General features: G+C 61.2%; 113 protein-coding genes and 3 pseudogenes (2 of these 116 only partly in view). 45 read left to right on the top strand and 71 right to left on the bottom strand.

Annotated elements, in window-relative coordinates; genetic code table 11:
* Nucleotides 1-439, top strand: partial view of a hypothetical protein gene (locus AB7290_RS08025; RefSeq protein WP_439037050.1) — the end only. The gene continues 761 nt to the left of window position 1, outside the view; 439 of the gene's 1200 nt are visible here — the last part of the coding sequence; its start codon lies off the left edge, out of view; it ends in the stop codon at nt 437-439.
* Between the two features lie 70 nt (nt 440-509).
* A complete protein-coding gene (locus AB7290_RS08020; protein ID WP_441253369.1) occupies nt 510-1769 on the top strand; it encodes a hypothetical protein in 1260 nt (419 codons plus the stop codon).
* Nucleotides 1770-1900: 131 nt separating this feature from the next.
* Here AB7290_RS08020 and istB read toward each other — a convergent pair whose 3' ends face one another.
* The 6 genes and pseudogenes from istB to AB7290_RS07990 all read right to left on the bottom strand — a co-directional run bounded on the left by istB (nt 1901) and on the right by AB7290_RS07990 (nt 6454).
* Complete coding sequence (istB, locus tag AB7290_RS08015) at nt 1901-2764, bottom strand: IS21-like element helper ATPase IstB (RefSeq protein ID WP_039183785.1); 864 nt, start codon at nt 2762-2764, stop codon at nt 1901-1903.
* Nucleotides 2765-2772: 8 nt separating this feature from the next.
* Nucleotides 2773-4263 (bottom strand): annotated as a pseudogene (gene istA / locus AB7290_RS08010) (IS21 family transposase); the annotation flags it as partial.
* 91 nt (nt 4264-4354) lie between these two features.
* A complete protein-coding gene (locus AB7290_RS08005; protein WP_085402484.1) occupies nt 4355-5014 on the bottom strand; it encodes a bifunctional DNA primase/polymerase in 660 nt (219 codons plus the stop codon).
* A complete protein-coding gene (locus AB7290_RS08000; protein WP_085402483.1) occupies nt 5011-5364 on the bottom strand; it encodes a hypothetical protein in 354 nt (117 codons plus the stop codon). The genes AB7290_RS08005 and AB7290_RS08000 overlap by 4 nt, the downstream gene beginning before the upstream one ends.
* The gene (locus tag AB7290_RS07995; protein WP_085402482.1) at nt 5361-6062 is read right to left on the bottom strand and encodes a hypothetical protein; all 702 of its coding nucleotides are present in this window, start codon (nt 6060-6062) and stop codon (nt 5361-5363) included. Before AB7290_RS07995 ends, AB7290_RS08000 begins: the two co-directional genes overlap by 4 nt.
* Before the next feature lie 119 nt (nt 6063-6181).
* Nucleotides 6182-6454, bottom strand: coding sequence for a hypothetical protein (locus tag AB7290_RS07990; RefSeq protein ID WP_144030799.1), 273 nt, complete (start codon nt 6452-6454; stop codon nt 6182-6184).
* 309 nt (nt 6455-6763) lie between these two features.
* Between AB7290_RS07990 and AB7290_RS07985 the strand changes: the two genes are divergently transcribed.
* Nucleotides 6764-7045 carry a helix-turn-helix transcriptional regulator gene (locus AB7290_RS07985; RefSeq protein WP_094184193.1) on the top strand — a complete coding sequence of 94 codons (282 nt, stop codon included), beginning with the start codon at nt 6764-6766 and terminating at the stop codon, nt 7043-7045.
* 75 nt (nt 7046-7120) lie between these two features.
* On the opposite strand, the gene AB7290_RS07980 is transcribed toward AB7290_RS07985, so the two are convergent.
* Both AB7290_RS07980 and AB7290_RS07975 read right to left on the bottom strand, forming a co-directional pair.
* Nucleotides 7121-7435, bottom strand: a complete 315-nt coding sequence (locus AB7290_RS07980; protein ID WP_085402479.1) for a hypothetical protein — start codon at nt 7433-7435, stop codon at nt 7121-7123.
* 33 nt (nt 7436-7468) lie between these two features.
* On the bottom strand, nt 7469-7657 hold the full coding sequence (locus AB7290_RS07975; protein ID WP_439034227.1) for a hypothetical protein: 189 nt from the start codon (nt 7655-7657) through the stop codon (nt 7469-7471).
* Nucleotides 7658-7840: 183 nt separating this feature from the next.
* Here AB7290_RS07975 and AB7290_RS07970 point away from each other — a divergent pair, with 183 nt between their 5' ends.
* From AB7290_RS07970 to AB7290_RS07960, 3 genes are all read left to right on the top strand, one after another.
* Nucleotides 7841-8071, top strand: coding sequence for a cysteine rich repeat-containing protein (locus AB7290_RS07970; protein ID WP_144030798.1), 231 nt, complete (start codon nt 7841-7843; stop codon nt 8069-8071).
* 77 nt (nt 8072-8148) lie between these two features.
* Nucleotides 8149-8412: a hypothetical protein gene (locus tag AB7290_RS07965; protein ID WP_085402492.1), complete on the top strand. Its 264-nt coding sequence runs from the start codon at nt 8149-8151 to the stop codon at nt 8410-8412.
* 362 nt (nt 8413-8774) lie between these two features.
* Nucleotides 8775-8960, top strand: coding sequence for a hypothetical protein (locus AB7290_RS07960; protein ID WP_210421620.1), 186 nt, complete (start codon nt 8775-8777; stop codon nt 8958-8960).
* 270 nt (nt 8961-9230) lie between these two features.
* Here AB7290_RS07960 and AB7290_RS07955 read toward each other — a convergent pair whose 3' ends face one another.
* On the bottom strand, nt 9231-9488 hold the full coding sequence (locus tag AB7290_RS07955; protein ID WP_028154361.1) for a hypothetical protein: 258 nt from the start codon (nt 9486-9488) through the stop codon (nt 9231-9233).
* Nucleotides 9489-9766: 278 nt separating this feature from the next.
* On the opposite strand from AB7290_RS07955, the gene AB7290_RS07950 reads away from it, so the two are divergent.
* Nucleotides 9767-9931 carry a hypothetical protein gene (locus AB7290_RS07950; RefSeq protein WP_196238392.1) on the top strand — a complete coding sequence of 55 codons (165 nt, stop codon included), beginning with the start codon at nt 9767-9769 and terminating at the stop codon, nt 9929-9931.
* Between the two features lie 474 nt (nt 9932-10405).
* On the opposite strand, the gene AB7290_RS07945 is transcribed toward AB7290_RS07950, so the two are convergent.
* Nucleotides 10406-10645, bottom strand: a complete 240-nt coding sequence (locus AB7290_RS07945) for a hypothetical protein (RefSeq protein WP_085402476.1) — start codon at nt 10643-10645, stop codon at nt 10406-10408.
* A gap of 164 nt (nt 10646-10809) precedes the next feature.
* Nucleotides 10810-11115, bottom strand: a pseudogene (locus AB7290_RS07940) (nuclear transport factor 2 family protein); the annotation flags it as partial.
* Between the two features lie 432 nt (nt 11116-11547).
* Between AB7290_RS07940 and AB7290_RS07935 the strand changes: the two are divergent.
* The 11 genes from AB7290_RS07935 (at nt 11548) to AB7290_RS07885 (ending at nt 19889) form a co-directional block, all read left to right on the top strand.
* A complete protein-coding gene (locus AB7290_RS07935; RefSeq protein ID WP_283808579.1) occupies nt 11548-11670 on the top strand; it encodes a hypothetical protein in 123 nt (40 codons plus the stop codon).
* Between the two features lie 256 nt (nt 11671-11926).
* Complete coding sequence (locus AB7290_RS07930) at nt 11927-12211, top strand: HdeA/HdeB family chaperone (protein WP_224580654.1); 285 nt, start codon at nt 11927-11929, stop codon at nt 12209-12211.
* Between the two features lie 25 nt (nt 12212-12236).
* The gene (locus AB7290_RS07925; protein WP_085402474.1) at nt 12237-12530 is read left to right on the top strand and encodes an HdeA/HdeB family chaperone; all 294 of its coding nucleotides are present in this window, start codon (nt 12237-12239) and stop codon (nt 12528-12530) included.
* 536 nt (nt 12531-13066) lie between these two features.
* The gene (locus tag AB7290_RS07920) at nt 13067-13273 is read left to right on the top strand and encodes a hypothetical protein (RefSeq protein ID WP_085402491.1); all 207 of its coding nucleotides are present in this window, start codon (nt 13067-13069) and stop codon (nt 13271-13273) included.
* Complete coding sequence (locus AB7290_RS07915; RefSeq protein ID WP_085402473.1) at nt 13270-13461, top strand: hypothetical protein; 192 nt, start codon at nt 13270-13272, stop codon at nt 13459-13461. The genes AB7290_RS07920 and AB7290_RS07915 overlap by 4 nt, the downstream gene beginning before the upstream one ends.
* Before the next feature lie 52 nt (nt 13462-13513).
* Entirely contained in the window at nt 13514-13846 is a 333-nt protein-coding gene (locus AB7290_RS07910; RefSeq protein ID WP_144030797.1) for a hypothetical protein, read from the top strand.
* A gap of 272 nt (nt 13847-14118) precedes the next feature.
* The gene (locus tag AB7290_RS07905) at nt 14119-14382 is read left to right on the top strand and encodes a hypothetical protein (RefSeq protein ID WP_085402472.1); all 264 of its coding nucleotides are present in this window, start codon (nt 14119-14121) and stop codon (nt 14380-14382) included.
* Nucleotides 14348-14761: a hypothetical protein gene (locus AB7290_RS07900; protein ID WP_349642909.1), complete on the top strand. Its 414-nt coding sequence runs from the start codon at nt 14348-14350 to the stop codon at nt 14759-14761. The genes AB7290_RS07905 and AB7290_RS07900 overlap by 35 nt, the downstream gene beginning before the upstream one ends.
* A gap of 1385 nt (nt 14762-16146) precedes the next feature.
* The gene (locus AB7290_RS07895) at nt 16147-17211 is read left to right on the top strand and encodes a ketopantoate reductase family protein (protein ID WP_085399601.1); all 1065 of its coding nucleotides are present in this window, start codon (nt 16147-16149) and stop codon (nt 17209-17211) included.
* Nucleotides 17212-17453: 242 nt separating this feature from the next.
* The gene (locus tag AB7290_RS07890; protein WP_063981257.1) at nt 17454-18272 is read left to right on the top strand and encodes a YkgJ family cysteine cluster protein; all 819 of its coding nucleotides are present in this window, start codon (nt 17454-17456) and stop codon (nt 18270-18272) included.
* 105 nt (nt 18273-18377) lie between these two features.
* A complete protein-coding gene (locus AB7290_RS07885; protein WP_028154285.1) occupies nt 18378-19889 on the top strand; it encodes an ATP-binding protein in 1512 nt (503 codons plus the stop codon).
* Nucleotides 19890-19895: 6 nt separating this feature from the next.
* Here AB7290_RS07885 and AB7290_RS07880 read toward each other — a convergent pair whose 3' ends face one another.
* The 10 genes from AB7290_RS07880 to AB7290_RS07835 form a co-directional block, all read right to left on the bottom strand.
* Nucleotides 19896-22211 carry a TonB-dependent receptor gene (locus tag AB7290_RS07880; RefSeq protein ID WP_085399606.1) on the bottom strand — a complete coding sequence of 772 codons (2316 nt, stop codon included), beginning with the start codon at nt 22209-22211 and terminating at the stop codon, nt 19896-19898.
* Nucleotides 22192-23265: a HoxN/HupN/NixA family nickel/cobalt transporter gene (locus AB7290_RS07875; protein WP_085399600.1), complete on the bottom strand. Its 1074-nt coding sequence runs from the start codon at nt 23263-23265 to the stop codon at nt 22192-22194. Before AB7290_RS07875 ends, AB7290_RS07880 begins: the two co-directional genes overlap by 20 nt.
* A gap of 254 nt (nt 23266-23519) precedes the next feature.
* Entirely contained in the window at nt 23520-24260 is a 741-nt protein-coding gene (locus tag AB7290_RS07870) for an ABC transporter ATP-binding protein (protein WP_063981254.1), read from the bottom strand.
* Nucleotides 24257-25105, bottom strand: a complete 849-nt coding sequence (locus AB7290_RS07865; RefSeq protein WP_085399599.1) for an ABC transporter ATP-binding protein — start codon at nt 25103-25105, stop codon at nt 24257-24259. Before AB7290_RS07865 ends, AB7290_RS07870 begins: the two co-directional genes overlap by 4 nt.
* A complete protein-coding gene (locus AB7290_RS07860) occupies nt 25102-26925 on the bottom strand; it encodes an ABC transporter permease (RefSeq protein ID WP_085399598.1) in 1824 nt (607 codons plus the stop codon). The genes AB7290_RS07865 and AB7290_RS07860 overlap by 4 nt, the downstream gene beginning before the upstream one ends.
* 56 nt (nt 26926-26981) lie before the next feature.
* A complete protein-coding gene (locus tag AB7290_RS07855) occupies nt 26982-28139 on the bottom strand; it encodes an ABC transporter substrate-binding protein (RefSeq protein ID WP_085399597.1) in 1158 nt (385 codons plus the stop codon).
* Nucleotides 28140-28198: 59 nt separating this feature from the next.
* Complete coding sequence (locus AB7290_RS07850) at nt 28199-28783, bottom strand: alkylhydroperoxidase domain protein (RefSeq protein WP_085399596.1); 585 nt, start codon at nt 28781-28783, stop codon at nt 28199-28201.
* A gap of 12 nt (nt 28784-28795) precedes the next feature.
* Nucleotides 28796-29419: a CMD domain protein gene (locus tag AB7290_RS07845; protein WP_085399595.1), complete on the bottom strand. Its 624-nt coding sequence runs from the start codon at nt 29417-29419 to the stop codon at nt 28796-28798.
* A gap of 37 nt (nt 29420-29456) precedes the next feature.
* Nucleotides 29457-30491, bottom strand: coding sequence for a putative FMN-dependent luciferase-like monooxygenase (locus AB7290_RS07840; RefSeq protein WP_085399594.1), 1035 nt, complete (start codon nt 30489-30491; stop codon nt 29457-29459).
* 123 nt (nt 30492-30614) lie between these two features.
* On the bottom strand, nt 30615-31397 hold the full coding sequence (locus tag AB7290_RS07835; RefSeq protein WP_038944047.1) for a MetQ/NlpA family ABC transporter substrate-binding protein: 783 nt from the start codon (nt 31395-31397) through the stop codon (nt 30615-30617).
* Between the two features lie 170 nt (nt 31398-31567).
* Here AB7290_RS07835 and AB7290_RS07830 point away from each other — a divergent pair, with 170 nt between their 5' ends.
* Nucleotides 31568-31846, top strand: a complete 279-nt coding sequence (locus AB7290_RS07830; RefSeq protein ID WP_085399593.1) for a hypothetical protein — start codon at nt 31568-31570, stop codon at nt 31844-31846.
* Here AB7290_RS07830 and AB7290_RS07825 read toward each other — a convergent pair.
* On the bottom strand, nt 31820-33265 hold the full coding sequence (locus AB7290_RS07825; RefSeq protein WP_085399592.1) for an MATE family efflux transporter: 1446 nt from the start codon (nt 33263-33265) through the stop codon (nt 31820-31822). The two genes, AB7290_RS07830 and AB7290_RS07825, sit on opposite strands and share 27 nt — an antisense overlap.
* Nucleotides 33266-33408: 143 nt before the next feature.
* Between AB7290_RS07825 and AB7290_RS07820 the strand changes: the two genes are divergently transcribed.
* Nucleotides 33409-33987, top strand: a complete 579-nt coding sequence (locus tag AB7290_RS07820; protein WP_085399591.1) for a TetR family transcriptional regulator — start codon at nt 33409-33411, stop codon at nt 33985-33987.
* Between the two features lie 58 nt (nt 33988-34045).
* Here AB7290_RS07820 and AB7290_RS07815 read toward each other — a convergent pair whose 3' ends face one another.
* On the bottom strand, nt 34046-34600 hold the full coding sequence (locus tag AB7290_RS07815; RefSeq protein ID WP_354080090.1) for a hypothetical protein: 555 nt from the start codon (nt 34598-34600) through the stop codon (nt 34046-34048).
* Nucleotides 34601-34861: 261 nt separating this feature from the next.
* On the opposite strand from AB7290_RS07815, the gene AB7290_RS07810 reads away from it, so the two are divergent.
* A complete protein-coding gene (locus AB7290_RS07810; RefSeq protein ID WP_085399589.1) occupies nt 34862-36649 on the top strand; it encodes a peptide ABC transporter substrate-binding protein in 1788 nt (595 codons plus the stop codon).
* On the opposite strand, the gene AB7290_RS07805 is transcribed toward AB7290_RS07810, so the two are convergent.
* Nucleotides 36612-37589, bottom strand: a complete 978-nt coding sequence (locus tag AB7290_RS07805) for an AraC family transcriptional regulator (RefSeq protein ID WP_354080092.1) — start codon at nt 37587-37589, stop codon at nt 36612-36614. The genes AB7290_RS07810 and AB7290_RS07805 overlap by 38 nt on opposite strands.
* A 221-nt stretch (nt 37590-37810) precedes the next feature.
* Between AB7290_RS07805 and soxC the strand changes: the two genes are divergently transcribed.
* The 6 genes from soxC (at nt 37811) to AB7290_RS07775 (ending at nt 43723) form a co-directional block, all read left to right on the top strand.
* Nucleotides 37811-39082, top strand: a complete 1272-nt coding sequence (soxC, locus tag AB7290_RS07800; protein ID WP_085399587.1) for a sulfite dehydrogenase — start codon at nt 37811-37813, stop codon at nt 39080-39082.
* Nucleotides 39069-39617, top strand: a complete 549-nt coding sequence (locus AB7290_RS07795; protein ID WP_085399586.1) for a c-type cytochrome — start codon at nt 39069-39071, stop codon at nt 39615-39617. Before soxC ends, AB7290_RS07795 begins: the two co-directional genes overlap by 14 nt.
* 76 nt (nt 39618-39693) lie before the next feature.
* Nucleotides 39694-40095, top strand: a complete 402-nt coding sequence (locus tag AB7290_RS07790) for a DUF302 domain-containing protein (RefSeq protein ID WP_434057386.1) — start codon at nt 39694-39696, stop codon at nt 40093-40095.
* Between the two features lie 34 nt (nt 40096-40129).
* Complete coding sequence (locus AB7290_RS07785) at nt 40130-40447, top strand: hypothetical protein (RefSeq protein ID WP_085399584.1); 318 nt, start codon at nt 40130-40132, stop codon at nt 40445-40447.
* Nucleotides 40448-40589: 142 nt separating this feature from the next.
* Nucleotides 40590-40940: a hypothetical protein gene (locus tag AB7290_RS07780; RefSeq protein WP_144030656.1), complete on the top strand. Its 351-nt coding sequence runs from the start codon at nt 40590-40592 to the stop codon at nt 40938-40940.
* Between the two features lie 857 nt (nt 40941-41797).
* The gene (locus tag AB7290_RS07775) at nt 41798-43723 is read left to right on the top strand and encodes a sigma-54-dependent Fis family transcriptional regulator (RefSeq protein ID WP_085399582.1); all 1926 of its coding nucleotides are present in this window, start codon (nt 41798-41800) and stop codon (nt 43721-43723) included.
* 94 nt (nt 43724-43817) lie between these two features.
* On the opposite strand, the gene AB7290_RS07770 is transcribed toward AB7290_RS07775, so the two are convergent.
* The 10 genes from AB7290_RS07770 to AB7290_RS07725 all read right to left on the bottom strand — a co-directional run bounded on the left by AB7290_RS07770 (nt 43818) and on the right by AB7290_RS07725 (nt 53730).
* A complete protein-coding gene (locus AB7290_RS07770) occupies nt 43818-45446 on the bottom strand; it encodes a molecular chaperone GroEL (protein ID WP_354080098.1) in 1629 nt (542 codons plus the stop codon).
* Nucleotides 45447-45524: 78 nt separating this feature from the next.
* Complete coding sequence (locus tag AB7290_RS07765; protein ID WP_283808548.1) at nt 45525-46313, bottom strand: metal-sulfur cluster assembly factor; 789 nt, start codon at nt 46311-46313, stop codon at nt 45525-45527.
* A gap of 5 nt (nt 46314-46318) precedes the next feature.
* Nucleotides 46319-47362 carry an amidohydrolase family protein gene (locus AB7290_RS07760; RefSeq protein WP_085399580.1) on the bottom strand — a complete coding sequence of 348 codons (1044 nt, stop codon included), beginning with the start codon at nt 47360-47362 and terminating at the stop codon, nt 46319-46321.
* Nucleotides 47363-47471: 109 nt separating this feature from the next.
* Entirely contained in the window at nt 47472-47828 is a 357-nt protein-coding gene (locus tag AB7290_RS07755; protein WP_028150059.1) for an MmoB/DmpM family protein, read from the bottom strand.
* 46 nt (nt 47829-47874) lie between these two features.
* Nucleotides 47875-48978, bottom strand: a complete 1104-nt coding sequence (locus tag AB7290_RS07750; RefSeq protein ID WP_063981232.1) for an aromatic/alkene monooxygenase hydroxylase subunit beta — start codon at nt 48976-48978, stop codon at nt 47875-47877.
* Nucleotides 48979-49027: 49 nt separating this feature from the next.
* Complete coding sequence (locus AB7290_RS07745) at nt 49028-50068, bottom strand: 2Fe-2S iron-sulfur cluster-binding protein (protein WP_085399579.1); 1041 nt, start codon at nt 50066-50068, stop codon at nt 49028-49030.
* Between the two features lie 102 nt (nt 50069-50170).
* Nucleotides 50171-51841: an aromatic/alkene/methane monooxygenase hydroxylase/oxygenase subunit alpha gene (locus AB7290_RS07740; protein ID WP_028156528.1), complete on the bottom strand. Its 1671-nt coding sequence runs from the start codon at nt 51839-51841 to the stop codon at nt 50171-50173.
* Between the two features lie 150 nt (nt 51842-51991).
* Complete coding sequence (locus AB7290_RS07735; protein WP_049807666.1) at nt 51992-52189, bottom strand: hypothetical protein; 198 nt, start codon at nt 52187-52189, stop codon at nt 51992-51994.
* Nucleotides 52190-52257: 68 nt separating this feature from the next.
* On the bottom strand, nt 52258-52629 hold the full coding sequence (locus AB7290_RS07730; RefSeq protein ID WP_094183935.1) for a hypothetical protein: 372 nt from the start codon (nt 52627-52629) through the stop codon (nt 52258-52260).
* Between the two features lie 57 nt (nt 52630-52686).
* Nucleotides 52687-53730 (bottom strand): NAD(P)-dependent alcohol dehydrogenase, encoded by a 1044-nt coding sequence (locus AB7290_RS07725; protein ID WP_085399578.1) that lies wholly within the window; start codon nt 53728-53730, stop codon nt 52687-52689.
* Between the two features lie 336 nt (nt 53731-54066).
* On the opposite strand from AB7290_RS07725, the gene AB7290_RS07720 reads away from it, so the two are divergent.
* The 9 genes and pseudogenes from AB7290_RS07720 (at nt 54067) to AB7290_RS07680 (ending at nt 64221) form a co-directional block, all read left to right on the top strand.
* Entirely contained in the window at nt 54067-55944 is a 1878-nt protein-coding gene (locus AB7290_RS07720; protein ID WP_085399604.1) for a sigma-54-dependent Fis family transcriptional regulator, read from the top strand.
* Nucleotides 55945-56042: 98 nt separating this feature from the next.
* Complete coding sequence (locus AB7290_RS07715) at nt 56043-56465, top strand: SseB family protein (protein ID WP_085399577.1); 423 nt, start codon at nt 56043-56045, stop codon at nt 56463-56465.
* 137 nt (nt 56466-56602) lie between these two features.
* A pseudogene (locus AB7290_RS07710) lies at nt 56603-57203 on the top strand (transposase); the annotation flags it as partial.
* 286 nt (nt 57204-57489) lie between these two features.
* Nucleotides 57490-58491, top strand: a complete 1002-nt coding sequence (locus AB7290_RS07705) for an autoinducer 2 ABC transporter substrate-binding protein (protein ID WP_028150067.1) — start codon at nt 57490-57492, stop codon at nt 58489-58491.
* A 112-nt stretch (nt 58492-58603) separates the two neighbouring features.
* Nucleotides 58604-60088 carry a sugar ABC transporter ATP-binding protein gene (locus tag AB7290_RS07700; RefSeq protein ID WP_085399576.1) on the top strand — a complete coding sequence of 495 codons (1485 nt, stop codon included), beginning with the start codon at nt 58604-58606 and terminating at the stop codon, nt 60086-60088.
* Complete coding sequence (locus tag AB7290_RS07695; protein WP_085399603.1) at nt 60081-61085, top strand: ABC transporter permease; 1005 nt, start codon at nt 60081-60083, stop codon at nt 61083-61085. Before AB7290_RS07700 ends, AB7290_RS07695 begins: the two co-directional genes overlap by 8 nt.
* Nucleotides 61082-62089 carry an ABC transporter permease gene (locus tag AB7290_RS07690; protein WP_028150070.1) on the top strand — a complete coding sequence of 336 codons (1008 nt, stop codon included), beginning with the start codon at nt 61082-61084 and terminating at the stop codon, nt 62087-62089. Before AB7290_RS07695 ends, AB7290_RS07690 begins: the two co-directional genes overlap by 4 nt.
* A 6-nt stretch (nt 62090-62095) precedes the next feature.
* Entirely contained in the window at nt 62096-63511 is a 1416-nt protein-coding gene (locus AB7290_RS07685) for an FGGY-family carbohydrate kinase (RefSeq protein ID WP_085399575.1), read from the top strand.
* Entirely contained in the window at nt 63508-64221 is a 714-nt protein-coding gene (locus AB7290_RS07680) for a class II aldolase/adducin family protein (protein WP_085399574.1), read from the top strand. The genes AB7290_RS07685 and AB7290_RS07680 overlap by 4 nt, the downstream gene beginning before the upstream one ends.
* A 90-nt stretch (nt 64222-64311) precedes the next feature.
* Here the strand turns inward: AB7290_RS07680 and AB7290_RS07675 are convergent, their stop codons facing one another.
* The 3 genes from AB7290_RS07675 to AB7290_RS07665 all read right to left on the bottom strand — a co-directional run bounded on the left by AB7290_RS07675 (nt 64312) and on the right by AB7290_RS07665 (nt 66557).
* Nucleotides 64312-64488, bottom strand: coding sequence for a hypothetical protein (locus AB7290_RS07675; protein WP_166102911.1), 177 nt, complete (start codon nt 64486-64488; stop codon nt 64312-64314).
* A 428-nt stretch (nt 64489-64916) separates the two neighbouring features.
* Nucleotides 64917-65756 carry a DUF1194 domain-containing protein gene (locus AB7290_RS07670; RefSeq protein WP_085399573.1) on the bottom strand — a complete coding sequence of 280 codons (840 nt, stop codon included), beginning with the start codon at nt 65754-65756 and terminating at the stop codon, nt 64917-64919.
* A gap of 24 nt (nt 65757-65780) precedes the next feature.
* Nucleotides 65781-66557, bottom strand: coding sequence for a hypothetical protein (locus AB7290_RS07665; protein WP_085399572.1), 777 nt, complete (start codon nt 66555-66557; stop codon nt 65781-65783).
* 264 nt (nt 66558-66821) lie between these two features.
* Between AB7290_RS07665 and AB7290_RS07660 the strand changes: the two genes are divergently transcribed.
* Complete coding sequence (locus AB7290_RS07660; protein WP_161495776.1) at nt 66822-68453, top strand: winged helix-turn-helix domain-containing tetratricopeptide repeat protein; 1632 nt, start codon at nt 66822-66824, stop codon at nt 68451-68453.
* A 2243-nt stretch (nt 68454-70696) separates the two neighbouring features.
* On the opposite strand, the gene AB7290_RS07655 is transcribed toward AB7290_RS07660, so the two are convergent.
* Nucleotides 70697-70948, bottom strand: a complete 252-nt coding sequence (locus tag AB7290_RS07655) for a hypothetical protein (protein WP_135215647.1) — start codon at nt 70946-70948, stop codon at nt 70697-70699.
* A gap of 839 nt (nt 70949-71787) precedes the next feature.
* Here AB7290_RS07655 and AB7290_RS07650 point away from each other — a divergent pair.
* Entirely contained in the window at nt 71788-71979 is a 192-nt protein-coding gene (locus AB7290_RS07650) for a hypothetical protein (RefSeq protein WP_028150075.1), read from the top strand.
* A 517-nt stretch (nt 71980-72496) separates the two neighbouring features.
* On the opposite strand, the gene AB7290_RS07645 is transcribed toward AB7290_RS07650, so the two are convergent.
* From AB7290_RS07645 to AB7290_RS07575, 15 genes are all read right to left on the bottom strand, one after another.
* The gene (locus AB7290_RS07645; protein WP_223153873.1) at nt 72497-72685 is read right to left on the bottom strand and encodes a hypothetical protein; all 189 of its coding nucleotides are present in this window, start codon (nt 72683-72685) and stop codon (nt 72497-72499) included.
* A gap of 359 nt (nt 72686-73044) precedes the next feature.
* Entirely contained in the window at nt 73045-73575 is a 531-nt protein-coding gene (locus AB7290_RS07640) for a DUF1269 domain-containing protein (protein ID WP_028150077.1), read from the bottom strand.
* A 261-nt stretch (nt 73576-73836) separates the two neighbouring features.
* The gene (gene dhaK / locus AB7290_RS07635; protein ID WP_085400593.1) at nt 73837-74826 is read right to left on the bottom strand and encodes a dihydroxyacetone kinase subunit DhaK; all 990 of its coding nucleotides are present in this window, start codon (nt 74824-74826) and stop codon (nt 73837-73839) included.
* 39 nt (nt 74827-74865) lie between these two features.
* Nucleotides 74866-75291, bottom strand: a complete 426-nt coding sequence (locus AB7290_RS07630) for a hypothetical protein (protein WP_038932448.1) — start codon at nt 75289-75291, stop codon at nt 74866-74868.
* Nucleotides 75288-76886 (bottom strand): phosphoenolpyruvate--protein phosphotransferase, encoded by a 1599-nt coding sequence (gene ptsP / locus AB7290_RS07625; protein WP_063981219.1) that lies wholly within the window; start codon nt 76884-76886, stop codon nt 75288-75290. Before ptsP ends, AB7290_RS07630 begins: the two co-directional genes overlap by 4 nt.
* A gap of 5 nt (nt 76887-76891) precedes the next feature.
* Nucleotides 76892-77206, bottom strand: coding sequence for an HPr family phosphocarrier protein (locus AB7290_RS07620; protein ID WP_028150081.1), 315 nt, complete (start codon nt 77204-77206; stop codon nt 76892-76894).
* A complete protein-coding gene (dhaM, locus tag AB7290_RS07615) occupies nt 77199-77600 on the bottom strand; it encodes a dihydroxyacetone kinase phosphoryl donor subunit DhaM (protein ID WP_028150082.1) in 402 nt (133 codons plus the stop codon). Before dhaM ends, AB7290_RS07620 begins: the two co-directional genes overlap by 8 nt.
* Complete coding sequence (gene dhaL, locus AB7290_RS07610) at nt 77597-78211, bottom strand: dihydroxyacetone kinase subunit DhaL (protein WP_063981217.1); 615 nt, start codon at nt 78209-78211, stop codon at nt 77597-77599. Before dhaL ends, dhaM begins: the two co-directional genes overlap by 4 nt.
* Nucleotides 78208-79215, bottom strand: a complete 1008-nt coding sequence (locus AB7290_RS07605; protein ID WP_354080112.1) for an ABC transporter ATP-binding protein — start codon at nt 79213-79215, stop codon at nt 78208-78210. The genes dhaL and AB7290_RS07605 overlap by 4 nt, the downstream gene beginning before the upstream one ends.
* Nucleotides 79208-80305 carry an ABC transporter ATP-binding protein gene (locus AB7290_RS07600; protein WP_063981215.1) on the bottom strand — a complete coding sequence of 366 codons (1098 nt, stop codon included), beginning with the start codon at nt 80303-80305 and terminating at the stop codon, nt 79208-79210. Before AB7290_RS07600 ends, AB7290_RS07605 begins: the two co-directional genes overlap by 8 nt.
* A 6-nt stretch (nt 80306-80311) precedes the next feature.
* Nucleotides 80312-80524, bottom strand: a complete 213-nt coding sequence (locus AB7290_RS07595; protein ID WP_085400589.1) for a hypothetical protein — start codon at nt 80522-80524, stop codon at nt 80312-80314.
* Nucleotides 80521-81474: a carbohydrate ABC transporter permease gene (locus AB7290_RS07590; RefSeq protein ID WP_028150087.1), complete on the bottom strand. Its 954-nt coding sequence runs from the start codon at nt 81472-81474 to the stop codon at nt 80521-80523. Before AB7290_RS07590 ends, AB7290_RS07595 begins: the two co-directional genes overlap by 4 nt.
* Nucleotides 81471-82430 carry a carbohydrate ABC transporter permease gene (locus tag AB7290_RS07585; RefSeq protein WP_014492573.1) on the bottom strand — a complete coding sequence of 320 codons (960 nt, stop codon included), beginning with the start codon at nt 82428-82430 and terminating at the stop codon, nt 81471-81473. The genes AB7290_RS07590 and AB7290_RS07585 overlap by 4 nt, the downstream gene beginning before the upstream one ends.
* 103 nt (nt 82431-82533) lie before the next feature.
* The gene (locus AB7290_RS07580; protein WP_063981213.1) at nt 82534-83880 is read right to left on the bottom strand and encodes an ABC transporter substrate-binding protein; all 1347 of its coding nucleotides are present in this window, start codon (nt 83878-83880) and stop codon (nt 82534-82536) included.
* 359 nt (nt 83881-84239) lie between these two features.
* Nucleotides 84240-86810: an ATP-binding protein gene (locus AB7290_RS07575; RefSeq protein WP_085400586.1), complete on the bottom strand. Its 2571-nt coding sequence runs from the start codon at nt 86808-86810 to the stop codon at nt 84240-84242.
* A 785-nt stretch (nt 86811-87595) separates the two neighbouring features.
* On the opposite strand from AB7290_RS07575, the gene AB7290_RS07570 reads away from it, so the two are divergent.
* Nucleotides 87596-88018 (top strand): hypothetical protein, encoded by a 423-nt coding sequence (locus AB7290_RS07570; RefSeq protein WP_080586612.1) that lies wholly within the window; start codon nt 87596-87598, stop codon nt 88016-88018.
* Nucleotides 88019-88382: 364 nt separating this feature from the next.
* Here AB7290_RS07570 and AB7290_RS07565 read toward each other — a convergent pair whose 3' ends face one another.
* Nucleotides 88383-88598 (bottom strand): hypothetical protein, encoded by a 216-nt coding sequence (locus AB7290_RS07565; RefSeq protein WP_085400585.1) that lies wholly within the window; start codon nt 88596-88598, stop codon nt 88383-88385.
* A 191-nt stretch (nt 88599-88789) separates the two neighbouring features.
* Between AB7290_RS07565 and AB7290_RS07560 the strand changes: the two genes are divergently transcribed.
* Nucleotides 88790-89077, top strand: coding sequence for a PilZ domain-containing protein (locus AB7290_RS07560; RefSeq protein WP_085400583.1), 288 nt, complete (start codon nt 88790-88792; stop codon nt 89075-89077).
* A gap of 549 nt (nt 89078-89626) precedes the next feature.
* Here AB7290_RS07560 and AB7290_RS07555 read toward each other — a convergent pair.
* Entirely contained in the window at nt 89627-90004 is a 378-nt protein-coding gene (locus AB7290_RS07555; RefSeq protein ID WP_201266162.1) for a hypothetical protein, read from the bottom strand.
* 373 nt (nt 90005-90377) lie between these two features.
* Here AB7290_RS07555 and AB7290_RS07550 point away from each other — a divergent pair, with 373 nt between their 5' ends.
* Nucleotides 90378-92174 carry a flavin-containing monooxygenase gene (locus AB7290_RS07550; protein ID WP_085400579.1) on the top strand — a complete coding sequence of 599 codons (1797 nt, stop codon included), beginning with the start codon at nt 90378-90380 and terminating at the stop codon, nt 92172-92174.
* Between the two features lie 222 nt (nt 92175-92396).
* Here the strand turns inward: AB7290_RS07550 and AB7290_RS07545 are convergent, their stop codons facing one another.
* Nucleotides 92397-92858, bottom strand: coding sequence for a hypothetical protein (locus tag AB7290_RS07545; RefSeq protein ID WP_201266161.1), 462 nt, complete (start codon nt 92856-92858; stop codon nt 92397-92399).
* A gap of 50 nt (nt 92859-92908) precedes the next feature.
* Here AB7290_RS07545 and AB7290_RS07540 point away from each other — a divergent pair, with 50 nt between their 5' ends.
* Together AB7290_RS07540 and AB7290_RS07535 are read left to right on the top strand one after the other, a co-directional pair.
* Nucleotides 92909-93934 carry an RES family NAD+ phosphorylase gene (locus AB7290_RS07540; RefSeq protein WP_085400578.1) on the top strand — a complete coding sequence of 342 codons (1026 nt, stop codon included), beginning with the start codon at nt 92909-92911 and terminating at the stop codon, nt 93932-93934.
* 52 nt (nt 93935-93986) lie between these two features.
* Entirely contained in the window at nt 93987-95153 is a 1167-nt protein-coding gene (locus AB7290_RS07535) for an MFS transporter (RefSeq protein ID WP_085400576.1), read from the top strand.
* 213 nt (nt 95154-95366) lie between these two features.
* Here AB7290_RS07535 and AB7290_RS07530 read toward each other — a convergent pair whose 3' ends face one another.
* The 3 genes from AB7290_RS07530 to AB7290_RS07520 all read right to left on the bottom strand — a co-directional run bounded on the left by AB7290_RS07530 (nt 95367) and on the right by AB7290_RS07520 (nt 98370).
* Nucleotides 95367-96368, bottom strand: a complete 1002-nt coding sequence (locus AB7290_RS07530) for an adenylate/guanylate cyclase domain-containing protein (RefSeq protein WP_085400574.1) — start codon at nt 96366-96368, stop codon at nt 95367-95369.
* Between the two features lie 145 nt (nt 96369-96513).
* A complete protein-coding gene (locus AB7290_RS07525; RefSeq protein WP_085400573.1) occupies nt 96514-97086 on the bottom strand; it encodes an OsmC family protein in 573 nt (190 codons plus the stop codon).
* Nucleotides 97087-97191: 105 nt separating this feature from the next.
* Nucleotides 97192-98370, bottom strand: coding sequence for an alkene reductase (locus AB7290_RS07520; RefSeq protein ID WP_085400571.1), 1179 nt, complete (start codon nt 98368-98370; stop codon nt 97192-97194).
* Nucleotides 98371-98412: 42 nt separating this feature from the next.
* Here AB7290_RS07520 and AB7290_RS07515 point away from each other — a divergent pair, with 42 nt between their 5' ends.
* On the top strand, nt 98413-98829 hold the full coding sequence (locus AB7290_RS07515; protein ID WP_341850537.1) for a winged helix-turn-helix transcriptional regulator: 417 nt from the start codon (nt 98413-98415) through the stop codon (nt 98827-98829).
* Between the two features lie 534 nt (nt 98830-99363).
* Here AB7290_RS07515 and AB7290_RS07510 read toward each other — a convergent pair.
* From AB7290_RS07510 to AB7290_RS07500, 3 genes are all read right to left on the bottom strand, one after another.
* Nucleotides 99364-99975 (bottom strand): TIGR00730 family Rossman fold protein, encoded by a 612-nt coding sequence (locus AB7290_RS07510; protein WP_085400567.1) that lies wholly within the window; start codon nt 99973-99975, stop codon nt 99364-99366.
* Nucleotides 99976-100995: 1020 nt separating this feature from the next.
* Nucleotides 100996-101457: a hypothetical protein gene (locus AB7290_RS07505; RefSeq protein ID WP_144030691.1), complete on the bottom strand. Its 462-nt coding sequence runs from the start codon at nt 101455-101457 to the stop codon at nt 100996-100998.
* 348 nt (nt 101458-101805) lie between these two features.
* Nucleotides 101806-103593 carry a PHA/PHB synthase family protein gene (locus tag AB7290_RS07500; protein ID WP_201266160.1) on the bottom strand — a complete coding sequence of 596 codons (1788 nt, stop codon included), beginning with the start codon at nt 103591-103593 and terminating at the stop codon, nt 101806-101808.
* A 693-nt stretch (nt 103594-104286) separates the two neighbouring features.
* Between AB7290_RS07500 and AB7290_RS07495 the strand changes: the two genes are divergently transcribed.
* On the top strand, nt 104287-104562 hold the full coding sequence (locus AB7290_RS07495) for a hypothetical protein (protein ID WP_245344050.1): 276 nt from the start codon (nt 104287-104289) through the stop codon (nt 104560-104562).
* Between the two features lie 588 nt (nt 104563-105150).
* Here the strand turns inward: AB7290_RS07495 and AB7290_RS07490 are convergent.
* The 9 genes from AB7290_RS07490 to AB7290_RS07450 all read right to left on the bottom strand — a co-directional run.
* Nucleotides 105151-105714: an HpcH/HpaI aldolase/citrate lyase family protein gene (locus AB7290_RS07490; RefSeq protein ID WP_201266159.1), complete on the bottom strand. Its 564-nt coding sequence runs from the start codon at nt 105712-105714 to the stop codon at nt 105151-105153.
* A gap of 168 nt (nt 105715-105882) precedes the next feature.
* On the bottom strand, nt 105883-106641 hold the full coding sequence (locus AB7290_RS07485) for an SDR family NAD(P)-dependent oxidoreductase (protein WP_071909857.1): 759 nt from the start codon (nt 106639-106641) through the stop codon (nt 105883-105885).
* A 42-nt stretch (nt 106642-106683) separates the two neighbouring features.
* On the bottom strand, nt 106684-107394 hold the full coding sequence (locus AB7290_RS07480; RefSeq protein WP_085400557.1) for an ABC transporter ATP-binding protein: 711 nt from the start codon (nt 107392-107394) through the stop codon (nt 106684-106686).
* Nucleotides 107394-108140, bottom strand: a complete 747-nt coding sequence (locus AB7290_RS07475) for an ABC transporter ATP-binding protein (RefSeq protein ID WP_085400597.1) — start codon at nt 108138-108140, stop codon at nt 107394-107396. The genes AB7290_RS07480 and AB7290_RS07475 overlap by 1 nt, the downstream gene beginning before the upstream one ends.
* Entirely contained in the window at nt 108137-109018 is an 882-nt protein-coding gene (locus tag AB7290_RS07470; protein WP_354080128.1) for a branched-chain amino acid ABC transporter permease, read from the bottom strand. The genes AB7290_RS07475 and AB7290_RS07470 overlap by 4 nt, the downstream gene beginning before the upstream one ends.
* Nucleotides 109015-109902 carry a branched-chain amino acid ABC transporter permease gene (locus tag AB7290_RS07465; protein ID WP_081369138.1) on the bottom strand — a complete coding sequence of 296 codons (888 nt, stop codon included), beginning with the start codon at nt 109900-109902 and terminating at the stop codon, nt 109015-109017. Before AB7290_RS07465 ends, AB7290_RS07470 begins: the two co-directional genes overlap by 4 nt.
* A 52-nt stretch (nt 109903-109954) precedes the next feature.
* Nucleotides 109955-111199: an ABC transporter substrate-binding protein gene (locus AB7290_RS07460; protein WP_071909853.1), complete on the bottom strand. Its 1245-nt coding sequence runs from the start codon at nt 111197-111199 to the stop codon at nt 109955-109957.
* The gene (locus AB7290_RS07455; protein ID WP_354119270.1) at nt 111196-111876 is read right to left on the bottom strand and encodes a cysteine hydrolase family protein; all 681 of its coding nucleotides are present in this window, start codon (nt 111874-111876) and stop codon (nt 111196-111198) included. Before AB7290_RS07455 ends, AB7290_RS07460 begins: the two co-directional genes overlap by 4 nt.
* A gap of 35 nt (nt 111877-111911) precedes the next feature.
* Nucleotides 111912-112795 carry the 3' portion of an allantoinase PuuE gene (locus tag AB7290_RS07450; protein WP_085400551.1) on the bottom strand. It continues 58 nt past the right edge of the window, so the window shows 884 of its 942 coding nt (coding positions 59-942); the start codon falls outside the window, past its right edge — the gene reads right to left on this strand; it ends in the stop codon at nt 111912-111914.

The raw sequence follows: 112795 nt of genomic DNA, 5'->3' as shown, positions 1-112795 counted from the left end.
GCCAGATATCACCCGCTTCCTGTCGACACGCCTGCCGCAATATTGGACGAGCCGGGGCATACCCATTCCGCCGGTCATGTTCACCGAACTCGGCTCGAGTATCGAACAGACCGGCAGCGAACAGCAACAGGCCGAATGGATGGCCCGGCAACTGGCTGCATCGGTGCCGGGAAGCTCGAACGGCATGATGCTCGGCGCTTGCGTGTTCCTAAACGAGCAGCGCCCGTGGGAAGATGGTTGGGAGCGGTCATTCGGCGTCCTGAAATTCGGAGCGAGCACCGAATGGCCGTGGCCGACAAATAGCCCCTATGTCATGCCGACCCACTATCCGGCTTGGAACGAAAAGGGCGAGCCCTATGCGGTTGCGGGCAGCTATCCGGTCGAACAGCAGGTGGCGAAGCTGAACTACTTTGCGGTGATGAAGGCGTGGAAGGGCTGATGCCTTCTGCGGCGAAAGCCGGCTTCACTGTTGATAGCCCGTAGACAGAACAGACAATGAGGGCCGCCCGATGCAATACCCAATCGATAAATACAAGGCTCAAGCCAAGAAGACCTTCCAGACCAGTCCTCTCATCGAGAATTTCTCCACCTGGACGAATTCGTGGCAGATTGGCAACGTATTCGACACGCTGACGGATTACCTCGTGCGCTTCCCCGATGCGGAAAAAGCCCCGGGAGCGATTGCCAAGATCGCGTTGGACCGCTGGACGAAAGCCGCCGGCAGCCTGTGCTGGTACGACGACTATGGCTGGTGGGGAATTGCGAGCGAAAAGGCGTTTCACGCCGAATATAACGGTGTCTTTGGCCCCACCAGGGAAAGCTTCCTGACGATCGCTAGGCAATGTTGGGACGTCATGAACACGGGCAAGACGGGCAAGGCCTACAGCTACAAGGGCGGACCGAACGTCTGGGAAAACCGCGAAAACAGTTCGCCGACCGACTACTTCACGTCCCCAAACACCTGGGCGGTCCCCCGCATCGCAGGCGGCGTCTGGCAATACGACATGTTTAAGGAATACAGGTCGAGTGGGGAGTGCTCGCCTTCCGATTCCAATCCGTCCGATCCGAACAAGACGGATTTGGGCCCGTTCCAACTCACCGTCATGAATGGCCTCTACCTCGTCCTAGCTGCCCGGCTGGGCGCCAATGGCCAGGGCACTGCCGAGGCGGTCAGGAAGGAATTCAATTTCTTAAAGAGCTGGTTCTACCTTGACCAAGAACCGGGTCATGAAGGCCAGGAAGGCCTGCTGATGCATTTCCCTCCCCTGACGCTCGTGCGGGAACGTGTGGGGACCTACGCCTATTGTGACGCCAAAGGCAGCTATCCGCCCGTCCACGGCTACAACGCCGGATCGGCCTGGTGCGGCGATCAGGGCCTAATCCTCGGCGGCCTGCTCGATTACCTCCGTGTCGACCCTACCAATCCGATCGCCCAACCGCAGGCCGTCTCCATCGCAGGCGGCGTGCTGTATCACATGGTCACCGATCACGTGGTGCAACCGACGCTTAATCTCACCAACGACCCGGACGATTACGGGTGCGGATCAGGCGTCTTCTGGCGCTATCTGCTGCACGGCTTCCGCACGAACGCCGCTCTCCGCCAGCAGGTCTTGAGTTGGGTGAATGCGGACCGGGCGAACAATGCGATCTACAGATCCGCCGAATACGCCTGCGCCAACGGCGGTCCCGGCAATGCCCTGTTCGCGGACTTCAACGTTCTCGCGACCCTGACCGCCGCCATCGAGATCCTTCAAGCGGCGGAAGCATAAGGGGCCATCCCACTATAGAATCCGTATTGGAACGTCGGGACCACCGAGCCCTGATGAACATGAGTTCGCAAAATATCCCCGGAAGAACGTCCTTGAGAGGGCGTCAGGTGCCTCGAATGAGCCGGTGATTGTCAATCGGCCTGTAAATTTGACCCCTCATCGGCGTCCAATTTTGACCCCTTCGTGCGCCGCGGTTTGACGGTAGCGCTCGGCTCGTTGGAGCTGGCCGGGATAGCGGAGACGAGACGAGCGCGGGTGGCGTGATCGTCGTCGCGGCTTTTGAAGCGCCAGCTGTCATTGCCGGTCTCGACGATGTCACAGTGATGGGTCAACCGATCGAGCAGCGCGGTGGTCATTTTGGCGTCGCCGAACACGCTCGGCCATTCGCCGAAGGCGAGATTGGTGGTCACGATGACGGAGGCGCGCTCATAGAGCCGGCTGACGAGGTGGAAGAGAAGCTGGCCACCGGACTGGGCGAAGGGCAAATAGCCGAGTTCATCCAGCACAATGAAGTCCATCCGGGTCAGATGCTCGGCGAGCCGTCCTTGCCGTCCGTTGCGGGTCTCGGTCTCGAGGCGATTGACGAGGTCGACTACGTTGAAGAAGCGGCCGCGGGCACCGGATCGGATGCAGCTTCTGGCGATGGCAATGGCCAGGTGGGTTTTGCCTGTGCCGGTGCCGCCAACCAGCACGACGTTGCGTTGTTGGGCGATGAAGCCGCCGCCAGCAAGATCATTGACGAGAGTCTGATTGATCGGCGTGCCGTCGAACTGGAAGTCGGCGATGTCCTTGGCAAGCGGAAGCTTGGCAATGGTGAGCTGGTATTTGATCGACCTGGCTTGCTTCTCGTTGATCTCGGCGTTGAGCAGGTCGCCGACAATGCGCTGAGGTTCGTGCTGGCGCTTGACGGCAGTTGCCATGATCTCGTCGAAGGCAGCCTTCATGCCGTAGAGCTTGAGTTCGCCCATGAGGTCGAAGATTTGGGTTCGTTCCATCAGATGGTCCTCCGGAGGTTGTCGTAGCGGGCACAATCGGCGATCGGTGCATGACGGAGCGTCAGTGCGGCCGGCGTCATGATGTTGGCCGGTGGGGCGGGTTCACGTTGACGGGCCAGGATATTGAGAACGACATCGGCCGAATGGACGCTGTGACTGAGCGCTTCGGCACAGGCCGCTTCCACCGCGGGCAGACCGTCAGTCAGCACCGCGTTGAGGATGTCGACCATCTGCCGATTGCCGTCGTCGGTGCTGGCAAGCTTGCGCCGGATCCGCTCGATCGCGGCTGGCAGCACCCAGTCTTTGAAGGGAGCACCGTTGCGCAAGGCGCCGGGTTTGCGGGCGAGCACCGGCACATAATGCCAGGGGTCGTAGACGGTATCGCCGCGGCCAAAGGATCGCGGGTGCTCGGCAACGATGCGTCCATCCTGACGGATCACGATGCGATCGGCATAGGCTTGAACCTCGACCGGTCGTCCGACTGCGCTGGCTGCGACCGAGTACTTGTTGTTGTCGAAGCGCACCAGGCAGGTCTTCGAGACCGATGCCGTCACCGCATGGAAGCCGTCGAAGCGGCCGGCATAGGGAACGAGTTTGGGGCGTTCGGCTTCGAACACTTCCCAGATCGTCTGATCGACCAGCTCCGGATGGCGATGAACCTTGGCGTAGGCGATGCATTTGTCGAGCAGCCAGGCGTTTAACTCGTCGAGGTTTTTGAACCGCAGCCGCGGCGTGAAGAAGCGTTCCCTGACCAGCCCGACCTGGTTCTCGACCTGCCCCTTCTCCCAGCCCGACGCTGGCGTGCAGGCGACCGGATCGACCAGATAGTGGCTGCACATCTGCAGGAAGCGGCGATTGTAGAGACGCCCTTTACCGACGAAGATCGTCTCTACGGCGGTCTTCATGTTGTCGTAGATGCCGCGGGTGCAGGTGCCTTTGAACAGGGCGAACGCCCGGTCGTGGGCGTCGAACACCATCTCCTGCGTCTCCCGCGGATAGGCCCGCACGAACAGCATGCGGCTGTGACAGAGCCGGACATGGGCGGCCTTCACCATCACCGTGGTGCCGCTCAGCAAGACCACCTCGTGGCTCCAGTCGAACTGGTAGGCTTCGCCTGGGGCAAAGCTTAGCGGGACATAAGCAGCCGCGGTCGATTGCCCGCGTTCCTTGCTCCACCGCCTGGCGTAACGCCGCACCGCATCGTAGCCGCCGTCATAGCCACGGCTGCGCAGCTCTTCGAAGATCCGGATTAACGTCAGCTGTTCACGAGCCGGTTTGGCCGCGTTCGCCGCCAGCAGTCCGTCGAGCTCTACTGCCCATCGTCCCAGCTTTGGCCGCGGCTGCACTTGCCGCTCGTACTCGAAGGAGGTCTCTCCTGACCTCAGCACCTTCCGGACCGTGTTCCGCGACACCTTCAGGTCACGGGCAATCTCCTTGATCGTCTTGCCCTTGATGAAGTGCTCGCGCCGAATCCGCGCAATCGTCTCCACGATCAGCATCCTCGACCACCTGCTTCATTCCAAAGCAGGCAGCGCAACAGACCAACCTATAGGGGGTCAATTTTGGACGCCGATCCCCCGGCTTAGGGGGTCAATATTGCAGGCCGAATGACATTACAGTCAATTCCGTCCAATCGCTCGCGCCGGCCAGATCAGCCTCGGCGCCACGGCCTTTGTGCTGCGGCCGCCGATAGCCAAAGTCCCCCTCCAGCAGCGCGACAATATCCGTAACGAGCTGCTGGGCCTCACCACCGCTAATGTAGGGCAATTCCGCTAGTAAGACCTGGCCGGGCTCTCCGCCATGCCAGTGATAGCTCTGGCCGGTGTCCGGGTGAACGCCATTGACCACGAGTTGTTGCCCGTCGCACAGGAACTCAATCTTTTCACCTGCACCATTCGGTGCGGTGAGGTTCGCCGTGATCTTCTTGAAGACCTCCTCGGTTCGGAACAATATTGCGCGCTTTGGCGGCTTACCGATCCGGACTAGGACATGCCCGTAACGGTCCTTGATCAGGTCCTCGACCGCCTGGGCCGCGTCCGCGTTGAGGATGTCGATGTCCAGCGACGGCATTCGCCGCGTCAGGCAGCCGGTGTTGGTGGCGTAGGGGTAGAGCTTGCTCCAGATTTCAATATCCCCTGCCGACGTCTGGTCCCGCTTCTGCCAACCCTCGATTATTGGACGCTTGCCAACCAGCGGGAGCGGATCATAGCCGCCACGCAACAAGATCTGACGCACATCTGACGGCGTCATGCGCTGCCCTCTGAACCGTCGCCCTGAAATACGCGACACATGAAGTCTTGGAATGCCGCATCTGACCGCATCAACTCGATCCGCCGGTGCAGTCGCTTCCGCAGCTCGTCCAATGTTTCAGAGATGGCGGTCTGCGAGCGCGTTGCGTCCAATGACATTGAGAGAATGCCGGCAAGCGCGGTCGTTAGGGCCGACGCAGTCTCCGCGGTTCTGAAAACGACGACGCCGGAGCCGGCTACCCTTGAGGTCTCTATGACGGCCTTGGTGATGGCCGCCGACATCGCGCTCTCAAACGCCCCGTCGTAGCGCTCGAAGGCTCCCTCGTATTTGCGGTCACGAGGATTGGTCATGGCACGGACTCAACTTCTCTTACGTAGGCGCCGATGAACTCCAGGAATTGTTCCCTCTCTTTGGAGGATGCCCTCCGCCACGCGTCCGTCAATTCGCCGTAGACCGACGTGGTTTGGGTGACGACGGCCGCGTCACTCTGAGCCGCGGCGAGCTGCGGTGCCCATTTGATCTTGGCAGTGGATCCTCTTCGGTCCCGCCTCCGCCTCCCGTCCCTGCCGACCGTCTCCGTCAACTGGGGAATTTCCCCAGTTGATTGTCTCTTTGCGCGGACCGAGGCGACTGTCTTGTGATCGACCTTCACGGCCTCTGCAATCTGCCGGTTCGACTTGTCGGGCGCCAATATCAGGAGTTTGGCGATCAGCTCTTGTTTTTGCTCCGTGGAGAGATGTCGTCGCCGAACGTTCTTAGACATCACGAAGCTGACCGGGTCCCGGCCTCCGACGTTGCGGTACGGAATGTTCTCCCAATCAGGATTTCCATTGCCGGTGACCAGCGTTGCACCAACCATTTCCATCGCGTCGAGCCGATTGCGGCCATCCAGCAGCTGGCCTTCGAACAATGCGACGCCCTCATGCAAGCCGTTCTTTTGAATGTCGTCGCCGAGCTCTCGTAACTCCTGCTCGGACATGAGCGGCAGCAGCTCGGCAGCTGGATGGAGCGGCAGCGCGTCACGCCACGACAGTTTTCCTTTTGTCATACCGGTCCCCTCTCTTGCGCGAGAGATCCGACCGGCGTATTGGAAGGGCGCTGGAAACGCCGATCGTTCTCCGGTCGGAATTTAGAAGCGCCGCCCCATTCTCCGGGGCGGCGTCTTGCTTAGGCAGCCTCTTCGGCCTGCCTATCTCGTTTATTGGCAGCGATGCTCGCGGCTTTCTCTTCTCGCTCGGCAATCCACGCAGTCACAGCTTCGTCCGCGATGCGGATGCCCGTGCGACCGAGAACCATTTCGCGCGGCCCCCACCCCTCGCGCTTTGCTCGTTCGTACGTGGATCTCGAGATGCCGACCGAAGAGCAGAACTCATCAACGGTCCAGGATGCCCGCGGCACAGGATTGCGTCGGTTGTTCTCCTCGCGCGATCGACAAGCCATGATCATTACTCCTCGCATTGCCAGCGAATACCTTCACTAGCCTCGAGGCTGATCATGCGCGCGTCATTCTTCGGCGCAAGAAAAAATGCGCGACAAGAAATCGCTCACCAAAAGAAAGCACCCTCAAAAAACTTCTGTGCCACACGTGTTTATTCGAAGATCTAAGAGAGTGCTCACCTTTTCCTATTCGACTAATTTACGTTGCAAGTCGGCTTGCTGTAGCCGCTCTCTAGCGCATGATCTACTCCACGGCGTTTCAGCACATTCCACGATAAACAGACACCAACTAACGTAGGGTCAGCTCTCACGATGACGCTCGGTAGGCGCAACGAATCTCAGCAACAACAACCCGCCTTTGACGCACCGAGCCCTAGACGGATGCTCAATGAGGCGCGGGTGCTGGCGATCATCCCCATCAGCCGCACGACGCTCTATCGCATGGAGAAGGCAGGTCGGTTTCCGAAATCGACCTATATCAGCCCGAACCGCCGCGTCTGGTATGAGGATCAGATCGTGGCATGGCAGAACGCGGTGAATGAATTCGATCCGCGTCGGGGGCGCGGTCCGGGGCGTCGGCGACGGGGTGCCTAATTTTTGGTGCGGCGGGCATCGCCGAGAGCACCGTGACAGGACATCTCGGCCTCTATTCAGCCCACATGATAATCATCAACGCGGATCTTCATGTTTCGGCAGCAAACTGAACCCAATGCCGGTGACAAGATAAACAGCGTCGGTTTCATCCACGAGCACGTCGCCGATTGTCATGGTTGTATGTTGTAGTCCCTTGCTCTTAAGCAAGTCGGCAGCCTCACCATTCGGCGACCAGTTCTCCGCTCGCATGCGAGACAAAGCATCTTCCTGGCTATCAGCCTCAATATCCTTCAAGTGAATATGAGTGGCCGAGAGGTTATCGGGATCGGGCGAGCCTCCAACGACGCCGCGGAGAAACGATGGCTTCATATACCAGATTTGATATTTCATCGGGCTCACCTAGATATTTGGCCGAAGCATTTATCAAGTCTGCCTTTTCACGATCTCAAACCCCTTTGCCTCCAATTCCAGCAGAATGCCCTGCGCCAAGTGCGTGCACTCTTCGGGCTTGATCCAATGCGGACTTCGCCAATCCGGGTCATCTTCCCTTGGGTAACTGGTGAATGCAGAGCGAATGGCGGCTTCGATCACGTCCATGGGATTGTCTGACATCTGCATCCCTCACGCATTTGACGAAATAGATCAAAATCCCCGCAAAACGAGCCCAGCCGGGGCGTTCGCCCGCAAGCCTTATCCCTTCAGAAGAACCTCACCACCATCAATCGCTTGATCTAGGTCAACGTTTCTGCTCTCGGGCTCAGGCACGTCAACAGCTTTGTAGAAGAGAAGTTAGAGATGAACTGGCTCATCCCCTTGTTCGGCATTGCAATCGCATTGTCTGGTCAAAATGCATTCGCCAAAAACCGGTTGACCGATCCCGTTACGATTGCACGGGAATGCAAAAGCGATGTGGAGCGCTTGTGCAGAGGAATTCGGCCTGGTGGCCATCGCATCATTCGCTGCCTCAAGGCGCAGGTGGCAGAATTGTCGCCCACCTGCTCGGCCGCACTTAAATCAGCGGAATGACGAAGGCCAAGGCGATCTGCGTAAAACGCGCGAGCAAGGCCCCGTCACTGCTATGGCGTCATAAGTGGAGCATACCGATGTGGATACTGATGTACGTCTTCTCTTACTCAGTTAGCCCGGCAGCTACAAACAACAGGGCGGAATGGCGGCTGCTGCCGACCGTGGTGTTCCAAGAGTTCTCGAACGAAGAACGATGCAGGGCGGCTAAATCGGCGCTTGAAGGAAGTTTACGGGATGCCGGAGAGAAGCTTAGAAGTGGCATGGAAGACTTGAAGGCCATCGGCAAAGCTGACCCTGCACAGGTTATCATTGCCTATAATGTCGAATGCCTACCGAAGTAAAGTCGGCGACAACGACCGCGCTGCTGGGGATACACGCTCCAAGGACGGATCACAGGCGGTCATTGCTCGTCGAGCGGCGGCTCGCCAAGCTCTTGGCAGACATTGGCGGTCCCGCTGCTGCATGGTGAACGGTCGTTGTGAACCACGCGCACGATTTGCTGCCGCCCCCCCCGGCGGGCGCACCTGCTGCACCCCTACGACCCAGCAACCTGCCGCCACTCCCACTACGCCGCGTTGACCGGCGCACAGACAACGAACTCTAGCGGCTGCAGAACATCTCCCGCAGAGCCTCCTGCGCTCTGCGGGCCGCGCCGGGCTGCACGAATTGATCGCTTACTCGGCGCGGCATGGAGCGCGAAGCGATGGAGTTCGCCTGCGAACTGATCCACCCCAGCAAGGCATTCCACAACATGGTCTGCACTCGGCTGGAGGTCATTTGCCATGAAGACCTCGACACCATTGCCGCGCCGCACGTCGTCCCCTTCGTCGCGACCGCGTTGGCGCAAGTCGAGGGTGCTACAGCAATTCGATCGGCGAAGCTCGGCTGATGGCGGGCGATCCGCATGATGGCGCGCGCGCCGAAGTCCCGCGCGGGCTGCCACTTCGCTGCCGCCATCGGGCTTCGATGCTTGCTTGACCGGGCCAACGATCAACACACACTCGCCGGGAGAACCTGGGCCGCGGTCTCGAACACTTCCGCAAGGAAGGCGCGAGGTTGATCCCGCCACCGACCGCGACGATCCTTACGAGGACGAAGCCTACCGGCTGTGGGCGATCGAGCAGCAGAGCAAGTGAGCTCTGCTGCCGAGAGGCCCGCGTCATTTTCGTCTGCGCCGTATCCGTTTGCTGCTGAGCCGTTTGGCGTTTGCCGCCACCTTTCTTCGATACTGCTCGACAATCTTGTTTCCAGATGCGCCAGCCATCAGGCTTGTACCAGCCTTCGCCGCCGCCAGGACCTTTTCACTCACCATGCGCTGGGCTTCTCGTTGAGCCGCCTTGCCGCCGCGCATCAGCTTCGCGATCCGAAGTCCGATCACGCGATTGCTTTCTAGCCCTAGCATCATCCAGTTCCACATGGTGCGATATTCCCAGTCGTTCGAACGGCGTACCATCAGGGATGCCATCAACGGCCACGTTGTGCGCGATGTTCAATCAAACCTGCGTGGCTGGTCAAGACGGGCGCAATCTGCTCGCTCATTCCCTCCTGAGCCCGCCTCGGCAACACACGTCACCAACGGACTAGCAAGAGTTCCTTCACCTTCATTCACGGATACATCCGAATGGGCGATAGCCGAAGATCACTTGATGCTGAAGAGTGAGACCGCTGCTGCTGGGGGCCAAACGGGGATGTCCGATGGGTGCGGCAGGCTCGCGCTTTGCGCACATGAAGAGAAGTCTCCGCGTTCGGGCGGTCGTTGTCGGCGTTCTGGAGGAGTTGCCGTTTATCTGCCCGGTGGCGGTCGCGATCGGCTCGCTGATCATGATCGGCATCACGCTCTATATGGATTGGTCTCAGTGAGCGGGAAGTGACGAGCGATCTTACCATGGCGGCTTCTGCAACTGACCGATCTCGAATCGCGTCGGTATTCAAATGCAGGTCAGCATTGGTGGCTTGAGCCTCAGTCCGGAAGCTGGGGATATGTCCTCTTGGGTTCTACAAGAACGAGCGAGTAGCTCATTCGAGAGACGACCAGAACACTCACGCCACGGCCATCCCGCCTTCGCTTTTGTGACGCTTTAGCCACGCTTACCGGTGAGGACCTTATCTTGAAACGTAGGAGAGTACGTCATGCCGCCGACCTATCAGTCGCGAAATCATGTTGGCGAACTGAACGAGAGAAAGAATTGCGAGGAATTCCAAAATCATTTCGAAAAGCCTCCGGGTTCGAAATTTCGCTGTTGTAAAACACGCCCCAGCCCGGAGACCGCAAATCTAGAACTGTTAGTTGCGGCGTAAACGCAAAATGGAACAGTTCAACGAAGAAACAATAAATCAGTTGCCTTTCGGCAACAGCATGAGGAGATTGCAGCGTTCTCGAAAACACGCTGTCATTGCCGCGACGTGCGCAGCATCGGCTTCACTGCGCGACGATTGCCGCCGCTCCCGCCGCAGGTATCGCAGGTAAGCCACGCGGCTCTGATCTAGCGGGAAGCCGTCACCTTGCCGCTGGATTACGCCTTCGGCCTCGAGCTTGCCGATGTAGGCCCGGCTGCAATCGAGGTGCAGCGTCATTGGCCCGACGCGCTGACGGTCGCAGCCCTTTGGCGATGAGGGCCATCAACGGTGACGTCTCGGACATCAGCGCCATTCCTGTTGCGTCGCGCCGCTTTTGAAGGATCGTCGATCTTAGCGTCGCCATCATTGTGCCGTCTATCGCTTGAGGAAATGACGGCGTCTCAAGACCAGAATTGGTCCTCCCGCTGCTCATCGCCTTGATACTCGCGGAAGTCGGTCGCCTTTCCGTTCTTCATCTGCCAGACGTGGATCTCCGGAAACGACGCGGACAGCCCGTTTCGTTCTGCGTTCACGGTAACCAAGGCGACAACGAGATCGTCTTCAGCCAGCACATTGTGCACATCCATGCTGAATGCACCTCCCGAAAGCTCCATCGTGCGTTGAAAGAAGCCTCCGACCTGATCGTGACCGGTATAGTCGCCTGATAGGGGACTATGACCGGGAACGTGCCATGTGATGCCGGCGTCGAAAACCGCGAAAACCGAGGGATGTTTCCTACCGCAAAATCTTCGTAGGCCTTGCGGATAATCACCGAATTCAAATCGCCCATTGTTGTCTCCCCTAAAAGGGTTAGCACTCCTACGGGACTAATCGTGGTCACGGTGACGTACAAAGCCCAAATATAGCAACCAATCGGTCGCCTCGAAATGTCTCCTCTTGGGCCCAGGTCATTTTCATACGGAGCGAAAGTTCGTCGCTGTCAGGCCAAGGCGGACGTTCGCCTTCGCCTGCAACTGCAACAACGGATTTTCTCGCAGCAAATATCCACCTCCCGGCGTCGCGCGGTCCCCGCGTTTTCTACACGCCTCACAGGACCCGGACGACCTCGCGCAGCTCCGTTCAATCCGAACGTGGCAGGCGCAATGAGCGGCGACGGCGGAGCTGCGATGAGGCACACAATGGGCTGTAAGCTTGGCGCGCGCGCCGAGATCTTCGCAAGGCGCTCGGGCGCGGCCTCGATCACTTCCGCAGCGAAAGGCGCGAAGCTGATCCCGCCGCCGACAGAGCGGGACGCCTACTAGGCCGAAGCCTATCGGCTGTGGGCGATCAAGCAGCAGGGCAAGTGACCGCGACCTAGTACAACGAGATGTCCGGTGTTGGATGGAAACCGGAAGTAGTCAGCGCAGGGTCAAAACGACGCGAATGACCCCAAGCGGACTTCTGTTGATTTAGATCAACATGAGCGGCGCGAGACTTCGTTTTCTTGCGTCCTTGTGGCGGCAGCCCTCTCCAGATCCCTGTAGATCAGCATCAAGGACAACCTCGATGAGATGTAGATTGATCAGTCTGACGTTTGCTGTCTCGATAATTCCAATCGTTGCGAATGCGCAGGTAACCATTGATATGGGCAAGATCATATGTAGCCAATATCTTGCTATGCCGCAGTCACAGTCAGATAAGTTTTCTGCCTGGATGAGCGGTTGGTTCAGTTATCAGAACAACAGGACCTTTGTGGACCTTGCTTTGCATCAACAAAATATCGCCAACGTAAAGGCATGGTGCCAATACCATCCGGCGGAAAGCGTTATGTATGGCTTGCAACAATCGGTAGGCAAAAATTGACGGCTCGGGACTTTGGAGGATCGCTATGAAATGCAGGGCTCTTGTCGTTTCTGTGATTTTGATAGGCGCGGCATCAGCGCCAGCCGCGGCTCAGATCAAGCTGGACATGAACAAGATCACTTGCGGAAATTGGCTAGGATACGGTTCAGCAGACCGAGATTTCGTAAGGTATTTCATGAGCGGCTACTATAACGCGGCTGCAAATAATAATGTTTTGGACTACGACCGCCTGCAAAAGAATTCCGAAAAAGTTGTCGCCTATTGCAAAAAGCACAAATCCGACACTCTGCCAACCGCCATTCAAAAAAGCGCCAGCTAGGTTGGGGGCCCCGACGGCGGCGTCGCGGCCGGAGCCTTGGCCGGCCACATTGCCACTCCTCGACCGAGAGTTGAACGGGCCACTGGAACTGCGCAACCGCCTCATTGTTGCGCGCATAACCGCGCGTCGCTTCAGTACGTCTCCTTTTGTTGGCTCTTTTCGGACCTGACAGACTTGGCTGATAACGTCCGCTCACGCGGCTGAAGCGGGCATCAAGCCTTCGCAGTTTGCGGTCTGCTTATGGCCAATCGGCGCACACGGAATTTGTGTACCAATTCGCATAAAATAAAGCCGGGAATGCGCGATTGCAAATACGCTTGCGCGGCACGGTCGCGCGGTACCCGCAGGAACTCGCGCCCTCCACAGGACCCTGACGACCGATTGGTCATGGCCCCGGTCCTCTTTGACTGAGCGGGCCCGGAACAGACTTGCTCGAAGAGTGTTGGTCCTGCATCACCGCCCTTTCATTGGCTCTTATCGGTGATGTGAACGCCGGTTGCGCTCCCGCCTTCCTCTTGAATGGAAAGGAGCGCGCCATGAAACGGCGTCGTTTCAAGCAACAATTGTCGCTGCAAGATCGTCTTGCGTCATTCGCCAAGACGGCGCGCGAACTTGCGGCGCTTCTTCCCCCCGGGGCAGAAAAAGACGAGCTGCTCCGCAAAGCGTCCGGGGCCGATACGGCGGACTGGCTGAACGAAAGCTTAGGGTCAGCCGCCCAGCGGCCGCTCAAAGCAACTAGATGAGGGATTATCAAGCGGCTCTTGAAAAGCTTCGGAAAGATGCCGCTGAGGCCGCGCTAATCCGCGATCTTGCCACTGTCCCGGCCAAGCGGGAAATGTTCGATAGGTTGGCCCTGCATCTGACCAGCCTTGCAGATCAGGTTGAGCTTGCGATGATCGAAGCTTCCAACAAGACGGCGAAGCGGGCGTAACGCCCTCAGTGCCTTGGTTCACACGGCAGCGGCTCGCACCGGCAGCGCCACCGTGTCACCATCGCCAGCCGCCGCGCAACGCAAGCGCAGTTCTGTTCTTGGGACAAAAGCGCAAAATCTGCAACTTGATCGAAGTCGCGCGCTCGACCGCGCCAGCATCACGGCGCGGACAGGCGACCGACAGCGGACGGCAACCAACGGAGCATGGATGATGATGGATAAAATCCAACGCGCCATTTTAGAAAATCAAGTCATCCTTGCCGAAGCCCTGTGGATGCTCCTGCATTCGCAAGGTATCAGTTCGGACGCAACGCTTCAGAACGTCTCCGCCCGCATCAAGGCTACCCGGAAGCTGCTCGAAGAACACAGCGAGGAGAACCCTTAGCGCGGCGTCGCCTCATCACCCGTCGAGCGCGGCAGCACGTCACCGCAACGGCGACAGGCGGCCTACGGCACCGCCAAGGCCCGGCAGAAGGCCGTACAGCGCGCCGCCAGCGCCGGGCCATAGGACGGACACCGGGAGGGGCAACAGCGCACAGACCCTCCGTTGATCTAGGTCAACGTCAGCGATCCTTTAGCGCTCATGCCATGTTCAGCCGCACCTGAGGCGGCTCCCGTCACCTTTCAGTGACGCAAGCGCGAAGAGGGAGGTCCAACATGCATCCGGAGAAGCGTCTTTCGATCAAGTCAGCGACTGTTGCCGGGATTGCTGCTAGCGCCCTGTTGGGGCTTGCAGGTGTCTCGCTCAATCCAGCGCCAGCCCAGGCGGTCGTGTACTGCCAGTACGTTGAATATCCAGTGGGTTGCGTTGCCCGGGCAGGCGTCGTGCTGAGGCCTCGTCCGGTGGCGCGCGCTGCGGTCCGTCATAACGCCGGTGGCAATGCAAATGGCGGCGTCAATCGCGTTGGGGCGGGGCGGTAAAGACTTGTTTCGCGGTCACGAGCGAGAAAGAAGCCGTCACCGCTTCGTCCCGGTGGCGGCTTTTTTATCGCCCCCGGCGCGGGCGCAGGCGACCGATAGCCGGCGGCGGCATCACGGCATGAAACACACTTGGTACGTCACTTTTGAAGTGCCGCCGGATGGCACGCTGTTAAGACGGCGACATCCGCGCTTAACCAAGACGTTTGAAACCGAAGCAGAAGCGAAGGATTTTGCGCGAACCAAATTCAACGAGGGATTGGTCGTCACCGCGGGGACCATGATCCCCCACCTGCCGAGAACGTCAATCCCGTCGCCGAAAATTCCAGCGTGGCTTGAAGCTGACCAAGTAAATGAGAGCAGCGGGCCGACCAAAAAGTAATCTTTGACGACGTTGGCACGCTGCCGGGTGCAACTGCGCCTATTTGATCTAGATCAAGCGCCGGCTCTCGACCTCAGGTGCGATGCTCTGGGGCAACAGCAACCGGGAGCCTGACGATGAGTGAACGTTCGGAGCCGAAACAGGTCTGTCGTCGCAACGCACTCACTTTCCTTGGACACGCGGCCGTGTTTGGGCTTATGGCCTCGCCCGCAATTTTGGCGGTGTCAGAGGCGGAAGCTCAGACCACCACGGCGCCCGCCACGCCCACGACGCCGCCCGCGGACGCGCCGATGTCTGGGACAGAGCGCCGTCAGGAGCGGCGAAGCGGGCGAACAGAAAGGCGCCAGGAACGCCGGACCGGACGCACAGAACGGCGTCAAGACCGGCGCACAGGACGCGACGAGCGACGGGACGCGCGCGACGGCACCCCGACCACCACAACCACCACCGAGCAGAAAAAGTAGTCCGTTCATTCGGGCCAACCACGGCAACCGGGCCGCCTCAGCGCAGGCCCGGGAAGGCCGTACAGCGCGCGCGGATCGCAGGGCCACCGCATGGGGCGCGCCGCGATCCTCAGGCCGTTCGAGCGGCTTAAGCTTCCCGAACTCCAACTCGCGCCCAACGGCAGGATGTGAAACTAGGGCCTAATAGGGCCCGGCAGGTTCGGGCGGGCCTTTCGTTAGTGCGACTAAAACCGAAATATGCCTTTAGTTTCAGGTACTTTCACCGCTTTCAACCGGCCGAAAACAGCGCTTGCGGAAAGGACCACACGGTTTTGCCGTACGCACGGCCCGCCATTTCGCCGCAGTTTTTCCAGCCCTGTCGACGGAGCCGGAAACTTACAGACGAGACGAACCTGACAGCGCCGCTCATCCGGCACGAAGTCTTGGGCTCACGGAGAGCAATCCGCCCTACCCGCACTTCTCGCGCCCAACGCTGCCGCGTCCACCGCAACCCGGCTCGCGACAGTGACGACACAAGATCGCCCCTCTTGGTGAGCCGGGATGGGCAGCATATGCGCCAATTCCGAATTTCGGTAAAGTGGAATATTTTCGCCCGCGCGGCTTGACGCCCTCTCGGGTGTTTTGCCCGTCGGGCAACGAGAGCCCCGTCGCCCGGATGGAGCCAACGGGTCGACGCGAAGCGCCGCCCGATGACAGGCTCCGCGCAATCCGGGAAAGGCGTGGGCGCCGGACGAGCGGTCCCGGATCGGGCTGCGCTCCATCCGGGCGACCGATCACCCGCGCCCGCCCGGCAGTCCGCCTTCCGCCTTGTATGCATTATCCCAGTTGCCATCCCCGCGGACTTCGCTTTACATGCCGGCAACTCGCCCGCGGATGACGGCCGGGGCTCAAAAATCCCACACATTTTCAAAGGGACGGAATATGGCGCGTAACATCCTGATTCTCGGGGCTTCCTACGGTTCCCTGCTGGGCACGAAGCTGCTGATGGCGGGCCATAACGTGTCCCTGGTCTGCCGCGCCAAGACCGCTGAGCTGATCAACCGTGACGGTACCGAGGTGCGCATCAAGCTGCGTGACGAGGCGGTGCACCGGGCGATCTTCTCGCGCGACCTGCCCGGCAAGCTCGACGCGGTGACGCCGGGCAATGTCGACCTCTCGCGCTACGACATGGTCGGCCTGGCAATGCAGGAGCCGCAATACACCAACCACACGGTCCGCGTTCTCATGGTCAAGATCGCCGCGGCGAAGCTGCCGTGCCTGTCGATCATGAACATGCCGCCGCTGCCCTACCTGAAGCGGATCCCGTCGCTTGCCGACATGGATCTCGAGGAGGCCTACACCAATGCGCAGGTGTGGGAGCGCTTCGAGCCCGGCCTGGTGACGCTGTGCTCGCCCGACCCGCAGGCCTTCCGTCCGCCGGAAGAAGCCGCCAACGTGCTTCATGTCGGCCTGCCGACGAATTTCAAGGCATCGGCCTTCGCCGACGAGAAGCACAACAAGGTGCTGCGCGAGCTCGAAGCCGACATCGACGCGGTGACGCTCGACGGTCACGACGTGCCGGTGAAGCTGAAAGTGTTCTCTTCGCTGTTCGTGCCGCTGGCGAAATGGTCGATGCTGCTGACCGGCAACTATCGCTGCATCACGCCGCACGAGCCGCAGTCGATCCGCGACGCCGTGCACGGCGATCTCAAGCGTTCGCAGACGATCTACGATCATGTCGACGCGATCGCCCGCCGTCTCGGCGCCGATCCGCAGGACCAGGTGCCGTTCGCGAAATACGCCAAGGCCGCCGAAAGCCTGCTCAAGCCGTCATCGGCCGCGCGCGCGGTCGCGAGCGGCGCGCCCTTCATCGAGCGCGTCGACCTGCTGGTGAAGCTGATCTCGCATCAGCTCGGCGCCCCCAATGCCGAGATCGACCGCACGGTCGAGACCGTGGACCTGAAGCTGAACGAGAAGATCGTGCAGGGCGGATCTGGCGCGCAGTAGCAGCGTGCCGGCGCTGCCGTCATAGGTCGCGCCGGCCTGCACTGATCGAATTGTCGATGCAGATCGGATCGCCCCTGAGCATGGGCTTACAATTTGGCCCAATACGGGCGATCCTGCTCAGCAGTCCGTTTGCGTAAATCCCGCATACATGCGACTGCTAGCCGTCACGCGAGCGCCGATTTCCGCAGGTTCCGGGGCAGCGCGATGGCCGGATCGAAGGGCTGAAGAACAAGTAGAAGACGATGGATCAGACGGCGTTGCAGGTCGCTCGCGCGGTGGAGGCCGGCGCGACGACGATGAAGGGGATCGTTGACGCGACCGGATTGTCCCGCCTCAAGGTCGAGCGCGCGCTGAGCACGCTGGAGAAGCAAAAGCTCCTGGTCCGCGACGGCCAGGGTTTTCGCGCGACCGGCCTGCCGAAAACGGCGCCGCTGACCCGGCAGTGCGGATCGTGCAACGCCTGCTGCGATATCCTTGAAGTGGCCGCCGTCGACAAGCCGGTGAACCAGCTGTGCAGACACTGGCAGACGGGAACCGGGTGCACCATCTACGACCGCCGCCCGCAGATGTGCCGGTCGTTCGTCTGCGCCTGGCTGCAAGGTCATCTCGATGATGCGTGGTTTCCGGCGACGTCCGGCATCATCGTGCATTTCAGCCAGGACGCGGTCAACGTGACGGTCGACGACCACTGCCCCGATCGCTGGCGCGAGGAGCCTTATTTCAGCAAGCTCGTCGAATGGTCGCTGAACGGGATCAGGCGGATCGGTAACCGCGGCTACGCGACCCTCGTGGTCTCCGGCGAGAACCGGTTCCTGCTGCTCGGACGCACCATCGTTCCCGAGCCGACGCTGTTCGGAACGGCGTTCCTGCCGCTCACCACCGACACCTTCCGGTTCTGGCGCGCGACATCGCCCGAGCATCTGCAGCGGCTGCACGAGCGCATCGCCGAGATCGAGCGTATCCGGCAGGAATTCGGCTCCTGTGCGATCCCCGAGAACGAGGACGACGATCCGCAGGCGCCCTATCGGCCCGCACTTTTACGGCAATCGAATCACGCCTGAACTCCGCCGTGGGCAACACCGCATGATTCGCACGGTGCCGCTCGACGCGCCCCGGCCGGGTTGATAAGCCCCACTCCGCGAATGATGGGGACTTGAGTCGGGGACATGACAGTTGCGATCGAGATGGGGCAGACCACGGCAGGCGCCGCGGCCGCCATGGACCTCGAGGAACTGCTGGCGACCCGGCTCCTGGTGCAGGGCAATTCGGGCTCCGGCAAGTCGCATCTGTTGCGGCGGCTGCTCGAACAGAGCGCGCCCTGGGTGCAGCAGGCCATCATCGACCCCGAAGGCGACTTCGTCACGCTGGCCGAGCAATTCGGTCATCTGGTGATCGAGGCCGAGGATCACACCGAGCGCGGCCTTCAGGTCGCCGGCGAGCGCGCGCGGCTGCATCGCGTCTCCACCGTGCTCAATCTCGAAGGGCTGGACGCCGAGAACCAGATGCGGCGTGCCGCGGCGTTCCTCGGCGGCCTGTTCGACGTCGACCGCGATCACTGGTACCCGATGCTGGTGGTGGTCGACGAGGCGCAGCTGTTCGCGCCGGCGGTCGCCGGCGAGGTCTCGGACGAGGCGCGCAAGCTCTCTCTCGGCGCGATGACCAATCTGATGTGCCGCGGCCGCAAGCGTGGCCTCGCCGGCATCATCGCGACCCAGCGCCTGGCAAAACTCGCCAAGAACGTCGCGGCGGAAGCCTCCAATTTCCTGATGGGCCGGACCTTCCTCGACATCGACATGGCGCGCGCCGCCGACCTGCTCGGCATGGAGCGGCGGCAGGCCGAATCCTTTCGCGATCTCGAGCGCGGACAGTTCATGGCGCTCGGCCCGGCGTTGTCGCGACGCCCCCTGCGTTTGCATATCGGCCCGACCGACACCCACGCGCGCAATTCCACGCCGCGGCTGATGCCGATGCCGGAAGCCGCACTCGAGGATATGCGCGCCGTCATCCTGGCCGCACCGCCGCCCGATGCCAGCCGCCCGCAGCGCCGGCCCGCGCCTGATCTGCTCGAGCAGCTCCGCGCCGCGAAGGCGGCCGCGCCGGAGATCCGGCCTGAGGTGGCCGAGGTGCCGATCAGCGCCGAGGAGCTCGCCGAGCGGCGCGAGCGCGTCGATCGTACGCTTCGCGCCGTGCTCGCCGAGCCCGATGCCGGCTTCCGCGCCGTCGGCGTGCTCTATCAGGAGTTCGTGGTTCGCTGCCGCATCGAGGGCCTCGGCTCCGCGGTGCCTGATCTGAACGAATTCCGCCGCATGCTGACGCGCGCGCGCGCCGGGCTCGGCGCCGAGCATGCCGAGGACGATGTCTGGCAGGACGTGTCGCTGCGCGCCTCGATCCTGCCCGACGACATGCAGGGCGTGTTCATGATGATCGCACGCGCGGCGAAGGAAGGCTGGCCCTGCCCCGGCGATGCCGCGATCGCGCGTGCCTACGGCTCGCATTCGCTGCGCCGCGCCCAGCGCCTGCTCGGCTACATGGAGGAGCAGGGCCTGATCGTCTGCCAGCTCGACGGCGCCGGCCGCCGGATCGTGACGCTGGTGGAGCTGGCCTGGGCCACCGCGCCGGGCGATCCCAACGGCGACGATCTGCCGGCGGAGCCGGTTCCGAGCGCGGCCTCGGCTTGAGATCGCCTAGAACGTCCCGGCGACAGTCAGGCGAAAGCTCAGCGGCTCGACCGGGTGCAGCACGTAATCCATCACGCCGTTCTGGCAGACCGCCGTCGGCGCGACGCCGCCGGTGCAGAGATTGTACAGCGTGTCGGTCTTGAGCAGCGAACCGTAGGCATAAGTGATCTGGTTCGCCTGCGTGTTGAAGAGATTGAGCACGTCGAGCTGGATGCGCCAGCCGTTGTCGATGCGATAGCCGAGGCGGCTGTTGAAGATGCTGGTCGCGGACGAGCGGAACGCATTGTCTTCCGTCAGCGGGCTCGACGCCAGATAGCGCCAGCGCAAAGCCCCAAACCAGCCGGTCTTCTCGCCGAGCGTGATGCCGACTGATGCCACCATCGCCGGCGCGTTCGGAATGTAGTTGCCGGGCGCGTTGCCGATCTGCGCTTCGGGATAGCCCGCGAGCGAGGCGTAGACCTCCGCCTGCTCGCTGTCAGTGCCGCGGAAGCGCGCATGCGTCATGGCGAGATCGGCATCGATGTCGATCCACGAGCGCGGGCGGTAATGATTGGTCCACTCGAAACCGTAGCGGCGGCTGGCGCGGGTCGCCGAGGTATCGCCGGCATCGCCGGAGAACAGGATCTCGGAATCCTGATCGAGGATGAAGAGGCTGAACGAGGTGTCGAGGCCGGGCACGATCTTGCTGCGGACGCCAACCTCCGCGCCCCTGGTACGCACCAGCAGCGGCGACGGCGTCAGTCGCGTGGCGGGATCGCTCGGATCTTCCGTCGTGGTCGCGCCGCGCGCGTCGTTCGAGTGCATGCCGGTGCCGGCGCCGAGGAAGAATTCGGTCTGGTTGAACGGGCCGAGCGCCACGCGGAATTTCGGGCTGCCGAGCGCGGCGTCAGTGCGGCCGGAATTGTTGGCATTGAACAGCGAGGTGACGTCGGCCGCATAGTAGTCGCCGCGCAGGCCGACAGTGGTCCTCAGCCAATCAGTCCAGCGCACGGTGTTCTCGGCGAAGACACCGACGCTGCCCTCGCCGACCTTGTCGCTGCGAATGCTTGAGAGGAAGCCGCGCTGGAACGTGTTGCTCAGCGCCAGATCGATCGAATCATAGCGCGATTGCAGGCCGATCGTGGTCTGCATCGGCAGGCCGGCGAACGAGCCGTTCAGCGTGCGCGAGATGTTGGCGCCCGCCATCAGGCGGTCGTCGTGCTGGTGGAACTGGTCGCCGAGCACGGGATCGCTGAGGAAATAGGTGAAATTGTTGAAGAGGTCGAGCTGGCTCTTCACGACGTAGGCGTTGGCCTTCCACGACCCCACATCGTCGCTCTGCGCGATGCGGCCGGAGAGCGCAAAGCGGTTGGTGTTGCCGCCGTCGCTCGGATCTTCCGAGCCGAAGCGGTCGATAAAACCGGCGGTGATCGCACGCTGCGGCACCTGGTCGGTCGAATTCCATTTGTTGGCATAGGCCATGCCGGCGATGGTCAGGCCATCCGTCGCGGTGCCCCGGCTGTAGCGCACGAGACCGTTCAGCTTGCGCACGTTGTCCGGATTGTCCCAGGGGCCATTGTAGGTGCCGATCTCGCCGGCGACGAGCAGCGAACCGTCACCGACTTTCGCTGAGTCCATGCCGAGAAGACGACGATAGCCAAAGCTGCCGGCGGTCACCTGCGCGAGGCCCTTTTCGGTACGGTCGATCAGGCCGATGCGCACGCTGCCGACAGAGGCGAAATCGCTCTCGTCGGCGAAGTACGGCCCCTTGCGCGCATCCATCGCGCTGATGGTTTCCGGGATCAGCCAGTTGAGATCGGCATAGCCCTGGCCATGCGCGTGGGTGCGCATGTTGACGGGGACGTCATCGACATAGATGGCGAGATCGGTGCCGTGGTCGAGATTGTAGCCGCGCAGAAAATACTGGTTGGCTTTGCCTTCGCCGGAATGCTGGGTGACGATCAGCCCCGGCACGGCTTCGAGCACCTCGCCCGGCCGGGCGAAAGGACGCGCATTGATCTCATCGCCGGAGACGGTGATCTCGCTCGCCATGCCTGGCGGGCCCTTTGCGCCGGAGGCGACGCTGCGGGCGTCCGAGGCCGGAGCCTGCGTCGGCTGAGCCACGTGACGGCGATTGGCCAGGACCGGCTTGCTGGCTCGCCGCGATGCGGGCAGTCTCTTGTGAGGCGTCGTCTCGCCGCCGGAGACCTCGATCGGCGGCAGTTCGCGCGAGGCGCTACTGCTCTGCGCGAACGCGCTGCCGTCATCCGCGAGAAGCATGATGGCCGAAAATGCCGTCAACGCTCCGCAACGACGGCCGAGCTCAGGCCGCCTCGGTCGCATCGGCGCCCCGAAGTACATTCGCGCGGGACGCGGCGCCCGCAAACATGCGGCGATAGAGCACGACCGAAACGAGCCAGGCGATCGCAAACAGCGCGATCACGGCGAAGCCGACATTGGCGAGCGACTCGTTGAGGCCGTCGACCAGCGTCCACACCCCGCCGGTTAGACCAAGCCGGTCGGCGATCAGGCCGAGCGCCTCGATGCCGCCGATCAACAGCGCCACCGCGACGGAGGCGCCGGTGATGGTGAGGTTGTACCAGAGCTTTCGCAGGGGATCGACGAAGGCCCAGCGATAGGCGCTGACCATCAGCGCCGAGTCGGCGGTGTCGACCAGCGCCATGCCCGACGCGAACAGCGCGGGAAAGACCATGACGTCGACGAGCGAAGCGCCGCGCGCGGCTTCCGTCGCGGAGATGCTGAGCAGGCCGATCTCGGTCGCGGTGTCGAAGCCGAGCCCGAACAGGAACCCGAGCGGGAGCATGTGCCAGGGCTTTGTCACCAGGCGGAACATCGGGCCGAGCAGGCGCGCCAGGAATCCGCGGCTCGCCAGCAGCGCGTCGAGCTGCGCGGCGTCGTGGATGCCCTGCGCGCGCGCGATGCGAAACGTCCGCCACAGGCCGACGAAGATGGCGAGATTGATGGCCGCGATCACGAGCAGGAACAGCGCCGACACCGATGTGCCGATGAGGCCGCCGATATCCCTGAGCAGGCTGTCGCCGCCGAGGCTTACCACCCCGAGTGCCAGCAGCATGGTCGCGACCACGACCACGGTGGAATGGCCGAGGGCGAAATAGAGGCCGACGCTGCGCGGCGCACCGCCCGCATGCATCAGCTTGCGCACGACATTGTCGATGGCGGCGATGTGGTCGGCATCGACGGCATGGCGGAGGCCAAACACCCAGGCCAGCAGCGCGGTCGCCATCACCGTCGGCCGGTCACCGAACGCCGCGAAGGCCCAGGCCCATGCGGCGACGTTGGCGGCGATGAGCCCGCCGAACAGCAACACGGTGGCGGGCTCCACCGCCCGTAGGGACCATTTCGTCACGACAATCATTCCGTTCGCACGCCCCTTCGCGGCAACGGTATGATCTTTTCATAGAATGATCACACTAACCAATGCAATTCCAGGGGGCCGCTTTGCAGGAATGCTTGTAACCATCCTTCGAGACGCCCACTGCGCGGGGTCCTCAGGATGAGGCCTGGATTCGCGGCCACGTTGCGAGCAGACCCTCATGGTGAGGAGCCCGCGCAGCGGGCGTCCGGACGATGCTCTGCATCGCCGGGCGAACCATGCAGGCCGAGATGGTGCTACGCGGCCTCGGAACCACCAAGATAGGCATCGCGGATGCGGGGGTCGTCCTTCAGCGCCCGCGCCGGGCCTGAGAGCACGATCTTGCCGGTCTGGAGCACATAGGCCTCGTGCGCGATCTCGAGCGCGAGGCTGGCGTTCTGTTCGACCATGAAGACCGACACGCCTTCCTGGTTGATGGTGCGGATCAACTCCAGCACGCGGTCGACATAGAGCGGCGACAGGCCCATGGTCGGCTCGTCCATCACGATCATCCTCGGACGGCTCATCAGCGCGCGCGCCATCGCGACCATCTGCTGCTCGCCGCCGGAGAGCGAACCGGCACGCTGCGACAGCCGCTGACCAAGCTTCGGGAACAGCGTCAGCATCTTGTCGAGATCCTGCGCCACCGCATCGCGGTCGTTGCGCACGAAGGCCCCCATCAGGATGTTTTCGCGCACGCTCATGTCCGCGAACAACCGCCGCGCCTCGGGAACAGATGCGATACCACGGCGGACGATCTGCGGCGTGGTGAGCCCGAGCAGCGAGGCACCGTCGAAGGTCACGTCACCCGAGCGCGGTTTCACCAGGCCCAAGATGATCTTCATCGTGGTCGACTTGCCGCTGGCATTGCCGCCGAGCAGGCAGACGATATGGCCGCGGCCGACCGTGATCGACAGGTCGAAATGCACCTGCGCCTGGCCGTAGAAAGTGTTGACGTTCGAGAGCGCCAGCAGCGGCTCGGATGCGCCAGTCGTCATACCACGCTCTCCCGCTCCGGCGTCTCCGACAGGCCATGGCCGAGATAGGCCTCGATCACCTTGGGATCGCCACGCACCACTTCACCCGGCCCTTCCGCAATCTTCTTGCCCTCGTCCATGACGATGACGCGGTCGGAGAGGCGCATCACCATTTCAAGCTTGTGCTCGATCAGGAGGATGGTCAGCCCCTCGGCCTTCAGCTCGGCGACGAGGCCCTGCATCTCCGCGGTCTCGGTCGGGTTCATGCCGGCGGTCGGCTCGTCGAGCAGCAACAGGCGCGGCTTCAGCGCAAGCGCGCGCGCGATCTCGACGCGGCGGCGGTTGGCATAGGACAGGCTGTAGGCCGGCTGGTCGATCCGCGGCAGCAACCGCTCGCCGAAGCGTGCGAGAATAGTCTTCATCTCCTCGCGCAGCCGTTCCTCTTCGTCCCTGACGCTGGCCGGACGCAACAGCGCCAGCCCCAACTCCAGCAGCGGGCCGATCACAGGCACTGCGGGCTTCACCGCGCGCAGCCGCGTATGCGCGCCGATCAGGACGTTGTCCATGACGCTGAGATTGCCGAAGACGCGACCGAGCTGGAACGTGCGCGCGATACCTCCAGCAGCGAGCCGTTCGGGCGACAGACCCGTGATGTCCTGACCTTCAAAGCCGACATTGCCGGCATCGGGCCGATCGAGCCCGGTCACGAGGTTGAACAGCGTCGTCTTGCCGGCACCGTTCGGGCCGATGATGCTGATGAGCTCACCCCTGGCGAGATCGAGGTCGATGGCGTCCACGGCCGTGAGGCCGCCGAAACGGCGCGTCAATCCGCGCAGGGACAGCATGGGCGCGTGCTCCGCCATCATATCGTGCCCAACAGGCCCTGCGGCCTGAACCGCACGAGCAGCAGCAGCACGATGCCGTAGATCAGGATGCGATACTCCGCCGCGATCCGGAACACCTCCGGCAAGCCGACCAGCGCGACCGCTCCGACGATGGCGCCGACGACGTTGCCGAGGCCGCCGAGGATCACGACGGTCAGCGCCAGGATGGATTGCTGCGTGTTGAAGGTCTCGTGGTTGATGTAGGAATAGAGATGCGCGGCGATGCCGCCGCTGACGCCGGCGGCGAAGCCGCCGAAGATGAAGGCCAGCGACTTGTAGCGGTTCAGGCTGAGGCCATAGGCGCGCGCGGCGATGTCGTCGTCGCGGATGGCGCGGAAGCTGCGGCCGAGATGCGAGCCGAGCAGCCGCCCCTGCAGCAGCGCCAGCACGACCATCACGACAAAGCTGAACCAGTAGATCGAGGTCGGGCTGACCAAATCGTAGCCAAACAGCGACAGCGGCGGAATGCCGGAGATGCCGATCGGGCCGCGGGTGACGCTCTCCCAGTTCAAAATCACCAGCGACACGATCTCGCCGATGGCCAGCGTCGCGATCGACACATAATGCCCGCGCAGACGGAACGACGGCGAGATCAATGCCGTGCCGAGCGCGGCGCTCATCAGGCCGCCGGCGATGATGGCGAGGCCGACGGGGACGGAGAAATTCAGCGACAGCAGCGCCGAGGTGTAGGCGCCGATCGCGAGCAGCGCGGCATGTCCGAGCGAAACCTGTCCCACCGTGCCCGCAACCAGCGTCAGGCTGAGCGCGAGCATGCCGAGCAGCCAGGCGTTGATCAGGGTCTGGAGCACATAGAAGGACACCGGGAAGAACGGCAGGATCGCGAACACGCCGGCGGCAACCAGCAGCGCCCAACGCGGAATCCGCACCGGGCGGCTCGGCGCGATGAAGGTGCCGGTGAGCGGCTCGGGTGGCGCCTGCCGCGCGCTGGCGAACAGGCCGTTCGGACGCAGCACGAGCACGACGACCAGCAGCAGGAACGCGAACAGATTGCGGTAGCTCGTGCCGAACACGGCGACGCCGTAGCTCTCGACCAGCCCGAGCAACAAGCTGCCGATCACGGCGCCCGGCACGTTGCCGGCACCCCCGACCACTTCCGCAACGACGCCCTTCAGCGTTGCCTGCAGGCTCATCGCGGTGTCGATCTGGTTGTAGTACATGCCGACCAGCAGGCCGGAGACGCCACCGAGCGCCGCCGCAATGCCAAACACGGCCTGATTAACCCGGTTGACGTCGACGCCCATCTGCATCGCGGCATCGCGGTCCTGCGCGGTCGCGCGCACCGCCCAGCCGAGCTTGCTGTAGCGCAGGAACACGAACAGCAGCAGCGCGCTGGTGAGGCCGACGCCGGCGATCAGCAGATCAAGCGGTCCGATCGTGCCGCCACCGACCTGGAAACGCACGTCGGGCAGCTGGCTCGGCAGCGCGCGCGGGTTGGGCGAGAAGGTCAGCATCACCAGCTGATCGAGCACGAAGCTGATACCGATGGTCGCGAGCAACGGCGCGATGCGCACGGAATTCTGGAGCGGACGCAGGCCGAACCGTTCGATGATCAGTCCGACGATCGCGGCCGCCACCGCCACCACGATGATGGTGAGCGGCAGCGGCGTATGCAGCTGCACCACCGCGACCCAGCCGATATAGGCGCCGACGAGATAGATCGAGCCCTGGGCAAAGTTGATCAGCCGGCTGACGCCGAAGATCAGCGCAAGCCCGACTGCAACGAGCGCGTAGACATTGCCGACGATCAGCCCGTTGATCGTGTAGTCGAGCCAGGAAGACACGCTGATATCACCGCGTAGAGAGGAAAGCGGCCGGAGCCCCCGCTCCGGCCATCATGTCAGGTCGGCTTGCCGTCCCAGAGCGCGAACTGGCCCTTGCGCACGACCAGCTCGGCGTTCATGGCGCCCTTGACGCGGCGAGTCGCGACGTCGAACGTCGCGGCGCCGAAGATGACGCTAGGGACGTCCTTGACCTTGGTGAAGGCGTCGCGGACCGCCTTGCGGTCGGTGCCGCCGATCTTCACCACGGCAGCCGCCATGTTCATCGCATCATAGGCGTAGGCGTTGAAGGCGTCTGGCTCCAGACCGTTGTACTTCTTCTTGAAGCCGGCGATAAATTTCTGCACCTCGGGCCGCGGGTCTTCCGGGAAGTAGCGCGTGCCGACATGGACCTCTTCGACGGCCTCGCCGCCCAGCTCCAGGAATTTCGGCGAGTAGACCGAGCTTGCCGCACAGATCACCTGCTTTAGCCCGACCTGCCGCGCCTGACGTGCGATCAGCGCACCGTCGGAGTAGTAGGAGATCAGGATCAACCCGTCCGGATTGGCATCGCGCACGCGCACCAGGGTGGAGCGGAAGTCGCGCTCCTCCGCGATATAACCCTCGGTGACCGCGATCTCCGCGCCATATTCCTTTGCAGCATTGACGAAATAGTCGCGGCTGGTGCGGCCCCAATCCGTGTTGAGGTGCAGCACCGCGAGCTTCTTCAGGCCGAGGCGCTTCACGGCATAGGACGCCAGCAGCGGCTGCTCGTCGGCCTGGCTGACCGAGGTGCTCCACATGAAGTCGCCACCCTTGGTGAAGTCAGGGTGCGAATTGGTGAAGCCGAACTGCACCAGGCCCGCGCGCTGATAGATCGGCGAAGCCGCCATCGAGGCGGGGCTGGAGAAATCGCCGAGCTCCAGGACGACGCGGGGATCGGAGACGAATTTCTGCGCGATCGCCACCGACTGGCGCGGATCGCTCTGGCTGTCCTCGAAATTGTAGGTGAGCTTGCGGCCGTTGATGCCGCCAGCCGCCTGGATCTCGTCCAGCGCGAGGTCGAAGCCCTGCTTCCACTGCGTGCCATATTGCGCGTTCGGCCCGGTCAGGGGGCCGCTGACGCCGAGCAGGATCGGCTCGGCGGATTGCGCAAAGGCGCCGCGCGAACCGGCTGCTCCCGCCATCATGGCGGCGAGCGAGCCCTTGACCAGGGTACGACGATCGATGTTGCTCATGCACGGCTCCATCCAGATAGTGTTGAAACAAACAGCAATTCTTGTGCCGGTGAGATTGCCTATTTCGAGGGCTCACCGAGTGACAGCATCAGCCGGTTCGCCCAGTTGAAGAACGAGGCGCCGTTGATGACGTCGACGATCTCGGCATCGTCGAGGCCGGCGCGGCGCAGCTCCTCGACATTCTCAGGGCCGAACGCGATCGGCGTCGCGGCCAGCGCGACCGAGGCCTTGACCACCGCGTTCCAGCGCTCGCCGAGGTCGGCCTGGACGCCTTCGTCGAGCAGCCGCTGCACGTCGTCGCGGCGCTTGGAATAGGTGCTGGCGAAACGCGCATGCACCGAAGCGCAGTAGATGCAGCCGTTATAGCGCGAGGTCGCGGCCGCCGCGAGCTCACGTTCGGCGCGCGGCAGGCCGTCGGCGACGTTGTAGAAGATGTCCTTGTCGGTCTTGGTGCGGGCTTCCAGCACCTCGGGATCGCGCACGAGAAGGCGGAAGTATTCGGACTTGGCACGGGAGCGATCGACCAGGCCCGCGAAATGCCGCTCGGTCAATTCGGCCTCGGGCAGCGGATCGATCCACGACACCCAGCCGAGTTCGTCCTGGGTGAAGACGACGGGCGGATTGACGTTGTTTGCAGCGCTCATGATGCAGTCTCCTTACGCGCCGGCCGCAGCGCTTGCGGTGCCCAGCGAGGCGCCGAGCACGCGCAGGCCCGTGACGACGCGCACCTGGAACGACAGGAACGCGACGAGCTGAGAGAAGGTGACGATGCCGGTGTCCGACCAGCCGGCGGCCAGCAGCGCCTTCATGTCGGCGGACGCGGCATCGCGCGGGCGGAACACCAGCAGATGCGCATGCTCCAGCGCCGCGGCGAGCCTGGCGCCAAGGACGGACCTGCCCTCCGCGCTCACGCGATAGATCAGGCCGGCCGTGTTCTCGACTGACAGCGGTCCGGCCGGATACGCACCGTACGGGCCTGACGTCTCGCCGCGCGCGATTTCGACCTCGATCGCCTCGGCCAGGCGCGCACCATCGGCGGTCGCCGCGAGCTTCGCCCGGTAGAAGGCGGCCACATTGGGCTCGCGGTGAAGGCCGATCACGAAGAGCGCGACCGCGGCGCGCTCCACAAGCGAAAAGTCGCCGGCGTCGATTGGCTCGAACAGCGAGAGATAGCTCTTCTGCGCGTTCTCGCGCGCCTGCAGGCGGCGTGCGCGAATGCCATTCAGAGCCGTGCCCGGTTCGATCCCGGCGAGCGTGTCGATGATATCTTTCGTAGCCATCAGTCAGCCTCGTGCAACGCGATCATTTTCACTCCGATCAGCCCGCCAGAGCCACGTCAGCTGCCGTCCGGGTCCAGCCCAGCGCCGGCGCGACCTTCTCCGCGACAAGCTCGATCGAGCGCAGGATATGGGGATGCGGCGCGTCCACCGAATGCGCCTGGAAGACGAGGTCGGTCACCCGCTCCAGCGTGGCATCGGCGCGGAGCGAGGCGATGACGTCGTCGGCCGCACCGACATGGGTGTCGAATGCGATGATCATCTCCTCCAGCGTCTCGCCAGGCCTGGCATGACCGCCCTTGAGGAACTGCGGCAGCGCGCGCCGCAGCCCGATATCGGCAAGGCGCATCGCTTCAGTCCGGTCGTCGGCGACGAAGACGCTGCGTGAGGCCATGATCCGGGGCTCGCATCCCGGCGGCAGCGCTTCAAGATAGGCATCGATGACCGGATTCTGGATCTCGGCGAGCGTGGCCTTCGGCGCCTCCTTGGTCCGGGGCTGGGTGCGCGACAGCAGCAGGCCATCGCCGGCCTTGCCCGCGCGCGCACCACCGGCGACCGAGAACGTCGCCTGCCAGATCCGCTTGTCCAATTGGGGCCGTTGCGGATAGAGCGTATCGCCACCAGTGAGCGGCTTGCCGACCAGGGCGGTGCGGACCACGTCAAGATTGCGGGCAAAGATCTCGTTGCGCTGGGCACTGTCGAGGCCGAAGGCGGCAAAGGCCGACGGATTGCCGCCAGTGCCGACGCCGAGCTCGAAGCGGCCGTTGCAGAGCAGATCGAGCACCGCGGCATCTTCCGCAACGCGGACCGCATTCTCCAGCGGCAGGGTGACGATGCCGGTGCCGAGACGGATGCGCGAGGTTTGCGCCGCGACGTAGCCGAGGAAGGTGAAGGGCGACGGCAGGCCGCCCTCGCGCTCGTGAAAATGATGCTGCGCGATCCACGCGGAATCGAGGCCTGCTTTCTCAGCGCGCACGATCTGCTCGGCGGCGAAGCGATAGCGCTCCGCTGGCGGGGCTTCATCGAGGAGCCGCGTGAAGAACCCCAGTCGTTTCAGGTTTGCAAAGCGTTTCATACGACCCCTGTCGGGCGAGGATGGGCCCCGATGATGTCGGTTGCCGCAGCTCCAGACAAGCGGGCATTGCGCAAGGCTGCCCGCCGGATCGCCCCCGCGCTGGACCTTGGTTAGGCAGATTGCCTACCAGCTCGGCAGCACCGCGCCCTTGAACTTGGTCAGGACGAACTCCTTCACCTCGGGCGTGTGGTAGCTGTCGACGAGGATCTTGACCCAGGGCTTGTCCTTGTCGGCGGCACGTACCGCGATCAGGTTGACGTAGGGTCCCTTCGGGTCCTCGCGCAGGATCGGATCCTTGACGGGATCGAGGCCCGCCTGGGTTGCATAATTGGTGTTGATCGCGGCAGCATCGACATCGTCGAGCGCGCGCGGCGCCTGCGCCGCATCGACCTCGATGAATTTCAGCTTCTTGGGATTCTCGGTGACGTCGAGCACCGTCGGCTTGAAGCCCGTGCCGTCCTTCAGCTTGATCACACCCTTGTCGCGCAGCAGCAGCAGCACGCGGCCGCCATTGGTCGGATCGTTCGGGATCGAGACCTTGCCGCCTTCAGGGATGTCGGCGAAGGCCTTGTGCTTCTTCGAATAGACGCCGATCGGGAAGTTCACGGTCAGCCCGACGGATTCGATCTTGTAGCCGCGGTCGGCCTTCTGGTTGTCGAGATAAGGCTGGTTCTGGAACGAATTGGCCTGGATCTCACCGGCATCGAGCGCGGCATTCGGCACGACGTAGTCGGAGAACTCGATCAGCTGGATGTCGAGGCCCTGCTTGGCGGCGATCGGCTTCACCGCCTCGAAGATCTGCGCATGCGGGCCCGGCGTCACACCGATCTTGATGGTCTCGGCGGTTGCTGCGGCCGACCAGGCGGCAAGCGCGGTTGCGAGGATCAAGGGGAGGCGAAACGACATCTTGGTCTCCAAAACTCAGCGAAAATGATTGGAACCGTATTCGCTTCTCCGCGAGGCGAAATCAATGAAATGGAAATCCATATTGCCGGCCTGTTGCGAGGAACACCTTCTCCATTCGGCGCAAAATAGGAAAGGAATTCGCAGTTACGACGGCGCGTTCCGTAAGCGTGATGGGCATCACGGCAAAGTGTCACCCCGGATGCGAGATTAGCAGCAAGGCCAGCAAGGAGCTTAGCCATGACCGCCCTCGCCGCCCCGAAGTTCGCCAGCCGGAAGCGCCTCGGAGCCTCTATGCCCTGCTCCAGGGCGTGCCGTTCAATTCCGGCGTCGCGCTGACGATGAAGCTGATCAGCGCGTCGTCGCTCAAGCTGCTGAGCAATTTGCTGCTGCTGTCGGCGCTGCCGGCATCCAGTGATGCCTGTTTACTCGGAGCGCCACGTCCACGGTGACAGCATGATCAGGACACAGATCGCGGCATAGACGGCGAGCGACAGCGTGACCATGGTGGCGAGACCCGCCATGCCCGCGCCAAAGCTCGCCACCGCGATCCAGCCGCCGCCAGCCGCGATCAGGATGCGCGCGAAGGACGAAGCGAGCGGCCCCATCGCTCGGCCGGTGCCTTGCACCGCGAACGAACTGACAAAACCGAAGCCGAGCGCGGCATAGGCGGGCGCGACGATGCGCAAATAGGTCATGCCCTCGCTGACGACGTCCGCGTCATGGCTGAAGAGGTGCAGCCAGGCTGTCGGGAAGATCGCAACCAGCAAGCCGATCGTGCCGGTCATGATCATGCCGACCACGCCGCTGATCCAGCCAATCTTTCGTGCCCGCGCGGTCTGGTCCGCGCCCATGTTGACGCCGACCATGGTCAGCGTCGCCGTGCTGATCCCGAACAGCAGCGGGATCATGATGTAGTCCAGCCGCGAGGCAATGCCGTAGCCGGCGAGAGCGGACGTGCCGAACAGCCCGACCGCACCGGTGACGAGGATGACGGTGAGGTTGGTCAGCACCGCGTTGAACGCGGTGGGGATGCCGACCTTCAGCATGTCGCCGAAGATCTTTGCGCGCAACGGCACGATGTGCAGCTTCAGGCCAGTCGCGCCCGTCGACATGTAGTGCAGCAGGAACAGCATCGCCGCGCCGTAATAGAGGCCGAAGGCTATGCCGGCGCCGCCGATGCCGAGCCGCGGGATCGGCCCGAACCCGAAGATCAGTGCCGGCGAGACCGGAATGGTCACGATGGCGCCGACCAGAGTCACCAGGGCCGGCACTTTGACGTTGCCGGCGCCGCGCAGCGCGGCAGCCTGGAGGTTGACGATCCACACCGGGATGGCGCCGGCGAACAGATAGTTGGAATAGGTGGTGGCAGCGGCGAGCGCACCGTCGGTGCCGCCGAGGGCGCGATAGAGATGCGGACCACCGAGGACGACGCCGAGCGTGAACACGCCGCCGGCAATGATCGCGAGCACCACCGCATGAAACAGCGCCGCCTCGGCATCGGCGCGGCGGCCGGCTCCAACCGCGCGCGCCACCGAGGACGCAACGCCGGAGCCGAACCCGCCGTTCGACATCATGGTCATCAGCATGAAGATCGGGAACACCAGCGCGGCGCCGGCGAGCGCATCGGTGCCGAGATAGCCGACATAATAGGCCTCCGCGATGTTGACCGCGGTCTGTGCCACCAGGACGGTGACGGTCGGTAGCGCGAGCTTGAGTAGCGTGGGCAAGATCGGCGCGGTCAGGAGCGCGGCGCGTCTTTGCTCAGCTGCGCCTGGGGCCGGCGTAGCCGCCTGGCGAAGCGGGGCCGCGGTGTGGGCCACGAATGGCGCGGCGGACAAGGCCGGCGCGGCGGCATCTTCGACGGACATGGGTTCGATCCTGTGGTTCCCTCGGACCGCCCGGTCGGCCGCCCATTGCATTATGGTAATAATGTATTAGTATGACCGTAATGCAATAGGACAGACCTCACGATTTTGTGGCATAGGGGGCGGCGGGTTCGCAGGAGGCGGAATTGGCGCGCTACGACAAGGGACACAGGGACACGACACGGCGGCACATTCTCGATGTCGCATCATCGCAGTTCCGCGAGAGCGGCATCGCCGCAGTCGGCCTCGCCGGCATCATGGCGGAGGCGGGCCTGACCAACGGCGCTTTCTACACGCACTTCGCCTCCAAGGAAGATCTGGTGCGCGCGGTGCTGCTCGACGCGCTGGAGCGGCGCGAGCAGCGGCACAGGGACAATCTCGAAAACGGCGTCGCGCTCGAGACCGTGATCCGCGACTATCTCTCGCCCAAGCATCGCGATCGCGCGGCGACCGGTTGCCCGACCGCGGCCCTCGTCTCCGAGATCGCGCGGCATCCGAAGGCAACGCGCGAGGCCTTCACCGGCAAGATGTCCGACATCCTCGCGCTGATGGCGGCGCAAATGCCTGGGGGCACCCCGGCGGAACGGCGCCGCCGCGCCATCGCGGCCTACGCCACCATGGTCGGCGCGCTGCAATTGTCGCGCGCGGTGAGCGACAGGCAATTGTCGGAGGAGATTCTCGAAAACGCGGTGGAAGCTGCGCTGGCGCTCGCGAAGGGGTGCTAGTGCATTCGCCCCTCTGCTCGCACCGGATCGTCCTAGCTCAGGGCGGCCTGCGTGTTGCTCAGCTCCTCGCGTCGAGCTGGCTGCTGCGGCCGGACGAACTTGCTTGCGAGGCATAAGCGGAAGCCGCGGCCGAGGCCGGCGAATAGTGCGACAGCGATTCGGCGAGTTCTTCGGCGGCCTCGGTGAGCTCCTTCAGGACGGCGTCGCTGTCCGTGGCGTGGCCGCCGGAGGAATGCAGCACCTCGAACGAGATTCCGTTCGGAAGATCGACATGAACCTTGTCGATCCCGACGGCGTCGGGCGTGTCGCCGTTCTGCGACTGGTCGGCGCCGGACGCCGGATCACCAGAAATCTGCTGGCTCGCGAGCTTCTGCACGAAATCCTCGATGGACTTGAGCGCGCTGCTGTCGAAGCCGCCGCCACCGAAATGGACGATGCCGATCGACATACCGTTCGGCAGGCTCACCTTGACCTCGTCGTAGGGCGTGCCGCTCTCCAGCAGAGACGAGAACATCGAGGCGCCGTCTTGTGAACCCGCTGATTTCGACTGGCTGGTGGATGAAGGCGACCCCGCCGCGCTTCCACCGATGCTGCTCATGCTGCTGACGCTCATACCGCACTCCACTGTCATTGCGAACGCACGCTTTGCGTGCAATGCGCATGCCAGATGAGAGCCTCATTGCCATCAAGGGCTTATCGCGAAATCCGGCCGGCATCCCCTTCACGCCGGCAACAATGTCCCGGCAGAAGCTGCCCACCTCCACTTCGCCATTTCGTCGCAGGGCCTTGCGGCCTCGCCGGCATTGCCGCCTCGTGCATGATGCAACATGATGGGGTGCCGAAGACGATTTTTCTTCGAGGTGGGGGTCATTCGATGAACGAAGACGAGATACGCAAGTCCATCGCGGAGGTGAAGCAAGGCACGCTGTCGCGACGCTCGTTCATCCGGACCATGGCTGCGGCCGGGATCGCCGCGCCGGTCGCGAGCCAGATCCTGCTCTGGAACGACGTCGCGATGGCGGATGCCACGCTGCAATACAAGCCGACCAAGGCCGGCGGCGGCGGCCCGCTCAAGATCCTGCTGTGGCAGGCCCCCACCCTGCTCAATCCGCATTTCGCGATCGGCACCAAGGATCAGGTCGCCTCGCGCATCTTCTTCGAGCCGCTGGCCGGCTGGGACAAGGACGGCAACCTCATCCCCTGCCTCGCCGCCGAGATTCCGACCAAGGCGAACGGCAGCCTCGCGGCCGACGGCATGAGCGTCATCTGGAAGCTGAAGCAGGGCGTGAAGTGGCATGACGGCAAGCCCTTCACCGCCGACGACGTCGTCTTCACCTGGGCCTACGCAGCGGACCTCGCGACCGCCGCCTACAGCACGGGATCCTACAAGGACATCACCGTCGAGAAGATCGACGACCACACCGTCAAGGTGCTGTTCAAGGCCCCCACCCCGTTCTGGGCCGACCCCTTCGTCGGCTCGGTCGGCCAGATCCTGCCGAAGCATCATTTCGGCGACTATGCCGGCGCGAAGTCGCGCGAGGCGCCGGGTAATCTGAAGCCGGTCGGCACCGGCCCGTACAAATTCGTCGAGTTCAAGCCGGGCGACCTGATCCGGGCCGAACGCAACCCCGACTATCACGTCAAGAACCAGCCGCATTTCGACACGCTCGAGGTCAAGGGCGGCGGCGACGCGGTCTCCGCGGCGCGCACCGTGCTCCAGACCGCCGAGTACGACTATGCCTGGAACCTGCTGGTGGAGGAGGAGGTCCTCAAGCGCATGGAGGCCAGCGGCAAAGGCAGGGTCGACATCACGCCGTCCGGCAACGTCGAGTTCATCATCCTCAACACGACGGACCCCTGGACCGAGGTCGACGGCGAGCGCTCCAGCGTCAAGACCAAGCACCCGACGCTGTCCGATCCGGTCGTCCGCCAGGCGTTCAACCTCTTGATCGATCGCGAGGCGATCCAGAAATTCATCTATGGCCGCGGCGGCATCGCCACGGCGAGCTTCGTCAACCAGCCCCAGCAGTTCAAGTCGGGCAAGCTGACCTACGCGTTCGACGTCGACAAGGCGAACAAAATCCTCGACGAGGCCGGCTGGAAGCGGGGCGCGGACGGCATCCGCGAGAAGGACGGCAAGAAGCTCAAATACGTGTTCCAGACCTCGATCAACGGCCCGCGCCAGAAGACGCAGGCCATCATCAAGCAGGCCTGCCAGAAGGCCGGCATCGACATCGAGCTGAAGTCGGTCACCGCATCGGTGTTCTTCTCGTCTGACGTCGGCAACCCCGACACCTACTCAAAACTCTATTGCGACATGGAGATGTACAACACGACGCAGCCGCAGCCCGATCCGGAGCGGTTCTTGAACCAGTGCGTCTCCTGGGAGATCGCCAACAAGGAGAACAAGTGGCTCGGCCGAAACATCTCGCGCTGGTCCGATCCCGAGGCCGACAAGGCCTACAAGACCGCGCAGCAGGAGCTCGATCCGGTCAAGCGCGCCGCGCTCCTGATCAAGGTCAACGAGATCTTCTGCGAAGCCAATATTCTCGTGCCGCTGCTCTCCCGCAACATCGTTGGCGCCGGCGTCAATAGCCTCATGGCCGACATCTCGGGCTGGGACGTCACGACCTGGAATCTGGGGAGCTGGTATCGGGTTTGACAACCGGCGCCTGAGGACCCGGCTCCCTCAAAGCGCCGGGCCGCATGCCGTATCTGCGCATGATCGCTTTGCTCAGCGCGCCCTCGGACGCATACCCGACCTCGCCGGCGATCTTGGCGATCGGATCGGAGGTGCCGGCCAGCCGCTTGCGCGCGACCGTCAATCGCAGATCGGACAGGAACGTCATGGGCGCGACCCCCGCGCGCTTTTGAAAAGCGCGCACCAGCGTCGCACGCGAGGCGATCGCCACCGCCGCCATGTCGTCGAGCGTCCAGTCCCGGGCAAGATCGTTGAGGATCGCCGACACCACACGGGCCGTCATGCGGTCGCGCAACAGCGACACCGTCCCATTCCCGGAGGCATCGTCCGAAAGATGATCGCGGAGCATCATCACGAACAACGCTCTCGCGAGGTCGGCCGCGACCACCTCCGATCCAACCCGTCCCGCGTCCAGCTCTTCGCGGATGTCGATCAGCAGGCGCCGAAACCGTTCCAGCAGCGGCTCCTCCGCCGTGCGCAGGATGATCTCGTCTGGAAGCGCGGCGATCAGCGGATTCTCATCCGACGTCTCGAACAGGAAACGGCCGCACAGCAGTTCGGTATCGACCTCGGCCTCGACCGTCGCGCGCTGGCGGACGCCATTTCGGACCTCGGTCGTAACACGCCCGATAGCGCCGCCAGTCCGGCTGCGAACCGCGTGACTGTCGCCGTGCGGCAGCAGGAGGATATCTCCGGCTTCCAGCCGCTGCGGACCCAGGCCCGGCCGCTCGACCACGCAAGCGCCGCGTGTGACCATGTGGAACTGCGCCCATCCCTTGCCGTTCGGCGCGTGTAGCGACTCCCAGCTGCCGCCGAACTTGCAGGAATCCTCGAATATTGGACGGATCCTGAACAGCGGCACCATCGCCTTCAACAATTCCGCCGCGTCCGCCTCCGACATCCCTCTCCCCTTGATCCGCCCGGACATGTCTCCGAGCCGCCCGGCCATTCCATGGAACAGCCAAGCGCATCTAACGTATGAGCGGGCCGTCCCGCGCATGAGTGGACCAGTACTCATGGCTTTTAACATATCCTAACGAGCAATCCTCACGGCGTTCGGTAATGTCACGGCATGAAGGCGGCAGGGATTTCCAAAAAACAGGGTTATCAAGGGGAGATCATATGACGTCCAAGACGCCAGTCGAGTTGTTGCCACGGCCTGCGAATGTGTCGCGCCGCGGCTTCGTGGGAGGCCTGTCGGCGGGCATCCTTGGCGCGGTGGCGTCCGAGGCGGCGGGCGCCGAGACGCTCGCCGACGTCCCCGATCGCGGGCCCGGCGCCGATCTCAGCGCGCACAGCGAACGCTCCCGGTTTGCAAAACTCGATCGCATCCCCGAGGCGACACCGGGCAAGCGCAACGTCGATCCCGGCGATGCCATCAATTCCAAGACGCCGCATCAGAAGCTCGTCGGTAACATCACGCCGACCGATCTACATTACGAGCGCAGCCATTCCGGCGTGCCCGATATCGATCCCGCGCAGCACCGGCTGCTCATCCACGGCATGGTCGGCAAGCCGCTGGTGCTCAACGTCGAGGACTTGAAGCGGATGCCGTCGGTGACGCGCGTCGTGTTCATCGAATGCACCGGCAACGGATGGGAGAACTGGAAAAAGGCCGATCCTGACGTGACGGTGCAGAACACGCATGGCCTCGTCAGCACCAATGAATGGACCGGCGTTCCGCTCAAATTCCTGATCGACCTCGTCGCCAAGGACAAGGGCTCGAACTGGATGCTGGCGGAGGGCGGCGACGGCGCGGGCGTCGATCGCAGCATTCCCCTCACCGACGAGATCGTGAACGAGGCTTTCGTCGCCTACGGCCAGAACGGCGAGCCGCTGCGGCCCGCGCACGGCTTTCCGATGCGGCTGGTGATGCCGGGCTTCGAAGGCAACCTCAACATCAAATGGCTGCGCCGCCTCAAGTTCGGCAGCGAGCCATGGATGACGCGCTGGGAGACGGCCCGCTACACGCAGCTGCTGGCCAACGGCAAGGCGCGGCAGTTTCAGCTGCGGATGGAAACCAACTCCGTCATCACCCAGCCCTCCGGCATGATGCAGATCCAGCCCGGCTATAACCGCATCTCGGGTCTTGCCTGGAGCGGGCATGGCAAGATCGCCAAGGTCGAGATCTCCACCGACGGCGCCAGGACCTGGAAGCCCGCGCAGCTGAGCCAGCCGGTGCTGTCCAAGGCGCAGGTGCGCTTCCAGATGGATTGGGTCTGGGACGGCAAGCCGACAAAAATCGTGAGCCGCTCGACCGACGACCACGGCAACGTTCAGCCGGACCGGCAGTCCTTCATCGCCGCGATGGGGACCAACGCGCTGTTTCACTACAACGCCCAGCAGACCTGGAGCATCGACGAAGCCGGGAGGGTCCGCAATGTCCTCGCATGACAAGCTGTTTCTCGCCGGCATCCTCACCGCCGGCCTGCTCGCCGCGCCCGCGCTGGCGTTCGATTTCGGCCGTCCGGCAACGCCGCAGGAAATCAAGCTGTGGGACATCGACATCGGTCCCGACGGCAAGGGTCTGCCCGACGGCAGCGGCACGGCGGTGCAGGGCAAGCAGATTTTTGCCGACAATTGCGCGGCCTGTCATGGCGACAACGGCCAGGGCGGCATCAAGGATCGTCTCGCCGGCGGACAGGGCACGCTCGCCTCCAATATGCCGGTCAAGACCGTCGGCAGCTTCTGGCCCTATGCGACGACCCTGTTCGACTACATTCATCGCGCGATGCCATATCCGACGCCGGGCTCGCTCAGCACCGACGAGACCTATGCCGTCACCGCCTACATCTTGAGCCTCAACGGCATCGTTCCCGCCGACGGCAAGGTCGACAAGGAGTCCTTGCCGAAGATCAGGATGCCCAATCGCGACGGCTTCATTCCGGAGCCGGAATTCGACCCGGCGCGATTATTCCGCAAGAAGTGAGCCTGACATCATGAGGCTCTTCACACTGGTCCGGATCTTCGCACTGGTCGCGACATGTTTCTGGGAGACACAGGCAATGGCTACAGACGGACTTATCACCATCAAGAGCAATTTTGGCCCGCAGGACACGATGACGCGGCTCGAGACCGAGGTGAAGGCCAAAGGCCTCACCGTGTTTGCCCATGTCGATCACGCCGCGGGCGCTGCCGCCGTCGGCATGACTCTGCGGCCGACTGATCTGCTCATCTTCGGCAACGCCAAGGGCGGGACGCCGTTGATGCAGCAGGCGCAGACCGCCGGCATCGACCTGCCGCTGAAGGCGCTGGTCTGGCAGGACGAGCAAGGCGCGACCTGGCTGTCGTACAACGATCCGGCCTATCTCGCCGGCCGTCACGGCGTCGGCGAGCCGGCCAAGACCGCCATCGGCGCGATGACCGCCGCACTGCATGCGATCGCGACCAAGGCCACTGCACCGTAAGCGCGACGCGACGGCCGCGCGAGGAGAGAGGTTCATGAACGTGACCAGCGGGCAACCGGCGCCGCCCGAGGCGCAAGACAGCAAGCTCGCCCGATGGCTGGTCATCGCGGCGTTGTGCGCGATGCTCGTCGCCGCGAGCGTTCTCGGCTATCTCGGCTGGACCAGCACGGATACCAGCGTGCCGGCGTCCGGCTATGTCGCGCTGGTGCTCGGCGTCGTGTTCTCGCTGGTCGTCGGCGTCGGCCTGATGGCACTGGTGTTTTACAGCAGCCGCAAGGGATATGACGAGCCGGTGGTGCTGATCCGAGAGCCGGAGAGCGATCCGGACGATGGACAGAGCGGCCCGCGCTGACGGCGCAACATCGACCTGTCAGACAGCAGTCTTGCAGGATGGGTAGAGCGCAGCGAAACCCAACTGAGTTTGCCCGACGATGAAGCATGATAGGTTTCGCAAGTGCTCTACCCTACGTACAATGTACTTCTGGAGTTCTGCCGTGAAGTCGCCGTTCGTTCTATCGATCGCCCTCGCCATCTCAATCCCCGTCCAGGCAGAGACAATCATCCCCACTCCGCTACAAGAGACGCAACGGGCCGCGGCTAGTGCCGGCAAGACCTGCGAGGGCTACGAACACATTCGCTCGCTCTGCCTGCCAAAGGGCTATGAAATGCCGACGTTCGAGCAACGTCATCCCGAGATGGCCAGAACCGCGGCGAAACTCAAAGCCGACTATCCGCAATTCTGGCAACTCGGTGCGCGACAGGGCATCGCACAGGTCAACAAGGTCGCAGCCGAACGGCAAGGGCTTGAGTTGATCTGCAAGCGCTACGCTACCAAAAGCCAGTAGCGGTTACCGGCAACCTTCGTCGCGCCGTTCAAGCGATGCTACCGCGGCCAGAGGTCCGCGTCGGACGTAAAGCCTTTGCAGGTACCAACATTGCACGATGTTCGCTTGAAGAAATGATTGGCAGCGGGAGAGCGCTATCGCCTTCCCCCACACGACGCAAATCTGCGATATTTCCTCCGGTCGTCCGCCTAGACTCAGAAGCGTGTCGAGCGGTAGGTTCAAATCGGGGACGTGCAACCACCGATACCGACATTCGGTCCAGGTTGCGATTTGACTGACGCCACCACTTTTGACTGACGTAACCCCTGGATCCTGAACGCAAGTCACTTTCGACGGCATTCTGTCCGCTGCCGTTGTCTCCCGGTTGCCCCTCTGGATCGCCTCCACGCTTGATCGGATGCGGCCCCCGATGTCCATAGCTGCGGCCCGTGTGGATGGCCGAAGATACTAGCCCGCACCGCCCAATTCCCTGATGCTGCGCCGCACTACTGCGCGCCTAGCCTAGATTTTCGAACAGATCGAGCCGCGGCCCAGCGGAACTTCGATCGCTACCTTTGCTAGAACCATTCAAAATGTATAGGCTGATCCGGTCAACGGGCTTGAGAGAAAGGCCCGGGACGTTCGGGACGTGAGACGCTGAAGGGGTTGCTTGATCGGAAGGCGCGGTCGTCTTCACGGCGGGTGCGACGGATATGGAATCCGATTCAGACGGCCGTCACGGCGGCCTGGAAGGGTCTTACCGTCGGACTTTTGCGTGAGCGAACCGGCAGTTGCGGCAGGCACTCCCCCGCATTCAGGTGAATGATCGCAGGGCCCGTCATGAGCGGTCCAGCACCTTTCACGTCGGAGGAGCCGGGATGGACCAACGAGAAGTGCTGGCGGCGTGGGAGAAGTTCGTCGAGCGCGGAGCGTTGTCATCCGACTTGAGATCATCGGTCGCAGCGTCGTGGCAGCGATCCAGGAACCATCACGTCACCGTCGACCGTGCGCGAGCGCCGCTCGTCGCGGACGCCGAGTTGTTTCGTCATCGCTCCAAATACGCGTCGCTCCGTCATGCCGCCCGCTGCGCTCTCGAGAACTCAAAAACATTTCTGCGCGATGCAAACTCAATCATGATCCTCACCGATCCGAGTGGGCTGATCATCGATACGCAGGGCGACGACAGGGTCATCGACGCCGGCCGCGCAGTCCATCTCGAACACGGAGGACGCTGGAGCGAGGCCGACATCGGCACCAACGCGATCGGCGCCGCGATAGCGGAATCGAAACCTGTCCAAATTCACGGTACAGAGCATTTCTGCTCGGAGGTGCAGCGGTGGACTTGCGCTGCCGTCCCGGTTCATGACCCGACCGATGGCGAACTGCTTGGCGTGGTCGACATCTCGGGTCCTGCAAGCACCTTCAATCCGCAGAGCCTGGCTTTGGCCGTCGCGGTCGGCCATCACGTGGAAAGCGTTCTGGCCCAATCGGTCCGACAGGAACACGAGGAGTTGCTGTGCCGCTTTCTCGGCAGGAGATCGCAATGGGCGAACGATGAATGCATCGTGCTCGATCGTCGTGGCATGATCCTCCACGCCACCGAGCGTGCTCTGAACGCACTCCAGCATGATCGCCACGGCATTCACAACGACGCGCCAACCCGCTTTTTGAAGACGGTTCCCTTCGATGAGTGGCCGAGCAGGCTGAAGGAGCTGCTTCCCAACGCGAGCTTCAACTTCGTCGAGAACGAACGCTCCGGCATCGGCGCCATCGTGGTGCTGCACGCGCGACGACGCCAGTTGATCACGCATCGCGATGTCCAGAAATCGAGATCCGAATCTGACGGTCGCGAGACCGCGAGCTCATCATCTGCCCGAAAGGATTCAAAGCCGGAACCACGGTCTCTTCAGAGCATGGCCGCCGGCTTCGTTGCGGACGACCCCGCGGTCCGAGCCATCGTCCGTCAAGTCGAGACCGCGGCAGCACGCAAGATGCCCATCCTCATCCGAGGCGAGACCGGAACCGGCAAGGAACAGCTTGCCCGCCACGCCCATATGGCGAGTGGGCGGACCGGCGCGTTCGTTCCAGTGAATTGCGCCGCCCTGCCGGAAAGCCTGATCGAGAGCGAGCTGTTTGGCTATGCCGCCGGAGCATTCACCGGGGCGCGGCGCGGCGGCGCGATTGGACTGGTCAAGGAGGCCGACGGCGGCACGCTGTTCCTTGACGAGATCGGCGACATGCCCGTCGCGCTGCAGGCGGTGCTTCTGCGCCTGCTCGACGACTGGACCGTGCGCCCCGTCGGCGGCGTCAGATCGAAGGTCGATGTCTTTCTCATCTCCGCCACCAACGCCAGGTTGGACAAGGCCATCGCCGAAGCCCGGTTCCGATCCGACCTGCTCTATCGTCTCAATACGCTCGAGGTCAACCTGCCACCGCTCCGGGATCGCAACGACTTTGATGCCATCGTTCGCCATCTGCTCAATGCGATCGACCCGAATTGCGAGATCACGCGGACGGACATTGCGCATCTCGCCGCACGTCCCTGGCCTGGCAACGTCCGCGAGCTCCGCAACGTTCTGGCGCGATTCACCCTTGCCGCTGCGGACGGCTCTATCAACGAAGCCAGCGCGGAGAGCATCGTTCAACACTCCGGAGCGGAGTCCGGATCGCTCCACGACATCCACCGCGCGCGAATCCTTGTTGTGTATGCCGAGACCGCCGGAAACGTCAGCGAAACCGCGCGACGCCTCGGCGTCTCAAGAAACACCATCTATCGCGCACTGGGGCAGAAGAAGCCCGAGTGATGCCATAGTGCCTCGAAGCGCCGATGCTGCGAGTATCGCAGCATGCCCTACTATGGACAGAGCGCCGGTCGCTTCGAACCGATGATTGTTCCGTTCAAAGCAGCTCAGCGCCACCACCTCGGGCCGGGCCGGCGGTCGGATCGTAGTCATCCGGCTTCTTGGCGATCAAGGTCTGAGTCGTCAGGATCAGTCCGGCCACCGATGCCGCATTGCGAACCGCGCTGTAGCAAACCTTGACCGGGTCGATAATGCCAGCTTCGACAAGATCGACCGCCGAACCATTGCGCACGTCGAGCCCGTGGCCATTCGTGGCCTTGGCAATTCTCGCAACTTCCGCCTCTCCGTTCAGACCGGCATTGGCGGCAATGTAGAAAAGCGGCCGACTGAGCGCGCGTTGCAGCAGCTCGGCGCCCTGCCTGGCGCCTCCGTCCAGACGACTGATCAATTCGTCGAGCCTTGCAGCGATCCTGAGCAAGGCCACTCCCCCGCCCGGCACAATGCCTTCTTCGATCGCGGCGCGGGTCGCGTTGATCGCATCCTCGATCAACTGGGTCCGGCGTTTTTGCTCGACCGGCGTCGCGCCGCCGGCAAGAATCATCGCTGTGCCGCCGGACAGTTTTGCGATGCGCTCCTGGAACTTGTCCCGCTCAATATTTTCGGGAGCGGCATCGTATTGGCGCAACACCTGCTCGCGTCGCGCCGCGATGGCCTTCTGATCGCCACTTCCCGCCGTGATCAGGGTCTTCGAGGCGGAAATGCGCACTTGGCGCGCGGACCCAAGGTCGTGCAGCTCCACCTTCTCGAGCCTTCCGCCTAGATCCGCCGAGATAACGCGCCCTCCGGTCGTGATCGCGATATCCTCGAGCATCGCCTTGCGCCAATGGCCGAACTCCGGCGGATGAATCGCGGCGACCTTGAAATTGGATTTCTCCCGACGCGCCAGCAATTGCATGATGACCGATGGCGCCACTTCCTCGGCGATGATCAGCAAAGGTCGCCCGCTCTTCTCGATGAGCGAGATCACACCAGCCAGTTGCTCCCCGGTCTGGATCTTGAGATCGGTCATGACGATGAACGGACTGTCGAGAACCACCTGCATTTTCTCGACATCGGTGACCATATGATGTGAAAGATAGCCGCGATCGAAGGCCATGCCTTCAACGATTTCCAGCGTCGTCTCGACCGTGTTGCCAAATTCCACCGCGACGATTCCGTGATTGCCGGCGCGCTCGAAGGCTTCGCCGACCATGTCGCCAAGCGCTGTGTCGTTGGCGGCAATGCTCGCAACAGCCCGCAGGCCAGCAGGCCCCTGCAGCGGTCTCGCCGACCGTCGTAACGCCGTAATGGTCTCACTAACCGCCAGCTCCAGCCCTTGAACCAGCTCGACCGGATTGGCGCCGGCCGCTAAACATTTCAGGCCTTCCTGCACAAGAACATCCGCCAGCACGGTCGCCGTGGTGGTGCCGTCCCCCGCCACCTCATTGGTTCGCGCTGAAACCTCACGCAACACCTGCGCGCCCATATTCTCAAACGGGCATTCAAGTTCGATTTCGCTGGCAATGCTGACGCCATCGCGCGACACGATCGGTGTGCCGATCGGTCGGTCCATGATCGCGTTCATACCCCTCGGACCCAGCGTTCCGCGTACCGCCTTGGCGAGCTTGGCGACGCCCCGGCCCAGCGCGGCCCGCGCAGCTTCATCGTGCAACATGATCTTCGGCATTCTATATCCCCGACTTTGCCTTGAGGTCGTCTGGTCTGGACTTGTTGTCGATGCTGCGCACCCGCATCACGGCACCTGTTACGTGTCCGGCGACGCCGGCATCGTCCTCGATTTCGGTACGAACGGTGTATCGAGGTCGAACCGCGCGGCAAGCAGGCCGCGGCACAGTGCGCCGTTGAATTCAGCATTGATGCCCACGCGCCGTAGATTCGACAGGTATGCGGCAAGGCCGTCGGCTTTCAGCCGCGCTCCGTTCGCATCGACAAAGGCGGGTTCACCACCGCTTGCCGGACCTACGACGGCACGTCGCTCGAGATAGCGCTGAATCAGCGCCTCACCTGCATCGTCGAGCGGCAGGCAACCGAGCTCCGTCAACGTCAGGCTCACGATCTCTGCCGGCGATTGCCCCAGCGCGATGAGGTGACTGAGTAGCGCAACCTGCCGGCGCTGGAACGCCTTGACGAGGAATGTCTGACGCAGATCATCGAGGCTGCCATCGGCCTCGGCGCCGAACGTTTCCTGGAACGAGCGCCCCAGCGCGAGGCCCGCATTGATCTTGTCGGCATACATGTGCTCACCCAAGACCACGCTGACGCCCTTGACCCAGTCCAACGCGCTGATGGACCGGCGCATGTCGTCCGCCATCAGGAACGAAAAATTGGCAGCGCACCAATAGGTCGGCAAGCGGAACTCGATGTGGACCCGATCCTTCGCGTCGACATCGGCCCTGGTCACGAAATTCAGGTCGATGACGGACTCGTCGAGTTCCGGGTCCATCACGTCTCGCAGGCAGGCCCATATCTGCGCCTGCCTGTCATCTGACGAGCGGCTTCTCGGCCGCTCCCTCCCCTCAACGCCACGCTTCATGGCCATCACCTCGGCGCGTGAACGGCTTCGGGCAAGTGGGCATAACCGCCGCCCGCCTGGATCTTCTTCTTTTGCGCTTCGACATCGATGCCATAGATGCGCGCGGCATTGAGACCGAGGATCTTGGTCTTCGTTTCCATCGACAGCACCGAACCGGTCTCCTTGGTGACGTCGGCCGGGATTTCAAATGCCATGAACTTGTCGATCAGCCATTTCGGCGTCCAGATGCCATAATCGCTACCGTAAAGGATCTTGTCCGGTCCGACCCAGAATAGCAGTTCGGAAATGACGTGGGCGAAGTACCCCGGCCGCGAATGGATGAAGGGCAACGCCACCGCGAGGCCGGCATAGACGTTGGTTTCCTGGGTCGCGATCCAGCAGAAATCGTCAAGGCGCGGCAAGCCACAATGCTCGACGATGAAGTTTAAATCCTGGAACGAGGTGGCGACGTCATCGATATCGGCGACATCGAACGCATCCCGGTTCAGCGGGATGATCGTTGGCCCCTTGTGGACGTGGATGTTCTTGATCCCGAGCTTCTGCGCCGCCTCGAGATACTGGTAGGACGCCTTGTCGGTGAGCTTGTAGCCCTTCGACTCGCCACGCCATTCGGCGGTGTAAAGCTTGACGCCCTTCAGCTTGTGCTTCTCGGAGAGCGCATGAAGGTCTTCGATGCCCTTGGTACCGTCACGCGGATCAAAGGCGCCGTTCAGGATGAAGCGGTCCGGATGGCTCTTCTTCATCGTCGAGTTTCGTTCGGTGGTATTGAAGCCGTTCTTGTAAAAATCGGTGAGATAGGTCGGCTGAAGGATCGCCATGTCGTCGTAACCGGTGACGAACAGGTCGTCGAACATCGTCTTGGCGTCGTACTTCTCGAACTTCTCCTTCTCCCATTTCTCCGACGGCGGGCTCAGATTCGAGTGATAGGCGTAGAAGCACTCGATGAACTGCTTGCCGTGGATGTTCTTCTGGTTGGCCGGGCTACCATCCCAGAAATGGGTATGCCCATCGATGACAAAAATCTCTTCACCCTTGGCCGTCCTGTACATGGCGTTACTCCCGCTCCGCTGGATATTGCGTATTGTTGTGAGGCGCGATTGATGTCGTCGATTGAGCCCGGCCGGCGCTGTGCCGGCCAGGCTGGTTCGCTGGCGATCATTAAACGATGTATTTCATCATCTCGTTCATGTCGCCGAACAGCATGACGGTGTTGTCGTCCGTCATGACCATGCGGCCGTAATGCGTCGAGGTTGAAATCTCGAAGAGATGCGGGGTCATGACGCGGCCCAACTCTTCGGAAATCTCATCCATCTTGAATTCCATCTTGCCGTCGCCATCGATACGGATCATCGCCGGCATGTAGGTCACCTTGATGTGTTCATGACGGCTCATGACTTCGGCGATAGCGCGCGCCTCGACGCTATCGTTCATTGTCACTCCGCATTGATGCGACACCGTGTCCTCGAACGTGATGTCTTTCATCGATTTGAAGATGTTGTCATTCTCGTGCAGCATGTCGGTCTCCAGAAGGATTGAGTGTGAGGGCGTGAAGCGATGCCGATTACGACGCCAGTCCGGCCGGAACCGTCAGGCCAAGCTCGGCGGCGATACCCCTGATACGATTCTTCGCGTGCGCCATGGCATCGGCGAAAGCCGCGACCTTGACCCGAGGCTGCGACCAGATGGGCTGCAAATGATTGGCGGCATCGAGCGCGAGATCGGCATGATTGGCCAACCATTTGTTGAACAACGCAAGGTTCTGCGCCCCGAAGGTCGGATCAGTGCCGAGGATGTGGAACAGCTCGACGGTGTTGGCGAGATTGCGCTCATAGTCGGCCTCCGCAGCGGAGACGACAGCCGGAGTGATGAAGTCGTTCTGCGCAGACGCCGCCTGCATCAGGAAGCCTGAGCGGAAGAGTTCGCCGACCAGCGGCTCGAACACCGCATTGGTCGCAAAATATTGCTCGAGATAGTCGTTTGAACCCATCACTGATTCAACCGACTTGCGCACGCCTTGCCAGATCGGATCTTCCAGCCAGTGCTTCTTGCCGGCGGCAATGTCGAAGCCTGGAAGGTCGAGGCCGATTTCGCTCAGATAAAGGGTGATGTCCTGCGCGAAGCGAAGCTTGTAGGACGAGTTGGTCAAGATCGCATTGTTGACCATCTGCGTGTAGCCGTAACGTTGCGCCTGCATCGTCGAGGTGCCGAGACCGAACTCGGCATGCTTGTAGGCTCCGAGATGGTTCTGCAATATCTTCACCCAAGCGGGATCGAAGCGGGTCGGCGCGCCCGATTTCCGGCCATTCTCGATCGTGTTCTGCACCATGCCGCAGATCGTCGACTGGCGCTGGTAATGGGTACGCTCCCACTCCTGGTCGACAGCGCGGAATTTGTGCCAGTTCGAGCTCTTTGCCGCCGTCCAGTCCTTGGAATAGGTCGGCGTTCCGTCAGGGAACGAGATGATCCAATCCTGCAGCAGATAGCGCTCCGGATCGGGTTGAACATCGACCGTCATGTCTTCGTAATGGGTCGCCTTGCGCCCCTTCGGTTCGAAGTAGTTGTACTTGCGGCTGTCGGAGCCCGGGAAAACCGCTGCCCCCGCGGCTCCGGATTTGACGATCGCCGCAGGCTTGGTCGCTGCTGCTCTGCTCGTTTGCGCGCTCATTGCTTACTCCCTTTCTGCCATTCTGTTCTGCGACGAACCTCGAACGCCGTCATCGCACCGCCGGCGTAAACTTGTCGAAATAGATGTGGTCCGGCTCGACGCCGTTCATTTGCAGCACGGGCAATACGGCGTCGATCATCGGCGTCGGCCCGCACGCGTAGGCGTCGATGGCGCCGCTCAGCTTCTCCTCGCGCAGATGGCGCAGCACGACCTCGTGGATCAGTCCGGTCTCGCCGTCCCAGCCGTCACCCGTCTCCGCATGCGACAGTGCCGGCACGAATTTGAAATCGTTCAGCCGCGCCGCGATGGCCGCGAGTTCATCGAGGTAGAACAAGTCGGCGCGGGTACGCGCTCCGTAGAAAAACCGGACCGGTCTCTGCTCGCCACTCCCGATGTGATCGGCCAGGATCGACCACAACGGCGACATGCCCGAGCCGCCGCCGATCAGCAGCATCGGCCCCGGACGTTCTTCGCGCCGGAAGCAGGTGCCATACGGCCCCTTGGCGATCACGGCGTCGCCGACGGCCAACTTCCCATCAAGCTGGGACGAAAACGCCCCGTTCGGATATTTCTTGATGATGAAGCGGAGATTGATGCCTTCTCCGGGCGGGTTCGCCATCGAAAAGGCGCGGGTGATGGTGCCATCCTGAAGCGTCAGATCGACGTACTGGCCGGCCCAGAACTTCATCGGCCTCTCAATCTCGATCTCCAGCAATCTGATGTCTGACGTCAGCGCGCTAATCCCTGCCACGCGGCCGGAAAATGCCTTCACCGCGATCGAACGGCTAAGCAGGTCTTCGTCATAGTTGAGTAATTCAACACCGATGTCGCTGTAGACATGCGTCCGGCACAGCAGGACGTGGCCGGTCTCGCTCTCGTAATCCGGCAGAGCGAAGGTCGAGTATTTCAGAAGCTCGATGTCCCCCTCGACCAGCCTTGATTTGCAGCTGCCGCACTGACCTTCCTTGCAGCCATGCATCAGCGAGATGCCCTGACGAAACGCGGCATCGAGGACGGTCTCGCCCTCTTCGACTTCCATCTCGATACCCACTGGCTCGAAACGAACCTTGTGAACCCGCACGTCCGTCATTATCCCGGCCCTGTCGTCGTGGCAGTTGTACAGAACGATCGGCAAACCGTTTGCCGGTCCCGGCAAGAGGGGCCGCCGAAAGCGGCCCCCCTCATCATCTCTTTAGTGGCAGGGATTGATCTTGAAGCCCTTACGGTATTCGGCCGTCGCCACCTCGCGCTCGATCGGCGAAAGCGCTCTGAAGCCACGCAACGGACTGCCAAGCGTGTGTCCGCGCACGTGATCGAGCGTCCACATGTCCTTGGAGTCGAAGCGCAGATGCGGTTGCGCGATCATCGTCTTGCCGTCGGGCCGGACAAAACCGAGATCCTTGATCGCGTCGGCGACGTCCCAGCCGTGATAGCAGTCCTCCCATTCACGGCGACCGCTGAAGCGGCCCATTGCCGGCGTCGCGCGGCCCTCGTATTCCGCGGCGAACGCCACCTTGTGGGTCCAACGGCAACCTTCGGAGCAGTAAGTGTAGATCTTGCCGTCGACCTCGTCGCAGACGAAGTCCTCGCGGATCAGGCAAGGGACCATGCAGCTCCAGCAGCGATGCGGGTATGAATAGCCCACCTCGCTGTTGAAGAGGATGTTGGTCTCGCCGGGCACGCTGAGCTTGGCGTGCCATTTCCAGAAATCGCCGAATTCGGCGTACCAACCCGGATATTTGTGCTCGAACCACTCGAAATCACGCTCGGTCTGGGCCTCGATACGCCAGAAGTTCACCGACCATCCAACCGTGAAGAACTGCGCGGTCTTGTGGACATAGTTCTTCTTGACGATCCGATCCCAGGCGGCGGCGACGTCATCGTGATGGATCTTGATGCCGTACTTCTCGAGCGGCAGCATGTAAGTCCGGTAATAGTCTTCGTAGATCCAGCGATGCCAGAGCTCGGCGTAGGACTCCTTGTTCTTGTCGCGGTTGGTCGTGCCGTACTCGATGAACGTCCCGATCGCGGCATCGACAATCGCGTGATTCTGCCAGAAGGCGTATTTCAGATCGCGCTCCAGCAACTGGTGGTTCGACGGATCGTTGATCATCGCCATCAGCATCGAGTGACCGTTGCCGATATGACGGGATTCGTCCGACTGGACCGACAGGAACACGGTTGGCAATGCATAGTCGCCGTTGCGCGCCGCTTCCGACGGCATCGCCACGAACAGGGTATTGGTGAAGGCGGTTTCGGCGACGACCGTCAGATAGACGTTGGCCGCGGTGATTGCGTCACCGGTCAGGAAGCCCTCGGCGAACTGGCGGCCGATCGTGGTCGCATAGCATTTGCCGAACGCGGCTTCCGTGATGTCGAACCCGGCTGGATCGATGTAATTCTCCATGTACCACTTCTTGAGGTTCATCTGGATCGTCGAGTGCCGGAACTCGTCGACCATCTGCATGGTGAAGCCGGTGCGCAATTCCTCGCCGGGCGCCAACCGCCCGACCATCGCCATCGAACGCGCCGCCGAGATCTCCGGGAACGGGATGATCGCCAGGAACAGCTTCATCCACTCGACCCATCGCGGCTCGACATTGCGGAACATGTCGCCGCGCAACGCCGCATCCAGCGCGCCATAGACGCGGTTGTCTTTCTCTTCCTGCATCGGGAAATATGACCGCAGGACCTGCTTCATCGGGTCGCGCGGTGTCTTCGAGATCTTGTAGTCGGTTGGGAAAGTCATCGCCTCCTGCACGTAGCTTGGCGTCCAACCAAGGTCCGCGACGCGATTGGCCGCTTCAGCGATGCTGATCCCCTTCTGCGCGGTGATCTTGTTCAGTGTCAGACTTGCAGACATTTCCAGCTCCTTTGAACGTTGCGTTATCTTCGGCATTCTCGCTTCGGTTCCGGGTCAAACCCCTGGATCGCTTTGTTGAAATTCTCAGCTGCAAAACACACTTTGAGTCCGTTAAATGGATTGATTGATCTGCTGACTCATCGTTTCGCGTCAGCCCGGTTTCTCGGCGCTGACGGTCTCGTCACCTCCGTTGGCTCGTTTGATGAGAGGTTTGCCTTCGGCGACGAATTTCGCCGAGAGGACCAGCGCTCCAGTAGCGAAATCCCTGCCGTGCGCGGCGATCATGGCCTCCGCGATCTCGGCCAGCTGAATGAAGAAGGCGTCTTTCGACCCGGCTTCCTCGCTCATGTCCGGTTGCGGAGACGGCATTTGTGCCTGTTGCTTTGATGCAATCATGGTTGCGTTGTTCCTGCTCATCATGCGTGCCCCGAACGTTGGTGGTCGCCGGACGAAGGACCGTTGTCGATCTCCAGCAGGGACGTGTCGAGCCATTCACGCTCGGCCACCAGGCGTCGATGCTCCTCCCGGAGCATCTCCAGGCGCGCGATCGCTCGCTCCAGTTCGGCACGCGCGTCGCTTCCGGCGTCGGCGCGCGCCGCGCCACGCACGGCGCACGCGAGTTCGATTTCGGCTCCGCCGCGCGCGTACTCATTCTTGATTTGCATCTCGTTGTTATCGACCATCTCGTCGATCAGCCTGTCCCGGGCAATCATCCGATCACGGGCGCGCTGCAATTCAGCGGCTTCCTCGCTGGTGATCGGTGGCCGGCATCGGCTGTCCTTTGTCACTCGCGCCACTCTCGTTCGATGATCTGGACCGAGGCTTTGCATGTCGCGGCACATGCCCTACGGGATCAGGACCGCGCGGCCATGAATGCGTCCATGATGCAGATCGTGAAGCGCGTCATTGGCCTGGCTCAGCCTGTATTCCTTGGTGTGGAGTTCGACGAGGCCGCGATCCGCGAGCGCCATCAGCTCCACCAGCTCGGCGTATGTGCCGACCAGGTTGCCGACGATGGTCTTTTCCGATGTGATCATGTCGATGGTCGGGATATCGATCTTCCCACCATACCCGACGATGTAGTAGTAGCCGGCGTTCGCCGTCATCGACAGGCCCTTGGCGATAGCGTCACCCTCGCCAACAAAATCGATCACGGCCTCCGCGCCGCGCCCGTCGGTCAGCGCCAGCACCGCCTCGACTTCGTTGCCGTCTGCCTTCACGACATGATGTGCACCGCACTTCTTGGCGAGTTCGAGAGACTGTTCGGCGCGATCGACCACGATGATTTCTGCCGCGCAGAGCGCGGCGAGAACCTGGATGCCGATATGGCCCAGCCCACCGGCGCCGATCACCGCGACATGTTCGCCGGGCAACAGATGACGGGATGCCTTCTTCGCGGCGCGATAAGCCGTCAGCCCGGCATCGGTGTAGGGAGCAACATCCTTCGGTGCGAGCGACTTCGGCAGCTTGATCAGGGAGCGCTGCCCCGTCAGCAGATACTGCGCATAGCCGCCATTGGCATTGATGCCGGGAAACGAGCTGTCCAGCGCATGCATGTCGTCGCCGCGCCGGCACGCGAGACAATGCCCGCTGGTCACCAGGGGATGACAAATTACGCTGTCGCCAACCTTGATCCCTTCGACACCCGGGCCGATCGCTTCGACCCAGCCGGCGTTCTCGTGGCCCATGATGTATGGAAGCTTGACGTCGACCTTGCTGCGCCAGATGCCCTCAACGATGTGCAGATCGGTGCGACAGACGCCGGCACCACCGATGCGCACGATCACGTCCATCGGGCGCGAGATCTTCGGGTCAGTTACGTCATCGAACTTGACGAACTCCTTCGCCGTCAGCTTCTCGTCGAACTCATGAAGCACCGCCGCTTTCATTAAACGCCTCCCCGGCAAAATTATTATTCTGTCGATCTGACGCGATCGCCATCTTGCTGAACAGTTGAGCAAGGGCTGTGCCAAGCGCACAACGGCCTGATCTTTCTATTGTTCTTGCGATCTCGGGAGTGCTCGCGCCGATCCGCCTCGGAGCAGACTTTGCGCGCGACTGTTCCGAGACGGAACAGTTCGACGGCAGCAACAGCGGGTGAGCAGAAATTTGGATTTTTGATTGTTTGATCTATGATCGTGAGAACCGCGCCACACGCGAGAACGACCCGAACCGGGCTACGACCAAGAGGAAATCGCCAAGCAGCGACTCCCGGAGGAGCTATGATGCTGACCGCCAGCCGACGCATGGACAATGCTTGGATGACGCTCGATCAGCGCGGCGCGCCGCCGGCAGAGCTGCTATCGGCCGATATCTACGACAGCTGGATGCGCTGCATTTCGCTTGGTCTCGATACATTGCGCCCTCCTTCGCCTGAGTTCGTGAGCACCGCCGTTTTGCGCCAGGAGCAGCAGCGCTGCTCACTGATTCGCGGCCTGGCGCTCGCGGAGATGCACACGCTGCATCAGCAGATTGCCGGCTCCAATTTCATGATCGCCTTTGCAAATGCCAACGGCCTGCTGCTCGACATCATCTCGGACTCGAGCTTCAGTGATGCCTCGAACGCAGCTAGCATTCGGCCCGGCACTATCTGGACTGAAGCCATTTGCGGCACCAACGGCCTCGGCACCGCCGCGTATCTCAAGCGGGCCATCGTCGTTCACGGGGGCGAGCACTTTTTCTCGCGCTACCACAATCTTACTTGCATCGCGGCGCCAATCTTCGCGCCCGATGGCGAACTGGCCGGAATACTGGATGCGTCATCGGATTGCATGTCGAGGCAGGCGCATACCCAGGCGCTCGTCGCGATGGCGGCAACCCAGATCGAGAATGGTCTGTTCCGCGAACATCACCGCGGAAACATCCTGATCGCTTTCCATAGCCGCGGCGAATATCTGCATACGTTGAGCGCGGGCCTGCTGGCCGTCGACAACGAGGGCAGGATCCTTGCAGCCAACAGGGCCGCAAGCGTCCTGCTGCATGGCCTGCCAGCCTTGCCGGGTCGTCGCTTCGCCGACGTCTTTCGTACGAAATTCAACGCCTTTGTCGATGAAGGCCGGCGCAAGGAACGCCAGCGCCTCGAGGACGAGGTCGGTAGCCAGTTCGTCGCAACAATCGAGAACGCGCGCCAGTTCTCGATGATGCAAGCCATCTCGCGGCCTCGGCCGTCGACGCCCAAGGACGTCCCCACCCAGTTCGTCTCCGCCGATCCGGCGATCGCTTCCGTTGTCCAACGGGTGGGAGTCGCGGCGGTCCGCAAGATGCCGATCCTGATCCGTGGCGAAACCGGCACCGGCAAGGAGCAACTCGCCCGCCATGCTCATACCGCCAGTGGACGGGCCGGCGCTTTCGTCCCGGTGAATTGCGCAGCGCTCCCTGACAGCCTGATCGAGGCGGAGCTGTTCGGCTATGCCGAAGGCGCTTTCACGGGAGCAAAAAAGGGCGGGGCTGCGGGACTGTTCAAGGAAGCGGACGGCGGAACGCTCTTCCTCGACGAGATCGGCGACATGCCGGTGACGTTGCAGGCCGTGCTGCTGCGCTTTCTGGACGATTGGACTGTCCGGCCGGTCGGTGGCACCAAACGTCAGGTCGACGTTCTCCTGGTGTCTGCCACCAATGCCAATCTCGACGACTCGATTGCGAAGGGCCGGTTCCGATCCGATTTGCTGTTTCGCCTCAACACGCTGGAGGTGACGTTACCGCCTTTGCGCGAGCGTTCCGATTTCGCCGAGATCGCGCGCCATTTGATCCACAAGATCGACCCCTTGATGGATTTGACCGCAGGGGCGATCGATCGTTTGGCCGAACTCGATTGGGATGGAAACATCCGCGAACTGCGCAACGTGCTTTCCCGATTGTCGCTGGCCGAGCCGGGAGATCTGATCGACGAGACATCGGTCGAGTCCGTACTTGCACATTCAGGCGGCGAGCGCCTGACCGGCAAGGCGGTGGGTGGTGGGCTCAAGGCCAATCTGCATGAGATTCAGCGCTCGCATGTGCTGACCGCGTATGCGGAAACGGGCAACAACATCAGCAAGACCGCGCGCCGCCTGGGCGTGTCGCGCAATACGATCTATCGTGCCCTGCGCGGCAACAAGGATTAGCACAATCGTGGCGAAGGCTCTGCGGCGGCAGCGCGATCCGGCTGTAACTGGAGGCGCTGAAGCCCAGCCCCTCGTCGGGTTCAATTGGGAGTGTCGCCATGTTTGAACCGGAAAACGGTCTCGAAGCCCTGATGCAGGCTGCCGCAAGGGACGCCAGCATCGTTCCAGCATTCTATCGCGCGTTGCTCGAGACGGAGATCTACATTCTGACGCCGGAAGCGCCGATGAAACCTGGACGCCGTCGCTCGCTCAAATTTCAGGAGGAGATCAACGTTGCAACGGTCGACTTCCAGAACATGAAATGGCACCCCACCTTCACCTCAAAGAAGCGCATCTACGACTATATAAAGCAGCCTGAGGTGTGCCTTGGCGCCGCCGCGCGCAATCTGTTCGAAATGTTGCCTGACTCTAATTTCTGGCTCAATCCGTTGTCCGAATGTCAGAAGCCGCTGCCCGCCGCCGAGATCGCCCTCCTCATGAGTGGCGAGATCTTTCACATGCCGATTAAGTCCGCGCGATAGGCGCAGACTTCCTGCCAGATGCTGTCGGCCAAGCCGAATTATTTCGAAAAACGGCGCAGCGACATCAGTTCACTAGACCATCTGCCTGATTTCCTGAAGTGTGCCCGCAAGGCTCGTGGCGAGCCGGACGGATGGGAATTCGCCAGGCCGAGGTCGGAGCGGCGAGGACAATGATCGAATGAACAGAGGAGCGCTTTGGTATCAAGCCGGAGCGGCTTGCCGGGGATACCGCTTACGGGGCTGCTCCGATGCTGAACTGGCTGGTCGAGGCGAAGGGCATCGCACCACATATCCCCGTGTTCGACAAGTCGAAGCGAGATGACGGTACCTTCTCGCGCAGCGACTTTCGATATGATCCGACCAGCGACGTTTACCACTGCCCCGGCCGGAAAGCGGCTCGGGACGAGCGGCACCGTGCACGGGGGCAAAACGCTTTTGTATCGTGCGAGCAAGCTCGACTGCGACGCATGCCCGCTTAAACCGCAGTGCTGTCCAAAAGAACCATCGCGCAAGATCCCGCGCAACATACATGAGCACGCCCGGGACGTCGCCCGGTCGTTCGCTGGCACCGAGGGATTCGAGACGTCGCGACGTCAGCGCAAGAAGATCGAGATGCGGTTTGCGCACCTGAAGCGCATCCTGAGGCTTGGTCGGCTTCGGCTTCGTGGCCCACGGGGCGCCCAGGACGAGTTTGTTCTTGCTGCAATCGCTCAAAATCTGAGGCGCCTCGCGCGTTAGGGTCGGCGGATCAAAGCCGGTCGGCCTTACCGAATGGCCGAAAGACATCCGTCGGTTACAGCCGACTTTTGCGACAAAATCGGCCATGCCCGGACATCGCCACAGGCGGGGCTGGCTGACATGTCGCTTGCTTGACACCTCTCGTAGCGTTGGTCTCTAATCCCCAGGCAAGTCCTGAGGCTGGAGGCGAAATTTTCGCCGCCAATCAAGAATAAGGCCAACTGCTCCGCCAGGCGAGTGCCGGGTAAAGGAGCAGAGGCTAAAAATAGCTTCCTGGGAGGGAACAATGGACAGACGCCAGACAATCAAAATGCTTGGTGGTGCGGCGGCGATCGCCGGTACCGGTTTTCCGGGGTTTGCTTTTGCGCAGGCTCAAAAGGAAATGGTCACGGTCGTGAAGATCGCCGGCATTCCGTGGTTCAACGCTCTTGAAAAGGGAATCCAGAAGGGCGCCAAGGACTTCAGCATCAATGCCACCATGGTTGGACCGGCGAACGTCGATCCGGCACAACAGGTAAAGCTGCTCGATGACCTGATCGCCAAAAAGGTCAACGTGATCGGCTTGGTGCCGCTGGACGTCAAAGTGTGCGAGCCGGTGCTCAAGCGCGCCCAGGCGGCCGGCATCAAAGTCATCACCCATGAGGGCCCCGAACAAGAAGGCCGTGACTGGAATGTCGAATTGATCGATTCCGTTCGCTTCGGTGAAGTGCAGATGGAGCGTCTCGCCAAGGACATGGGCGGCGAAGGCGATTACGTGGTTTATGTCGGGACGTTGACGACGCCGCTTCACAACAAATGGGCCGACGCCGCGATTGCCTATCAGCAGAAGAATTTCCCGAAAATGAAGCTCGTCGCCGACCGTTTCCCCGGCGCCGACGAGATCGATACCAGCCAGCGCACGACGCTTGACGTGATCAAGGCCTATCCGAACCTGCGCGGCATTCTCGGCTTCGGCTCGAATGGGCCGATCGGGGCCGGCAATGCGGTGCGTCAGCAACGCCTTGGCAAGAAGATCGCCGTGGTCGGCACGGTGCTGCCGAGCCAGGCGAAATCGCTCATCGCGGATGATACCATCCGCGAAGGTTTCCTGTGGAATCCCACCGATGCAGGTTACGCCATGGTTGCAGTTGCCAAGCTCGTGCTTGATGGCAAGCCAATCACGGATGGCGTCGATGTTCCCGGCCTCGGCAAGGCTGCGGTCGATGTGGCCGGCAAGCAGATCAAGGTCGACAAGATCATGCGGATCAACAAAGAAACCATCGACGGACTGATCGCCGGAGGACTCTAGAACTACACCAGTCCCAGCCGCCTCGTCGCGCTGCATTCCCGGCTTTCCGGCCGGGAATGCGATCCGCGTCGAGGCGATCGCTTGACAAGCGGTCCCATTACAGGACGAAGCCTTGACGACTTTCCTGGAGATGTCCGGCATATCAAAGCGTTTCGGCGGCGTGCATGCGCTTCGCGACGTCGATCTGACGCTGGAGGTCGGAGAGGTGCATTGCCTTGTCGGCGAAAACGGATCCGGCAAGTCGACGCTGATCAAGATCATTTCCGGCGTCGAGGCGCCGGAACCAGGAGGCCGGATCGTCATTTCCGGCAAGGAGTACCCAAAACTAAGCCCGGTCTACTCCACCCATTGCGGCATTCAGGTCATCTATCAGGATCTATCGCTATTCTCCAACCTCACCGTCGTCGAGAACATCGCCATGGCGCACCATCTTGGCGGCGTCCACACGGTGAACTGGTCCTCTATGCGGGCCATCGCCATGGCCACAATGGCGAAGGTCGGCATTGAGGTCGATCCAGAAACAAAAGTCTCCGAACTCAGCATTGCCGGACGCCAGCTGGTCGCGATCTGCCGGGCCTTGGCGGCGGATGCCAAACTTCTTATCATGGATGAGCCGACGGCGTCGCTGACCCGCCACGAGGTCAACACCTTGATCAAGCTCGTCAGCGACCTGAAAAGAAGCGGTATCTGCGTCGTATTCGTGAGCCATCGCCTCGACGAGGTGCTTGAGATTGCCGAACGCGTGACGGTGTTGCGGGACGGCGCCAAGGTAGGCACCTTTGCCGCAGCGACCATCGACGGCAGCAAACTCAGTCACCTGATGACCGGGAAGGCTTTCGAGTATCAGAAACAGGTGCCCGACCTTGCCGTGGGTGCCGTTGTTCTCGAAGTCCAGGGCCTTACCCGCGATGGTGACTACGACGATGTGAGCTTGCAATTACGCGCCGGAGAAGTCGTGGGCCTTACCGGATTGCTTGGATCGGGCCGAACCGAGCTCGCACTGTCGCTGTTCGGCATGAACCCACCCGATCGAGGCACCATGGCGCTTGACGGCCACCGCATCGCGCTGAACACGAATGCAGACGCGATCCGTCGAGGCATCGCCTACGTATCTGAGGACAGGCTTACACTTGGCCTCATCCTTGACCAGTCGATCACCTCGAACGTCACGCTGACTGTGTTGGAACGTCTCGCTGGCGCGTTCGGCCTGATTGGCGCACGCGCGCGGCAAAGCCATGTTGCGCGATGGGTCGCCGAACTCGGAATCAAGGTCTCTGATCCCAACAACCCGGTCAAGACGCTCTCCGGCGGCAATCAGCAGCGGATCGTGCTCGCCAAATGGATGGCGACCAACCCGCGGGTGCTTATCCTCGATAGCCCAACGGTCGGTGTCGACATCCGCGCCAAGGATGGGATTTATGAGATCATCCGGCGGCTGGCCCGCGAGGGCGTCGCAGTGCTGATGATATCAGACGAAATCCCCGAGGTGCTTTATCACAGCCATCGCGTGCTGGTGATGCGCGAAGGGCGTTTGACTACTGACGTGATGGCCGCAGACACCTCCGAAGATGCGCTTCGGCAGGCAGTCAATGCCTGAATCGCGGTTTGCTTCATTTGGCAGGTTTCGGCGCAGCCATGAGTTCTGGCTGTTGATCGTGATCCTCGTGCTCTGCGCCAGCCTGGGCGCGGCGAACGGCCAGTTCCTGACCATGCAGAATCTGTTCGACCTGCTGACCTCCTACGCATTCGTAGGCATCCTCGCCCTCGGGCTGCTCGTGGTGCTGATCGCCGGCGGAATCGACATCTCCTTCACGGCGACGGCATCGGTGGCGCAATATGTCACGCTTACGGTGGCGAACGCATACGGCGCGAACTGGATCTGCGTTTTTGCGATCGCGATCGGCATTGGCGGTGCGCTCGGCGCCCTCAACGCGATCTTCATCCAGAAGCTTCGGATACCATCAATCATCGTGTCCGTCGCAACGTTGAACATTTTCTATGGGCTGCTGATTTTCTTCACGGGCGGTAAATATATCTATTCGTTACCCGACTGGTTCGCGACCGGGATATTCTGGTTCGAGTTCGATTGGGGCAAGGATACGTCCTACGGCGTCAACCTGCAGATCCTCGCGCTCGGGTTCTCATTTCTCTTCACCTGGCTCCTGCTCAATCGTAGCAATATCGGTCGTCAAATCTACGCCATGGGGGGCAATACCGATGCCGCGCAGCGACTCGGCTTCCATGTCTTCGGCCTCAACATGCTGGTCTATTGCTACATGGGGGTCATGGCCGGTATCGCCTCACTGGTCCAGGCGCAGCTTGCACAGTCCGTCGCTCCGACGGTGCTGGTGGGCAAGGAGCTCGATGTGGTTGCAGCCGTCGTGCTCGGCGGCGCCAGCCTGATGGGCGGCGTCGGCACCGTTCTCGGCACGTTTCTGGGGTTGGCACTGCTCGCCATCCTGCAGAATGGAATCATTTTGCTGGGCGTTTCGTCCTACTGGTCGCCATTTTTTGTCGGGTTGGTCATTCTGATCTCGGTCTCGGCAACAGCCTGGTCGCAGCGAGAACGGCGGCCCCGGAGCGCGCGGCCATGAGAAATGAGTCCACCCTCGCCCTTCGCGGACGCCTGATCCGTTTTGCCGGCAGCGGGACGATCGCAACCCTGATGCTGTTGTTGGTCGCGCTCTGGTTGGTGTTCGCCATTACCATCGGCGACCGGTTTTTCTCCGTCAACACGCTGCAATCGATGGCCTTCCAGATGCCGGAGCTCGGCATCCTTTCGCTTGCGATGATGCTGGCCTTGTTATCTGGCGGCCTCAACCTTTCCATCATCGCCACCGCTAATCTCTCCGGACTGACCATTGCCTTCCTGCTGACGCACTACATTCCGGGCACTCAGGGCATTGCCTGGGCCGGCGTACAGGTGCTGGCGATTGCGGCAGGGTTTGCCGTCGCGGCGCTGGTCGGCCTTGTCAACGGATTTGTCATCGCCTATCTCGGCGTTTCGCCGATCCTCGCAACCCTCGGCACCATGACACTCTGCAAGGGACTTGCGATCGGCCTGACGCGCGGCAATGTCATCTCCGGATTTCCGGAGCCCATTGTTTTCATCGGCAATGGAACGGTTCTCGGGGTGCCTTTTGCCCTGATCGTGCTGGCGCTCTGTGCGTTGCCGGTCGCGCTCATGCTAAACGCAACGCCCTTCGGGGCAAGGGTTTACATGATCGGCTCGAACGAGAAGGCAACCCGCTACTCCGGCGTCGATACCCGCGCCGTCCTGCTCAAGCTATATGTCCTCTCGAGCCTGCTCGCCGGTGTCGCAGCGGTCGTCATGCTGGCACGTTTCAATTCAGCCAACGCGGCATATGGCGAGAGCTATCTGCTCGTCACCATTCTTGCAGCAGTGCTCGGTGGCGTCGATCCATTTGGCGGCTTTGGCAAAGTCGGCGGATTGCTGCTTGCGCTGATAATCCTTCAGGTGATCTCCTCGGCGTTCAACCTCCTCAATCTCAGCCAGTTCCTCACTCTGGCGATCTGGGGTGGCATCCTGATTGCCGTTGCTGCGGTTCCTCATCTGGGCGGCAAAGCGCCCCGGTAGACAACGATGACAAGATCGGAAGCCTCTCCCCGGATCGCGGTTCTCGACATTGGCAAGACGAATCTGAAACTGCTGGTCGCGAGTGAGGACGGCTGGCCGCTCGAAACACTTTCGATCCCGAATGTGCCGACCACGGCAGGACCATACCTCGCCTATGATCTTGCCGGGCTGGAAGAGTGGTTCCTCGACACTTTGGCCGTGGTGACGCAACGCCACACCATCGGCGCGGTGATCGCGACCGCGCATGGGTGTGGCGCCGTTCTTGTCGAAGGTGACGAGCCAGTGCTGCCGATGATGGACTATGATGCGGTCTCGCCGCCTGAGATCGACCAGGCCTACGCCCGGATTGCGCCTGCCTATGATGAAGTGTTTTGCGGTATCAGCGGCGCGATGCGGCTCGGCAAGCAATTGCTCTGGCAGGAAAGCGCATATCCCGCCGAATTCGCCCGCGCGAAAATCTATCTTACGACTGCGCAGTATTTCGCCTTGCGGCTCGGCGGGTGTGCTGCAAGTGAAATTTCACAGCTCGCGGCTCAGAGCCATATCTGGGACCTTTGCCACCATCAGCCTTCCTCCCTGATGCGCAAGCGCGGCTGGGACCGTCTTCTGCCGGAGCGGGCATCCGCCGGTGCGGTGCTAGGGAGGGTTTCGGAGGCCGTAGCCAAGCGTACCGGCCTGGCGCGCTCGACCGAAATCCTCTGCGGCGTGCATGATTCCAACGCCAACCTGTTCCGCTACAAGGCCGCCGGCATGGCCGATACCTCGATCCTATCAACCGGCACCTGGATGATCGGCTTTCAGCGCGGCCTCGCGCTAGACAAGCTCGACGCCACACGCGGCATGGTGCTCAATATCGATGTCGACGGTGAGAACGTACCCTCCACGCTGATCGCGACAGGCCGCGAATACGACTTGATCAGCAGAGACCACGACGCTTCTGATGCAGCCGTCCTCACCGCATTGCCGAGTCTACTGGCCCTTGGAACCCTGGCACTCCCCTCCTTCGTTGGGGATGACGGACTGTTCCCCGGTGCAGCTCACCGCGGACGCATTATCGGACCGCGGCCCGAGACGCCAGCCGAATGGCAGGGGTTGGCAGTCCTCTACGCCGCATTCAGTGCAAACCGCTGTCTAGATGCGCTTGGCAGCTCGAAACACATCGTCATCGACGGTGGCTTCGCCGCCAACCTGCCCTTCGCGCGCGCTCTGGCCGCGTTGCGGCCATCGCAGAGCGTCTCGGTGAGCCAATCTCGGGATGGAACGGCGCTCGGCGCGGCGCTGCTGTGGCGGAGATTTTCGCGTACGATTCCGGTTTCGAGCGTGGTGCTTGAAGCTGTCACGCCGCTCGGCGAGGATGAGTGCAAACGCACCCTTTCCGCCGCCTATCAATCCTGGATTTCTTTTTCGGAGCACCCATCATGACAGACCGCAATCATGCCGATCTCCGCCAGGGCATCGTCGATACCTGCAAGGAGATGAACCGAAACGGTCTCAACCAAGGGACTTCCGGCAATCTTTCGCACCGGATTCCAAACGGCATGCTAATCACACCGACAAGCTTGCCCTACGAGCACATGCGGCCAGAAGACATTGTCGCGATGGATTTTGCCGCGAATTACCAGGGCAACCATCGCCCTTCTTCAGAATGGCGTTTTCATCGCGATATTCTGCGAGCGCGGGACGACATAAACGTCGTGCTTCATACGCATTCCACCTTCAGCACCATTCTCGCCGTGCACGAGCGTGGCATTCCCTGCTTCCACTACATGGTCGCGGTAGCCGGTGGCAACGATATCCGTTGTTCGCCTTATGCCTGCTTCGGCACACAAGCGCTGTCGGATTATGCCGTCGATGCGCTCGAAGGACGAAATGCCTGCTTGCTCGGCCATCATGGCTTGATCGTAACGGCGCAGACATTTGAAAAGGCGCTTTGGCTTGCCGTGGAGGTGGAGACCCTGGCGAAGATGTATGTCCACGCGCTGGCGATCGGCGAACCTCCGCGCCTCAGCGAGACCGAAATGGCACAGGTCCACGAACAGATGAAACGCATGGGCTACGGCCAGGCGCCCGATCTTGACGACGTCGGTGATGTTCCACGCGCCATGCCTCAGTCGAAACTGGCGCCACATTGACTCAGAGTGTCGTTGAACGCGGCTAGTCTTCTCTTCGCTAAGGAAACTTGCAAGCAACTCTACCAGCCGCTGGTGATCAAGCGAAAATTGTCAGACAGCGAGCCAATATCCCTTGTGAATATCGAACTTCACGGCGCCGTCGTCACGCATCTTCAACAAGAGCGATTGGCAATCGTCCTCATGCTTTATGTTCACGCGCTTCATGATTTCGAAAACCTTCAGAGGCTTTTCGCCAAGGGCAATCAGAATCTTTTCTCGATCAGTCATTGGGGCTCCTTGTATCGGCATCGGCGACGGTACGCGCTGTACCGATCGTCTGCAACGGCCGCGTTCGCTTGACGAGGTCCGTTCCGGGTCACCAGGCCCGAAGCTGCCGCGCCAATACAACAGCACGGAGCGTGCTTCGCTACCCCCAGCGCGACGACCACACCGGATACGTGCTCTTTTCGTTCGTGCACGGCCCGCGAGGGTGTCAGGCAAGCTCGCCTGCTGATGAGTGGGAGGTGACAGCATCCACGATCCTTGCCTTTCCGGTCGACGGAAGCGGTTTCCGCATTTGATGATGAAGTCGGACATCTCCGGTAAAGCGGAAGTCAGCCATAACGCCAATTATGTCGGCTGAGGGCCATGAGCAGACGTACTACGCTCGTTCAACGCGGATCGAACTGTGCGCCTTCCAAAAGGTACCGAAGCGCTCACCACCGGCTTCGTTTCGCCCATATTGCCTCACCAATAAGGCAGGATATTCGCGGCTCCCTTTCGGTCACCGAAACGATCCGGTCCCTGGGCACGCCGCCGGCAACCTCGAGCACGAGCTTTGTTCGGATCGCCTCCTTGAACCCATCACGGCTTCTGATCGTCACCATAAACGAGCCTGACCCGCCAATCACACAATCCTCGTAATAGAGATCGAGGTCGTCGATGTCCATTTGCGACGGAAGCCTTCCTTCGAGCATGATCGGCAATCCGTTGATGGTAATGCCCCTTGCCAGCGCCGCATCACGTGCGATGGTAACTGGGCTTCCGTCGTTGTTCACGCCATCGCCGGAAACGTCGATCACACGCCGCAGTCCACGATACGGATCCGCATCGAACAGCGGCAATGCGAAATTTATCGCGCCAGAGATCGAGGTGCGTGAGCCCGTGCGAACCGGCGCTTTCGCGATTTCCGCCGCCACCACAGCTGCAGATTCGCGGCTGTCGATCAATCTCCACGGCACGATGATTTTCTGATCGTTCGGTCCAGACCATTCCACATAGACCAGGGCCAACCTTCGGTTCGGCCCGGCCTTGAGCGCCTGGAGAAATTCGTTGGAAACGATGGCCTCCGCGTAACCCTCGCGCTGAAGCAAAAGCTCGCCAGGATCCATTGAATAGGAGACATCAACAGCAAGAACGAGTTCGACATCAACCGATGGCTGCTCGCTGCCGGCAACCACTCGGTACCCCGAATTGAGGGCGGCCGTGTTGGCGACTTCACCTCCGGCGATCACTCCGGCGATCAATGCCGCTGCGATGGAGACACGATGAAGCATGGTGGCCTCGCTGCTGGTTCCTCTTCATGGTGGCAGAAACGCCGCTGCCTGATCGATCGGTCCAGTGCCGGGTGCGGATTGATGCGAGCGCGCGAAGACGAACCGAGATGTCACATGTATTTCGGAGGCGGCTTTGCCGTCCTGGCCGATGAGGATCAATCCGGCGCCGCCATTTGCTACATTCAGAACCATCGGCTCGCCACTCCACGTCTTGATTGGCTCCATTCCGATGATGAGAAATTCGCCGATAGGCTGGTCAAGATATTGGATGCGCAATTGCGGACCGACTTCGGCTGCCGCGAGTTCGAAGCCGAGCTGTCGAGCACGCGCGTAAACATCGGCCAAGGTCACAGTATCGGACGTGAATCCAAGCTGGGCTGGCGATACGAGGACAAGCTCCACGTCTGTCGTGCGAGAGCCAAGCATGAATGTCGGTCGAGCAAGTATTTCAGCGGCCTGCCCACCGATACCGCAGCCCATGCCGTCCAGTTTATTGCGCAGTCCAAGCGGATCAGCGAAGGTACCAATGGTGATGGTCTTCCATGTCGCCACATCGCGGCCGGACTGAATGAGTTGCTGGGACACTTCGGCGGGGCGCGTCTTGAGCTTCAGCTGGTTTTGCAAGACATCGCGAGCCGTGCATTGAGCCCGCGCTGGATTGGTTGCGAACTGAACGATGCAGGCCGCGCACAGTATCGCCACAACGAAGTAACGGCTGCCCCGGCGCGCGCGCGAATGACGGTCGACTCCGCCGCAATGCGCCCTTCCCGCTGTGATGGCTATCGAAAACCTCTTCCGCATTTGCAATCTCGCGAGAAGAAAGAGACCACCGTTTACTGTTGCGCACTGGACACACACTTCGCGCCCTGTGAGCGCGGTGCAGCTTTCTCGGCATCGCGTTATTCGGTTACCGCGGGCTCAGGGCAGCGGCTCTCCGGTTGTCAACGTAGTGCAGGTCTGCGGGAAAACCGTACGAAAAGGCACGATAAAGGACGAAATCGGGCTCTGCCGCTGCCTTGAGACGCACTTTCCGGTCCGCTAAGATCAATGGCGGGAGGTGTGCGCATGACCTGCCTGCGGCTGAACGGATACACGCTCAATTTGGATCAGGCGCAGTTATTTGACCGGCACGGCCAGGCCGTTGAGCTGCGGCCTCAGGCTCTGGCAGTGTTGCTTGAATTGGGGCGCCGTCCCGGAGAGCTGGTTACAAAACTCGATCTCGGTGCGCGAGTGTGGCCGGGCGTTTCGGTCACCGACGACTCGCTCGTGCAATGCGTGGTCGAGATCCGGCGCGCGCTCGGTGACAGCCGGCAGCAAGTCGTGCGGACGATGCCACGACGTGGTTACCTTCTGATCGTTGACGCAGCCGACACGGCGCCGCGCGATGTGCGAAGATTCTATCGCCTGGCCGCCGCTCTTGCGATGGTGGCAGTCGCGATCGTGCTGGTCTGGCAACTTCTACTGCTCGGCGCCGGCTCCGGGCCCCCCAAGGTACACAACAGGATGGTGGCCGACGTTGCGGTTCTACCCCTGCGCGTACTCAACACCTCTCAGGAAGGCAGTCCGGACGGCAACGGATTAGCCTACATGATTGCCTCCGAACTTGCGCGCAACCCCGACCTGCACATCGTCTCAACCCTCGCCACAGCCGAGCTTAGCGGCAAGAACCTGTCGCCGGCCCAGATCGCCGCGATGACCCGCGCTCGCTACCTTGTGGATGGCAGCGCAGAGAGACGCGGCGACCGGCTGCAGCTCCACGTGCAATTGATCGATTCCGGCAACAACCGCATCGTCTGGAGCGGCCGGTTCGAGCCCACTGCGCAGGACCTGCCCGACGTTACTGAAACGTTGATCTCTCGGATCAGCGCCTCGCTTGGTGCAACCGTGCGCGAGTCGGACCGGGCGGCGTTACGGAGCCGCGCGCCGGCCTCGCTTGATGTGCATGCGCGCGTGCTGCGCACGCTTGCGCTGACCATGGCACCAAGTTCCGAGAGCCTCCGCCAAGCGCGGCAGGAACTCGAACTGGCGGTCCGCCTTGATCCGAACTACGCGCCCGCGTGGACGGGACTCGGACTGGTGAAGAAGATGCTGATTTTTGGCCATCACGATCCTGGGCTCAGTCATCAGGACTTGCCGCAGGCGATCGCCGACGTCAGGCGCGCGATTGCGCTGGACCCGCTGCGTGCCAGTTCGTGGCGAGTGCTTTCCTTAGTAACCGACGCAGGTCAGGACCCTGAGTCAGCGGTGAGCGCGGCCGAGCGGGCGATCGAGCTCGGCCCTGGCGATCCGGACAACTGGGTCGTCCTTGCCGGTGCATTGCATTATGCCGGTCGAACCCAGGCAGCGATTGAAGCCTTCGAGAAGGCGATCTCCTGGAACCCGGTACGCCCAGCACACTACGCGCTCTACGGGGCAAGGCTGCGCTATTCCGTGCAGGATTACGAGGATGCGCTGCGTTTCGCCCGCGAATGTATGGATCGAACACCTGCGATAGGTGTCTGCAAGGCGGTCTGGCTATCGTCGCTTATTCGTACCGGCCATGCCGCCGACGCCGAGGCGGCGTGGCCCGCTTTGGTCGCGGCCGCACCCTCTTTGCAGACGTACCGGATGACGCCGCGGAATACGCCGATGGCTCTGGCGGTTGATGAGGACCTCGACAGACTTCGCAAGAGCAACACCTCGGCAATGGCCCAGTAAAGCTTCAGGCGCGTGAACCTGATGTGATCATTCCAAGTTGGCCTTTTTCGGCGCAGAAGAGGCTTCGAGGCTGTTCCGGATGGAGTGATCCGCGTCGCTTTGCCGTTTGAGGCCGGTGTCAGCTCGTTCTAAGGGCCGCCAACAGGCGACGTCCAGAAGCTACCAACTGAAGTGGCCTTTATTCAACTGTCTCTCTTCAATTTCGACATGACATCATCTCCGCCCGTGAGAACGTATCGAAGCGCGTACCCGATCAGCCAAGACGCCGCCGCTAGGCCCAGGCCAACCATTGCTAGATAGATGTTGATTCGATCCCAGGCGAAGCCAGCCGCAATAAGCGTCATCCATGCTTGCTCTACCGCCCAGAAAAACCTGTAGAGGACATCCCCAAGTGTAGTTGCCAAAATCACCTCCTGCAGGAGTATGAGTCCGAAGCAGTCTTCATTTTGTGGCAGCTTTCTTTCGGCGAGGTCGGCTTAGGCTCCGCCATTCGCGTACACTCTAGCTAAAGGTAAACTCGCTAAATTGTAGTATCAGACAAAGTTCAATTTCCTCGTTTGCGGTTCGGACACGGATCGACTTCCTGCTCGCCGAGAGGTCAGGAAAGTATTCGTTGCCGAAAACCGTGCCGCCGCTCGCCGGCACCGACCTGCCGCCGGTGCATGCCGCGCCTGCGCGCGCCCAGGTGCTCTTGGCGGCCGAGGGGATGCGACGCAGATCGCGCGCTGCTCGAACTGTGGCTGGACGATGCGGTAGCCTGATGAGGCGTTCGCGAATTTGTGTGCGTGTCAGTCGCGGAGCTCGCCATCAATATCTGGACTCTCCGGTTCCACGCGCCATAATGAGGCGATGGACGGGATATCTAAAACCTTAAATTGTGCGCGTTGCGGCAAGCCGCTAGTCCTGATAGCGCGACCGGATGGCAAGGGCCCACTCCGGCCGACATGCTTGCATTGCGAGGAAGCCGATCCGATCACGTCGCCCGAGGTCGCCAGGTGGTTTGCTGGGGAATTGCAGCCGCCGAAGGGATAGGCCGTGAGGATCGCTGCCATGGCCGCGACTGCCGCAGAGTGCCGAGCTTGAGATGCTCGGGGACGACCGTCGTTGGCCTCAATTGTGTCGACAAATTACGGTACTGATTCGCCAGTGAGCCAGCGTCTCGCAATCGGTTGGTCCTTTGGCCTCTGAATTCACAAGTCACCGACGCGAGTGGCGTGCAATGGGGCCCGGCCCAGCCGGGCCTTTTGTCCTTTGTGAATTATGTGCACTCACTGCACCCTGGGCCCACCGCGCCGCATCGCGACCAAGGACCCTCGTTGGCGCGAACTCACAAATATTTGGCCTGAACTGCCAAGATACAAACTGCCCTTTTTACTATGGCGACCCAGTTGGCCCAACGCACGGGGTGCACTTCGACCGGGGATCGATGACCAATGCGTGTCTTTTTTAGTTGCTTGTTTTGCGGGGCGCTTCACAGCGCTATCCAAATAAGGCGGCCGGTCGTGGCAAGCGGGCGCTTCGATTGCAAAGCGTGCGGGCAGACACTGCATCGATGGTGGGCCGTATACGACTTTACAGATTGGAAGGGGCCGTTCGACCAGTAGCGGGCGCGGCCAATCCGGGTCGCCGCACCTTGCCGGCCCCGCTTAAATGCGCCTATGCCCGTCCTCACCCGCCGGCGCGATCCGCACCGCAGCGATTGCTGGCACATCCACTCTGACGACATCACGTCGGCAGCATAGCAAAGCCGTCGGAAACCCCAGACTCGTCCGAGGTTTGGCAATGGCAGTGCGGCTTCTATCCCGGCTCGAAGCCCGGCGAGCACTGCAAAGGCTCGGCGCCGTCGTTCGAGGCGGCTCCCGTGCGGCGTTCGAGGTGGCATGGAGCGAATATCTGCCCAAAAGCACAGAGGCCAATTTCCGGGCCTCGCGCGTTCATGAGGCGTGGACTCGCGAGAAATACGCGCGCTTTGATTGCGGCGAACGGATACCGTCGGACTGGCGTCAGCATGGCTGAATCCGATGGTTGCTTACGCCGCTTTGACACTCGGATCGTGCTGCCCAGCGGCACCGAGCTCATCACGTTGCCCGATGCGATCCGGCACTTCAGCGAGACGGTGCCAAAACGCGAGCACAAGCACCCGCGCGTACTTCTCGCCGCCACCGCGCTGACCGACGCCGCCGAGGGCCGAACCGCGCAGCGATTGCCTCGGATACCGCTGCGCACCTCCTATCGTCCGCATCTCAACATATCCTCGGATTGTCGCCATTGTCGCAAATGCGACCGGGCACGCCCCGGACCGACGGACCGAACCATATTGGAATGCCCTCCCAGACAATCCAGCAGCCGCCGGGGCCGGTATTGAATATATGACAGGGCTTGCCGTACACCGTGATGCGCGTTGGCCCGGCTGCGAATTTCTCGCGAGCCACGGCGGTCGTTGTAAGGACGGTGATCGCGATCAATCCAGTCGCCAAGAACTTGATTGTGGTCATCGAGCTTGTCCTTTTGACCCTTGATGGGGGCTGCGACCTTAGCCTGTTTCCTGGGCCAGTGGAGGACCGGATGCGCTTGCTCGTTCGCATCCTGCCTGACGAAGCTCACAGTAGGTAACGGCAAGGACCTATTTGCCCAATCGTCGCAAAGAGTGGCGTTTGGCGCCGGAACGAGGACAAGAGCAAGACGCCCCGGCTCTGTGATTTATTGGGCCTCAAGCGCTTCACGCCGCACGATCTCCGCCGAACGGCGCGCGTCGGCGGTCAAGGCGTCAAGTAAAGCGCGAGCCACGCCAGTCGATTAGACTATTAGGCTCGTAAAGAAGGGCTTGGTTATCTCGACGACCGAGGGTTCTCTCTCATCAGGAGTGGCGGCGGTGACAAACTCGCTTTTGCAGTTAAAGCAGCGCCAAAGGTCATGGATTTCTTGGGCATTGACGCGCTCACGCCACTCTAGATGGACCAACCCAGAACCACATTGAGGGCATTTTTCTGGATGGGGCGTCGAGAAGATTGATGCCATGTGGAACCTCCCTCGTTTTCGGCGCAGCGTACGACTGTCTGGGCACCTTGGAATTGATCCACAACAAACAATTTGCCCATTTGTCATCGCCGGGCGGCTTCCAGGTCCGGGACCGTCGAGTGCTGGCGCGCGCCCTCCGCAATCGGGCCTTGCCAGTTGGTACCTTGCCAGTTGGTACACAAAGGGCGGCGATGTGGCGCATGTCGAATACGGAAGCCGTGATCTTCATGGGTTGGAACGCCCAGAGCCCGCAAAAGGTTAGATAGATTGCGCACCATCGCGGCGGCCTGGCCGCACGCTGGATTGGAGGCAGCACATGAAAATCGTGGACGAAGACGGCGAGATCATCGCAACAGCATCCGATGACCATACTTTAATCGGCGGCCACCACCGCCTCGCAGTGGCGGCCAGCCTCGGTAAAAGACTGTTCTGGCGAGATACCGGCGAACCAGTGAAGCTTGATAACTTCTTCAAGCATTATGGAAGTTCTCTTCGACATACAGCCTGAGCCGCTCGCCGAGCGTACGTTGTTCGGCGCATCGCAACAACGCCAACGAGGATTTTTGCCATCGCGCATTCCTGGTTTAATTTTTATGCGGTCCCGTACACAAAGGCGGCGCGCGATGTGGCGCAAGTGCGACAATCGATCACCCCCGGTTTGGCCCTGGTCTCCGAGGGACCCCGGAAAGCAAATAGGGGCATCGTTGGTTCGCGTCTGACCGCTCTTGCCATCAGCCCCGCTCCATTTAAGCTCTCCCTCCCTTTCCCACGCGCCGCTGGCGTGATCGAGGCGGTCGAGGCGGTGCGGCCGGCGGCACTGGCGCAGAGGCGATGCCGCAACGAAGGTTCGAGCGAAAGAAATCAACTGCGACATCTGTCGCAGTTGGGAAGCGCACGGGCAAGAATGGTAACGCCCGCAAGGTGCCGGTCGAGCGGCGCGCCTTGGCCGCCTGGGTCGAGCCTGTGTCACGTCGCGAGATCTGGTCACTTCAAATGACCAATTGCGCGGGCCCGCCGCCGATCTATCAGGTCTGCCTCTTCACGATTTCAAATCCGTTTGCGTGCAATTCCAGCAGTATGCCCTGTGCCAAGTGCGTGCACTCTTCAGACTTGATCCAGTGCGGACTTCTCCAATCCGGGTCGTCTTCCTTTGGGTAACTGGTGAAGGCGGAGCGAATGGCGGCTTCGATCACGTCGATGGGATTGTCCGACATCTGCATCCCTCACGCATTTGGCGAAATAGATCAAAATCCTGGGAATTAAAGAACAAGCCCAGCCGAACACTCACCCGGCGGCCCTCTCCGTTCAGAAGAACGTCACCGCCATCAATGGTTTGATCTAGGTCAACGCTGTGCCTCGGGCTCAGGCACGTGAACGGATCGCACTAAATTTAACGCGGTATGATGAATTGCAAATATATTCATACGGCGCGGTCGCGCGGTCCCGGCACTTGCCTCTGGCCCTCACAAAGGACCCGGAACTGCACCAATGACCGCACCCGGCGCGGCGTCACTGGGCCAGAGAGGGCTGCGGTAATGCCGAGAGCGGTCGTCGGCAGGCGGTCGCCATCGTTTCAAGCGCCCGGCAAATCAGGAGGCGAAGCCGCCGGTACCGCCGCTTTGACCTCCGCCAGCGCCGCTTGCAAGGCGGCTTCCTTAGTGTGGTCGAGAGAAGTCTTTAGCACCGTGCCGCCTTCGCCTTTTAGCCTCTCAAGAACCTTGTCTGCCGTGACTTTGCGCACCAGTACGAAGAGCGCTGCGGTTCCGGGTTGAACGGCGGCAGCGGTCTCTTTCATCCATTTATCGTTGATGCCGACATCCGTTAAATATCCGCTGAGTGTGCCGGACGCGACGCCAAGGGCAGCACCAGCAAGCGGCATCAAAAAGATCAGGCCAATCAGCGTGCCCCAAAAGGCGCCAGTAGCCGCACCAGCAGCCGTGGTATTGATCAGTTGATTTAGTTTGATGTTTCCGTTGCTGTCTTTCACCGCGATCACGGCATCGCCGAGTTCGATCAAATACTCCTTCTGCATGGCCAGCAATTTTTGACGAACTTCCTCCGCCTTCGCCTCGGTTGGAAATGCAATTACGACAAGGTCGCTCATCTGTTCTGCTCCTCTACTCGAACGATTGCTGCCCATGCGAGAGAGGATGCGCCCGGTCGCGCGGGACAGGCAAGCCGCTACGGATAGCGGATGACGGCGCTCCGGGCACAACGGGAGGCGGCGGGCACACCCGGCACGGGCGGACCGGCTCGCGAGAACCGACAAGATGAGGCGTCAGGGTACGAGTCAGGAGACCGCTAACGCCTCTCCCCACACGACGCAGATTTGCGATTGCAGCAAAAAATGAGCCGCGCGCGGAAATCAGACGCCCCAACGCAGAGCTGCGGTCTGCACCGGGGCATCCCATAATGCCGTGGCTTTGCGATCGAGCACAGATACGGTGATCGAGACACCGGCCATGTCGAGGGATGTGACGTAGGAACCGGTCAGGAAGCGCGTCACCGTGATCCCCGCGCGATCCAGAGTCCGCTTTGCGGCATTGACCATCAGATAGAGTTCGATCAGAGGCGTCGCACCAAATCCGTTAATGAGAAGCAGCACTTCACTGCCCTTGCTCGGCGCAAGATCCTTCAGGATCGCGTCGAGCACCTCGGCGGCGATCGCATCGGCGGAAGCCAACGGTACCCTGCGCCGGCCAGGCTCGCCATGAATGCCGACGCCCATTTCCATTTCATCGTCGGCCAACGTGAAATTTGGCCGTCCGGCGGCCGGCACAGTGCATGGCAATAGAGCTACACCCATCGAGCGCGTACGCCGGTTGACTTCATCGCCGAGCGCCTTGAGCGCGGCAAGCGGCATTCCGGTCTCGGCAGCGGCGCCGACCATTTTCTCCACGATCAACGTTCCAGCGACACCGCGACGACCGGTCGTGTAGGTCGACTTTTCGACCGCCACGTCGTCGTTCGTCACCACGCTTGCGACTTCTCGGCCGGCCATCTCGGCTGCCATGGTGAAATTCATCACATCGCCTTCGTAGTTTTTGACGATGAACAGCACACCTGCGCCGGTGTCGACGGCCTCCGCAGCCTCGATCATCTGATCTGGCGTCGGCGAGGTGAAGACCTGGCCAGGACAAGCCGCGTCGAGCATGCCCAGGCCGACAAAGCCCGCATGCAGCGGCTCATGTCCCGAGCCGCCTCCCGAAATCAGCGCGACCTTGCCCGGTTTCAACGTGCGACGGCGCACAAATTTGCGCTCGGCGCCGAGAAGCAGGATATCCGCGTGCGCTGCGGCGAGGCCGTCAAGACTTTCTTCGAGTACAGTATCGGCGCTGTTGATCAGCTTTTTCATGAGCGTTCTCCCAGTCCGGTCTAAAGTTCGATTCAATGGCTAACCGACGCTTTCCGCAAAGCGCGCGAGCTGCGCGGCTAAATCCACGATGAGCTGCTCGAGCGCACGATTCTTCTTGTCGTCACCAAGTTCAGGAACGGTCACGGTAATGACACGCGTGCGCGCTTCGCGGTGGGGTGCGCGCAGTCTTCCGGGGTGCGCGCGGCCATACGCATCGAGAAATGCCGCACGCTCGGCGCTGGACGGATGGCAGACGTCGAAGATGACCGCGACATGCTTCGCCGGGATCGGCACCAGATAAGCCGGATTCGTGATTTGACTCACGAACGAACGATTCTTGCCCAGCGCCGCCGCAAGCTTCAGGCGCGTCCCCGAGGGCCGATTGTCGAGTACCTTTCGCAGGATTATTTTGTATTCTGCGACATTCTTGTCACCGGGCGTGTCCTTGCCGACATCGTCCTTCATGAACTCACCTTTGCGATTGCGGCCTTGAGCCGTGCGACGGCAATCGGCGACACAGACAGAGTTGTCAATCCGGTCGCGAGCAGCGCCGCCGTCAGGTGAGTGTTGGCCGCGGCGTCGCCACAGAGCGAAACCTCGACGCCACGCTTTAGCCCAGCCTCGACGGTCGCGGCTATCAGTGCCAGCACAGCCGGATTGCTGGTATCATTGAGGTCAGCGACTGCGCCGATGTCGCGCGCCGCCGCCATGGTGTACTGGGTTAGATCGTTCGAACCGATGGAATAAAATGCAGCGCCAAAATCCGCTGCACAGAGCGCCGCCGCTGGAACCTCGACCATAATGCCGAGCGGCGGGCGAGCACAGGCAACTCCTTTCGCTTGGAGGGCTGTGAACTCCGCGTCAAGTATTTCGTTCGCGCGGTCCAATTCCGACGGGACCGCAACCATGGGCAACATCACTTTCAGCGTGCCATGGACAGCCGCACGGCAGAGCGCGCGGAGCTGCATGCGAAACACCTCCGGCCGCGCGAGCGAGAGGCGGATACCGCGGAGGCCGAGAAACGGATTGCTCTCACCTTCGACCGTCAAACCGGGAACCTGCTTGTCTCCGCCTGCATCCAAGGTCCGGATCGTCACCGGCTTATCTTGGGCCCAGACGAGAATGTCTCGATAGACCCTGTATTGCGTTTCCTCGTCCGGCAGGCCGTGGGCCGCCTCGAACAGGAATTCCGTGCGTACAAGGCCGATGCCGTCGCAAATTGCGGAATCAAGGTTTGCAAGGTCTTCAGGCCCGGCGACATTGAGCAGAACCGCTATCCGCCGACCATTGGCGACGAAGGCAGGCGCAAGGCTGGTCTCCTCGGCGACAGCCAGTTCGGCCTTCGCAGCCGCCATACGCAGCTCAAAGAGACGGATGGTCTCCGGCTCCGGATCGAAGATGACCCTTCCGGCGTCGCCGTCTACCAGCGCCAAGACTGGTGGCTGTCCATGCCACGACAACGGACCTAATCCAACGACCATCGGCGCCCCGCGCGCACGCGCCAACATGGCGACATGCGAGGAAGGTGAGCCACTGGCCAGCGCGATCGCGCCGCCTTGCGACCAGTCAGTCGCAAGAAAGGTCGAAGGCGTGATATCTTCAGCCGCAACAATCGAACCGCCCGCGATTCCGGCGACAACATCCACACCGCCCAGATGCGCAAGCACGCGATCGCGGATGTCAACGATATCAACGGCCCGGGCACGGAAATATTCATCTTCAGCCGCGCGATAGCCGGCGATCTCTAGGTCGAGCGCCCGGCGCCAGGCATGGTCGGCAGCGATCCCGATCGCGATAAGTTCATATGCCGTATCTGTGAGTGCATCGTCTTCCAACATGGCGGCCTGGAACTCCAGAATGTCTGCCGCCTCACTCTGAATCGTCTTGATCTGCTCGGCGAGTTGCGCCCTCGCCCCCCCAATCGCCGCCCGCAGCGCTGCAGCCTCCTGCTCCGGATCCTCGCTCGCCATTCGCCCCGCCACGGCCGCAGTCAGCACGGCGACCGGCCCGAACGCGAGGCCCGGCGATGCGGCACGGCCGATAAGTTGGATCTCTGCCACTGCCGTTAAGCCTCACCAAAACCGTCATGCACAAGCGCAAGCATGGCAGCAAGCGCCACCTCTCCGTCCGGTCCGGCGACCCGGAAATGCAGCGTCGCCCCCTGCGGAGCTTTTACACGCATCACCTTCACCGGACTCTTGGCATCCGTCCAAGGCCCGTCTCCAGAGAGGGCGAGTTCGATCTTTGCGGCAAACCTCTTCGCACACTGCGTGAGCTTGACCGACGGCCGCGCATGAAGTCCGACCTTGTTGACGAGAACCGCCGAGGCGGTCAGCGGCACCGACGTCTCACCTGCCCGGCTGGCGTGGGCATCATGCATAGAATTCCTCCGCGCTACGCTTGACGGCTGCGAGCGATGAGCCACCCGAGGATTCCGTCGCTGCAATCACCGCTCCTTCGACCACCGGAGCATTGCAGACGACGACGCGCGCCCTTCGATCTTCAGCCAACATTTCCACCGCCATCTCGGAATTTGTCTCCGCTCCACCGAGATCAACGAGCACAGCCACACCTGCTGCGGACCACGCCGCCTCGATCGCCTCCAGGATTCCAGCAACATTCGTGCCGAGCCCTCCATCGACATCGCCGCCGGTCCAGGCGAGCGGCACCGCATTGCCCACCATCTGGCGCACCATATCTGCCGCGCCTTCCGCTATCTTGGGGGAATGTGAAACGATAACGATTCCGACATTGCCGCCATTTGGATTGTTCATGACCTTGCCTCGAATTCCAATACTTTGACTGCAGCCCCGATCAACAGGGACGTTGAGCGCGAACCGGGGTCCATGTGACCAATGGAGCGTTCGCCGAGAAAAGAAGCCCTGCCGCGAATAGCGAGCATCGGCGTCGTGCGATCGGCCGCCTGCACCGCTTCTAACGCAATCGCCCGCGCATCGCCGCCTGCAGCCAATACCGCTTGCACGGGCACCAGGACATCCAGCAAGGTTTTCTGTCCTGCCTCCGAGCGTCCGCGCGCCTTTACGGCATTGATTGCCATATCCGTAGCCGCGACAAACTCCGCGCGTGTTGGCTGCTCTGGAAGCGCCTTGCCCAACTCCATGAAGAAGGTGCCAACCAGCGGCCCAGAAGCTCCGCCAACCTTCATGACCAGCGTCATTCCGATCGACTTCAGCATTTCTGGCAGAGACTTGTCCGCAAGGCCGGGCAACGTCGCGAGCACGGCCTCGAAGCCGCGTTTCATGTTCAGCCCATGATCGCCGTCACCGATCGCCTGGTCGAGGCTGGTCAGTTCGTCGGCGTGCTGGATCACCGATTCCGCAAGCGCCCGCACCAGATTCTCCCTAGAGGTCCGATCGAGACTCATGCCGCGACCCTCCCGCCGGCCGCATCGAAGAACAGCGGCCTGTTAAGGCGTAGCGACACGACGTCGCCGACGTCTAACCTCGCCTCAGGGTCCGCCAACGTCACGACAGGTTGGCCACCGAGATCGAGATGGACATGGCTCTGGTCGCCGAGATGTTCGACCCGCGTGACGGTGGCCGACACGTCCCCGCCGCTGCGTGCGATCGCCAGGTGCTCGGTACGAGCGCCAATCGTCTTAACGCCGGGCGGAACGCCGGCAAATAGAGTTGCCGGCAGCAGGTTGATCATCGGCTGGCCGAGCCGGGCAGCGACATAGGCGTTGACCGGGTTCTCGTAAATTTCGCGCGGCGTGCCGATCTGCATCAGCCGCCCGGCCTCCATCACGCCGATGCGCGATGCCATGGTCATAGCCTCGGTTTGATCGTGGGTGACGTAGAGGATCGTCGCGCCGAGATCGATCTGGATGCGCTTAAGCTCCAGGCGCATTTCACCGCGCAGCTTGGCATCGAGCGAAGAAAGCGGCTCGTCCATCAGGTAGATCGAGGGCGAGCGCACCAGAGCGCGGCCAATCGCAACGCGCTGCATCTGCCCGCCCGACAACTGGGTCGCCTTGCTGTGGAGCTTGGCCTCGATATGGAGAAGACGCGCAACCTGTTCAACCTTTGCGCGAATTTCGGCCTCCGGCAGGCGCCGAGTCGGCGCGCGTAGCGCAAAGGCCATGTTCTCGAACACGGTCAGATGCGGGTACAACGAATATTGCTGGAATACGAAGGCGACGTCACGATCCGCCGGCGCATCACTGGTCACATCGCGTCCGTCGATGCGGACCGAGCCGCTGTCGGGCGCCTCTAATCCGGCAACGAGACGCAGCGTCGTTGTCTTGCCGGCGCCGGTCGGCCCCAGCAACGCAACGAATTCGCCATCTCCAATGGTGAGGGACAGATCGACGACGGCTTGCGTCTTGCCAAACGCCTTGGAGACCGCCCCGATCTCGACGTCAGCCATGCTTGCCTCCCTCGTGCAATGCGGTGCGTATTGCCCGTCCCGACCCCTGGTCGAAGAGCGACAACGTATCGGGCCGAAAATCGAGCCCGACATTCATCCCAATCCGAAAGGGCATGCTGGCGGGCGAGCGGGCCTTGAGAGCGCCGTAAGGCGTCGTCACCGTCACGATCTGCGTCGTGCCGAGATATTCCGACCCATAGATCTCGCCCCGCACCATGCCGCTATCGGAAAAACGCACATGCTCGGGTCTGACGCCCAGGACAAGGTCGCTCTCCACCAGAGCCTCGCGTGCGGTGGGTATCGCAACGTCGCGATCCCCGAGCCGGATCGCCTGCGCCCCGGCTTGCAGGCTGCCGCGAAACGGCAGGAAATTCATCGCTGGAGAACCGATAAAGTCCGCGACGAAGAGCGAAACAGGCCGGTCATAAATGTCGCGCGGACTCGCAATCTGCTCGACCACGCCGTTGTTCATCACCGCAATCAGGTCCGCCATTGCCATGGCCTCCAGTTGATCATGCGTGACGTAAACGGTGGTCGCGCCAAGCCGGTCATGCAGCGCGCGCAATTCCTGGATCATCGCCTCGCGCATCTCGGTATCGAGCGCTCCGAGCGGCTCGTCCATCAGGAAGCACTTCGGCTTGCGGACGATCGCCCGCCCAAGCGCGACGCGCTGACGGTCGCCGCCGGTGAGGGTCGAAACCGACCGATCAAGGAGGTGGGAGATACGCAGGATCCGAGCGGCCTCCACCACGCGCCGGTCGCACTCCGCGGCTCCGATGCCCTCGCATTTAAGCGGAAAGCCGATATTGCGCCGGACATTCATGTGCGGATAGAGCGCAAATAGCTGGAAGACGAAGGCGATATCTCGCGCCGAGGCACGGTTCATCGTCACGTCCTCACCGTCGAGCCTGATCGTGCCGGATGTCGGCAATTCCAGTCCTGCAATCATCCGTAGCGTTGTCGTTTTGCCGCAGCCGGACGGCCCAAGCAGACAAAGGAACTGTCCGTCATCCACCGTAAAGCTCGCGCCCTTGACTGCGTGAAACTCTCCAAAGGATTTGTTGAGCGCTTCGACCCTGATCTGTGCCATCGAGCGCTACTCCCGGACCTTCGAGACGATCATGAACATCACCGTCCCAAAGAGAGTGACCGCGAAAGACCAGGAATAAAGCGTTAGAAAAAACGGCTGCATCAGCATGACCACGCCTGCGGCAATGATCGCCGTCGCGATGGCCTCGAGCGGACCGCGCCGCAACATTCTGCTCGTCAGGCTGGCGTGCGGCGTTGACGTGTTCACATCAAGGTTCATTTGCGAACGGCCCCAAAGGTAATCCCGCGCAGAAGATGCTTGCGAAGCAGCACCGTGAACACGACGATCGGCACAAGAAAGATCGTCGTGCCGGCGGCTACGGCCGGCCAATCCTGGCCGCCTTCGCCAATGATGATCGGAATGAATGGGGGCGCGGTCTGAGCGTTGCCAGAGGTCAGAAGCACAGCAAAGGCGTATTCGTTCCACGCAAAAATAAGGCAGAAAATCGCCGTCGCCGCGATCCCCGTCGTCGCCTGCGGTAGAACCACCTTCACGAACGCCTGAAAGCGCGTATAGCCATCGATCATTGCCGCTTCTTCGTATTCACGCGGGATTTCGTCGATGAAGCCCTTGAGTAGCCAGACAGCGAGCGAGACGTTCACCGAAGTGTAGAGCAGGATCATCCCGAGACGGGTATCCGATAGCCCGACGGTCCGGTACATCAGGTAGATCGGGATCGCGACCGCGATTGGCGGCATCATTCTGGTCGACAGAATGAAGAACAGGAGGTCGTCCTTGAGAGGCACGCGGAAGCGCGAAAAACCATAAGCCGAGAGCGTACCGAGCGCGACGGCAAGCACCGTCGAGCCAAAGGCGATGATCAGCGAGTTGATGAAGCGCGGCACGTAGTTCGACGGCCCGGCGACAACCATGTTGCGGCTGCGCGCGATGTTGTCACAAAGCCCCTGCGGCGGCCCCAGCGTCTGGATAAACTCCTGAGTTTGACGCGAGCGTGTTGTGAAGACATTGCAATAGCCTTCAAGGGAGGGCTTGAAGAGGACCTTCGGCGGATAGGAGATCGCATCGTCAGGCGACTTGAACGAGGTGAGCACGATCCATATCAGCGGAACCATCGTTATGATGGCATAGAGTATGACGAGCAGGCCGGCAAAGCGGCGAGTGCCGGTCGACGGTTCGACGACTGAGTGGGCTGCATTTGAGGCGCTCATCTGCTTTTCACCCGGTTCAGCGCCTTGACGTAGATGTTGGCAAGGCCAAACACTGTCACGAACAGAATGATCGCGAAGGCCGAGGAATAGCCGGTTCGCCAACTCTCAAAGGCTGCGCGCTTCAGTGTGATCGAAGCGACTTCCGTGGTCGAGCCCGGCCCTCCTCCGGTCAGGAGGTTGACCATGTCGAACATCTTGAAATTCTCGATCCCGCGAAAGAGCACCGCGAGCATGATGAACGGCAGAGCCATCGGCAGCGTGATCGACCAGAACTGCCGCCAATTCGACGCGCGGTCGACCTCCGCTGCCTCATAAATGTAATCCGGGATCGACCGCAGCCCCGCCAGGCAAATCAGCATCACGTAAGGCGTCCACATCCAGGCGTCGACGATGACGATGGCCCACGGGCTGAGGGTCACGTCTCCCAGCATCTGGAACGACGAAGCGCCGCGCCCCGTGAAGAAGGCGACCACGTAGTTGAACAGCCCGATCTGCGGCTGATAGAGGAAGGTCCAGAAATTGCCGACAACCGCTGGTGAGAGCATCATCGGCAACAGAATGATCGTGGTCCACAGGCCATGGCCACGGAATTTCTTGTCGATCAGGAACGCAAGGCCGAATCCGAGCACAGTCTCGATCAGCACGGTCCAAACCACGAAATGCGCCGTGACCTGCATTGCCGCCCAGATATCCGGATCGGTCAGGATCGACTGGTACCAATCGGTCCCCAGCCATAGCGTCGGCGCGTTCGGCCGATTGGCGCGGTAGTTGGTAAATGACAGGTAGATCGTCCATACCAGCGGGAAGATATTGATCGCCAGCAGCAGCACGATCGTCGGTGTGATGAAGAGCCATGCGAGCGCCTGGTCCGAAAGGCCGCGGATACGACGTATCACGCCTGGTCGGATCGGGACGGCCCGGTAGGTGATCTGCGACGAAGTGCTCAAATCGTTCATGGCCTTGGTCAATCCTGGCGTCGCGATTGTCGACTATGCGACGCCTACGGGTTCTACCGAAGAGAGCCTGGAGCGCGCTCGGCGTGCGCTCCAGGCGTTTGCCCTAGAACTTCTTGCCTTCTTCCTTGAAGATCGCCTTCCAGTCCTTGACCAGGCCATCGAGCGCTTCCTGCGCGGTGCCCTTGTCCGCCACCACGTAGTCATGCACGCGCTTCTGTTCGGCTTGCAGGAGTTGGGCATAGGAAGGCTCGGCCCAGAAGTCGACGACCATTCCCATCGACTTCAAAAACTCGCCGGCAAACGGCGCGCTGTTCGGGAAGCCCGGATCGTTCAACACTGACTTGGCGCAGGAATAGCCGCCCAGCGCCCACCACTTCTTCTGCACATCTCCACCGGAGAACCATTTGATATATTGCAGCGCCTCGGCCTGGTTCTTGGAATAAGAAACGACCGAGATGCCCTGCCCGCCGAGTTGCGTCGCCCGGGTCGCGGGGCCGGCGGGATTGCTGAAGAAGCCGATCTTGTCCCCACCGACGTTCGGATCCTTGTAGAGGCCCGGGAAGAAGGCGAAGAAGTTCATCTGCAGCGCGACTTGCCCCGACTTGAACGCATCAAGCCCTTCGGACATGTAGGAGTTGGAGGCGCCGGGGGGCGTACAGCACTTGTAGAGCTCCTTGTAGGCCTCGAGCCCCTTCACGGCGCCGGGCGAGTTGACGAACCCGTCCATTGAATACGGCTTCTTCGGATCCTGATACTGGAAGCCGTAATCATAGAGGTAGTTCGACACGCCCATGGTGATGCCTTCCGAGCCCCGCTCGGTATAGATCGAAGCGCCATAGACCTTCTTGCCGTCGATCTCGCGGCCCTGGAAGAATTTTGCGATGTCGCGCAGTTCATCGAGCGTCTTCGGCACGGCGAGATCGCGGCCGTACTTGGCCTTGAAATCCGCCTGGATCTCAGGCCGCGCAAACCAGTCTTTGCGATAGGTCCAGCCCACCGCGTCACCCATGGCGGGCAGCGCCCAATAGTTCGGGCTGTTCTTCGGCCACTCGGAATAGCCGACCACTGTCGCCGGCATGTAGTCGTCCATGCTGATTCCTTCCTTTGTGAAGAAATCGTTGAGCTTGACGTACTGACCGTTCTCGGCGGCGCCCCCGATCCATTGCGAATCCCCGATGATGAGATCGCACAGCGAGCCATGCGAATTGAGCTCGTTCAGGAAGCGGTCGGCATAGTTGGTCCACGGCACGAACTCGAACTTCATGCCGACGCCGGTCTTGGCGGTGAAATCCTTCGACAGTTCGACCAAGGCGTTGGCAGGATCCCACGCGGCCCAGCACAGCGTGATGGTCTTGGCCTGCGCATGCGCAGGAGTAGTCCCCACTCCGACACCGAGCGCGGATGCGAGAACTCCGAACGTAGTAAGAAGCGCCTTTACTGTCTGTTTCATAACGCTTTCCCTCCCAGTGGGGCCGGCCATCGACATGGCGCGACTCTCCAACCCGCTCGAATGCTTCGAGCAGAGCGATACAGTCCTTCACGGGCTGAACGACTAAACGGACGTTTCCTCGCGCCTGCCTGGATTCTTAGGGATTCAGCCAAGCTCGATTTGTTTAGTGAAACACTATATACTAAACATTGCAAGCACGCTCTTAAGTCCCTCGGTCTTGGTGCCCCTCGCGACGTCAGGGACTTTGCGTTCGAGCACGGCTGCCTCGACCTGATCCGCAAGAACCGTGAGATGGCTGGCTCTAGAGACGAATACGCATTGTCGCTATGGACGGCGATGCCGTCTGGCTTCGTGCCTGCCTAAACATCTTCTTTCTGAAGAAGAGAATGCAGACGTTGAGCGAGTTCGGACACGCCAAAGGGCTTGTGAATAATCGGGAACTCGTCTGTCGCCCCGTGACGCGCGAGCACGTCTCCCACGTAGCCCGACGTAAGTAATATCTTGATCCTGCTGTTCCGCCGCTTTGCTTCGCGAGCAAGCTCGACGCCATTGGGACCATTCGGCATGACGACATCGCTGAACAGAAGATCGAACCCCTGATCGCTGTCGAGAATTCGGATGGCTTCGGTACCGTTGTGAGCAAGGCGAATCCGATAGCCAAAGCTCGTCAGCATTGCAGACACGACTTCCAACAGATCTTCATTGTCCTCGACCAAAAGAATTCGCTCGGAACCTCCCGGCATAGCCCGGGTCTGTTCAGTTTCCACCTCGTCGCGAGCCTCCTGATTGGCTCTCGGCAGGTACAGCGAGATCGTGGTGCCGGCGTTAGGGGCACTTTCGACTGAAATATAGCCACCGGATTGCCGGACAAAGCCATACACCATGCTGAGACCGAGGCCAGTGCCCTTGCCAACTTCCTTGGTAGTGAAGAAGGGCTCGAAAATCCGGTCTCGCACCTCGGGAGACATCCCCTGCCCCGTATCCGAGACGGACAGCCTCACATATGATCCGGCCGGACATCCAGCGACGACTTCCCCATCCAGAACGACGTTCCGCGCCTCGATCTCGAGCACTCCGCCGCCCGGCATCGCATCGCGGCCGTTCAGCGCTAGATTGAGAAGGGCAGTCTCCAGCAGGGATGGATCCACCTGACAGAGCCACAATCGCTCGTCGATCTTCAGCCTAACCTCGCATTCTGCGCCGACCGCCTGACGGACGAGCCCCTGGAAGTTGGAGATCAGCTCGTTGGCATTAATCAGTTTAGGGTTGAGCTTTTGCCGTCGAGAGAAAGCGAGGAGCTGTGCGGTGAGCTTCGCCCCCCGGTCGGCGGCACGCCGCGCAGTCGCGGCGAAGCGCCGGATCTTGCCGTCATTTGCCGCGCGCTCGATGAGATCAAGGTTTCCCGAAACGACGGCAAGCAGGTTGTTGAAGTCATGGGCAACACCGCCCGTGAGCTGTCCGACGGACTCCATCTTCTGGCTCTGATGAAGCTGCTCCTCGATGCGCTGGCGCGCCTCCACAGCATGCTTTTGCTCGGTGACGTCTCGAAAGAAGATCGCGATCCCTTCGCCAGAAGGAAACGCGTTGATCGCATACCATGCGGCACGACGAGGACAGTGCGCTTCGAACGAAACCGGACGGCGGTCCGACATGACTTCCCGAAGCTGCTCGACGATTCCCGTATCGGCGGCATCCAGAAGCGACGCCTGCAGGTGCATTCCAATCAGATCACGCCCCTGAGCGATCTGAGACCAGGCCCTCTGGTTGAAGAAGCTGATCCGCCAATCGTGGTCGACGATCACGACGCTGTCTGTCGTGCTTTCGAAGAGCATCGTAAGCCGGGCCGCGGCGTCCTCGGCCTTCTCTTTTGCGTCGGACAATTCCTGCTCGCGGCGATCCAGCGCATCGGCCATGGTGTTGAAGGCGCCGGCTACGCCTGCGATTTCAGAACTGCCGCGGATGTTCACACGGCGAGCATAGTCGCCGAGGCGCCATCGGTTCGCGGCGTCAACTAATAGTCCGAGCGGCCGATGGATGAATTGCCGGGCGCCGAGCAGCGTCAGGCCCAGCACCATCATAGCGCTGAGGGCGATGAGGAAGATGTCGTGTCGGGTCCGGCTCTGGATCTCGGCAAAGGCGTTCGCCTTGTCGAGGCCGAAGCTGACCCGAAGTCCCCCAGAATCGGGCCCGAGAGCCGAGAAACCCACGATCCTCTCGACGCCGTCGACATCTACCAGGTCGGCTGCGAGACCGTCGCCATACTGCCTCTCATCACCAGCGCGAACCAATTTCTGACCGACAAATCGGTCATTGTCCGGATAGCGGGCAAGGTAGGTGCCGTTGCGATCGGTGATGGCCAGCGCGTCTCCCGCCGGAACACCCGCGCGCGCGATGTAGTCCGCTAACCAGTCCAGGCCGAGAGGCGCAATGATGACGCCCCCTGGCTGACCATCATCTCCGTAGAAAGGCAGCGCAAACTGAATGAGTTTCCGATCGACGGACAGACCGATCGAGAATTGTCCCACCGTAAACGCACCCGTCTTCAACGCATCCGCAAAGTAGGGACGCCCGGAGACATTCACCGGCTTGCGATCTGTGTTTGTATCGCAGAAGGGCTGGCCACTCAGATCGGTAGCGACGAAAGTGAGGAAAGCCGGAAACCGGGACCTCATCCCTGCCATCGCCGCATTGCACCCCTTGCTATCTTTCGCCTTTATCGCAGGGAGTTCGGACAGCGCAATCAGGACCTGCCGAATGCCCTGAACGATCTGTTGCTGCTGTTCGGCGGCGAGCTTAGCGAGACCGAGCGCCTGATTCTGTACGTCCACCTGGCGCGCGCGTCGAAGGTTAACTTCGTTGTACGCCTGAATCGAGATAGCGGGCAATAACGCGACTGCGACAAGCGCCAACAGGCGCGACAAGATGGTCATTCTCTGCCGTATTCAAATCGTCCCGGAGCTTGCTGTGCATTTCAATCCCAATGGGGATACGCTTATAGGCGTTCGTCATTCCAATCACGATCGTGAGAACCACGAGTGACCGCTCGTTGAACATGCGCGGCGGCGCGAGCTTCATCCGCGCCCGCTTTCAAATGACACTTGTTGCATCTTCGCCCCTGCAATCCCGCCCTACTCGCGAGCGCCATGACATCGCGCGGTGGTACAGCCAAAATCGACAATCTTGGTACTGTTTTTTTGAGCGGGCATCGCGCATCTATCTGCCAAGACCAACGGCAACTCGGATGTAACTTCGACCTGTGGCACGACGATTCGAATGCGTCGGGCGCGATCGCGCCACGGCGTCGGAATATTGCGTCGGTAATTTAGACCAAACCTACTTTGCTTAAAGCACCACCTTGCTTCATGATCGCTCATGAAATGCCAGGCGATCACAGATCCGATCTGGACCGCGGCAGCGATACCGGCAAGCGCCGGTACTTCATGGCCCAACCATCCTGGAAAAGCTGGCGGTGATGGAGTTATGGTCTAACGAAGCGGCGGATGTGTTTCGGTAACGGAAGGAGCCACCTGGATCGATTCCGTTACAAGCGCCTTTATCTCGTCGAAGTCTGCCTTTGACCCTCCAGGCACGGTTAACCTTGGCGGTTAGGCTTACCGAGCAAGCATCTCCGCGAGAAGCTTGACGGCCGATCTATGAGCCGTTGGCCAGAACCGATAGATTGCAAGGATTGAGTCGTTGCGTTCGAGTGGCGCGCGTGAGTTTTCAGCTTTCCATTTTGAAGATTTTGGCAGGGCAGCCAGACGGCCGGGGAAACCTTGAGCTTATCAAGCTGCATCTCGCGGTTTTCTATACGAGCGGCCCTGAATGGACGTTGCGTATGAAGCGTCTCGCTGAACTTGCGCCGGATCTTGATGCGTTCAGCCAAGGACTCATCACTCGTGAACGCGGCGCATGGACTATCACGAACCAAGGACGCGACTTCCTTGCCAAACTCGAGGAGGCTGCCTTGGGTGCAACGCCGGCCATACGGCCCCCCGACCCAGCCGAGCCGGTTGAGGTCGAGCAAGCCTCGCCAATAGCTCCTCCAGCGGCGGCTTCTCTGCCGAAAGTACTGGAGCGATCGCACGGGCGCCCCCAAGGCAAACACCGCAAGAACCATCGCAAACGATCGGCTTAAGTCGCGTAATTGCGCGAGTGTTGTTCGGACACCTTTGTGGGCGAACCTAAGAACCAAATCACCAGATCGGCGTTATCCCGGCACTATGGAGCCGTTTCGCGGAGGTCTAATGATGGACCCGAATCGAGCAGCTTTACTCCTATCTGCTATCGCTCTGGCCATCGCCATTGGATCGGCAATCACGTCAGAGCGCCTCGATACTCGTACGGCCAGCAACGACGCAGCTCCCGGAACGGTAGGCCTCGCTAGGCCACACCCGCCGCTGGACCGTGCGGCAGGTGAACCGATACAAATGGTAGGCGGGCCGCCTGGCGCGAGTATTCGGCAGCGTCCCTGACCGAACACTGGCCACCCAGCGAGAGCGCTACCGAAGCTCCTTGATGTGGCCGGTGCTGTCGACGATGAGCGACCGCTCCGTACCCTCCTTGATTGCTCGGTAGGTCTTGATCTTGCCGCTCGGGACCTCCTGAATCTGCGAATAGCCCGCGGCAGGTAGCTTGGCCTCAATCTCCCCCTGCGTCAGGGCGAACACAGGCGAGGACGCCCCCACCGTTACAACAATGGCAATGACTGATCGCATCGTTCGCCTCCTGGCACCGCCAGAGGATGCGATGGCTCCGACCGTTTTTGGCGGCACGCACTGTCTCACTGAAGTTCGCCAATTTTCGCTAGCGATTAGTCGAGCTGCAAAGCGCGAATCGCTAACCCTTGTTAATCATTGGGGCACACGCTCTACGTCAGATATTTCATACTTCTATTTTTTTGCCGCGCATGGCCTTTGGTCGAAGAAAATCGGACCGTGTTCAATTTGCCCATCAGCACGCCGTCAACTTGATGGCTGTGGATGGCACTTGGAGCCGAGTCTGCGTTCTCAAAGACATTTCAGTAACGGGGGCAAAGCTAGAGGTTGAGGGCTCGACTGACGTCCTAACCTCGCGAAAGTTCTTCCTAGTTCTATCGTCAACGGGCCTCGCATTTCGTCGCTGTCAGTCGGTCTGGTTGGATCGACCAGCCGCTGGCGTGCATTTCATCCACGATAAGAGGAAGTCTGCGTCGTGAGCGCCATGCAAAACATGGAGCTGATCGTCCAGCGCAGCTTGCCTACTCTTGACGTAGAGTCCCTTGAATGTTGTGAGGCGAAAGAAGCACTTTTCCGAAGCAAAGACGGCTTTATGCTCTATCTAACAGATGGAGCCCCACCGCCTCTTGGTAGGGAGCGACTGGTCCCATTGAGTCTTCGTCAGGCACTCCTCTGGCTAAACGAAAACCAACTCTCCGAGGCTGGGTCTTTCTGGGCATAGCGGAGAGCAGCTTAGCTGCAATACCGACAAAACCAAGTTTGCGTCTGGGCCCAACCCGCTTAAGCAGCTCGCGGAGTTGCGGATGGAGCATCCCCGCGCGAGACCGCAATCGCATTGAGGCCACTCCGGATCCTGCCTTCAAATCACTTCCGCCGATGCTGTTGGCTTACGTTCTCAACCAGGCCCTGATCACGATCCGCCACCGGGTGCTGTTCTGGGAGCGTCTCGGACGGGTTGGGGCACGCTTATTGCTCCCCGCCCTCACGCGACGCGCATCAACTCGGCGTCACGCCAATGCTCGACCCACCTACTTGATCGTCGCGTGCACTGTGATGACCGACGTGCCAGAAGCCTTCGGCCCCTTGCCGGTTGCTTTGATGGCAAAGGTGTCACTTCCTTTGTATCTCGCCTTCGTCCTGTACTCGTAAGTCGCAACGTTGAGCTTCTTCAGTTTGCCGTGTGCTGGCTTTTGCGAGATTTCCGAGCTACTCGCCGCGCCGCGCAACGTGATCGGGAAGATGCAACTGTCCCCAGACGCGACGCTGATGTCGCCGGTCGAGTTCTCGCCCCAATCCGCCAATTCCATTGATCTGGAACATTCCGAAGCCGCCAGGACGATAGAAACATAAGTTGGGCTGGAAGCTCCCGCGACAAGCGCCAAAGTGGCAAGGCTAGACAATCGCATCGTTGATCTCCCGGATCATACCGCAGCTTAGCGCGAATCGGTGAGCAGTAGTTTCGTTGATTTCAGTGGGGGACTGGCATCGGGTTGCAGTCCGCCGAATCATGGCGATCGTGAGCTGTCCGGGGTAGTGGACATGCTCTGCCCCTCCGTTACAGGAGCCTGCGGGCCAAATTCCGGACGCATGCACCGCAGCAAATAGAGCTCTTAGTCTACCCCATCGTCGGTGGGCGAAGCGGCGTTGTTGCAGGCGAGCGCTGAGAGGCGCTGAAGCCGACCGGGAACCCTGCCGCGCGAGTCTGGATTCCCGCGATGGTTGGAGTAAGGTCGTGCGAGCCTGCGCGGAACAATTGCAAACGACATCCGGGAGGAAGTGATGCTCGACACCACGCTTAGCGCGCGCGTCCAGGTTTTCCTCGACAAGTTTGAAGCCGCGCTTGCGGCGGGCGATCTCGACGCCGCCGTAGGGATGTTCGCTCCGGAATGCTACTGGCGCGACCTCGTTACCTTCACCTGGAACATCAAGACCATGGAAGGCCGCGATCAGGTCCGCGACATGCTCGCGCATTGCCTCGCGCATGTGAAGCCGCGCAGCTGGAAAATCGCCGAGGGTGAAACGCCAACCGAGGCCGGCGGCGTGACCGAATCTTGGATCACGTTCGAGACCGAGGTCGCGCGCGGATATGGACTCATCCGCCTGCAGAACGGTCAGATCTGGACGCTCTTGACGACCATGGCCGAACTGAAGGCCCATGAGGAAAAGGCTGGCTTCAGCCGACCGCTCGGCGCCAGGCATGGCGTCAATCCCGGCGCCAAGACCTGGAAGGAACTGCGTGACGAGGAAGTAGAGCAACTTGGCTTCAAGAGCCAGCCCTACGTGCTTGTCATCGGCGGCGGGCAGGGAGGCATTGCGCTCGGGGCCCGGCTGCGCCAACTCGGTGTGCCGACGATCATCGTCGAAAAGAACGCACGCGCCGGCGATTCCTGGCGCAACCGCTACAAGTCGCTCTGCCTGCACGACCCCGTCTGGTACGATCACTTGCCCTACATCGATTTCCCCAAGAACTGGCCTGTGTTCTCGCCCAAGGACAAAATCGGCGATTGGCTGGAAATGTACACCAAGGTCATGGAGCTGAACTACTGGACGAACACCACGGCCAAACGCGCCAGTTGGGACGACACCAAGAAGGAATGGACCGTCATCGTCGAACGCGATGGCAAGGAGATTACTCTGCGGCCCAGGCAGCTTGTGTTCGCGACCGGCATGTCGGCCAAGCCGAACATGCCGAAAATCAAAGGCATGGAAACGTTCAAGGGCGAGCAACACCATTCCTCACGCCATCCCGGCTCAGGCGGCTACAAAGGCAAGAAGGTGGTGGTGATCGGCTCGAACAATTCGGCCCATGACATCTGCGCTGCGCTGTACGAGGCCGGCATCGACGTAACGATGGTGCAGCGCTCGACGACCCACATTGTGCGCTCGGATTCGCTGATGGAGAGTATCGGCGATCTTTATTCCGAACGCGCCGTCCGCGGCGGAATGACGACGGCAAAGGCCGATCTGATCTTCGCTTCACTGCCCTACCGGATATTGAATCAGTTTCAAAAGCCGGTCTACGACAAGATCCGTCAGGACGACGCCGCTTTCTATGCCGGGCTGGAGAAGGCCGGCTTCAGGCTCGACTTCGGTGACGACGATTCCGGGCTATTCATGAAATATCTGCGCCGCGGCTCGGGCTATTACATCGACGTCGGCGCCTCACAGCTTATCATTGACGGCAAAATCAAACTGTTCGCTGGACAGGTCGAGGAAATCACGCCCAACGGCGTCAGGCTCGACAACGGCAAGGAATTGCCGGCGGACGTGATCGTCTATGCCACCGGCTACAGCTCGATGAACGGCTTTGTCGCCGATCTCGTGAGTCCGGAAATGGCCGACAAAGTCGGCAAGGTCTGGGGCCTCGGCTCGAGTACGACAAAGGACCCCGGCCCATGGGAAGGTGAGCAGCGCAACATGTGGAAGCCGACGCAGCAGGAAGGCCTATGGTTCCACGGCGGCAATCTGCATCAGTCGCGACATTACTCGCAATTCCTTTCCCTGCAGTTGAAGGCGCGCTACGAGAGCATCCCGACGCCGGTCTACGGCCTGCAGACTGTCCATCACAAGGCCTGAAATTGCCGAGGGCACAGCGGGGCTCGCGGATTGCGAGCCCCATGCCATTTCCGGGTCTCCGCACTCGCCGGCGCAATGGCCGCCTTGTCAGCGCGCAGCAGAAAGGGCTCGGGAATGGTTAGGCCAAGTGCCTTCGCACTCTCCGGGTGTCATCGAAGCTGGTGACAGGGAGGTCACCGGTTCTGAGAGAATTCCCCTCGCCAGTGGAATTGGACCTTCTATTTAGACACGGTTGAGAGCGCAGTTCTCAGTGGTTTGCGGGCTGAATTGAGCGCGCCGAAAGTTATTGCGGAGTACGTGCGTACTTATCTCGAAGAGCGAAAGCGCCTCGCAATCACATCGAATGGAAAAAGGCAGCGTCTCGAACAACAGCTTAGACAGTTGAATCGAGAAATCGAACGACTGGTGGATGCGATCGCAAAAGGGCACGGCGATCCATCCATTCTCGGTCCGCGATCGACCGCCCTCGGCGCCGAACGCGAGCGAATAAAAGACGCATATTGCCGCTTCGGCCCAGCAATCTGCCCCACTCGCGAGCGCCGTGCCATCGCGCGGTGGTACAGCCAGAATCAACGATCTTGGTACTGTTTTAAGAGCGCGCATCGCGCATCTATCCGTCATGACCAACGGCAGATGCAACTTCGACCCGTGGCACGACGGTTCTAAAGCGGTGGGCGTGATCACGTCAGCCGTCTTTGCTCGGCCAAGGCGCGGTACTTCTCAGGAGAACACGAATGACTCTAGGTACGGGATGGCGCAGCTTGGCGAATTTACTCAAAGCTGAGGCGCGCTTATTCAGCCCGAAAGCAGCGGAAAATCTCGCATCGTTCTTCGATTGCATAGGCGAACTGGAAGCGCGCGAAGGCCACCCGCTCATCTTGGATGCTGGTCCTCGAACGGATTTCCCTACCCTTTATCGCGCCCGGGTCTTTCAATCTGACGACAAGCTAAAAGCAGCCCTCACCAGGCCAGACATCCACCTCGGCTCACCGCCAGTGCCCTCAGCGGCGGCCGGTCGCATGAATGCGCGCGGTATCTTGGCTTTCTACGGTGCAAACAATCAGAAAGTGGCTGTAGCCGAGGTGCGGCCACCTGTTGGTAGTCGGATCGCGGTGGCTCAATTCGAGATCATCAGAACGCTTCGACTGCTCGACGTGACCGCCCTCGGTGACGTCCGCATCACTGAAGGCCTTGCTGATTGCGGGCTGGCTGGGAGGATGGAGGGCGCCGTTTTTCTGAAGTTGCTAAGGTCACGTCTCACGCGGCCGGCAATACCCGATGACGATGGGTCTGAGTATCTCGCAACGGAAGCCATGGCCCATTTTCTTGCGACAGAGGCCTCGGCGCCTATTGATGGCATCATCTTTCCATCAGTACAGGCGGTCGGAGACGCTTTTAATATCGTCCTTTTTTACGGGGCGGCCCGTGTTGAGCCCATGAACGTGCCAGAGGGGGCAGAGATCAGCGCGAGCACGGGCCGTTGGGCAGAGGATGGCTGGGTGGACGACTACGAGGTGCTTGAGAAAGTTCCGTCAACTCAGGGGGACGTTGATAACAACGAGCAAGAGCCGACATGCCCCGCCGTTACAACCGCGAAAGCTGCGCCGGCTGCCCCTCGCGATGCTAATTGGCGCGACTATAGTCTACGCATCATGCCCGAAAGCGTGCGGGTGCATCGCGTAAGGAGCGCGGAATTCGCCACGGACAAATTCGCGGTGAAACGACGGCGTCAGGAAAAGCACGGCAGCATCGATATTTAGGCGGATCGAGGCAATCGTAGAACACACGTGTTCCAATGTACGAGGGCTCGGTGTGCCTGGATCGCTAAACTCACTGCTCTGGTTGACACTCGGCGCTTTCGCGATCGGAACCGAAGGCTTCATGATTGCCGGACTGTTGCCACGCTTGGCGCGAGACCTGGATGTCACCCTGCCCGCCACCGGCCACCTGGTCACCGCCTTCTCCCTCGCTTACGCCATAGGCGCCCCCACGATAGCCATGCTGACCGCCGGACTGGAACGGCGGCGCTTGCTCGCCATCGCCATGGCAGGGTTCAGCATTGCGAATCTGCTCGCCGCATTGGCACCGAGCTACGCCGAACTGCTGATAGCTCGGTTGCTGCTGGCCCTATCTGCCGCCAGCTTCATGCCGGCCGCCGGCGGATATGCAGCCGCACTGGGTGGACCGGAGCGGCGGGGTCGGGCTTTGTCAATGGTCACCAACGGGCTGACCTTGGCAATCATCGCCGGCGTGCCGCTCGGAGTGCTGGTCGGAGAAAGCTTCGGCTGGCGCGCGACCTTTCTCAGCGTCGCAGGGCTGGCGACACTCTCGCTGCTCGGGACCCTCGTGGGAATGCCGAGTCAGCCGCCCGTTTCCACTGCGGGTCTCGGAGGGCGTTGGGCACTAGCCAAGCGCCCCGACATGATGGCGATCCTGGCGACCAGCGTGCTGACGGTCTCTGCAACCTTCACGCTTTATACGTACCTGGGCGTCTTCCTCGCAGATGTCGCCGGGATCAGACCTCAGGGCCTGGCTCTGGTGTTATTCGGCTTCGGAGTCGCCAGCGCGGCCGGTACCCGGCTCGGTGGCACCGCGGCGGACCACTGGGGTGCGGACAATGCAGTGATCGTGGGCGGTGGCCTTACTGCTTATCCTGTCCTCTCGCTGGGCGCGGCGCTCGAGCCTGCGCGAGCCATGCTCGTTATCTTACCAGCCATTCCGCTCTGGGGCTTGGCCAGCTGGGGCCTGATGACGGCACAGCAGGCGCGGCTGGTCGCGCTAAGCCCAGCTCTGGCCGCGGTCAGTCTGTCGCTGAACTCGTCGGCCATTTATCTAGGCAGCGCTACAGGCGCGGCCATTGGCGCGCTGGTCATCGCCCATGGCGGAGTGGATTGGCTCGGCTGGGTGGCGGCGGCGTTCGGCGTGGCCGCACTGCTGTCGGTGCTGGCTAGCGGCCGCGCCTCCCCACCCCGAGGTTGAGACGTTGGATATCGGCTGGAGCGGCGTCTTCTGGCCTTTAGTAGACACGCTGCGCTCGAAACGGTCGACCTCTGACCCTGGCTGTCCGAAAACGCCGCGCTTGATCGTATTCAAACAGGCGCCCTTGTCCTCAAGCAACCATCCACCCCACTATCACACACCGGATTTGATTGATCTCGGATCCGTGCAATCCATGCTCGGACGTACGAAGGCTCACCCTGCTTTTAAACTGTAGAGTTGAATGGGCTCTTTGTAGCCTCGAAGCCGATGCTTGCCTTCACTCGTGAAAGCTTTGGCGAGGTCGAAGCTACCCTCCGCAAGAAGACATCGTATAAAATCGCCAGTGACGAGCACCGTCGCATCAAGAACCCGGCAGTAAGCTTCGACACGGCTCGCGATGTTCACAGCGTCGCCGACCACCGTGAATTCAAGCCGATTGTCGGTGCCAACATCGCCCTGTACAACCTCGCCGCAATGGATACCGACGGCAACGCGAATGGCCATATCGGGGTTTTCAGCATGTTGTTCATTCCAACGGCCAAGACGCTCATGGATCTGCAATGCACAGAGCGCCGCGTTTGTTGCATCTTGCTTGCTGGCAATCGGCGGGCCGAACACGGCCATGAGACCGTCCCCGAGGAACTTATCTATCGAGCCCTCGCATATAAAGACGGCCTCGCTGAGCAAGCCTAGCAAATCGCGCAGCAGCTTAATGACTTCGTCAGGCGCCTTGCCAGATGCATGTGCTGCAAATCCCACGATGTCGGCGAATAGCACCGCTGCTTTCTGGCGCCGCGCGACAGAAAGGGGCACGTCGATCTGAACAAGCTGTTCAACAATTTTTGGGGAGAAGAAACGCGCTAGGTTTGTGCGCTCTCGTTTGACTTCCGCAAGGCGCTCGTTTGCCGAACGATTCCTGATCACCAAGACTACCGTGATCGTGATCGATACGTAGCTTATTAAAGATCTCAACGGCGCTGTGCCAGCTACCGTGAATCCGTGTGTAAGCACATAGCTAAGCGCAGTCAACGCCGCGCACCAAATCCCGGTCAAAATGATGCCACGGCATTGAAGATCGTATGCGCTGATCAAAATGACAGCTACGTACAGAGAGGCCACAGCAAATTGAAGAGACGACAGCGTGTCCATGAGGAAGATGCAAGCTGCCAGCACAATGGCTGGACCGAGGGAGTGTGGGCGCGCCGAATAGAACATCTGTGCAGCCTACTAGCTCGTTTCCGAGTGGGTTGAAAACTCCCCCGATCAAATCGTTCATGAGGCTCAATGCCGTACATCAACGTTGCCTAGGTCGGGGCGTCAATGTTGACGGACTTCGTCCGGGATGTGCGCCATCGTGCAATCACTCGACGATCAAGACAGGTTCGAGAGCCACAGCCCGGGATAAATTGTAGAAATTGGGCGAGGTCGCCATCACCGCCTCATGAACCTCAGCGAATTGCTCTTCTGTACCACGGCCTTTGATCCGGACGGTATAGCTGAGGGTCTCGTAGCCGGGCGGCACGGCAGGATCGATCCCGAGGAAGCCACGAAGATCGATGTCGCCATCGGTCTCGATCGACAAGCTTTCGAGGGTGATTCCACGCACCGCGCACTGCGCCACGTATCCGACGGTCATGCAGGCGTTGAGCGCCGCGATCAGATGCTCCTGCGGATTGGCGAAATTGTTCGATCCGCCGAGTTCGCGGGGCTCGTCGATGTCGATCGAGAACCGGCGTGACACCTGCTCTCCGCCGACCTCATAACTCTCAACTTCTGCGCGGCTCCGCGTCTGGCCCTGCCAGGTCGTGATGACATGCCAGTTCGTCTTGCCTTTGGCCGGTTCGCGCTTGACGTCGTCGATCAGCGCAAAGAGATCGTCGAGATTGATGCCGTTGACGATGGTGGGGTCGGCGGGCTTCGTTGGTGCACTCACATGGGACTCCTTTGCTTGGGATTAGGTTAGACTTCGCATTTGGACTTTTGCAGCGTCGCGAGCGCCTGTGGATGCGCTGACCTGCTGCTCGACCCGCCGTCCCGGTCAGTCTGCTACCGCGTGCAGCGCTACCGATCGATATGCAGGGAAGTCCGTGTACCCCACCTCGCCGCGTCGGGTGTAATAAGTCGATCGGTCCGCTACGGCCAACTGCCAGCCGTGTTTGAGGCGCTCGACCAGGTCCGGGTTTGCGATATACGGCCTGCCGAAGGCGATCAGGTCGACTAATCCGGTGTCGAGCGAAGCCTGGGCGCGCTCGCGGTCATTGAAGCCACCGCACCAGATGAAGGCGCCACGAAATGCCGCCCTAGCCTTGGCAAGCAGAGCGTGGTCGAGGTACCGAGGCTTGAACTCCGCCATCTCCATGTTTGCGTCGGGCATCAGCTCGTAGAGCAGATGGATGTATGCCACGCCGCGGCGCCCCAGTTGCTCGGCAAGGTACAGAAACGTTTCCTCGACAAGAGGGTCAGTCGGCATGGAGCCGTACTTACCGAACGGAGACAGGCGAACGCCAACGCGCCCCGGACCGAATTCAGCCACCACCGCATCGACGACTTCCAACAGGAGGCGCGTACGATCTTCCATTCTGCGGCCGCCGTAGCGGTCGGTGCGCGTATTGAGCACCGAGCTCATGAACTGCTCGAACAGATAGCCGTTGGCCGCATGCAGTTCGACACCATCGAATCCGACCTTCCGCGCATTGGCGGCGGCTTTGGCGAAGGTGCCCACCATGGCCAACACCTCCTCCGTGCTGAGAGGCCTCGGTGTTTCCGTAGGCATATAACCCAATCGGCCGTCCGACCGGTGAGCAAACACCGAAGAGCCGTCGGCCCGCTGCTCGGTTGCGCCCACCGGAGCCTGGCCATTCGGCAGAATCGAGGAATGCGCCATCCTGCCGACGTGCCACAACTGCAGGAAGATCGTGCCGCAATGACGGTGAACCTCATCGGTCACCAGACGCCAGCCCTGCATTTGAGCTTCCGAGTGGATGCCGGGTGTCCTCGCGTAACCATGGCCAGACTGATCCACATCGGCGGCCTCGGTAATGATCAGGCCGGCACCGGCCCGCTGGCCGTAATAGGTCGCCATCAGCGCATTCGGGAGGTCACCGTCGGTCGGGAGGTCGCCCTCGGACGTTCGCGTGCGGGTCATGGGCGGCATGACGATGCGGTTCCTCAGCGGAACAGTGCCGCCGAGCAGTTGAGATTCGAACAAGTCGGTCATAGATCATCCTTCGAGCAGGTTTCTGCCGAAGGTTATTCTTCGGTGGTCATTTCCATCTACACACCCTTTGGTCAGTGGCGGATGAAGATCATCAAGAGACTACCGGGCTTGCCGGTGGAGCGCGCGCTAGGCGTCTTTTCGGGACGCTGGAAGGCGGTGATCCTCGATGTGCTGCTGGATGGTCCGCAACGCACCTGCGAGCTCGAGATGCGCATTGTCGGCATCTCGCAGAAGGTGTTGTTAGAGCAACTGCGGGCGCTCGAAGTACATGGAATGGTGAGCCGGCAGTCTAGCGCCGGGCATCGCCAAGGGATCGAATACCTGCTCACCCCACTCGGCGAAAGCCTGCGGCCGGTGCTGGATTCCCTTCGCTCATGGGGCGCCCATCATGCCAAGGAGCTCGATGAGGTCGATCGGCTTGTGCCATGCGATGCTGTCGTTCGAGATCGTACGGCCTGACGCTTGATGAGTATCGCTGTCCGAGAGTTCAGGCGCATTCCTTAATACGTGAGACGAAGCCCCGCGCGGCAGCGCTTGACTGAAATAAAGAGCCCGCCAACTAAGGCGGCCTCTTCATTATTGCTGGTTCTTCGGAATCCTGTTTTGGCCGCTGTTGCGGGCCGTGCGTTGCACCGCGAGGCGAGCGACGCCGATTAGCTTGACGTGCCGGTCACGTCGATAACCAGGTTGGGCCGATGCCAATCAGTTGGTCCGCCATTCGCTCGGCGCTACGCCCGCCCAGCCCTGAAACGCATGCGTGAAGCCGCCCGGATCGGCATGGCCCAGTGCAACCCGGTTGCTCGTGCGAGCTATGCTCCTACCAGAACAGGGCGAGGTCCGTTCTGGGTCAAAAAGCGAAGAACTCAACGTAGGCACATCTCGTCCGGGGCGCCCCACCAAGCTGACCATAGCGAGACGTGTCGCGACTTCGCTGATGGGCCAACATCAGAAGCCAACGGCACCCGGCCTCATTATGCCTGAGGACGCAGAAATCTACATCTTGTCGATGATCGACGAAACACCGTGTTCGGACGCGCGATCATTAGCAGCGGCGGCGACAATCGCAGGAATTACGTCGTCGGCACGATCAACGATAATGGGTTGAAGCAGGTGGTCTCTATGAAGGAAACCTGCGCTGCGTATGTGGTCCAGCATTGCCATCATAGGCGCCCAAAAGCCTTTGATGTTCACCAAAACTATCGGCTTACGGTGCTGCCCAAGCTGGGCCCAAGTCATGATTTCCACGATTTCTTCGACGGTGCCGATACCACCCGGAAGTGCCACGAAGGCATCAGAACGCTCGAACATTCTCTGCTTGCGCTCGTGCATGGTGTCTGTGATCGTCAAGTCTTCGAACATCTTGAGCGCATCAGTCGTCGTTTCCCAGTTTGTAAGAAATCTCGGAATGATCGCGCCGACCTTACCGCCGTTATTCAGTGTGCCGCGAGCTACCGCGCCCATCACACCATGGGTACCGCCGCCGTAGATCAGCGTTAATCCCGATGTAGCAAGAGCGCGTCCCAATCGTTCGCCTGCCTCAACGTAGGCAACATCGTGACCGGGCGAGGAACCGCAATAAACGCAGACTGCGTTGAACTTGCTCATGATGGGGATAGACCCGATGGACGGGCCTTGCGTCAAGCTCGTTCTTGCTCGCCAGAGTCCGCTTTGGGTCCAAGAGCTGACGATGGCCGACCAAGGGATGGCGGTCTCCTATCGCGCGATAAGCGGGCATGTAGCTTAGCCTTCAGTCCCATCTCCTCTATCGCTCAGACGTATAAAAGGAGTCCGTCTCGAGCGTCGTGATAGCAAATAACTTCGCGCGATCTCCTGGCAGAATTCCCGAGGCGGATGCTCGCCTAGTATGAAGCCCATAGCGACGACGTATCTCCGCTTTGGGTTTATGGTGCGCTCGGAGGGCGTTCGCGTTTGCTGTGATTTCAACGGGCTACAGCGGAGGACAACGAGTTTAGGTGCATTTCGCGCCCCAAAAGTGCCCTTTGGCACAGTTGCTGTAGAACAGCCCTGCCCTATGCGAGGTCAGGTTGGCTCACCGCTCATAACGGTCTGGTTGCAGGTTCGAGTCCTGCCGGACCCACTAAGAATATCAGTGACTTACTTCGTCTTCGTTGCTCGCATCGCCACGACCGCACGGCTGATCGTTGCACGGTGATGCCTATGCCCGAGTTGCAGAACGCATGTCAGGTGCAACACGGCTGCAAATCTCACGAGCTCGAGCTCGTCAAATATCATTGACACGCGAAAGCGGCACGTCGCGCGATCACGGCACATCTAGATTTTAGAGTTCCGTCGCGGACTACGGGCTTGGTCATATACCGGGCGAATGGTCGTTTCCTCCCTTACTTAGCCGAGACCTCCTAGAGGTCTCGGCCTTTTTCGGTCGCGATCGCCGCTCTGCTCGATTGCAGGCCTAAGCTCTTCTGGCTCCGCAGCCTTGGCAAGAGGTTGATCGTGGCGCTCTCGCTGCTCGCGTATCGTTCGAATAGCCGCCGCCCATGCTGATGCCCGAAAGGGTACGCTCCGCTTCTGCATTGTCCGATCCGAACGCGCGCGTCTGGAACTTCGACAATCGGCCGCGCAGGCTGTCTCCGGCCGTTGCGGAGATCAAAGCTCGCAGTTCGGTTGCAGATTGAGCTTTCGAAGCAGCGGACTTAGCCCGTCCTGGCTGCAGCTCTGTTTTGGCCTCTCGATCGCTCTGGATTGAGCGTCTTTTGACTCGGCAGTGCTGCGCTTGCGGATTTGGTAGCCGGAAGCGGCGTTATCGTGCCAATGACGCGGAATGAAGGCTGGCTCTTTCGGCTTGGCCTTCGCTTGAGGAGCAGGCGTCGCTACGACGACCTCGGGTGTCGGTTTCGGATCTATCGTGGCCGCGGCGGAAACGGCAAGCGCCACATCTTCCTTTTGGGCCGCGAGCAGTCGGTCACCCTTGGTACCGGATACAACCGGGTAGCTCACAATCTCGGGCGCGACTGTAGCGGAGGCGACTGGAGCAGCGCTTCGACCAAGCGCCGCAACAGCACCCAGCGCCACCAGGCCAGCCACTCCCAAGGCAAACAATCTGATCACTTTCGACGGGTCCCCACCCTTCAGCCCTGGCAAGGTCGGGCCGGAATCAGCCGAGATTATGGCTCTGGGGCTGGCGCGGTTAACAGAAAGGGACTTGGCCCCGATTTCGTTCCGCGATGACTGCCCGGCGCAGCTAGACAGTTGCCCGGGGGGCTCGCATCACGGAAAGATCCACATGCCTCCCGCCACCGCCGAGGTGGTTGATCCGAGCCAGTGCCAAGAACAGCACAGGGGCCTTCGTAAGCACTGCCGTTGCGACTGAGACATATCCGAGCCGGTGAAGAAGTCTAATTGTCGCTGTCGCCGCCGACCGATTTTCGTCGGAGCGGTTGCGCGTGTGCGGATCAGCTAGGATGCTACCGCTCTCACGCGTACGTAGGAGCCAGGAGCGTCCTCGATTACCGGCAAGTTGCCGCCGCCCGGTTCGCGCGCGGGAACGCGCTGATGATCCAGGCGGCTCACCCACTCGTCCCAAACGGGCCACCAGGAGTCCCGATGACTGGTTGCATCTGCGAACCACTGATCGGGGGTAGGCGGCAAGTTATCGTTCGTCCAATGGCCATACTTGCTGCCCGGTGCGCTTATGACTCCCGCCATGTGTCCGGAGGCGGACAGAACGAATTTGACGGGACCGGAATACAGACGCGTCGCCGCATAGGTCGACGTCCATGGGGCGATATGGTCCTCGCGCGTGGACAGGATGAACGACGGGATCTTGATCCGCGACAGGTCGATCGGGGTGCCAGCGAGCGTGATGCCGCCGGGCTTGGATAGACGATTTTCCAGATACATTGCCCGGAGGTAGAATGAATGCATGGCAGCGGGCATCCGTGTGGAGTCTGAGTTCCAAAACAGTAGGTCGAACGGGAGCAGCTCCTTGCCGAGCAAGTAGTTGTTCACGACGAAGGACCAGATCAGGTCGTTGGCCCGCAACATATTGAATGATGTCGCCATATCCTGAGCGTCGAGATATCCGCGCTCGCGCATGCGCCTTTCGAGCGTTGCGAGCTGCTCCTGATCTATGAAGACGGCCATATCACCGACTTCCGCGAAATCCACCAGCGTCACGAAGTAGGTTGCGCTTGCGATCCTGTCGTCTTCGTTCGCGGCCAGGTAGGCGGCCGTTGAGGCGAGCAGAGTGCCCCCAAGACAGTATCCGATGGCATTGACCTGCTCTTCGCCGGTCGCCCTTTTTATTGCATCCAGGGCTGCGACTGGACCCTCGAGCATGTAGTCTTCGAAGCCCTTCTCAGCGAGCTTCTCGTCTGGATTGACCCAGGAGATGACGAAGACGGTATGGCCTTGGTCGACCGCCCACTTGATAAGCGAATTCTTCGGCTGAAGATCGAGGACGTAGAACTTGTTGATCCACGGCGGGATAATGAGGAGAGGCCGCTTGCGTACGTCGCTTGTCGAAGGAGCGTACTGGATAAGCTGCATCAGGTTGTTCTGGAAAACGATCTTCCCGGGAGTCGTTGCGATATTCTCGCCGAGCCGGAAAGCCTTCATGTCGGTCATCGTGATGGAGAGGCGACCCTCGCCACGACCGAGATCGGAAAGCAGGTTGTCCAGCCCGCGGAGCAGGTTTTGTCCTCCGGTCTCCAGCGTGGCTTTGAGCACCTCCGGATTGGTGGCGACGAAGTTCGAAGGAGAAATAGCGTCGACGAACTGACGCGTGTAGAAGTCGACCTTTCGAGCAGTGGCGTCGTCCATGCCCTTGACGTCTCGGACGGTCGAAAGGATTGCCTTGGCGGCGACCAGATAGCTTTCCTTCACGTAGTTAAAGACTGCGTTCTCGGTCCAGTCGGGATGCTTGAAACGTTTGTCCTTGGGTTTGTCGGACTCGCAAGGCCGCGTCAGCCACATGCTTTCTGCCGCCGATTTCCAAACCGCCATGCTTTCGTTGAAGAGGTCGATCTGGGCCTTCGCCACCGGCGTCGGGTCCGACATCATTCTTGTCATGAGATCGACGAAATCAAACCCGAGCGTCGAGGTGTCTCCCATGCCGACCTTCGTGGCGTCGGCTTGGGATGTGGCGAACCGCTGCATCAACAACTGGCTCTGCTTCGCGACCGAGTGCAGTTGGCCGGCGAGAACAAGAGGATCCCACGTAGGTTGCGTCGATCGATCTCCCATGTCTTCCTCCCTCCGTTTTTCGAAAGAGTAGCACCGCTGGGATCGAAGGCCAGCGAAGAGGCGGTCGATCCCGCGGGTGGCTGGATTAACGTGAGGTCGTAAGCCAAGTTTCCTTGTGCTGCGATCAACGTTGAGCATCACATGTAGATGCCTGGATTCGTCCGGCGATCCGCACAAATTCGAGTATATTGTGCTCTGCAAAAGGTCACCCGGGCGTCTAGGCGCGAGGGCCGCCAAAATATCCGATCGCCGCTGGGGCGGTTGTGATTGCGGCTCCAATGTAAGAGGTTGTCCAACGTCTATGAGGCGCCTTTGCCTCGTCGGCACTGAGGCCGCCCCAAATGGACCGTGCCGATAATTGGTCTCGATCGCACCTGGCCCATGCGAAGGCGTATGGCGATCGGAGGGATACGCTGCCGCTTCGCCGACACCGGAGAGGATCGGTTGAGCAGATCGCCGAACGCTGGGTCGCCAGGGTGACACACAGCGGAGTCCAGGGAACAACTAAAGCGATGATGCTTGCGTGTGGAATAGGTTACCAATAACGGACATCGTCTACGAAGCCCCAAACAACAGCGGTGCAACCAGAGCAGCATATTGGTCCAACCATGGGTTGGTGTTTAGACCGATCTTCATCAGCTATCTGATCCCCGCTGCAACGACTTACCACCCTCCGGATCCTGCATTGCGGTGATGACAGAACAGCTAAATCCCGAAGATTGGGCCTGGCAAATTTCGGCCGAAGTCTACCGTCTCAATTTGTATAGCCGCCTGACGGGAAAAGCAGATCAAGATCGATCATCGGTCACCGATGAAGAGTTGGCTGAAGCGATCCGGGACAGTTTCACTCAAATGAACGAAATCGCCTATCGCGAAATGGTCAAGTTGGCGACCGAGGCAGCACTAGAAACCTACGATCGGGTCGTATCGTCCATCGTCAAGCGGTCGCGCGTTCGGCTGCGCAACTGAAGTCGCTTTGCGCACTCGGAAGGTCGCTCTCTTGGCTTGGCGCACATACCGTTGCGCCGCTTGCGGCCGGTGTCACAGCTCGGATGAGCGTGGACTCTCACTAGGGAAGCGACCCCGGCAGGGGCTGGCAAGCGCCGGGGCCGCTCCATCCCTCGTGAAGCACGCCCCGCCGAGCGCAAGCCAAGCATACTGGAGAAATCGATAAGGGAGGACTTTGTCGGCGCGGCAGCCTGTCGCACCAGATAGTTGACCTAAATTAACCCGCAAGCCTCGACCGACCTCTAGGTCAAGGTTCCTGAGGTTTTAGTTGTCCAGCGGTAACAGCTAATCTCGTTCGGTAAGCGACGCACCGATTCTATTTGCGGCGCAAAAACCTCGGGCGTAGCTTTGTCGACGCCGGGGCTGGACCATATTTCACGTATTTTTTTGACCCGGCGGGGCCGCAGCGTCGCAAGCCGCTGCGGCCTTTTGCTGACGGGCTGCAACGGGCGAGCACCGTTCGAGTTGCAAGACGATGGTTCCGCTATGGCCTTGGTCGGCTGCGCGAGACCCATCCGGCTCCTTATCCCAATCGTTCTGCTCGCTCGATCAGTCGGCGCCGTTGCGATATGTTGGCACTTCAATCCAGAGCCCGTCGATCTGGGCGCGGTCTTCGCCGCGCTTCCGCGCGGCATCGAAGCCCTCGACAATTGCAGACGCACGCGCCAGCTCGTCCGCGCTTGGAGTAAAGACCGCGTTCAGCGCAACCGCGTGCGCGGGACGCACTAGGGATTTGCTGCGGTAGCCGAGACGACGTGAGAACGCAGCCTCGCGGACCGCACCTTCAACGTCGCTGAACGTATAAGGGGCATCGATCGGTTCAATGCCGGCCGCGCGAGCTTCCAGGATGAACCGCCGGCGTGCGTAGTCCAGTTCGACCGCGTCAATGCCTCGTTCGGCGCACAGATCATTGGAGAGGTCTTCCGCTCCTAGCAAGGCGCACCGAATTCGGGGGCTGCTCGCGGCGATCGAACACACCTCGACCACGCCGCGGGCCGTTTCGCAGACCGGCAGGATATCGGTGCTGTTCGTTGCTATTCTAAGCTCTCGTTCCCAATGGGTGATCGCCGCATCCAGGGCATGCATCTGCGCCGCCCTGTCGCTGAACGGCATTCCCGGCGCCCTGATCCACGGTCGTTTCGACATCAGCGGACCATTGTCCACGGCCTGGCAACTGCACAAGCGATGGACGACCACTAGGCTGCATATTCTTGACGACGCCGGTCACGGCGGTGGCAATGAGTTCATGCCTTCGATCTGACAAATATTCACGAACCTGACCTAGTGCGAGAAGCGTCGCGCACCTCCGTCAACGTGGATTACCTGGCCCGTGATGTAACGGGCAAGTGGCGAAGCAAGAAAGGCGACAAGCACTGCGAGATCTTCCGGCTCGCCGATATAGCCAGCAGGACAATTCTCCGCGACCCATTTGCGCTGAGATTCCTCGGTCGGCAATAATTTCTGATCGATCTGCTCGGAGTGTAGCCGGCCGGGCGGGATCGAATTGACCGTGATCCCATCCTTGCCGACAACACGGGAAAGCGACTTTGCCCAGATATGGGTGGCTCCATTGGGCGGAATGCCACCATTCAACGCCAACGGCTCATCGCCTCCGGTCAGATTAATGATCCGACCGAATTTCTGAGCCTGCATCATGGGCACGAAGGCATGGGCGAGTTCCCGACCGGCATGGAAATTAAGCGCCATAGCCTCATCCCATTGCTGACGCGTGCCTAGGCCGTCGAATGGCCGCGAACCGCCAGCATTGTTGACGAGGATGTCGAGGCGGCCGAAAGCGGCAAGCACCTCATCTCTGATACGCGCGGCTGCGTCGTGCTGTGTGACATCTGCGACGATCATCAACGGCCGCTCGCGTCCAGAAGCCGCAATCTCGTCCGCCACATTTCTTAGGCGGTCTTCTCGCCGGGCCACGATTGCGAGACGACATCCCTCTTCAGCGAGCATCTGCGCGATCGCGCGGCCGAGGCCGACGCTGGCACCGGTGACAAGCGCGACCTTGCCGGCGAGCTTAAGATCCATGGTTTTCCCTTTTTTGCCGTGACTTGATACTCGCAAGCGAGCTCAAAGTCCGAGATAGGCCTTTCTGACCCGATCATCGTTTTGGAGAGCGGCGGCAGGGCCTTCGATCGCGATCCTGGCGTGCTCCAGCACGTAAGCGTACTGCGCCTGCTTGAGGGCCAGGGCGACATTCTGCTCGACGAGTAGAATGCCGATGCCTTGTGCCACAATCTGGCCGATGACGGCCATAACCTGCTTGACCACAATGGGAGCCAGGCCGAGCGAGGGCTCGTCGAGCAGCAGGTAGCGAGGCCTCGACATCAGGCCGCGCGCGATTGCGCACATCTGCTGCTCACCGCCAGACAGCGACCCAGCCTGCTGGCCAAGCCGCTCCTTTAACCGGGGAAAAATGGAAAGGACCCGGTCAAGCGCGTCCTTCTCGTGACCCCTCGCCCGCGGTGCGTAGCTTCCGAGTTCAAGATTCTCGCGCACGCTCATGAAGGCGAAGAGTTGGCGACCCTGCGGAACATGCGCGATGCCCGCCTCGACGCGCTCATGGGCCGGCATACGCGTAATATCGATGCCTTCGAGCCGGACCGTACCGCTGGAGACATTCGCTTGCAGGCCGGAGATCGCGTTCAGCGTGGTGGTCTTCCCCGCACCATTGGCGCCGAGCAATGCAGCAACGCTGTTGGTTGATACCGAACATGTGACGCCGCGTAATACGGTAACGTCGCCATAGCCGGCACTGAGATCGGTTACATCGAGCGCCATCAGTCGTCGCTTCCGAGATAAGCTGCCACTACAGCGGGGTCTCGCACCACTACCTCCGGCTTGCCCTCGGCGATTTTGCGCCCGTAGTCGAGCACTACGACCTTGTCGGCGAGCGACATCACGGCATGCAGATTGTGCTCGATCATGATGACGGCGAGGCCGTCCTGATGCGCCAAGCTGCGGATCAAATGAATGCTCTCGTTGATTTCCGAAGCATTGAGCCCGGCGAGTATCTCATCAAGCAGTAACATCCTTGGTTCGATCGAGAGAGCGCGCGCGAGTTCTAGCCGCTTGCGGGACTCCAAGGTCAGACTGCCCGCCTGCTGGTCGAGCAACGAACGCATGCCGACGCGGCCGATGATCTCCGCGGCCTTTTCGCGTGCCGTCGCCAGCGGATAGTTCAGCAGCGCGCCGACGGTGACATTCTCATGCACCGTCAGGCTGACGAGGGGCTTGACGATCTGGAACGTACGGCCAATGCCCGCGCGAGCGCAGACACTTGCAGAAGCACCGGTAATGTCCTGGCCGGCGAAACTGACGTTGCCGGAATCGGGCCCAAGTTGACCGCTCAGGATATTGAACAGCGATGTCTTGCCAGCGCCATTTGGACCGATGAGCCCAACGATCTCGCGGTCGGTCACATTCAGCGACACCTCGTTCACGGCGACGAGTCCGCCAAAGCGGCGTACAAGCCCGCTCGCGCGCAACAGTTCCTTACCAAGAGATCGGCTGGCCGTGTCCATCATGTGGGGCGCCATGCCTTGAGTGTGCCGACGATACCCCTGGGCGCCAACAGCACAGTCCCGAGAAGCACGGCGCCATAGATCAATAGCCGGGGGCCGCCGCCAAAGAACTGGCTCAACACCCCATCGAGCGGAGTCATCACCAGCGAACCCACGATCGGGCCAAGCGGTGTGCCAAGCCCACCAATGATGCTCAAAAGCGCGATCTGCACTGAAATGTTGATCGAGAACACGCTCGGCGGATCGAGGAACAGGATGTACTGGGCATAGAAGAAACCGCCGACGGCTGTGAGTGCAGCACTGATCATGGTGACGATCAGCTTTACCTTGACCGTCTTGATGCCCATGCTGGCCGCCGTTGCCTCGTCGTCGCGAACGGCGATTAAATAGAGACCGAGCCTGCCGCGATGCATCCAGCGGGTGATCCCGTAGACCGTCATCATCAGCGCGAAGGCCGCGATGAGATAGGCCCACCGTGAGCTGAAGATGAATGTAGAGATACCCGGTTGGAACGGGATCGCGATGCCGCTTGGGCCGCGGGTGAGATCGCTCCAATTATTTGCGACGATTTCCATTGCGATGGGAAAGACCAGCGTCGCCAGCGAGAAGAAGGCTCCGCGCAGCCGAAAGCAAGGCCAGCTGATCACCACGGCAAGCCCGGTCGTAATAAAAATGCCGGCGATCAGGCCAAGCCAAGGCGAAACACCGTATTTGGTGAAAGCGATCGCAGTGATGTAGGCGCCGATGCCGAAAAACGCGGATTGGCCGAGCGACACCAGTCCGCCATAACCCGCCATCAAATTCCAGGCTCCGGACAGGGCCGCCCAGAGGCAGGTCATCACAGCGATGTTGAGGTAGTAGTCATTGAAGAACGCGCTCATTTGGTGCCGACCTCTTCCATGCCAGCGCGGCCGAATAGTCCCTGAGGACGGATCAACAGAATCAGGATGAACAGCACAAGCGCCATGACGTCCTTGAGTTCGACCGAGACGTAGAAGCCTGTCAGCGTCTGGGTGACGCCAATGATCAGCCCTCCAACCATGGCGCCGGCGACGCTGCCAAGCCCTCCGAGAACGACTACGACAAAGGCAGTGATGATCAGATCGACCCCTGCGGTTGGAAACGTGTAGAACATCGGCGTCAGGATGCAGCCTGCCACCGCCGCACAGGCAACGCCGGCGCCGAACGCCAGCCGGTTCAGCCGCTGCGTGTTCACCCCCATCAGCGAAGCGGCATACCGGTTTTGCACCATGGCGCGCAGTGCCTTGCCGTCGCGCGACAATTGCAGAAACGCGATCAACGCTCCCGCCATCAAAAACGCGACGATGAAGGCGTAAAGTGAGCTCACGGAGATGGCGACATTCCCGACGATAAGGGATTGCGAGGAATAGGCCGTCTGAACCGAACGGTAGTCAGGGCCCCAGAAGGTAAGGGCAACGTTCTGAAGTACCACCGACAGGCCAAAGGTCGCGAATATTTGCATCGCATGTGGCGCGTGCAGGATCGGCTTGATCACCACGCGTTCGGCAAGCAAGCCAAGCCCGAACAGGACCGGTGTGACGATAAGGATAGATACATAGGGGTCGATTCCCCACAGCGTGTTGAGCCAGAAGGCGCCGAACATGGCGAGCATGATGAACTCGCCCTGCGCGAAATTGACGATCCGCAGGACACCAAAGATCAATGTCAGGCCGATCGACAGCAATCCGTAGACACCGCCGATGAGCAGGCCCGAGACCAGCAATTGAGGAAGGATGTCCAGCATCTTGTATCCCGGCTATGGGCGATGACTGGCATTGCCAGCCACCGCGGCCAGATCAGCGCTTGTCCCAGGTCTGGAGCGGCACCAGCACCGGATCGCCGGTCTTGAGGTTATCCGGCGCCACCACGACGAGTTTTCCATCCTGCCATTGCTGCGCGACCGGGAAGGAACGCTCGTTCTGCCCCTGCATCTCGCTACCCGGCTTGGCGAACTTGACGCCCCAGCCGAGCGAGGTGCCGCCGGCGGGAATGTCGAGCGCAAGCGCTGCCTCCTTCAGCTTGGCGGGATCCGTCACGCCTGCAGTGCGCAGCACCTTGTCGAGCAAAATGTAGGTGCCGACAAAGCCCTGGGTTCCGACGTAGGATGGCGCCTTGCCCTGACTAGCCTGGAAGCGCTTCTGAAACTCGGCGAGCAGCGTTCGCGCCTCCTCTGAGAGCGCCGCCGGATTGATCCCCGCCGACCCCTCGGTGTCGAAGATTCCATTAACGGCGCTCCCCAATCCTTCACCGAAGCTCGCCAGACCGTAAATGCCGCCGGTACCGATGAAAGCCCCGACATTGACGCCGAGCTGCTTCATCTGGCGCTGGATCAGCAGCGCGTCATTGGCATAGGACGAGGCGATGACGATGTCAGCGCCGCTCGCCTTCATGCGCAGCACGAGCGGGGCGAGATCGGTGGTCGTGGCTTTATATGGCAGACGCCCCGCGACCTTGAAGCCGAGGTCCTTGGCCTTTGTCTCGGCCGCGGTTGCAACAGAGGTACCGTAATCCGAATCTTCGTGAACGATGAGCACGGTGAGATCGGCAGGCTTCTTGCCAAGACGCGGCGCAATGGCGCTCGCGGCGAGACTGGCGGCAAGCTGCCCGTTCGAGCTCGCCGTGAACACGAGGCGGAAATAGCCGTTGAAACCGCGCTTGGTCAAACCGTCGGCGATGCCGCCGGTCTCCCAATACAATCCGCCGCGGCGTTCCACCACCTGGCTTGCTGCGTAAGACAGCCCGCTCGAATAGGTACCGGTTATGATCTGCAGATTCTCGAGCGAGGACAGGCGCTCGGCCTCCGACTGCGCCTTGTCCGGGGTCGACGCATCGCCCTGGACGAGTTCGACTTTCTTGCTGGCGATGCCGCCTTTCTCGTTGATCATGTCAACAGCGATACGCGCGCCATTGAGATTTTCATTACCGAGCAGCGCCAGGCCGCCTGTCAGGGGGTAGAGCGCCCCGATGCGCCACGTCTCTTGCGCGCCCGCGGACACGGTCGATGCGGCGAACACGAGAGCCGCCAATACGAGACGTTTCATTGTCTATCCCCCTTGCTGTGTTTCTGCAGTCTGGCGATGACGGTGGCCGCATCCGTCACGTCGGCGAATTGCCGATCCATGTCGAAGAGGCTGATCGCGTGCGAGATCGGCAACCGGTCGAACACCGCGTCGGCCGGAACGATCGCGCGGTAATTGTAGGAAGCGGCGTCGAAGACGGTAGCGCGCACGCAATTGCTGGTTGCACCGCCGAGCACGATCACGGTGTCGATATTGCGTTCGACCAGATAACCGAGCAGTGGCGTCCCGTGGAAACCACTCGGCTTCTTCTTCACGAAGACGATATCTCCTGGCTTGGGTCCGACCTCGGGCAGCAATTCAGCGCCCATCGTTCCGTCGATGCACCAGTCATCGCGCTCCTTCATGAAGGCGCGCTTGCGACCATAGACACCAATATCATTGCCGCTGGCGTCGAGAGCGAAGCGGGTCAGGAACACCGGAACGCCCGCCGCTCGTCCGGCATCCAGGATGGTCGCGATCCGATCGACAGCCGCCCATCCTATTTCACCGCAGGACGAGGGATAGCGCTCGTCGCGAATGCCGCGCTCGCCGACCATGTAGCGTTGCGCATCGATGACTACGATCGCGGGCCTCACGCCGAAACCCATCCGCTGTGCAAACCGCCCTCTCGCCAATACGGCGCGGTCGGCCTCACCCAAATAGCTATCCCAGATCTGCGCGCCGGTTGTGTTGTTCATCGGTCATCCTCGGAGGGTGCGTGGTGGGCGTGCCAATGCTCGGCGACATCAAGGCGCCTGCAGACCCAAACGCGGTCATGCTTGAGGATGTGGTCGAGGACGGTCGCCAGAGCCCGCGCCCTTGCCGGCCGTCCCGTGATGCGCGGATGAAGGCCGATTGACATCAGCCCGGGCTTCTCGGCGCCTTCCCTGTAAAGCTGGTCGAAAGTCGACTTCAGATAGCCCTCAAAATCGTCGGGCGCCGAAAAGCCGGAGGGAGCCGCGAACTTTCCGTCATTGGCATCCATCGTGTAGGGCACGACAAGATGGTTCTTGCGCTCGACCTCGACCCAATAAGGCAGCTCGTCATTGTAGGCGTCCGAATCGTAGCGGAAGCCGCCCTCCTCGACGATAAGGCGGCGCGTATTCTCGCTCGGCCCGAAACGGCAATACCAGCCGAGCGGCCGCTTGCCGGTCGTGCGCTCGATAGAAGCAACCGCGCGCGCGATGCGCTCTCGCTCTTCCTCTTCGCTCAGGCGGAAATGCTCTTCCCAGCGCCAGCCATGACAACAGACATCGAAATTCGAAGCAGCGATGGCCTCCGCTACCTGCGGATTGCGTTCCAGCGCGACAGCACAGCCAAACACCGTTGCGGGCAACTGCCGTTCCTGGAATAGATCGAACAGCCGCCAGATTCCGACCCGGCTGCCATATTCGTACATGGTCTCGAATGCGAGGTCGCGCTGTCCGGCCGGCACCCGCCCGCCCGGGGCCTCGGCAAGGCCAAGCTCGGTACGACCGCTGCCGTCGGGAACGCTGTATTCCGACCCTTCTTCATAGTTGATCGCAAAATTCACGGCGATCCGGGCGTTGCCAGGCCAGCGCGGATCGGGGCGTTTTC

This window comes from Bradyrhizobium sp. 613_E4_N2_2 (assembly GCF_052075995.1).
Lineage (GTDB): Bacteria > Pseudomonadota > Alphaproteobacteria > Rhizobiales > Xanthobacteraceae > Bradyrhizobium > Bradyrhizobium barranii.
The sequence above is the reverse complement of the archived record's forward strand: the minus strand, read 5'-3'. Positions and strand labels throughout refer to the sequence as shown.

Bases quoted from the DNA above. Each gene is read 5' to 3' on its own strand.
- AB7290_RS07670 (WP_085399573.1), bottom strand. From the start codon at position 65,756: ATGCTTCATCGTGTCTCCATCGCAGCGGCATTGATCGCCGGAGTGATC.
- AB7290_RS07580 (WP_063981213.1), bottom strand. From the start codon at position 83,880: ATGAAACAGACAGTAAAGGCGCTTCTTACTACGTTCGGAGTTCTCGCA.
- AB7290_RS07755 (WP_028150059.1), bottom strand. From the start codon at position 47,828: ATGCTGCACGAGAATGACAACATCTTCAAATCGATGAAAGACATCACG.
- AB7290_RS07560 (WP_085400583.1), top strand. From the start codon at position 88,790: ATGGCCTTTGGTCGAAGAAAATCGGACCGTGTTCAATTTGCCCATCAG.
- AB7290_RS07590 (WP_028150087.1), bottom strand. From the start codon at position 81,474: ATGAGCGCCTCAAATGCAGCCCACTCAGTCGTCGAACCGTCGACCGGC.
- AB7290_RS07695 (WP_085399603.1), top strand. From the start codon at position 60,081: ATGCCTGAATCGCGGTTTGCTTCATTTGGCAGGTTTCGGCGCAGCCAT.
- AB7290_RS07500 (WP_201266160.1), bottom strand. From the start codon at position 103,593: ATGGGAGATCGATCGACGCAACCTACGTGGGATCCTCTTGTTCTCGCC.
- AB7290_RS07680 (WP_085399574.1), top strand. From the start codon at position 63,508: ATGACAGACCGCAATCATGCCGATCTCCGCCAGGGCATCGTCGATACC.
- AB7290_RS07485 (WP_071909857.1), bottom strand. From the start codon at position 106,641: ATGGATCTTAAGCTCGCCGGCAAGGTCGCGCTTGTCACCGGTGCCAGC.
- AB7290_RS07750 (WP_063981232.1), bottom strand. From the start codon at position 48,978: ATGAGCGCGCAAACGAGCAGAGCAGCAGCGACCAAGCCTGCGGCGATC.
- AB7290_RS07975 (WP_439034227.1), bottom strand. From the start codon at position 7,657: ATGTCAGACAATCCCATGGACGTGATCGAAGCCGCCATTCGCTCTGCA.
- AB7290_RS07785 (WP_085399584.1), top strand. From the start codon at position 40,130: ATGAACGTGACCAGCGGGCAACCGGCGCCGCCCGAGGCGCAAGACAGC.
- AB7290_RS07745 (WP_085399579.1), bottom strand. From the start codon at position 50,068: ATGACGGACGTGCGGGTTCACAAGGTTCGTTTCGAGCCAGTGGGTATC.
- AB7290_RS07880 (WP_085399606.1), bottom strand. From the start codon at position 22,211: ATGCGACCGAGGCGGCCTGAGCTCGGCCGTCGTTGCGGAGCGTTGACG.
- AB7290_RS07510 (WP_085400567.1), bottom strand. From the start codon at position 99,975: ATGAGCAAGTTCAACGCAGTCTGCGTTTATTGCGGTTCCTCGCCCGGT.
- AB7290_RS07870 (WP_063981254.1), bottom strand. From the start codon at position 24,260: ATGACGACTGGCGCATCCGAGCCGCTGCTGGCGCTCTCGAACGTCAAC.
- AB7290_RS07840 (WP_085399594.1), bottom strand. From the start codon at position 30,491: ATGAAACGCTTTGCAAACCTGAAACGACTGGGGTTCTTCACGCGGCTC.
- istB (WP_039183785.1), bottom strand. From the start codon at position 2,764: ATGGAACGAACCCAAATCTTCGACCTCATGGGCGAACTCAAGCTCTAC.
- AB7290_RS07585 (WP_014492573.1), bottom strand. From the start codon at position 82,430: ATGAACGATTTGAGCACTTCGTCGCAGATCACCTACCGGGCCGTCCCG.
- AB7290_RS07825 (WP_085399592.1), bottom strand. From the start codon at position 33,265: ATGTCCGTCGAAGATGCCGCCGCGCCGGCCTTGTCCGCCGCGCCATTC.
- AB7290_RS07645 (WP_223153873.1), bottom strand. From the start codon at position 72,685: ATGTCGGACAATCCCATCGACGTGATCGAAGCCGCCATTCGCTCCGCC.
- AB7290_RS07715 (WP_085399577.1), top strand. From the start codon at position 56,043: ATGTTTGAACCGGAAAACGGTCTCGAAGCCCTGATGCAGGCTGCCGCA.
- AB7290_RS07890 (WP_063981257.1), top strand. From the start codon at position 17,454: ATGGATCAGACGGCGTTGCAGGTCGCTCGCGCGGTGGAGGCCGGCGCG.
- AB7290_RS07765 (WP_283808548.1), bottom strand. From the start codon at position 46,313: ATGAAGCGTGGCGTTGAGGGGAGGGAGCGGCCGAGAAGCCGCTCGTCA.
- AB7290_RS07855 (WP_085399597.1), bottom strand. From the start codon at position 28,139: ATGAGCAACATCGATCGTCGTACCCTGGTCAAGGGCTCGCTCGCCGCC.
- dhaK (WP_085400593.1), bottom strand. From the start codon at position 74,826: ATGAAAAAGCTGATCAACAGCGCCGATACTGTACTCGAAGAAAGTCTT.
- AB7290_RS07565 (WP_085400585.1), bottom strand. From the start codon at position 88,598: ATGCGATCAGTCATTGCCATTGTTGTAACGGTGGGGGCGTCCTCGCCT.
- AB7290_RS07725 (WP_085399578.1), bottom strand. From the start codon at position 53,730: ATGAAAGCGGCGGTGCTTCATGAGTTCGACGAGAAGCTGACGGCGAAG.
- AB7290_RS07720 (WP_085399604.1), top strand. From the start codon at position 54,067: ATGCTGACCGCCAGCCGACGCATGGACAATGCTTGGATGACGCTCGAT.
- AB7290_RS07970 (WP_144030798.1), top strand. From the start codon at position 7,841: ATGAACTGGCTCATCCCCTTGTTCGGCATTGCAATCGCATTGTCTGGT.
- AB7290_RS07810 (WP_085399589.1), top strand. From the start codon at position 34,862: ATGAACGAAGACGAGATACGCAAGTCCATCGCGGAGGTGAAGCAAGGC.
- AB7290_RS08020 (WP_441253369.1), top strand. From the start codon at position 510: ATGCAATACCCAATCGATAAATACAAGGCTCAAGCCAAGAAGACCTTC.
- AB7290_RS07495 (WP_245344050.1), top strand. From the start codon at position 104,287: ATGACAGAACAGCTAAATCCCGAAGATTGGGCCTGGCAAATTTCGGCC.
- AB7290_RS07835 (WP_038944047.1), bottom strand. From the start codon at position 31,397: ATGTCGTTTCGCCTCCCCTTGATCCTCGCAACCGCGCTTGCCGCCTGG.
- AB7290_RS07875 (WP_085399600.1), bottom strand. From the start codon at position 23,265: ATGATTGTCGTGACGAAATGGTCCCTACGGGCGGTGGAGCCCGCCACC.
- AB7290_RS07735 (WP_049807666.1), bottom strand. From the start codon at position 52,189: ATGAGCGAGGAAGCCGGGTCGAAAGACGCCTTCTTCATTCAGCTGGCC.
- soxC (WP_085399587.1), top strand. From the start codon at position 37,811: ATGACGTCCAAGACGCCAGTCGAGTTGTTGCCACGGCCTGCGAATGTG.
- AB7290_RS07985 (WP_094184193.1), top strand. From the start codon at position 6,764: ATGACGCTCGGTAGGCGCAACGAATCTCAGCAACAACAACCCGCCTTT.
- AB7290_RS07705 (WP_028150067.1), top strand. From the start codon at position 57,490: ATGGACAGACGCCAGACAATCAAAATGCTTGGTGGTGCGGCGGCGATC.
- AB7290_RS07665 (WP_085399572.1), bottom strand. From the start codon at position 66,557: ATGCGGAAGAGGTTTTCGATAGCCATCACAGCGGGAAGGGCGCATTGC.
- AB7290_RS08000 (WP_085402483.1), bottom strand. From the start codon at position 5,364: ATGACCAATCCTCGTGACCGCAAATACGAGGGAGCCTTCGAGCGCTAC.
- AB7290_RS07690 (WP_028150070.1), top strand. From the start codon at position 61,082: ATGAGAAATGAGTCCACCCTCGCCCTTCGCGGACGCCTGATCCGTTTT.
- AB7290_RS07935 (WP_283808579.1), top strand. From the start codon at position 11,548: ATGGGCTGTAAGCTTGGCGCGCGCGCCGAGATCTTCGCAAGGCGCTCG.
- AB7290_RS07770 (WP_354080098.1), bottom strand. From the start codon at position 45,446: ATGCCGAAGATCATGTTGCACGATGAAGCTGCGCGGGCCGCGCTGGGC.
- AB7290_RS07865 (WP_085399599.1), bottom strand. From the start codon at position 25,105: ATGATGGCGGAGCACGCGCCCATGCTGTCCCTGCGCGGATTGACGCGC.
- AB7290_RS07805 (WP_354080092.1), bottom strand. From the start codon at position 37,589: ATGTCGGAGGCGGACGCGGCGGAATTGTTGAAGGCGATGGTGCCGCTG.
- AB7290_RS07845 (WP_085399595.1), bottom strand. From the start codon at position 29,419: ATGGCTACGAAAGATATCATCGACACGCTCGCCGGGATCGAACCGGGC.
- AB7290_RS07555 (WP_201266162.1), bottom strand. From the start codon at position 90,004: ATGCGATTGTCTAGCCTTGCCACTTTGGCGCTTGTCGCGGGAGCTTCC.
- AB7290_RS07520 (WP_085400571.1), bottom strand. From the start codon at position 98,370: ATGACCGACTTGTTCGAATCTCAACTGCTCGGCGGCACTGTTCCGCTG.
- AB7290_RS07605 (WP_354080112.1), bottom strand. From the start codon at position 79,215: ATGGCTGACGTCGAGATCGGGGCGGTCTCCAAGGCGTTTGGCAAGACG.
- AB7290_RS07965 (WP_085402492.1), top strand. From the start codon at position 8,149: ATGTGGATACTGATGTACGTCTTCTCTTACTCAGTTAGCCCGGCAGCT.
- AB7290_RS07550 (WP_085400579.1), top strand. From the start codon at position 90,378: ATGCTCGACACCACGCTTAGCGCGCGCGTCCAGGTTTTCCTCGACAAG.
- AB7290_RS07905 (WP_085402472.1), top strand. From the start codon at position 14,119: ATGCATCCGGAGAAGCGTCTTTCGATCAAGTCAGCGACTGTTGCCGGG.
- dhaL (WP_063981217.1), bottom strand. From the start codon at position 78,211: ATGAGTCTCGATCGGACCTCTAGGGAGAATCTGGTGCGGGCGCTTGCG.
- AB7290_RS07760 (WP_085399580.1), bottom strand. From the start codon at position 47,362: ATGTACAGGACGGCCAAGGGTGAAGAGATTTTTGTCATCGATGGGCAT.
- AB7290_RS07650 (WP_028150075.1), top strand. From the start codon at position 71,788: ATGAAAATCGTGGACGAAGACGGCGAGATCATCGCAACAGCATCCGAT.
- AB7290_RS07530 (WP_085400574.1), bottom strand. From the start codon at position 96,368: ATGTTCTATTCGGCGCGCCCACACTCCCTCGGTCCAGCCATTGTGCTG.
- AB7290_RS07925 (WP_085402474.1), top strand. From the start codon at position 12,237: ATGAAATGCAGGGCTCTTGTCGTTTCTGTGATTTTGATAGGCGCGGCA.
- AB7290_RS08005 (WP_085402484.1), bottom strand. From the start codon at position 5,014: ATGACGCCGTCAGATGTGCGTCAGATCTTGTTGCGTGGCGGCTATGAT.
- AB7290_RS07950 (WP_196238392.1), top strand. From the start codon at position 9,767: ATGGGTGCGGCAGGCTCGCGCTTTGCGCACATGAAGAGAAGTCTCCGC.
- AB7290_RS07480 (WP_085400557.1), bottom strand. From the start codon at position 107,394: ATGGCGCTCGATGTAACCGATCTCAGTGCCGGCTATGGCGACGTTACC.
- AB7290_RS07945 (WP_085402476.1), bottom strand. From the start codon at position 10,645: ATGACGCTGCACCTCGATTGCAGCCGGGCCTACATCGGCAAGCTCGAG.
- AB7290_RS07460 (WP_071909853.1), bottom strand. From the start codon at position 111,199: ATGAAACGTCTCGTATTGGCGGCTCTCGTGTTCGCCGCATCGACCGTG.
- AB7290_RS07475 (WP_085400597.1), bottom strand. From the start codon at position 108,140: ATGATGGACACGGCCAGCCGATCTCTTGGTAAGGAACTGTTGCGCGCG.
- AB7290_RS07795 (WP_085399586.1), top strand. From the start codon at position 39,069: ATGTCCTCGCATGACAAGCTGTTTCTCGCCGGCATCCTCACCGCCGGC.
- AB7290_RS07655 (WP_135215647.1), bottom strand. From the start codon at position 70,948: ATGACCACAATCAAGTTCTTGGCGACTGGATTGATCGCGATCACCGTC.
- AB7290_RS07980 (WP_085402479.1), bottom strand. From the start codon at position 7,435: ATGAAATATCAAATCTGGTATATGAAGCCATCGTTTCTCCGCGGCGTC.
- AB7290_RS07955 (WP_028154361.1), bottom strand. From the start codon at position 9,488: ATGTGGAACTGGATGATGCTAGGGCTAGAAAGCAATCGCGTGATCGGA.
- AB7290_RS07915 (WP_085402473.1), top strand. From the start codon at position 13,270: ATGAGGGATTATCAAGCGGCTCTTGAAAAGCTTCGGAAAGATGCCGCT.
- AB7290_RS07660 (WP_161495776.1), top strand. From the start codon at position 66,822: ATGACCTGCCTGCGGCTGAACGGATACACGCTCAATTTGGATCAGGCG.
- AB7290_RS07575 (WP_085400586.1), bottom strand. From the start codon at position 86,810: ATGACCATCTTGTCGCGCCTGTTGGCGCTTGTCGCAGTCGCGTTATTG.
- AB7290_RS07675 (WP_166102911.1), bottom strand. From the start codon at position 64,488: ATGACTGATCGAGAAAAGATTCTGATTGCCCTTGGCGAAAAGCCTCTG.
- AB7290_RS07790 (WP_434057386.1), top strand. From the start codon at position 39,694: ATGGCTACAGACGGACTTATCACCATCAAGAGCAATTTTGGCCCGCAG.
- AB7290_RS07630 (WP_038932448.1), bottom strand. From the start codon at position 75,291: ATGAAGGACGATGTCGGCAAGGACACGCCCGGTGACAAGAATGTCGCA.
- AB7290_RS07775 (WP_085399582.1), top strand. From the start codon at position 41,798: ATGGACCAACGAGAAGTGCTGGCGGCGTGGGAGAAGTTCGTCGAGCGC.
- dhaM (WP_028150082.1), bottom strand. From the start codon at position 77,600: ATGAACAATCCAAATGGCGGCAATGTCGGAATCGTTATCGTTTCACAT.
- AB7290_RS07830 (WP_085399593.1), top strand. From the start codon at position 31,568: ATGGGCATCACGGCAAAGTGTCACCCCGGATGCGAGATTAGCAGCAAG.
- AB7290_RS07815 (WP_354080090.1), bottom strand. From the start codon at position 34,600: ATGAGCGTCAGCAGCATGAGCAGCATCGGTGGAAGCGCGGCGGGGTCG.
- AB7290_RS07490 (WP_201266159.1), bottom strand. From the start codon at position 105,714: ATGCCGTTCAGCGACAGGGCGGCGCAGATGCATGCCCTGGATGCGGCG.
- AB7290_RS07640 (WP_028150077.1), bottom strand. From the start codon at position 73,575: ATGAGCGACCTTGTCGTAATTGCATTTCCAACCGAGGCGAAGGCGGAG.
- AB7290_RS07600 (WP_063981215.1), bottom strand. From the start codon at position 80,305: ATGGCACAGATCAGGGTCGAAGCGCTCAACAAATCCTTTGGAGAGTTT.
- AB7290_RS07885 (WP_028154285.1), top strand. From the start codon at position 18,378: ATGACAGTTGCGATCGAGATGGGGCAGACCACGGCAGGCGCCGCGGCC.
- AB7290_RS07895 (WP_085399601.1), top strand. From the start codon at position 16,147: ATGGCGCGTAACATCCTGATTCTCGGGGCTTCCTACGGTTCCCTGCTG.
- AB7290_RS07465 (WP_081369138.1), bottom strand. From the start codon at position 109,902: ATGCTGGACATCCTTCCTCAATTGCTGGTCTCGGGCCTGCTCATCGGC.
- AB7290_RS07540 (WP_085400578.1), top strand. From the start codon at position 92,909: ATGACTCTAGGTACGGGATGGCGCAGCTTGGCGAATTTACTCAAAGCT.
- AB7290_RS07960 (WP_210421620.1), top strand. From the start codon at position 8,775: ATGGAGTTCGCCTGCGAACTGATCCACCCCAGCAAGGCATTCCACAAC.
- AB7290_RS07995 (WP_085402482.1), bottom strand. From the start codon at position 6,062: ATGACAAAAGGAAAACTGTCGTGGCGTGACGCGCTGCCGCTCCATCCA.
- AB7290_RS07900 (WP_349642909.1), top strand. From the start codon at position 14,348: ATGGCGGCGTCAATCGCGTTGGGGCGGGGCGGTAAAGACTTGTTTCGC.
- AB7290_RS07620 (WP_028150081.1), bottom strand. From the start codon at position 77,206: ATGCATGATGCCCACGCCAGCCGGGCAGGTGAGACGTCGGTGCCGCTG.
- AB7290_RS07990 (WP_144030799.1), bottom strand. From the start codon at position 6,454: ATGGCTTGTCGATCGCGCGAGGAGAACAACCGACGCAATCCTGTGCCG.
- AB7290_RS07920 (WP_085402491.1), top strand. From the start codon at position 13,067: ATGAAACGGCGTCGTTTCAAGCAACAATTGTCGCTGCAAGATCGTCTT.
- AB7290_RS07595 (WP_085400589.1), bottom strand. From the start codon at position 80,524: ATGAACCTTGATGTGAACACGTCAACGCCGCACGCCAGCCTGACGAGC.
- AB7290_RS07740 (WP_028156528.1), bottom strand. From the start codon at position 51,841: ATGTCTGCAAGTCTGACACTGAACAAGATCACCGCGCAGAAGGGGATC.
- AB7290_RS07470 (WP_354080128.1), bottom strand. From the start codon at position 109,018: ATGAGCGCGTTCTTCAATGACTACTACCTCAACATCGCTGTGATGACC.
- AB7290_RS07850 (WP_085399596.1), bottom strand. From the start codon at position 28,783: ATGAGCGCTGCAAACAACGTCAATCCGCCCGTCGTCTTCACCCAGGAC.
- AB7290_RS07685 (WP_085399575.1), top strand. From the start codon at position 62,096: ATGACAAGATCGGAAGCCTCTCCCCGGATCGCGGTTCTCGACATTGGC.